The following is a 105,944-nucleotide window of genomic DNA, read 5'->3' as shown; positions in this document are numbered from 1 at the left end:
TGCGGACCTACAAGTCCCTGGCCAATGTCGAGAAGGTCTTCAAGACCCTCAAGACCCGGGATTTGGGCATCCGCCCCATCCGCCACTACACCGAGCGCCGGACCCGCGCCCATGTGTTCCTCTGCATGCTCGCAGCCCACCTGACCTGGCACCTGCGCACCGCGTGGGCTCCGTTGACGTTCACCGACGAGAACCGGCCCGTCCCGGAAGAGCCGGTCGCAAAGGTGGTCCGCTCGGTCGCCGCGGCGCGCAAGGCCAGCACCCGAAAGCTCGACGACGGAACCACCGCCACCAGCTACCAGGACCTGCTCACCCACCTGGGAACCCGGACCCGGAACACCACCAGCGTCCCGGGCACCGAGAAGACCTTCGAGCTGCTCTCCCTGCCCACGCCCCGGCAACAGCGCGCCATGGAGCTGATCGACCTCCACGCCAAAAACCACAGAAAGTAGCCAGACACCCGGAACCGAAAACGCCAGGATCCCCGACAATCCGGGGATCCTGGCGTTCTGCCTAACGTAACTTCAGATTAGCAATGGCCCAAGCCAGGCGGGCTTCCACGGAACTCGGCAGCTAGCTGCCAAGGCAAGGACTCGAGCATGCCTTCGGTGGCACTCCCCCGGCATCGCCCCCCTGTGTACTCCGGGCAGGCTCTCCCCGGCACACGACCGGAACCAAGTCCTTGGGCCCCCGCCAGACGCGATTGGATTCATCCGGCAGCATTGGTTCACGTTTCCCGCTACCCATCCGGGGTTCGCGCATGGTCGTTGCACAGGCTTGTTGCCCCATGCCCTCGGGCGTCCGGGCAAGTGCCCGGTGTCCGGCTGGCGACGACATGCCCGTTAAACGGGCTAACCCGGTACCAGCCCCCGTGAGGGGCCGGTACCGGGTCAGCGACGTGGACGCGTAATTAGGAAGCGTCAGGCAGAACACGGGTGACGTTGGCGTCAACCGCAATGCCCGGACCGAACGTGGTGGTCAGGGTCGCCTTGGTGATGTAGCGGCCCTTGGAGGAGGAAGGCTTCAAACGAAGAACCTCATCCAGTGCTGCTGCGTAGTTCTCTGCAAGCTTCTGCGCATCGAAGGAAACCTTGCCGATGATGAAGTGCAGGTTCGAGTGCTTGTCGACGCGGAAGTCGATCTTGCCACCCTTGATGTCGTTGACGGCCTTGGCGACGTCCATGGTGACGGTGCCGGTCTTCGGGTTCGGCATCAGGTTACGGGGACCCAGCACCTTACCCAAGCGGCCAACCTTGCCCATGAGGTCAGGGGTTGCAACTGCTGCGTCGAAGTCGGTCCAGCCGCCGGCAATCTTGGCGATCAGGTCGTCCGAGCCAACAAAGTCGGCGCCGGCTGCGATTGCAGCCTCTGCCTTGTCGCCGTTCGCGAACACGAGGACGCGGGCGGTCTTGCCGGTGCCGTGGGGAAGGATCACGGTGCCGCGAACCATCTGGTCTGCCTTGCGAGGGTCAACGCCCAAGCGGAAAGCAACCTCAACGGTCTCGTCGGCCTTCGAGAAGGCGACCTCCTTGGCCAGGGCAATTGCCTCGACCGGAGCGTAGAACTTGTCTTCTTCGATCTTCGCCGCGGCGGCTACGAATGCTTTACTGCGCTTTGCCATCTGCTTTTTCTCCTTATGCAGTCGTGGTCATGTTTGGGTCGCGCGCGACCCTGCCACTTGCGATGCGGTGCACCGGTTAGGTCCGGCTGGTTCCGCATCGTCTGGTTGTTTTGGGTTTGCGTTCCTGGCTGGCCAGGTGCGCGGTTGTAAAGGGCGTTATTAGCCTTCTACGGTGATGCCCATCGAACGGGCGGTGCCGGCGATGATCAAGGCGGCAGCCTTGATGTCGTTGGCGTTGAGATCTTCCATCTTGGTGGTGGCGATCTCTTCAACCTGGGCCTGGGTCAGCTTGGCAACCTTGACGGTGTGCGGGGTGGCTGAACCCTTGGCAACGCCTGCGGCCTTCTTGATGAGCTCGGCTGCCGGCGGGGTCTTCGTGATGAAGGTGAACGAACGGTCTTCGTAGACAGTGATTTCAACCGGAACCACGTTGCCGCGCTGCGACTCGGTGGCGGCGTTGTACGCCTTGCAGAATTCCATGATGTTGACGCCGTGCTGACCAAGCGCCGGGCCGATCGGCGGTGCCGGGTTGGCGGCGCCTGCCTGGATCTGCAGCTTGATGAGTCCGGTGACCTTTTTCTTGGGGGCCATGTCGGGTCCTTCTTCTTTTGCGTTGCCCCGTTGCACAGGAGCGTGCCTCGGGGGGTTGGCCGCCGTGGCGCGGCGACCGAAACCGTGCCTGTGCCCGGTAAAGCATCCGGGTGGCAGGCACGAAACCTAAATGTTACTGGATCTTGGTGACCTGGCTGAAGGACAGGGTCACGGGGGTCTCTCGTTCGAAGATCGAGACCAGGACGACCATGGTCGAGGATTCCAGCTTGATCTCACTGATCGTTGCCGGCAAGGTCTCGAACGGGCCGTCGTTGACGATGACCGATTCGCCGACCGCGAAGTCGACGTGGACCTCGGTGATCGGGGCGCGGCCGGCCTTCGAGTGCTCGCCGGCTTCCTCGGTCACGATGGTGTGCTCAAGCATCGAGAAGACTTCCTCAAGACGCAGCGGGACCGGATCGTGGGCGTTGCCGACAAAGCCGGTGACACCCGGGGTGTGGCGAACCGCACCCCACGAGGCGTCGGTCAGTTCCATGCGAACCAGCACGTAGCCGGGGATGCGAACACGACGCACGATCTTGCGCGTGGTGTTCTTGATCTCGACGACTTCTTCCATCGGGACCTGGATTTCATAAATGAATTCCTCCATGCCCAGGGTCTGGATACGGGTCTCGAGGTTCACCTTGACGCGGTTTTCGTAACCTGCGTACGAGTGGATGACGTACCAGTCGCCGGGCTGGCGGCGAAGCTTGGTGCGGAATTCTTCAATCGGATCCACGGCCGGGGTTTCCTCGGCTGCTTCATCCTGCTCGGCGTCCTCGGAGGCCTGCGCGGCGTCCTCGGAAACCTCGGGAGCCTGCTCGGCGTCCTCGGAAACGACGGAATCGGCCGACACCTTATCGGTATCGACCTCTACTGCCTGGCCTTCGAGTTCTTCGGTGGCCTGCGGTTCGAGTTCCTGCTCGGACACTGCGGTTCCTGCTTTCTGTTACTGGTTCACCAGAAATGTGGGGCGTTTGGTCCCGGGTTACTGTTCGGGCGAATTGGTGAAGATCAGAATCGATCCGTTGCCGAACACGAAGTCCAGACCGGAAATGATCAACATCATCAACACCACGAAGCCGATGACAACCAGTGTGTAGTTGACCAGCTCACTGCGGGTTGGTGTGACGACTTTCTTCAGCTCGGAAATCATCTGGCGGAAGAAGAGGGCAATGCCTGCGAAGAAACCGGCTTTCGACGGCCTCTTGTTGTGCCCAGCGCCATGCGATTCGTTCGCAGTCGTTTCGGTCACCGATTCCTCGTTTCAGATTATCCCACTTGAAACAATCACGGTGTGCCGCAGCCGTATCGACCACAACACACCGTGACGTGAATATTCGCCGAGCAACCGTAGATGATTGCCACTGCGCAGGGCAGACAGGACTCGAACCTGCAACCTGCGGTTTTGGAGACCGCTGCGCTACCAATTGCGCCACTACCCTTCGAGCGTCAAGCTCGCGGACCATCAAACCCTCATCGGACTTGGTGATCCAGATGTTTTCCAACACCGAGGATCAAGTCTACGCAAAGTTTGTGCCGATTGTCGAACCGGGGGCCCCGTAGGCGTTTTCCGGCCGATATTTGGCCCGGAAACATCCTGCTAGGTTGGTGGCATGTTCCCCACGACAGCCGGGCGCCCGCACCCCGGCTCCACCACCGCCCTGGTCTTGCTGGTCTTTGCCGGCGGCTCGGTGCTTGACGCCATCCTGCGCGCAACCTCGCGGTACTCACCGGCCGCAGGGATGCTGCCGCAGCTGCTGCTCGCCGCCGTGCCGATGTTCATCGCCATTGGCGTCTGGATCTGCCTGCGTGGCCGGAACGGGCTTTCCGGGAGCCTGTTCCTGCAATTGCTGCTGGCAATCGGCGTGGGGGTCCTGGCCATGGGCTCGGCGCTTCCGCTGTCCTGGTACCTCGGCATCGGCCTGGTGCTCTGGGCAATGCGCCTGGGCCGGAGCCTGCTGATGTGGGTGGGCACCAGCCTTTTGGTGCTGGCAGGAGGGGCCCAGTTCGGAATGATCGACTTCTCCGGGGTGCTGTTCCTGCCCTTTGCCCTGACCCCACCGCTGTTTCTCGGTGCCGCCGCCTACTACCAGTGGCACCAGGTGCGGCACAGCCAGCTGGAGAGGGACGTCGACGCGGAGCGGTCCGCGGAGCTGCATCGGAATCGCTACGGCCGCGAGCCGGGCCACTAGGTCCCGAACCGATCCGGGCCCCGTGACAGCATCGTCCACGGTGCCGCCGGGAGTCCGGCCGGCGGCGGCTCGGTTCCCCGGGCCAGTGCGGCTTCACACTACGACGGCGTGTCAACAAATAATCGTGCCGCCACGGCCGCGACCACTAAGCTTGTTCCATACGCACACCCACACCTCCCTTTCCAGGAAGCGACGACATGCCACGCATTTCCCGACGTATCGGGTCCATCGCAGAATCAGCCACGCTGGCCGTAGACGCCAAGGCCAAGGCATTGAAGGCGGCGGGCCGGCCCGTCATCGGCTTCGGTGCCGGTGAACCGGACTTCGCCACCCCCGACTACATCGTCGAGGCGGCCGTTGCCGCGGCACGCAACCCCAAGTACCACCGCTACTCCCCCGCCGCCGGCCTGCCCGAGCTGCGTGCGGCCATTGCGGAGAAGACCATGCGCGATTCGGGCTACCAGGTCGACGCCGCGCAGGTGATGGTCACCAACGGCGGCAAGCAGGCCGTGTACAACGCGTTTGCCACCCTGCTGGATCCGGGCGACGAGGTCATCGTGCCGACCCCCTACTGGACCACCTACCCCGAGGCCATCCGCCTGGCCGGCGGTGTCCCGGTCGAGGTGTTCGCGGGACCGGAGCAGGGCTACAAGGTCACCATCGACCAGCTCGATGCCGCGGTCACGGACAAGACCAAGGTGCTGCTCTTCGTCTCGCCGTCGAACCCGACCGGTGCGGTGTACTCCCCCGGGCAGGTGGCCGAGATCGGCCGCTGGGCCGCCTCCAAGGACCTGTGGGTCATCACGGATGAAATCTACGAGCACCTGACCTACGACGATGCGGTGTTCACCTCGATCGCCACGGCCGCCCCGGAACTGGGCGACAAGGTCATCGTGCTCAATGGCGTGGCCAAGACCTACGCCATGACCGGCTGGCGCGTGGGATGGATGGCCGGGCCGCTGGACGTCATCAAGGCCGCCACCAACCTGCAGTCGCACGCGACCTCCAACGTCTCGAATGTCTCGCAGGTCGCCGCGCTGGCCGCGGTCTCGGGCCCGCTGGATGCCGTGGCCGAGATGCGCACCGCGTTCGACCGCCGCCGCAAGGCGATGGTCTCGGCACTCAACGCCATCGACGGGGTCAACTGCCCCGTCCCGGAGGGCGCGTTCTACGCCTACTCCGATGTGCGCGCCCTGCTGGGCCGCGAGATCCGCGGCGTGGTCCCCACGACGTCGGCCGAGCTGGCCGCACTGATCCTGGAACAGGTCGAGGTGGCCGTGGTGCCGGGCGAGGCCTTCGGTCCGTCGGGCTACATCCGCATGTCCTACGCGCTGGGCGATACGGACCTGGCCGAGGGCGTCGGACGCCTGGCCACCCTGCTGGGCGAGGCCAGGTAGCGCAACCGCCTGCCACCGCGAAGGCCGGTGTCCGGATTCCCCCGCGGGATTCCGGACACCGGCCTTCCTTGCGTTCCGGGTGGCCCCGGCGCGGGGATGTCAGAGGATCCGGCGGTCAACGGCCCAGCGGGTGAGTTCGTGCCGGTTGGACAGCTGCAGCTTGCGCAGCACGCTCGAGACATGGGTCTCGACGGTCTTGACCGAGATGAACAGGTCCTTGGCGACCTCCTTGTAGCTGTAGCCGCGCGCAATCAGGCGCATGACCTCCAGTTCGCGGGCGCTGAGCAGGTCCAGCTCCTCGTCGGCGCTGATCGCCGCCTGGGTGCCGAAGGCATCGAGCACGAACCCGGCCAGCCGCGGGGAGAAGACCGCGTCCCCGCCGGCCACCCGCAGCACCGCATCGGAGATCTCGGTGCCGGAGATCGACTTGGTGACGTAGCCGCGGGCCCCGGCACGGATGACCGTGACCACGTCCTCGGCGGAATCCGAGACGCTCAGCGCAAGGAACTTCACCTGGTCGAATACGTCCACGCAGCCGGTGAGCACCTCCGCGCCGCCGCCCCCGCGCCCACCGGGCAGGTGCACATCGAGCAGCACCACCGCGGGGAGCTGGGCGTGCACCACCGCGATGGCGGATTCGACGGTGGCGGCCTCGCCGACCACTTCGATGCGCCCGTCCAGGTCGGCCTTGAGCCCGGAGCGGAAGATACCGTGGTCATCGACCACCACCACCCGCACCCGGTTCGATGCCGTGTTTTCGGTTGACTCAGTCATGTCCTTCTCCGTTTTCCGTTTCCAGCACCAGATGCACCTCGGTGCCCTCCGTGTCGCTCTTGATGCGGGCGCTCCCGCCGTTGCGTTCCATGCGCCCGATGATCGATTCGCGCACCCCGTGCCGGTCCGCGGAGACCGCGGCGGGGTCGAAGCCCGGTCCGCGGTCGCGCACAAACACCTCGACCTTGGCGGGGGATGCCTCCACGTACACCGAGATGGTGCCGCCGGCGTGCTTGGCCGCGTTGGCCATGGCCTCCCGGGTGGCCTGCAGCAGGGCCTCGTGCCCGGGGGCTCCGGTGCGCTCCCCGACGCCCACCACGTTGATGGAGACCAGGTAGAGTTCCTCGATCTCGCCGGCGGCCGTGCGGATCGCCTCGGTGATCCCGTCCTCGCTGCGCTCGTGCTCGTCGTACAGCCAGGAGCGCAGCTCGCGTTCCTGGGCGCGGGCCAGGGTGAGCACCTTGGCCGGGTCCTCGGCGCGTTTCTGGATCAGCGCCAGGGTCTGGAGCACCGAGTCGTGCAGGTGCGCGGCGATGTCCGCGCGTTCCGCCGCCCGCACCCGGTTGGTGCGTTCGGAGACGAAGTCGCGCCAGAAGCGCAGCGCCCAGGGCAGCAGCACCAGCGCCAGCCCGGCGATGACCGCCACCGCCACCGCGAGCCCCGAGAGCAGGGAGCTGAGGCCCACGGCCCCGCTGAGCAGCAGCAGCACCCCGGCGACCACCAGGGAGACGCCCACCAGCAGCCGCGCCAGCCCGGCGGCGCCGAGCGCCCCGGTGTTCTTGCGCAGGTCCTGCCGTCCGCCCTCGTCCAGTTGCGTCCAGGCCAGCACCGCGCCGGCCACCACCACCAGCAGCGGCCAGACGACGTTCCAGCGGATCGCCACCCCGAGCAGCTGCGCACCGGCCAGCGCCGCCACCAGCAGCAGGGCGATGCCGATGAGCACCTGGCGCAGCGAGGCCTGCCGGGCGCCGTCCCCCGGTTCATCCGGCGTGCCGCGGGTGCCGGCGCCCAGTTCCTCGGCGAGGGTGAAGCGGCGGGTGCCGCTGCGCCGCTCGGCGTCGCGTTCGGCGTCGTTGGCACTGGGCAGGAAGATCCACAGCCAGGCGTAGAGCACGACCCCGGCCCCGGCCAGCAGGCAGGCGGCCAGGAAGCCGATCCGCACCCATTTCACCTGCACGCCCAGGTGCGCCGCCACCCCGGAGCAGACCCCTGCAACGATGCGCGTGGGTCCGCGCAGCAACTCGGGACGCAGGGGTGTTTGGCTCATGTATCCATCCAAGCATGCCCCGGGCCCCAAACGGGCCCTTGGCCACCGATCCCGGGGTCGGGCTCAGGGTTCAACCAGGGGCGACCCCCATGGCGCGGGGTGCAGCCGAGGCGCGAGGATTGAGGCATGAATGAAGCATCGATGGAACACGGGTTTTTCCGGTGGATACGAGAACTGGGGCTGCGGCGCGGCGAGGACCACTGGGTCGGCGGCGTCGCCTCCGGGGTGGCGACGCGCTTCGGCATCGCCCCCATCCTGGTGCGCGGCATCTTCGTGGCTCTGTGCTTCGTGGCCGGGCTGGGATTGCTGGTCTATGGCCTCGGCTGGGCCCTGCTGCCCGGGGCCGACGGGAAGATCCACGTGCAGGAGGCCATTGCCGGGCGCTGGAGCAGCGGGATGAGCGGGGCGCTGGTCTTCTTCGTCATCGGCGCGGTCGGCTCCCCGGCACTCTTTGGCTGGTGGGACGGCGGGTTCTGGACGCTCCTGGTGATCCTGGGCGTCTGCTTCCTGGTCTTCTCCCGGAGCGGACGATTTGCCGAAAATGCCGGAGGCAAGCAACCCGCCGCATCGTGGACCACCGGCACCGACAGCCCGGCCCCGGGCAACCCGGCAGGTTCCGGTGCCCCGCAGGCCCCGGCCTCCCAGGCGGCACCCACGGCGTCCTTTGCCGCGTCCACCGGAGCCTTTCCGGGGGAAGCAACCCCTGCCACCGCCTCGGGCACGGTGCCCGATGACGCTTTTGCCTCCCACACAACGGCAGGCGCAACCAAGGACACCGTCGATGAAGACTCCACGACGGACGATGTGCCCGCCCCGGATGCCACGGACGCGGACGCCACCGAGGCGGACGCCACCGAGGCGGACGACGCCCAAACCCCGGCCGGAGGCGATGCCCGGAGGACGGACGGCGACCCCGCCGGACCCGGTGCCCCGGGATCCGAGGCACCCACCACGCCATTGACCGCCGCCGTGCCGGGGCACGGCCCGTTCCCGGAGGAGCAAACCATGCCGCAACCAACATCCCAGTCCCCCGCCTCCCCGACCGGTGCACCATCCGGCCACCGCGCGGGGCAGCCCTCGGGATCCGGGCCGACGCCTCCGTCGGGCTTCGAGCCGGCAACGGGTTCTCCCGCGCCGGGTTCCGGCAAGGCTCCGCGGCAGGTGCGCGGCAGGTCCATCCCCGGCTACGTGGCAACCATCGTGCTGGGCCTGGCGGTGCTCGCCTTCGCCCTGGTCACGGGGCTCGAACACCTGGGCATGCTCCAGGTGCCGGCCAGCCCGCTGGCCGTGGGATTCGCGGTGGCACTGATCATCATCGCCCTGGGAGTCATCGGGGCGGCGCTGGGCAACCGCACCGGCGGGGCCCTGGTCGGGTTCGGCATCGTCGCCCTGGTCTTCGCCCTGGTCTGGGGCGGCGGATCGCTGCGCGACTCCGGGCCGATCTCCTCGTTCCGCGGCATCACCACCACCGATGGCTCCGGCACCACCAACGTCTTCCACTCCGGGGAACTGGACCTGCGGTCCTACTCCACGATCACCTCGGACACCACGGTGCGGATCGACAACGTCTTCTCCTCCACGAAGTTGATCGTGCCGGACAACATCCCGGTGGTCATCGACTCGCAAAGCGCCTTCGGATCCCAACGGATCAATGGCGCCACCGCCGAAATCCGCAATGGAAGCACGGTCCTGAATGCCGGGCTCGGCGGCCCCGAACTGCGCCTGCAGATCGACGGGGCATTCAGCAGCATCGAAATCAACGTAGAGAAGGCAGAGGTTGCACCATGAGCCAGCACACCGCACAACCCTCCAGCCCCGCCGAAGAGGCGCCGGCTTTCCCCACCGGCACCCTGGTCTTCGGCCTGATCCTGCTGGCCATCGGCATCGCGCTGCTGGCCGGGCTGCTGCTCAGCTTCCAGATCAGCGCGCCGCTGCTGTTCATCGGGCTGGTGGCCGGGGCCGGGCTGATCCTGGTCATCGCCGGGATCATGGCCGCCCGCCGCTCCCGGTAGTAAAACCCGGAGGGGCAAAATCCGCTCCCGCACCCACAAACCGCGATCCACATGAAAGACTTTGACACCATGGACACCTTTTTCAATTCCCTTCGCTCAATCCCGCTCCGCCGTGGCCCCAAGCGCCTGGTCGGCGGGATCGCCGGCGGCATCGCCGACAAGTTCGGCTGGGACGTCACCCTGGTGCGGATCGGGGTGCTGCTCAGCTTCCTGCTGCCGGTCTTCGGCATCGGCGCCTACGTCATCGCCTGGCTGCTGATCCCCAACCAGGACGACACGATCGCCCTGCAGAAGCTGATCCGCTCCGTGCGCTGACGCTTTCCCCCATGCATTGCCCCCGGGCCATGCCGCCGAGGAGAACCCCCTCCGTGCGGCATGGCCCGCGGCGCGTCCGGCAGGCGCCGCGGCGGCGTCATGCAGGGACCCTGCGGCTGACGCGGTGTTGGTCATCACAAGTGTTGCTTGGCTACACTTGTTCTCGGCGAGCTCAACGTCGCGCTCCAACACAACGCCCGGACCGAAGGCAGGTCCATCGTGGGTGATCGAGCACGGAAAAGAATCGAGTGAGCATGCGCATCGGGATCATGACCAGCGGCGGGGACTGCCCCGGATTGAACGCCGTCATCCGCGGAGCCGTCCTGAACGGCATCAAGAGCTACGACCATGAATTCGTCGGCTTCCGCGACGGCTGGCGCGGGGTCAAGGACGGGGACGTCATCGAACTTCCCCGCCACGCGGTCCGCGGCATCTCCAAGCAGGGCGGCACCATCCTGGGCACCTCGCGCACCAACGCCTTCGAGGGCGAAAACGGCGGGGCCGCGAACATTGCCGCCACGCTGGGGCGCCTGGGCGTGGACGCGTTGATCGCCATCGGCGGCGAGGGCACCCTGGCCGGGGCCAAGCGGCTCACCGACGCCGGGCTGAAGATCGTCGGGGTGCCCAAGACCATCGACAACGACCTGGACGCCACCGACTACACCTTCGGCTTCGACACCGCCAACCAGATCGCCGTGGAGGCCATCGACCGGCTGCGCACCACCGGCGAATCCCACCACCGCTGCATGATCGCCGAGGTCATGGGCCGGCACGTGGGCTGGCTGGCATTGCACGCCGGCATGGCCACCGGGGCGCACGCGATCCTGATCCCCGAGCAGTCCACCACCATGGAACAGATCTACGCCTGGGTTTCCGAGGCGCACGACCGCGGGCGCGCCCCGCTGGTCGTCGTGGCCGAGGGCTTCGTCCCCGAGGGCGCCGACGGCGCCTTCTCCGAGCGCGGCCTGGACGCCTTCGGCCGTCCCCGCCTGGGCGGCATCGGCGAGCAGCTGGCCCCGTTCATCGAGGACGCCACCGGCATCGAGACCCGGGCCACGGTGCTCGGGCACATCCAGCGCGGCGGGGTGCCCAGCGCCTTCGACCGGGTGCTGGCCACCCGGCTGGGGATGGCGGCGGTGGATTCGGTGGCCGATGCGGCCTGGGGCTCGATGGTCTCGCTGCGCGGCACCAAGATCAACCGGGTGCCGTTCCAGGCGGCGCTGAACAACCTCAAGCGCGTTCCGCAGGACCGCTACGACGAGGCGCGGATCCTCTTCGGCTGATGCGCCCGGCCGGCGGCTGCGGCGCAACGCCGAGGCGTTTTGCGCGCCTCCGGCGGCGTCCGCGGCCCTTCACCTGCATTAGGCTCGAAAACGTGAATCTTGAATTCGGCACCCGTGCCATCGTTGCGCTGTCCTGGGCACGCGAATTTTCCGTGCCCGACTCCGCGCTGCAACCCGACCGCCCGCCGGTGAGCCTGTTCGTCCCCGCGCCGGGCAGCGACCGCGTGGAGGTGCTGCACCTGGGCGACCACCAGGTGGTCCGCGCCCCGGCGGACATCCTGCCGCTGCTGCGCGATGCCGGGGACCAGCGCTTCGTCGATGACCGGGCGCTGCTGGGCCTGCTGCATGCCTCCGGGCTGGCCCCCTCGGTCCGCTCGCTGGGCGTGGACGCGCTGACCTACCTGGACGCCCCGTTCGAGATCGTGGACTCGGAACACATCACGGTCTCCGTCGACGCGGAGGACCTGGCCCAGCTGCGCGAGCAGAGCCCGCGCGACGATGCCTCCTCCACCGAACTGGCCGGCTGGGACCAATGCTTCGTGCTGTTTTCCGACACCCGGGAGGACCCGGTGGCCGGGGCCGGCTACTGGGCGCCGGGCGGGTTGCTGGCCGACACCACGGTGCTCACGGCGCCGGGGCTGCGCGGCCACGGGCTGGGCCGGTATGCCGCGGCGCTGGCCGTGGACGACGCATTGTCCGAGGGCCTGGTCCCGCAGGCGCGGATCAAGGAGGGGCAGGATGCCGCCAACGCGCTGGCCACCTCGCTGGGTTTCGAGCTGGTCGGCTCGCTGATGACCCTGAAGCTGCACAACGGGTTCTAGGGGCCCGGGGCCGGCTTGGCCGCGGGCCTTCTTGGCCGCGGGGCCTTCTTGGCCGCGGGGCCTTCTTGGCCGCGGGGCCTTCTTGGCCGCGGGGCCTTCTTGGCCGCGGGGCCTTCTTGGCCGGCCCGTCCATGCACAACGCCCGACCAGGATTTCCCGGTCGGGCGTTGTGCAGGTTGTGCCGCAAGCGGTGCGTTCCCGCCCCTTGCTGCGGTTTTCAGCTTAGTGCGGGGTGCGCAGGAACCCGGTGAAGCGCCCGGCGGTCTGCCCGGCGTCCGGGCTCACGATGGTCTCCTGCTTCGCGGCGTAGTGCTCGTCGCCGTCGACGACCTCGACGTCGGTGTCCGGGTCGATGTTGCGCTTGATCAGGGCCAGGCCGATGGGGCCGGCCTCGAAGTGCGAAGCCACCGAGGTCAGCGTGCCCACGGATTTCTCCCCGATGCGGACCTCGGAGCCGAGGGCGGGCAGCGTGTGCATCGAGCCGTCCAGCTGCAGGAACACCAGGCGGCGCGGCGGCCGGCCGATGTTGTGCACGCGGGCCACGGTTTCCTGGCCCTTGTAGCAGCCCTTGTCCAGGTGCACCGCGGTGCGCAGCAGGTCGAGTTCCTGCGGGATGGTCTTCTCGTCGGTGTCGAAGCCGAAGCGCGGGCGCCAGGCGGCGATGCGCAGCGCCTCCACCGCGAGCATCCCGGCCAGCGGCGTCTGCCCGACGGCGGTTTCCAGCTCGTCGGCCGGCACGATGTATTCGAACCACGGGCGCTCGGCACCGGGGTGCTCGGGCGCGGAGTAGGCGTAGCCGCCCTCGGTGACCCCGGGCCACGGATCGACCCACACCGGGTACTTTTCCAGTGAAGGCTGCGCCGCGCACGCCCCGAGGATCGCGAACCGCTCCGAGACGTCGGTGATTTCCACGCGCAGCATGAAGCGCATCCGGTTCAGGAACGCGGCCAGCGGCTCGGCCTGGCCCGGTTCCACCAGCAGCCAGAGCTTGTCCGTATCGGCCAGCACGCGGATGTCGAATTCGATGCGGCCCTGCACGGTGAGCAGCAGCGTCTGGGTGCTTTGTCCCGGACGCAGCCCGGTCAGCGCCTGGCTGGAGAGCGTGTTGAGCCAGGTCAATCGGTCCTCGCCGGCGAGGGTCACCACCTCGAAGTGGGACATGTCGGCCACCGCGGCGCCGTTGGACAGCGCGCGTTGTTCCTTGTTCAATTCCCCGTAGTGTGCGGCGGTGCCCGCGTCGATCCCTGCACCGGCGACTGCGCCGGGTCGTGACAGTAACGGCGAATTCGCCATGGTCATCCCTGTTTCTTGAGGGCGGCCGACGCGTGGGCCTTCAGGTCGTTGCCGCCGGTGGATACGTCCCAGCGCCAGAACAGGTCCCCGTTGACCAGCCCGTAGATGCGGGTGGCCGAGGCGTAGTCCTTGGCGTTGGTGCCGCGCATCACCAGGTCCGTGGCCAGGTGGATCTGCGGGCCCTTGATGACGCCGTAGTAGAGTTCGGAGATCGCCCCGGGGTGCGCGATATTGGCCTGGATCTTGAACCCGCCCTCATCGGTGCGCAGCTCCTCGACGTCCTGCGCCGAGCGAAGTGCCGGCACCACGTCGCCGGGCACCATGCCCGGGCCGAGGTCCGCTTCGACCATGGGGCGTTCCAGGGACCAGAACCCGGTCTCCACCGTGAGCGGGCGCAACGTGTTGCCCTGCTCGTCGGTGAGCCAGGTTTCGGACCGGTATTCCAGGAACGGCAAGCCGTTCTGGGTGAAGCTCACGCGCTGGAAGAAGTGTTCGTCGTCGACCTCGCCTTCGCCGAGGCGGCCGGTCCCTTCCCAGGATCCGATCAGCCACGACAGCGGCACCAGTTCGGGGGTCAGGTCGGTGGGAATCTCAATGGCCATCGTGTGTGCTTCTTTGCTGCCGGGGGTAGGTTACTTCTGGCCCTTGAAGAGGCGCGCAACCACGAGCCCGGCGAAGCCGGCCATGCCCAGGCCCGCGAGGGTCAGCAGGGAGAGGAAGAAGATTTCAAGTCCAAGGTATTCGTTCATGGCACCATCCTAACCGGTTCGGGCCGCCGGTTGCCTCTTTCATGACGCCAGCCACGCATTGGGTGCGACACGCCGCAGCCGCTAGAGCAGCAGCAGCAACACGTACCAGGTGACCGATCCGCACACCAGCAGCGGTGCCAGCGCCGCGGCCGCCATCTGCACGGTTCCCGTGGGTCCGCCCAGGGAGACCAGCATGGCCCGCGAGCCGACGACCACCAGCCCGCACGCGGCGCCCAGCACCAGCGCCGGGGCCAGCTGGACCGCCGGGTGCAGCATGCTCGCGGCCCCGCCGGCCAGCACGGCCAGCACGAACCCCAGCGGGAAGACGATGCGGTCCGGCAAACGCAGCACCCCTGGCACCGCGGCGGCCAGGATGCTGATCCCGGCCATCAGCGCCACCGAGCGCCATGCCGGTTCGGTGCCCAGCACCGCCCAGCCGGAGCCGAAGGCGGCGACGAGCAGGCCGAGCATGCCCACGGCGGCCGATTCCAGGCGCTTGGTGGCATCGGTGCCGCGCACCAGCTGGGTGAGGAACACCAGGATGACGCCGGCCGCCAGGGCCGGTGCCACCCATCCCAGCGAGGGGCGCGGAGGTGCCCACAGGCCCAGCACCGTCGAACCGGCTCCCACCAGGAAAATCACCACGGACACCGGCAGCGGCGCCGAGAGCTTCATCAGCCGCGGCCAGCCGAGCGCGAAGGCGGCAATCAGCACCAGGGTCACGGCGGCCAGCGGCCAGTTGGTCGCGCCTTCCAGCTGGCCGGGCAGGTAGCTGGCCGTCACGAGCAGTGCCAGGGCAATGGTTCCGGTGGCCAAAACTTTGAGTCTCACAGGTTACATCCTGCCTTAACCACCCCCGGGGCCCCATTCGGGCACCGGTGCGCTGGGCGTGTTGCGCGGACCGAAACATGTTCGAAACCCGGCGCAATCTATACTTCATGTTGTAAGCACCGTTTGCCCCCCGGTGCGCCGCGCAGGCGGCGCCGCACGGGGAGAAGCGGCAACCCAAGCACAGGGGAGGTCCCGATGGCGATCATCGCGCTGCTGACCAACACCCCCGGCACCTCGGCCCAGATTGTCCCGTCGCTGGAGCTGCTCTCCCACCAAATCCGCGTCCTGCCGGCCTCCGGCTCCGCGCTGCTGGCCTCCGACAGTGCCGAGGTCGTGCTGGTGGACGGGCGCAAGGACCTGGCCGGCTCCCGCACGCTGTGCCAGCTGTTGCGCACCACCGGCGTCTCGGCCCCGCTGCTGCTGGTGCTCACCGAGGGCGGGATGGCGGCGATCTCCGCGTCCTGGCAGGTCGACGACGTGCTGCTGGACACCGCCGGGCCCGCCGAGGTGGAGGCGCGGCTGCGCCTGGCGATCGCCCGCTCGGCACCCGCCGCGGGAACCGCCGGCGCACCCATCCGCGCCGCCGGGGTCATCATCGACGAGGCCAGCTACACCGCCAAGGTCCACGGCACCCCGCTGAACCTCACCTACAAGGAATTCGAGCTGCTCAAGTACCTGGCGGCGCATCCGGGACGGGTCTTCACCCGCGAGCAACTGCTGCACGAGGTCTGGGGCTACGACTACTACGGGGGCACCCGCACCGTGGATGTGCACGTGCGCCGGCTGCGCGCCAAGCTGGGCACCGACCACGAACAGCTCATCGGCACGGTGCGCAACGTCGGCTACCGCTTTGCCCCGGCACGCCACGAAAACACCGAGGTCGTCGACGCCTAGGTGCCGCTGCGGCTATCTTAGGGATATGAACGCCGCACCGAATCCCGAAGTCAGCATCGAAGTCGTCACCGGCACCCCGGACCCCGAGGTGCTCGCCGAGCTGCATGCGCTGGTGGCTGCCGGCGAGGAAGCCGACGGCAACCCGCCGCTGGGCGAACAGACCCTGCTCGATCTGCGCACGCCCTCGGCCTCCGGGCTGCTGGTGGGCGCCTACGCCTACCTGGGCCAGGACGACGACACCGTCTCCACCGACCTGGTCGGCGCCGCGGTGGCGGTGCGCGGCACCGACGCGGCCCCGGGCACCCTGGAAATGGTGGTGCACCCCTCCCTCCGCGATTCGGGCATCGCCGGGGCGCTGCTCACCGCCCTGGGAAAGAACACCGGGCCGGGCACGCTGCGGGCCTGGGCGCACGGGAACCACGAGGCCGCCGCCAAGCTCGCCGAACGCTTCGGCTACACCCCGGTGCGCGAGCTGTGGCGCATGCGCATGGTCGCCGGAACACCGGTGCCCGCCGCGGTCGTCCCGGCCGGCATCACCATCCGCGCCTTCGACCCGGCCACCGACACCGCCGGCTGGGTCGCGGCCAACGCCGCGGCCTTCGCCCACCACCCCGAACAGGGGGCGCTGACGCTCGAGGACCTGGCCTCGCGCATGGCCGAGGACTGGTTCGACCCGGCCGGCTTCCTGCTGGCCGTGGGCGAATCCGGGAAGATCCTGGGCTTCCACTGGACCAAGGTGCACCCGGCGCTCTCCTCCCCCACCACCGGCGAGCACCAGGCCATCGGGGAGATCTACGTGGTCGGGGTCATCCCCGAGGCGCAGGGCACCGGGCTGGGCAAGGTGCTCACGCTGGCGGGCATCGAGTACCTGGATTCCCTGGGCCTGGATGCGCTGATGCTCTACGTGGATGCGGACAACGCCCCGGCGGTCTCGCTCTACCGAAAACTGGGCTTCACCAAGTGGGATGTGGACGTCATGTACGCCCCGGCTTCGGTAAGGTAGATAGCGACGCAAGGCCGCGTGCCCTTTCCACGGCCCGCCGTGAAAAGCACGCACCACCACCAATATTTCATGCTAGGGGCAACGCTCATGGATTCGCACCCACCCACCTCCTCCCTGGGCATCACCGACGTCCCGGCGGCCCGCGCCACCCAGGACCGGATCGAGCTGCCCGACTTCGAGCCCTCGCCGATCCCCGACGGCGACTTCGCCGACGACAGGTTCCTGGACCGCGAGCTGAGCTGGCTGCACTTCAACGCGCGGGTGCTGGAGCTGGCCGAGGATGCGGAAATGCACCTGCTGGAGCGGGTCAACTTCCTGTCGATCTTCTCCTCGAACCTGGACGAGTTCTTCATGGTCCGGGTCGCGGGCCTCAAGCGCCGCATCGCCACCGGCCTGGCGGTGCCCTCGGCGGCCGGGATGAGCCCCATCGACCAGCTCGAAATGCTGCTGGCCGACGCGCACGCGCTGCAGCTGCGCCACGCACGGGTCTTCGCCGATTCGGTCCGCCCGGCCCTGGAAAAGGAGCAGATCCTGCTGGTGGGCTGGGCGGAACTGGACGAGCGGGCCCGCGAGGAGCTGCACCGCTGGTTCATCGACCAGGTCTTCCCGATCCTCACCCCGCTGGCAGTGGACCCCGCCCACCCCTTCCCCTACATCTCCGGGCTCTCGCTGAACCTGGCCGTGGTGGTCCGCAACCCGGTGACCGGCAAGGAACTCTTCGCCCGGCTGAAGGTCCCGGACACCATGGCGCGGCTGATCTCGGTGGACGGGCCGCGCGCCGGGAACTCGGCGGGCCGCGTGGCGCGCTTCATCTCGCTGGAAAACGTGATCGCCGAGCACCTGGAACACCTGTTCCCGGGCATGGACATCGTCGAGCACCACTTCTTCCGCGTCACCCGCAACGAGGACCTCGAGGTCGAGGAGGACGACGCGGAGAACCTGCTGGCGGCCCTGGAGAAGGAGCTGCTGCGCCGCCGCTTCGGCCCGCCGGTGCGCCTGGAGGTCGTCGACGACATCAACCCGAACATCCGTGCGCTGCTGGTGCGCGAACTCGGCGTCGAGGACGACGAGGTCTTCGCCCTGCCCGCGCCGCTGGATCTGCGCGGGCTGGGCGTGATCGCCAACATCGACCGCTCGGACCTGCACTTCCCCAGGCATCTGGCCCACACCTCGCGCTTCCTCAACGAGTCCGAGACCTCCAAGGCCGCGAACGTGTTTGCCGCGATGCGCCGCCGCGACATCCTGCTGCACCACCCCTACGATTCCTTTTCCACCAGTGTGCAGGCGTTCCTGGAGCAGGCGGCCAACGACCCCAAGGTCATGGCCATCAAGCAGACGCTGTACCGCACTTCCGGCGATTCGCCGATCGTGGACGCGTTGATCGACGCCGCCGAATCGGGCAAGCAGGTGTTGGCGCTGGTGGAGATCAAGGCCCGCTTCGACGAGCAGGCCAACATCTCCTGGGCCCGGAAGCTGGAGCAGGCCGGGGTGCACGTGGTCTACGGCATCGTGGGCCTGAAGACGCACTCCAAGCTCTCCCTGGTGATCCGCCGCGAGGGCGAGCGGCTGCGCCGCTACTGCCACATCGGCACCGGCAACTACCACCCGCGCACGGCCCGCTACTACGAGGACCTGGGCCTGCTGACCAGTGACGACGCGGTCGGCGAGGACCTCTCGAGGCTGTTCAACCAGCTCTCCGGGTACGCCCCGCGCTCGACCTTCAAGCGCCTGCTGGTGGCCCCGCGCTCGCTGCGTTCGGGGCTGATCGACAGGATCGAGGCGGAGATCGCCAACCGCAAGGCGGGCCTGGCGGCCCGGGTGGTCATCAAGGTCAACTCGATGGTCGACGAGGCCGTCATCGACGCGCTCTACCGCGCCTCGCAGGCCGGGGTCGCGGTCGATGTCATCGTGCGCGGGATCTGCGCGCTGCGCCCCGGGGTGCCGGGGCTGAGCGAAAACATCAGGGTCCGTTCGATCCTGGGCCGCTTCCTGGAGCACAGCCGCGTGTTCATGTTCCACAACGCCGGCGAGCCGATCGTCTACATCGGCTCGGCCGACATGATGCACCGCAACCTGGACCGCCGCGTCGAGGCCCTGGTCTCGCTGAGCAGCCGCGAGGACACCGCCGAGCTGGTCGCGTTGCTGGACCGCTACATGGATCCGGGCACCGCCAGCTGGCACCTGGACGCCGAGGGCCAGTGGACCCGGCACCACAAGGACGAGGACGGTGCGCCGCTGGAAGACATCCAGTCGTGGCTGATCGAGTCGCGCACCCGCCAGCGGACCGTGGTCAGGCGCTAGGGGCGTGCATTTCGTGCGTTCAAGCGATTCGGAGTCCATCCGCACCGGCGACTTCGCGGTGCGGGCGGCCGGGGCCCTCATCTGGCGGGTCAACGGCGGCGGGCTCGAGGTCCTGATGATCCACCGGGACCGGTACGACGACTGGTCCTGGCCCAAGGGCAAGCTCGATCCCGGGGAGACCCTGCCCGAGTGCGCCACCCGCGAGGTCTTCGAGGAGGTCGGGCTGGACATCGTGCTGGGCATCCCGCTGCCGGCGATGACCTACCAGGTGGGTTCCGGGGCCAAGGTCGTGTACTACTGGGCCGCAAGGTTCCCGGGCACCCCGCCGGTCCCGGACGGCAAGGAAACCGACGCGGTGCGCTGGGCCACCCCGAAGATGGCCCGCTCCTGGCTGACCAACCCCGGGGACCTGGAACCGCTGGAGGCGCTGGTGACCGCGCACCGGGCCGGGACGCTGGAGACCCACCCCTTTGTGGTGGTGCGCCATGCCAAGGCCAAGCCGCGCTCCAACTGGACCCGCGAGGAGGGCAAGCGCCCGCTGGCCGCCACCGGGCAGCGGCAGGCGCTGGCCGTGGCCCGGCTGCTGGGCTCCTGGCGCCCGGCCAAGGTCGCCTCCAGCCCGTGGACCCGGTGCGTGCAGACCGTCGCGCCCTACGTGCAGCAGCACCGCTTCATCGTGAAGATGCTGCCGGCGATCACCGAGCACGAGGCCACGCGCCGCCCGGACAAGGCCCAGCGCGCCGTCGCCAAGCTGCTGGACAAGCGCCGTGCCCAGGCGGTGTGCACGCACCGACCGGTGCTGCCGCTGGTGCTTTCCGAGCTGCGCGCCAGGATGGATTCGGCGCTGGCCGCCTTCCTGCCCGAACGGGACCCGTTCCTGCGCCCCGGGGCGCTCGTCGTGGTCCACCAACCGGTCTCTGGCAAGCGCAAACTCGTCTCGGTGGAAGTTTACGACGCGTTTGAGGACTAGCGTGGACCCTTCGCGGTAGTCTCTAGGTAGGCGCCCGTACAGGCGGCGCCCCGGTTGCGTTTTTCACGGCTCAACGGTTCAAGGAGTGCATCATGGCCCGACACGATTCCCCACCAGTCCACGGCAACGCCGGGGAAAAGATCGCGCACCAGGGGTTGCGGCTGGACCACGACGAGGACCGCGGCCGCTACAGCCTGTGGCACGGCGCGACCTACGTGGGATTCCTGGGCTACAGCGTCGAAGGAGATGTCGCGACGCTGCAGCACACCATCATCAACGAGGAATACGGCCGCCGCGGCTACGCCCGTGCACTGGTCACCCTGGTCCTCGAGGACATGCGCACCCGCAAGCTGAAGATCATCCCGGAGTGCTCCTATGTGCAGGACTACCTGCGCCGCTACCCGGAGTACAACGACCTGCTGGCCTGAGCCCCCTCGCGTAACGATTCGGCCGCGCCGAACCGACATCCCCCGAACGGACGGACTTTGTCTCAATGAGTTGATACATTGAGACAAGTTTCCAACCAAAGGGGTTCCCCATGATGGGCGCGCTCACCGCCATCGGCTCCGGCCTGGCCATCTCGGCGGCACTGATCTATGTGCTGCTGCGCTTCCTGGTCGCCGAGCCCAGCGCGTCCAACGCCGCCGCCGCAATCTCGCGCCACGCCTTCTGGACCGCGCTGATCGCGTTCCTGGCCTCGGGCACTTCCGGGCTGTCCAACCTGTGGGCCAACCCGGGCGAAAACCTGCTCCGCGAGACCGGACCCGCGAGCACCAGCGTCCCGACGCTCATCATGCATGCCGCCGCCCCGGGGCTCTGGCTGGGCATCGTCTACGTGCTGGGCCAGTTCACCTGGCCGCGGCACCTCAAGCCCGTGCGCGCCGCCTCGTTGGAGGTGCGCCGGCTCAAGACGCTCGTCCCGAGGTTCCTGGCCGGATTCCTGCTACTGTGCACCATCATCAGCACCGTGCTCATCATCGTGGCCTGGAACGATTCCGGGGTCCCCGACCGGGTGGGCAACGACGCCTCCACCGGCATCGAACTGCCGATCTACGCCGGGGACACCGACGCGTACGGCAACCCCATCGATACGGACGGCAACCTGCTGGACCTCGAGGACCCCGAGGGCTACACCACCGAAGCCGAGGCCGACGCCGCAGCCAACGAGCCGGCCATCTGGCCCATCACCGGAACCCGGCCCGGAGACATGGTGGGCCCGTACCTGCTCGGCGGGCTCGGGCTGGTGCTGCTCGGATCCTTGGGCGCGGCCACCGCGGTCGTGCGCCGTCCGCCGCTGGATTCCCTGGATGCCGGGGACAACGCGGTGCTGCGGGCCATCTGGATCAACCGGCTGCTGCGCACCACGATCTTCGCCGTCACCGGCTTCGGCATGGCCGCCCTGGGCTACGTCACCGAGGGCATGCGGGCCCGTGCCGACTGGGCCATGCCCCTCGGCGACGCCGGTTCCCCCTTCGATTCGACGGCCCAGGACCAGGCCAACGCGATGAACGGCATCGCCGCGCTCTGGATGCTGCTGGTGCTGGTGCTCATCGTGGCCTGCGGGCCCCCGAAGCTGGACGCCTCGGCCTCGTCCACCCGCCGCCGGCCAGGAGCGCCGTCCGCATCGTTTTCCAAGGGCCGGGATTTCCTGCTGCTGGCCCAGGGCGCCTCGATCGTTGCCGTGGCGGTGCTCGGGTCGGTCCCGGCGTGGACCGCGAAATCCGGTGCCACGCGCCTGGGTGAACTTGCTTCGAACGCCCTGGCCATGCTGCTGGCCGTCGCCGGGTACTTCCTTCTCCAGGCCCTGGCGGCCTGGGTCGTGTCCCGCCGGCTGGGCGGCGGTGTTGCCCTTGGTCGGCCGCGCACCAACCTGCTGCCCACCTGGTTTGTGGTGGTGCTGTGCCTGGCCGCGACCACGGGCGTGGCGAGCATCGCCACGTTCCTGCTCACCGGCCCGCCGGCGCTTGCCGCCGCGGCCTGGTGGATGCTGGGCATCCTGCTGCTGGCCGCGGCGCTCGCGTGGGGCCTGTACCGCATGTCCGCACGCCGGCCGGTGCTCCGCGGGGCCAGCGGCGCCGAAGACCACCAACTGCGCGTGCTGGTTGCCCAGCGGGGGGCCCGCACCTTCGGCGGGGCGTCGTTCATCATCGCTGGCATCCTGGGCACCCCCGGCTACTGGGTCGCGACCGACTTCGGCCATGTTGCGGGTTCATTCCAGGACCCGGCTCCCTCCGGCTTCCAGGTCATCTGCCTGGTGCTCGGGGCGGTGCTGTGCCTGCTGCCTGCATCCACCGCCTACCGCACTGCGCGCTTCGACACCCCGGACCTTAGCCCGAGCATCCATTGAGCGCCCTGGTCACCGTCGATTTGCGCGACGCCACTCCCCCGTTCGAGCAGATCCGCACGCAGATCGCCTCGCTGATCGCCGTGGGGCAGCTGGCCGACGGCTCGCGCCTGCCCACCGTCCGGGCCCTGGCCTCGGACCTCGGCGTGGCCACCGGAACCGTGGCCCGCGCCTACAGGGAGCTCGAGGCGCTGGGGCTGATCGAGTCCCGGCGCCGGCTCGGCACCGTGGTGACCCACACCCCGTCGGGCAGCAAGCTGGAAGCCGAGGCGGACATCCGGCTGCGGATCGCCGAACTCATCGCCGCCTCGCGCGCCGCCGGCATCGAGGACGCCACCTTGCTCGCGCTGCTCCAGGGGCGGTTGCGGGCCACCGACCGGGCCTGATTCCGGGCGGCAACGCAAGGGTGCGGGGCCCTCCGCGGCCCTGCGTGCGGCATGTCCCTTCGTGGTGATCATGAGCGCATTTCCGGTGTCCGGGGCCAGTCGTTTCCGCCTGACCCGCGCGCCCGCGGCTAGACTGATGCGGTGACGATTCCAACTCCTTACGAAGACCTGCTGCGTGACGTCCTGGCCCATGGCACCGCCAAGGGAGATCGGACAGGCACCGGAACCTCGAGTGTTTTTGGTCGACAAATGCGCTTTGACCTCTCCGAATCCTTCCCGCTGATCACCACCAAGCGGGTGCACTTCAAGTCCGTGGCCGTGGAGCTGTTGTGGTTCCTGCGCGGGGACTCGAACACCGCCTACCTGCGCGAGAACGGCGTGAAGATCTGGGACGAGTGGGCCGACGCGAACGGCGAGCTCGGTCCGGTCTACGGGGTGCAGTGGCGCTCCTGGCCCACCGCGGACGGACGGCACATCGACCAGATATCGCAGGTCGTGGACTCGCTGCGCGAAAACCCGGATTCGCGCCGGCACATCGTCTCGGCCTGGAACGTCGCCGAGATCGAGAACATGGCGTTGCCGCCCTGCCACGCGTTCTTCCAGTTCTACGTGGCCGACGGCAAGCTTTCCTGCCAGCTCTACCAGCGCAGCGCCGACATGTTCCTCGGCGTCCCCTTCAACATCGCCTCCTACGCGCTGCTGACCTGCATGATGGCCGACCAGCTCGGCCTGGCGCGCGGCGAGTTCGTCTGGACCGGCGGGGACACCCACATCTACGACAACCACCTCGCGCAGGTCACCGAGCAACTCACGCGGGAACCATACCCGTACCCGCGACTGCGCATCACGCGCATCCCCGATTCGATCTTCGACTACACGCTCGAGGACTTCGTGATCGAGGACTACCAACACCACCCGACGATTAAGGCCCCCATCGCCGTATGAGCAACCAAAACCAAGGCGCCGGACACCGCGCCGAAACCACCGCCCCCGAACGCATCGGCATGATCTGGGCCGAGGCCGCGGACGGCGTCATCGGCGCGAACGGCACCATGCCGTGGTCGCTGCCCGAGGACCTGGCCCATTTCAAGGCCACCACCAGCGGCCACCCGGTGATCATGGGACGGAAGACCTGGGAGTCGTTCCCGGAAAAGTTCCGCCCGCTGCCCGGACGCACCAACATCGTGATCACCCGCGACGGAACACGCCACGCCGCGCTGCGCAGCGCCGGAGCCGTGCCCGTTGCCACCGCCGAGGGGGCCCTGAAGGCCGCCCGCGCGGCCGAGGGCGCCGCGGAAATCTGGGTCATCGGCGGCGGCGAGATCTACTCGATGTTCGCCGGCCGGGCCCACCTGGCCGTCAAGACCGTGATCAACGCCTCCCCGAAGGGCGACACGAAGGCCCCTGCACTGGATAACGGCTGGAGCAAGTCGCTCTCGGAACCGGATACCGGATGGCTCACCGCGGCCAACGGCACGCAGTACCGTGTCGAGGCGTGGGAGCAGAAGTCATGAAGGACGCCATCAAGGCGCTGAAGACCAGCCCCGAGGGCCTCTTCGTGCTCGGCTACATGCTCTTCCCACTCTTCGCGCTGATCTTCGCCGGGCTGGGCCTGTTCATGGTTCTCACCGGCTCCAAGATCATGGGCCTGGTGCTGCTGCTGGTCTTCACCCAGGTCTTCGCGTTCGGCTCGCTCAAGCTGGTGGGCATGCGCAAGGCGCTGCTGGAAGACGAAGGCAAATAGTCCGGCCATTCGACCGACCCGCCGGCCGAACACCACCAGGCGCCCCTGCACGGACATTGCTCCGGGCCGGGGCGTTCGGCGTTTTCGGGCCAGGCGCCGTTCGGCCTTGGCACGTAACCGAATCCGCGCGCGGGGCCTTCAACCCTTAAGCTTGAACCATGACTTCTTCCGTTGGCTTTGTCGGTTACCGCGGCATGGTCGGCTCCGTCCTGATGCAACGCATGCAGGACGAGGGCGACTTCGCGAACCTCGACCCCGTGTTCTTTTCCACCTCCAACGCCGGCGGCGCGGCCCCGGCCTTCGCCGAGGGCGCACCCGCCCTGCAGGACGCCTACGACTTGGACACCCTGGCCAAGCTGCCGATCATCGTCACCGCCCAGGGCGGGGACTACACCTCCGCCGTGCACGGGGACCTGCGGGCGCGCGGCTGGGACGGGCTGTGGATCGACGCGGCCTCCACGCTGCGCATGAACGACGACTCGGTGATCGTGCTTGACCCGGTCAACCGCAACGTCATCGACAAGTCGCTGGGCGACGGCACCAGGGACTTCGTGGGCGGCAACTGCACCGTCTCCTGCATGCTCATGGGCCTGGGCGGGCTGTTCACCAACGGGCTGGTCGAGTGGGGCACCTCGATGACCTACCAGGCGGCCTCCGGCGGCGGCGCGCGGCACATGCGCGAGCTGCTGACCCAGTTCGGCGACATCAACAGCCACGTCGCCTCCGAGCTCGACGACCCGGCCTCCGCGATCCTGGAGATCGACCGCAAGGTCCTGGCCGCGCAGCGCGGCGGCCTGGACGCCACCCAGTTCGGCGTGCCGCTGGCCGGCTCGCTGATCCCGTGGATCGACGCCGATTTGGGCAACGGGCAGTCCAAGGAGGAGTGGAAGGCCGGGGTCGAGACCAACAAGATCCTGGGCAACACCGAGGCCAACAAGGTCGTCGTGGACGGATTGTGCGTCCGCATCGGCGCCATGCGCTCGCACTCCCAGGCACTGACCCTCAAGCTCACCGAGGACCTGTCGGTCGCCGAGATCGAGAAGCTGCTGGCCGCGGACAACGAGTGGGCCAAGGTCGTGCCCAACACCAAGGAAGCCACCGTCGACGCGCTGACCCCGGTCGCCGCCTCCGGCACCCTGGACATCCCGGTGGGCCGCATCCGGAAGCTGGAGATGGGCCCGAACTACATCTCCGCCTTCACCGTGGGCGACCAGCTGCTCTGGGGCGCCGCCGAGCCGCTGCGCCGCATGCTGGCCATCGCGCAGGGCCGCCTCTAGGCACAAGCTTGCAGGCCGGTCGCCGTCCGTTGTCCCCTGGCCGGGGCAGCGTGCGGCGGCCGGCCTCTTGCGTGCCCGGAAGGTGACTGTCCGGAACCCCGTGGGCGGGAGCCGGGGGGCGGCGGGCGGGGCGGGAGCCGGGTGCGGCTTCCTGAACCCGTGCTGCCGTGGACCTCTTGGTGGCACGTTGGGGAGGCCCGTTTAGGAAGCCATGAATTCCAGGTAGGCCTGCAGGGCATGCCGGATCGCTGCCTCGGTGCGGGACGAGTGCGCCGGTTCGAAGACGGTACTTCGCGCACGCAGGGTTCGCCCGCTGCCCTCCACGGCCCAGGTCCCCACCACGTGCCCGGAGGAGACCAGGGTCCGCAGGAAGATCCCGTTCTTTCCCGGGGTCACGGCCTGGGCGTGTTCGGGGGCCAGCGCCGCCGAGCGGTCCTTGTAGCCCAGCAGGAATTCGTCGAAGCCCGGCAGCGCGAGTATCCTGCGTGCCCCGTGCAGGCTTGCCCAGCGGTTTGAATGCTCCTCGGCAAAATGGAACACTTCCCCGCCCAGCGAGCGCCCGGGCAGCTGCCGCTGCTGCGCGGCAAGCGCCCCGCGCACCGGAACCAGCGGCATGCCCAGCCACCAGGCGCAATCCGCGGCGGTCGTCGGCCCGTGGGAGCGGATGTAGGTCCCGGCCAGCAGCCGCAGCGCCTCCTCGGGGTCCGGGGCGGGCTCGCTGCGCCCGATCCACTGGTTCGTGGCCATGAACAACTGGCGGGTGTTGCTGCCGGGCTCCATCGGGCCCTGCACGATCACCCCGCGCAGGCTCACCGCCACGATCAGGTGGTAGCCGCGCTGTCCCGCGATGCTGGAACCTGCCTGTTCGAAGGCCGCCAGCAGCTGGGCGCGGGTTGCCCCGGCTCCGGAGCAGCGCTCGCGCGCGACATCGGCCAGGCGGGCGATTTCGGCCTCGGTGATGCCTTCCGCCGCCCGGGTCGCGGCCATCGAGGAGTCCATCCGCGGCCCGGTGACCGAGAGCAAGGCGGCGTGCAGCGCCGGGGCGATGAGCATCAGCGTGCCGCGGGCGCCCCAGCAGCGGATCACCGACCCGTCGGCCAGGGCCGCGTGGATGTCGCCGAGCCCGGAACCGGGCAGCCGCACCCCCACGGCCCAGCATCCCTGGGGCAGGTCCTGGGCCTGGACCATGCCCATCGCCGAGACGACGTCGGCCGGGCTGGACGCCCCCGCCGCCATGGTGGCCACGGGAATGCGCGGCAGCAGGCCCTGGGCGGCCAGGCGCATGCGCGCGACGGCGGTGCGCTGCGGGCTGCTGAGCTTGATCGGGTGCGGTGCCATGGTGCACCCCACGATTCCCTACAGGGCGCAGCCGATCAAGAGCGGTTCGTTGTGCAGCTCGATGCCGAAGCGTTCGCGGACCCCGGCGCGCACCGCGCGGGCGATGGCCAGCACGTCGGCGCTGGAGGCGTGTCCGCGGTTGGTGATGGCCAGGGTGTGCTTGGTGGACAGCGCCGCCCGCCCGCCGGCCAGCGCTTCCCCGGCGGTGCCCTGCAGGCCGAAGCCCTTGGCGAACCCGGCCCGGTCGATCAGCCAGGCCGCCGAGAGCTTGACCATGCCCGGGGTGTCCACCGGGAAATGCGGGGCCCCTTCGGGCAGCGAATCGAGCACCGCGGCCGGCACGATCGGGTTGGTGAAGAAGGATCCGGTGGAGTAGGTGTCGCGGTCCGCGGCGTCCAGCACCATGCCCTTGGAGGCACGCAGGCGCAGCACCGTGGCGCGCACCGCCGCGGCGTCGGCGCGTTCGCCCGCCGCCACGCCCAGGGTGCGGGCCAGCTCCGCATAGCGGATCGGCGCGGAATCGGCCCGGCGCTCCAGCGCGAAGACCACCGAGAGCACCACGTATTGCGGGGAGCCGTTGGCGGTGGTGCGCTTGAGCAGCGAGTCGCGGTAGCCGAACCCCAGCCCGGCATTCCCGAAGTGGGTGGTGGTGCCGGTGGCGCGTTCGTAGACCTTGGCCTCGAGCAGCGTGTGGGCGACCTCGGAGCCGTAGGCGCCGACGTTCTGCACCGGGGTGGCCCCGGCCGATCCGGGGATCCCGGACAGGGCCTCGAGCCCGGACAGGCCCGCGGCCAGGGTCTGGGCGACGGCGTCGTCCCACGGGTGCCCGGCGGCGATGTCCACGCGGATGCGCCCGTCGGAGAGTTCCGGCCCGATCACCACTCCCCGGTTGGCGATCTGCAGCACCGTGCCGGGGTACCCGGCGTCGTCGATGACCAGGTTCGAGCCGCCGGCAACGATCAGCAACTCTTCCCCGGCCGCGTCGGCGCCGGCCACCGCGGCGGTGATCCGTTCCTCCGTGTCCGCGCGGACGAAGGTGCCGGCGGGGCCGCCGACGCCGGTGGTGGTCAGGGGTGCGAGCAGCTGGGTGTTCACGGTGGTTTGCGCCTTAGGGTTCGGTGGTGGTGGTTGCGGATGCGGCCGCGCCGGCGGCCTTGCGGGGGCCGGCGGCCGGGGCCAGGAAGAAGGAGACGGCCACGAGGATGCCCACGTAGCCCAGGGCATGCAGCAGCCCGACACGGTCCGCCAGCAGGCCCAGCAGCGGGGGCCCGCCCAGGAACGCGCCGTAGCCGATGGTGGAGACCACCGAGACCCGGGCGGCGGCGCGCATCGGGTCGTCCGACGCCGCGGTCATCGCCACCGGGAAGCTCAGCGCGACCCCCAGGCCCCAGAACACCAGGGCAGCGAAGGCCGTGTGCAGGGAAGGGCCGAAGACGAAGAGCAGCAGGCCGGCCAGGGTGGAAGCCGCGGAGAAGCGGATGACCACCACCCGGCCCAGCCGGGCCAGGACGAACCCGCCGCCGAGGCGGGCCAGGGTCATCGCGGTGACGAAGACCCCGTAGCCGATGGCGCCCACGGAGTTGATGGCCCCGTAGCCGTCGGACAGGGCCAGGGCGACCCAGTCCCCCGCCGCGCCCTCGGCCAGCGCCATGCCCAGCACCAGCACGCCGAGCACCAGCGTGCGCGGTTCGCGCCAGGCGTCGGCCAGCAGCGACTTGTTGGAATGCCCGGACCCGGCGTTGGAGGCGTCGGGCCTAAAGGTCCGGGTGCCGAGGTGGATGATGGCCAGCACGGCCACGGACATCGCCGCGAAGTGCCAGGAAATGGGCAGGTGCAGCGCGGCGCCCAGGGCCCCGGCCGCGGCGCCCAGCACGGTGCCCACGGAGAAGAAGCCGTGCAGCACCGGCATGATCGGCACGCCCAGGGCCCGTTCCATGGCCGCGCCCTGGACGTTGGAGGACACGTTCCAGGCGGCGTTGCCGGCACCCAGCAGTCCCAGCGCCGTGCCCGTGAGCACCAGCGAGTGCAGCCCCGCCGCCGCGACGCCGACCACGGCAAGTGCCACGGCGGTCAGCGAGGCGGCGAGCACCAGGGTCCGCCTGGAGCCCAGGCGCATGACCACGAATCCGGAGACCGAGACCGAGGCGAAGGACCCGGCCGTCATGCACAGCAGCAGCAGGCCGACCTCGCCGTGGCTCAGCCCCAGCGCGTCGCGCACCGAGGGCAGCCGGGAGACCAGCGTGGAGAGCATCAGCCCGGAGGCCAGGTACAGCGCGAGCACCCCGTTGCGCCAGGGAATGACCTCGGGGTTGCCCCGGCGCCGGGCTGGGGCGGGCGCTGCGGAATCCGGTGCTGGTTTCAGAGCTGCACCACGGCCTGGGCCTTGACCAGGACCTTGGTGCCCTCGACGCTGACCACCAGGTCCACGCGGGCGGTGCGGGCCTCGGCGTCGAGCGCGCCGATGGTGCCGGCGATCTCGATGGCGGTGCCCTCGAAATCGGACGGGTTGGTGCCGGCCGGGTCCGCGACGGGGACGGGCTTGGTGAAGCGCGTCTGGTAGTCGACGATGGCGCCGGGGTTGCCGGCCCAGTCGGTGACCAGCTGCACCGCGGCCCCCATGGTGAACATGCCGTGGGCGATGACCCCGGGCAGCCCGACCTCGGTGGCGAAGCGCTCGTTCCAGTGGATGGGGTTGAAGTCCCCCGAGGCCCCGGCGTAGCGCACCAGGTCCGCGCGGTTCACCAAGACGGTGGTGGAGCCGATCTGCTGGCCCTTTTCAAGGGTGTTGAAGTCGATCATTACTGGTCCTCTCCGCGTACCAGGATCGAGGAAACGGTGGTGGCGACCTTTTCCCCGGCGACGGTGGCGATCTCGGCGCGGGTGCTGATCATGGCCCCGCCGCCCATGGCCCGTACGGTGTCCACGTGCAGTTCGGCGACCAGCTGGTCCCCGGCCACGATGGGGCGGTGGTGGGTGAAGCGCTGGTCGGCGTGAACCACGCGGGAGAAGTCGATGCCGCTGTCGGGATCGTTGACCAGCAGCGCGTCGGCGCGCTGGGCGACGATGATCGCGAAGGTCGGCGGGGCCAGCAGGTCGCCGTGGCCCAGGGCCGCCGCGGCGTCCAGGTCGTAGTGGGCCCGGTGGGTGGCCTTCACGGCGGCGGCGAATTCGCGGATCTTTTCGCGGCCAACCGCGTAGGGCTCCTGGGCCGGGTAGATCCGGCCTGCCAAGTCGGGATTGATGCTCATCGGTTGTGCCGCTCCTGTGTGGGACGAGTGCTGGTGCTGGGGGTGGACGTTGCGGGGCCCGGGGTCCTGCTAGGGGGTGTCCCCGGGGGTGGTGTTGTTGCGCTTGGCGCGCTTGGGCGGCCGGGGCCGGACCAGTCCCTGGGAGACGCGCCAGGCCCGGGCGTCGCGGGCGCGGATCCCCATCCCGATCATGTGCGTCACCAATCCGATGCCGATGATGCCCATGGCGGTGTACATCAGCGGCCGGTTGTGCGTGTTGGCACCGATCAGGGCCAGGACGATGCCCGTGCCGGAAACCACCATCGACCCGATGGCCAGTTTCTTGTACAGTCCGGAAGAAGCTTCCCAGGGGGTATTGGTCATGCTCCAATCCTAATTCAGCGCCGCAAATCGGCTTAGAACAGTGCGCCCTGGACCGGTGGCGACTGTGTCACATGTTCGCCCGGCGCCAGCTTGCGCCCCTTCAACAGTGCCGCATTGGCCACAAACAGCTCCGGCTGCCCGTCGAGTTCCACGCCAAGCACCTGCCCGGAGACCCCGGCCACGCAAAAGCCGTGGGATCCCTCGGCCAGGAAACCCGGGTAGGGCTGCAGCCGGTGGGCGTCGAACCCGGCCAGCAGGACCTGTCCCTGGGGCGGCCGGTTCCAGGTCTCCTCGACGGCACGCGAACCGGCCAGGGTCCCGGGGTCCAGCCGCGCGAGCAGGGTGCGCGCGGCCTCGGCCCTGGATGAGTTGAGCGCATCGAGATCCGCGGTGGTCACGTGGTTTTCCAACAGGCCGCGGGCCTTGGAGTTGGCCCGGACCTGTTGGGTGAATCCGAGCTCGCGGGCCACAAGGTCCTCAAGGTTGCGCACCGAGACCCCGTCGGGGCACCAGGCGACATAGCGGGCGCTGATCGCGCCCTGTTCGGCCAGACGCCGCCATTTGCTGGGGTTCGCGGCCGTGCCGACCTTGGTGGTTCCCTGGGCGAACGTCGCCACGTAGAGCCAGTGCGGCTGGTCCAGGTAGTCGCGCAGGCCCGGAGAGGCGCGGCCCGTGCGATGGAATTCATGCATCGGCCGGGATTGGTCGGCGGCCTCGCAGGGGGCGCACTGGGTGCCGCCGGCAATCAGCGAGCCGGTCGGGCAGGGCACCAGGGTGCGGTGGGCCCGGTCGGCGATCAGTTGGTGGCCCAGGCACCAGCGGCCGGGCAGCACCCTGAAGCCAAGCCGGGTTCCCGGTTCCAGCACCACGTCGCCGGCGTGACGGTTCCCGTCATCGAGCACCAGCGACGGGGTTCCGGGTTCCGAGGGCCAGCGGATCCCGCGGCAGAGCAGGGCGGGGGTTTCCACCTCAGTCGTGCATTGCCCCGGCGACCGCGGCGGTGGCGTGCAGCCAGGCCCGGCGCGTTGCCGGACGCAGTCCCTCGAAGCGGATCTGTCCCTTGACCAGTGCCGCGTCGTAGGGAACGGTGACCACGGAGCGGGCCAGGCGGCCGAAGCCGTGGGCGATGCGGTCAAGCTGTTCGCTGTTGCCGTGGGGCTGGTGCTGGGAAACGATGACGACGGCGTTCTGGGCCAGCTCCTGGTAGTGCCCCCCGCGCTTGGCCAGGGCCTCGAGCAGCAGGGCGCCGGCCTCGGCATGCTCCTCCACCGTGGTGCTGGCAATGACCAGCTGGTCGGTGTGGTCGATCATGCGCATCCAGCGTTCGGCCGACTCGTCGTTGCCGGAGTCCATGATGGTCAGCGCGAAGAATCGCGAAGCTATCGAGTGCAGCGCGTCGAAGTCCGCGGCGTTGACGAATTGCTCGCTGGCCAGCAGCGTCGGGTCGGTGCGCAGGACGCTGTAGCAGTCTTCGGGCTGGTAATGCGTGTAGTTGTGGATGACCGGGTCCCCGACCTTCACGTCCTTGAGCCGCGGTGCGGCGGACAGCAGGTCCATGGAGTGGGCGGCGTGCGGCCCCTGGACCGTGCGCCAGCCCAGCGTTCCGCGGGTTCCGTTGTTGTCCCAGACCAGGACCGGGTCGCCGGTGTTGCGGCCGAAGACCGCCGACAGCAGCACGGCGGTGGGGGTCTTGTTGGCCCCGCCCTTGCCGTTGACCACGGAGATGGTCTTGGATTCGGTGAGCCGGGTGCCGACGATGCGGCGCCATTTGCGTTCCTCGACTTCCTCGGCCGAGGGTTCCATGTTGAAGCCCAGGCGCGTGAGGAAGCCGCGGAAACCGCGTTCGGCACGGAACGTGGTCTCGTCCTCGGGACGCAGGAACGTGTCGCGGGTCCCGGCCGCCGGGTTCATCTCGCGGAAGGCCTGGCGGCGGCCTTCGGGCGTCGTGAGGTCCTCGGCCGGTGCGGAGGCGTCCGCTGCCTCGGCCGAGGTCGCGGCGGGCACCGCGGGGTTGGCGGCGGCCTTGGGTTCGGCCGGTTTCGGGGCAACCGGCTTGGGCACGGCGGGCTTGGCGGTTTCCGTCGGCGTCGCGGGCTTGGCCGGTGCAGCTGCAGGCTTGTTGCCAGTCGTGGCCGTCGGCTTGGCAGGAGTTGTCGCGGGCTTCGCGCCCGGCGTGGCTGCCGGCTTGGCGGCCGCGGGAGCCGGCTTTGCCGCGGCAGGTGCGGGCTTTGCCGTCTCGGGAGCCGGTTTCGCTGTGGCTGCGGCCTGTGCAGGCTTTGCTGCCACGGGAGCCGGCTTTGCCGCGGGGGCGGCCGCCGGCTTGGCAGCTTCGGGCTTCGCAGCCGGGGCCGCGGGCTTGGCCGGTGCAGCGGCAGCAGCAGGTTTCGGGGAAGCAGCAGTTGCGGGCACGGGTGGCTTGGCGGCGCCTGCGGCGGGGGCCGCGGGCTTGGCCGGTGCAGCGGCTGCGGGCTGCGCCTCGGCCTTGGTCGGCACGGCCTTGGCCTGCGGTGCTTTTGCGGCTGCTGGAGCCGGGGCTGCCGGTTTGGCGGCGGGCTTGGCACTTGTCGGCGCCGATGCGGCGGCAGCGGGCTTGTTCACGCTCTTGGCGTCGTTGCCGCCCGTTTCCTGGGCGGGAGCGGCGGCTGCGGGAGCCTGCTTTGCCGGAGCTGGCTTCGGTTGCGGCTTCGCGGGGGCCGGTGCGCTCGATGCGGCCGTCGGTGCGGTCTTGGCTTTTGCGGCGCCCGCGGTGTTGACCGGGCTGGCAGGTCCGGGCTTGGCAGTTGCAGCCGGGGATCCGTCGAGGCCGGATTCGGGAACGGCATCGAATTCGTCCAGCACCCGGGGCTTTTCCGCGGCCTTCTTCGCTTCGTCCTTGGCCTGTTCCTGCGCTGCAACTTCGGCTTGGCGGGCGCGCCGCAGGGAAGCACGGGTCGGGAACTCTTGGTTGAAGTCCGCTTTCGGCATGTGCTTCGTCCTCTCCTGGAGATTCATGGTCGTCGAGAGCGAATCACCCCAACGAGTCCAACCTTCCAGGTCGGGCACGCATGATTGCGGCTTTCGCACTTCGTCCATCTTATCGGGCAACCCACGTGAACCGCCGGATTGAGTCGGCTTGATCACGGACGCCGCCAAAGTAGGAAATGGTATGTGTCGTGGTTAGCCTTGGAGATGACAGCTCGCGTTGACCTAATGGGGAGCCCGGGACATTGAACGAACAGGATCTCTCTTGGACTTTTTCACCACGGCTTTGGACTCGCTAAGCGCCTTCATCTTCGCTGCTGCCGGAAACCCCCTGTCGTACTTGATGATTTTCCTGTTTTGCGCGATTGACGGCTTCTTCCCGCCGGTGCCCAGCGAATCGCTGGTCGTTGCGTTGGCTTCCCTGGTGCCAACCCACGGAAATCCGAATCCCTGGCTGCTGGGGCTGGTCGCCGGCCTGGGCGCCTTCGTCGGCGACAACGTGGCGTACCTGATCGGGCGCAGCATCGGAACCGACAGGTTTGCGTGGATGCGCCGCAAGCGGCTCCAGCACGCCTTTGCCTGGGCCGGTTACGAACTGCGGCTTCGCCCCGTATCCCTGATCCTGGTTGCCCGGTTCGTTCCCATTGGTCGTGTCGCAGTGAACCTGGTGGCGGGAGCCACGGGCTTCCCGCGCCGGACCTTCGTCATCCTGACGTGCTTCTCCAGCCTCGGCTGGGCGACCTATTCCGTTCTCATCGGCGTCCTGGCCGGCCGGTGGTTCGAGGAACACCATCTTCTGGGCATGGCGGTCGCAGTCGCGGTGGCCATCGGACTTGGCATCCTCATCGACCGGATCGTTTCCAAGCTCAGCGGGAACACGTCTTTGCGCAAATAGACTGCGCCGGAGCAAAACAAAAACCGCGGTTGGAGCCCTGTCTGGGACCAACCGCGGTTTTTTATCGAGCCCCCCACCGGAATCGATCCGGTGACCTCGTTCTTACCAAGAACGCGCTCTACCACTGAGCTAGGGGGGCAACGAGAAAATACTCTACCCAATGAACGACACAAAATGCACATCGAAAACCTCGGACATGACCAACACCACATTTTGGCGTCCTTGGGCGCACGCTTCCGCTGCCCCGAAAGGCGCAGTTCCTCCATGCGGCCCCGCATCGGCGGGGGGCCGCGCCGTCCCCCGCCCCCGGGACGCGGGTCAGCTTTCGGGTGCCTTGCGCCTCCCGGCCTTCAGCAGCTCAAGTGCGACGGGGACGAGCGAGATGAGCACGATCACGATGAAGATGACATCAATGTTTTCGCCGACCCACTCGTATTGGCCCAACCAGAAACCCAGCAGTGTCACCCCGACGCCCCACAGCAGGGCTCCCAAGAGGTTGTAGAGCGCGAAAACGCGGTACCGCATGTGTGCCACGCCTGCGATGACCGGGACGAACGTCCTGACGATCGGAACGAATCGGGCAAGCACCACGGCCCGCCCGCCGAAGCGTTCGAAGAAGATGTTCGCCTTGACGACGTATTCCTTGCGGAAGAGCCTTGAATCGGGCTTGTTGAAGATTGCAGGGCCGGCCTTGCGGCCGATAAGGTATCCCGTTTGGTCACCGGCGAAGGCCGCAATGAAGATAAGCAGCGCAAACAACGGCAGGCTGACATCCAGGGCGCCGGTGGCGACCAGAAGCCCCGCGGTGAAAAGCATGGAATCACCCGGCAGGAAAAAACCAACCAGCAGTCCGGTCTCCGCAAACACGATGCCGCAGATCAGCAGGATCACCCACGGGCCCAAGGCGGGATTCCGCAGGAATACGTCGGGGTTTAGCCAGTCCGGCAGAAAGCTCGCCGACACCGGCCGCACCGCAATCGCTGCCAGTGTTGCGTGCGCATCAAGAAAGGGAATCACCGCTAAAACCCTACGGCACCGAGTTCCCCCCAGCCCGGATTGACCCCGGCGTGCGCTGGTTTCCCAGCGAATTCACGGCCTGCACGCGGAAACGTCCCGTGGTGCCCGACAACGGGCGCCGGCACTGCGCCCTTCCGCCACCTCTGGATCAACCGCGCCGCCCAAAAAGGGACCTTGCCTGATGGGCAGCGGCCACGGTGATTGCAGCTCCTGTGCTGCCAGCCCCCGCGGGCGCAACCGCTGCGGTATTTTCTCCGTCCGGATTCCTTGATCTCGGGCGGACGGCAGCCCCCGCCTGGCAGACCGCAGCCAAGCAACTGCCCGCATCGCCAACCCAGCCGAACGGTGCGCCGAAATTCAACGGTTCGAACGCATGGAAATGGTGAGCGGCCCGCTGATCCCAACGGCAGCTACACTCGGCCTGTCTTTGGGCACAAAAAAACCCCGGAAACCGTGGGGTTTCCGGGGCCATTCTTGTGTAGCGGCTCCGGGACTCGATCCCGGGACCTCACGATTATGAGTCGTGCGCTCTAACCAGCTGAGCTAAGCCGCCACGAATGGTAAGACCCGCGTCCGCGTCAGGTTCCCTTGCGGGCTGACTCAGGCGCGGGCCATTCCATTCAGAGCCCCCCACCGGAATCGATCCGGTGACCTCGTTCTTACCAAGAACGCGCTCTACCACTGAGCTAGGGGGGCAACGAGTAAGAACTCTACCAGCAATTTTCGGCGCTGTGAAATCGGAGTGGCACTTTGTGATCGACCGCACAAAATCTGTCGAAAACGGCACGTCAGGGTGTCATTCACCCTAAATGGCAGTGACGCAATTCACCGAATGATCGGTGCCGGGCGATGGCGCGGAATGCTCCGGTTCCAGTGATGTCAGCAACGGTGGCCCAAGGTGTCGCCTGGGAGCACCGTTGCCGGGAGGTCCACTCATCCGGCAGTCCGGAAACATGCCTGGCTCCCCTTCGGCATTCTCCCCGCGTCGGGACGGTTGCCGTTGGCGGAAACGGGCAGGCCCGGGATCCGGATGTTTGGGCCGCTGAATGAATGGGCCCGCCAAGGCCTTCGGATACGCCGGGAACCGTCCGGGCGGGCTCACCTTCTGGCGGCACCGGGGTTCCCCGCAGGGGCCTCCCGGAATGGCCGGCAGGGGCCGCTGCCGCCCCCTCCGGGTGGCCGTGGGCCGGGAACGGTCCACGGGGCCGTGGTCATCGTCGGGGGCTTCCTGGCTGCCGCGCACTGCACGTCCCGGCGTCCCGCGGGGTCGGCACGATCTCTTCCCCGGGGAAATCCGGCGCTTCCGTGAAGGCGCCTTCGCTGTTCGCGTGAAACCCGGGGTTGCAGGTGCTCACCCAGGGCATGCCCGCATCGGGGGTTCCAAGCCTGCGGGGTCCTCGGCGCACGGCCGGGAACGGGCGAGGCACACTTCAGGGCCGGGGCCCGGGAAAAGCAAGACCCCCGGCGGGAGTGCCCCTCCCTTTCGGGAAGGACACCCCTCACCGGGGGTCTTGGCTGTTTAGTGCTTAGTAGTCGCGACGGCGCGGGCCGCCGGTAGTGCGGGGCTTGCGCGAGGAGCCGCCGAAGCTGCGCTCACCTGCACCTGCGCCTGCACCGGCACCGGCGTTGCCGCGGTATCCACCGCTGCGCTCGCCACCGGCGTTGCGGTCGTAGCCGCGGCCGCCCTCGGAGGAGCCGCCTTCGGTGCGACGGTCGTTGCCACCGCGGTAGCCACCGCCGCCACCGCTGCGTGCGCCACCCTGGTAGCCGCCGCCACCGCCACGGCCTCCGCTGAAGCCGCCGCGTCCGCCGCCACCCTGGTAGCCGCCTTCGCGGTCGGACTTCGGGCTGCGGCCGTTGTCCAGCTCGAGGTGGATCAGTTCGCCACCGATGCGGGTGCGGGACAGCGAGCGGAGCTGCTCCGAGGAGAGGTCGGCCGGCAGTTCCACCAGGGTGTGGTCGGCACGGATGTCGATGCCGCCGATCTGGGCGGAGGTCAGGCCGCCTTCGTTGGCAAGTGCGCCAACGATGGAGCCGGGCATGACGCGCTGGCGACGGCCCACCGCGATGCGGTAGGTGGCGTTGCCTTCGGTCAGGGAGCGGGACGGGCCGCGGGAGTTGAATCCGTCGCGTCCGCCACTGGCCAGGCGTGCCTGCTTGGCCGGGGCCGCCGGCATTTCCTGCATGAGCAGCGGGCGGCCGCCCTGTGCCATGTGGGCCAGCGCCGCGGCGATCTCGACCTCGGTGATGTCCTCGTGCTCGGCCGAGTACTTCTCCACCAGGTTGCGGAAGACCGTCAGGTCCTGCGAGGAGATGGTCTCGCCGATCTGGTCGGCGAACTTGGCCAGGCGCTTGTCGTTGACGGCGTCAACGCTCGGCAGGTGCATGTGCTCCACCGTCTGGCGGGTGGCCTTTTCGATGGCACGCAGCAAGTACTTTTCGCGCGGGGTCATGAAGAGGATCGCGTCGCCCGAGCGGCCGGCACGGCCGGTGCGGCCGATGCGGTGCACGTAGGACTCGGTGTCGTGCGGGATATCGAAGTTGATCACGTGGGAGACGCGCTCCACGTCGAGGCCGCGGGCCGCAACGTCGGTGGCCACCAGGATGTCGATCTTGCCATCGCGCAGGTTCTCGATGGTGCGCTCGCGCTGCTGCTGCGGGATGTCACCGTTGATGGCTGCGGCGGTGAAGCCGCGGGACTTGAGCTTGTCGGCCAGGTCCTCGGTTGCCATCTTGGTGCGCACGAAGGCGATAACGCCTTCGGACTTCTCCGACTCCAGGATGCGGGTCATGGCATCGAGCTTGTGGGCTCCCATGACCTGCACGTAGCGCTGGCGGATGTTGGTGCCGGTCGAGGTGTTCGACTTGACCGAGATTTCCTGCGGGTTGCGCAGGTACTGCTTGGAGATGCGGCGGATCGAGGACGGCATGGTGGCCGAGAACAGCACCACCTGCTTCTCTTCCGGGGTGGCCTCGAGGATCTTGTCGACCTCTTCGGCGAAGCCCATGCGCAGCATTTCGTCGGCCTCATCCAGGACCACGTACTGCAGGTCCGACAGGTCCAGGGAACCCTTGTTGATGTGGTCGATGACGCGGCCCGGGGTGCCGACGACAACCTGGGCGCCGCGGCGCAGGCCTGCAAGCTGCGGGCCGTAGGCGGATCCGCCGTACACGGGAAGGACGGTGAAGTCTCCCATGTGCTTGGCGTAGGAGGTGAAGGCCTCGGCGACCTGGAGCGCGAGCTCGCGGGTCGGGGCAAGGACCAGGACCTGGGTCTTGCGGGCGGTGCCGTTCAGGTCGGCCAGTTCGGCCATCTTCGACAGCGCGGGAAGGGCGAACGCGGCGGTCTTGCCGGTGCCGGTCTGGGCAACGCCCACGACGTCGCGGCCTTCGAGCAGCAGCGGGATGGTGGCTGCCTGGATCGGGGAGGGCTTTTCGTAGCCCAGGTCGGAGACGGCGGCGAGAACGCGGCCGTCGAGGCCCAGATCGGTGAAGAGGATCGAATCTTCTTCGGTCTTGGTTTCGGCGGTGGGCTGGTTTTCGGGCATGTCAGAAGACAAAGGGAATTACCTCATTCATAGGGGCGGATGGACCCCGTATCAACGAGGTTCCGCAGCACAATCGGACTCAATCACTTTGGTCCGGCGACTCCCCTATGAAAGGAACAGCCCGCATCAGATGGCGGGCTCACACACGACAGCTTCTGCCTCAAGAATTGGGCAGAATGCGAGGGAAGCCGGATACAGTGAACACCTAATCTTATCGCCCTTGGCGCAACATGGGGTACTTAATGCCGGTGAGGTTGCGCACACGGGGTGGCAAACCGGACTATGATGTGCCCGTTCGCGGCTTGAATCCGCCTTTTTGCCGGGTCCGGACCTTCCGGGCTACTGCCCCGCGGCATCGGGCAGCGTGCGCAGGACCTTGTCCGGAAGCCGGTGGCCGGTGGCCGCCTGTTCGGCCAGCAGCGCCTGCGCCTGCGCGGGCGTGGGGCCGAAGAAGACATCGCGGATCCGCACCCCGTGCCCGCGACGCGACAGCACCACCACCTCGTCGCCCGCACGGATCTTCCCGGTGCGGATCACCCTCAAGAAGCAGCCGACATCCCCGCGTTCGGTGAACCGTGGCACCCAGTTGTCCTCATCGAGGTGACGGGCAAAGGTGGAGCAGGGGATCCGCGGGCAGGTGACCTCGACGACGACGGAAGCTCCGATCCGCCAGCGCTCCCCCACCACGGCGTCGGAGGTTTCGATGCCGGAGATCCTCAGGTTCTCCCCGAAGAGCCCGGCAACGATTTCGCGCCCCAGTTCCGCACCCCAGCGTTCGGCCTCGGCCGTGGAGTAGGCGTAGATCGCCTGGTCGTAGCCGCCGTGGTGTTCGCGATCCACCTGGGTGTCGGCGTACAGCCCGATCTTGCGCACCTTGACCGGTCCGGCAACGGGCCGCTTGTCGATGGCGGTGATGCCCACCGCGCCGGCGTCGGGCTTCAGCGCGTGCACGATGCACACCGCTTCCAGGTGCCCGCGGGCAATGTCGGCGGATTCGGGGTGGCCGGTGGCGGGGTTGGGGCTCATGGGAAAAATCCTATGCCAGGGACAGGAAGAGCTTTTCCAGCTTGTCCCGGTCCAATTGCGCAGACCCTGGCTCCCGGGCCTCGGCGAGCATGCAGGATTGCAGGCCGCTGGCGATGATGCTGAAGCCGGCCCGGTCCATGGCCTTGGAGGCGGCCGAAAGCTGCGTGATGACCTCGCTGCATTCGCGCCCCTCCTCGATCATCCGGATCACGGCGGCCAGCTGGCCCTGGGCGCGCTTGAGTCGGTTGAGCACCGGTTTCAGTTCCACGGGGTCGAGTTCCATGCCCACAGAATATACGCCCGGGGGTACGGTCCCGGTGCGCGCCGCGGCCGGGGGCCGAATCCGCGCACGGGCATTCATCGGGTAACCTGCGGTGCATGGAGAAGAACCAAAACACCGTCGAGGCAGCATCGTGAAAACCGTGAAGGGCGCGCTGCCGGCCTCGCTGCGCACCGCGCGCTGGTGGTGGGCCGCCGCCTGCGCCTCCGCGCTGGCATTCGCCGCCGGGTTCTTCCTCAACGCCGCCTCGCGCCCGGCCAACGAGGCGCCGGGTTTCTGGGGTGCGGGCATCGCCCTGGTCGGGCTGGGCCTGGTCATCGGGTACTGCACCTTCCAGCTCTGGCTGGGCAAACTGGCCGGGCGGATGTCCCTGACCTGGTGCGGGATCATCGTGGGCATCCCGCTGCTGACCCGCGGGGTGCGCTTGGGCATCTTCGGCGCGCTGCTGCTGGTGGGCGTCGCGCTGCTCTGGAGCCCGGGAACCACCAGGTACTTCGCCCCGCAAAGCAAGGCCGCCCGCGCCAGGCGGCGGGCCGAACGCAGCGCCGGGAAGGCCCGCAACCAGCGCTAGGAAATCGCCGGTGCCCGGACATCGACCCATGTCGGAGTGCGGCAAACCATGGCAGAGTGCACCCATGAACACTTTTGCGATCACCAATGCCCACGTCGTCCCGATCATCGGGGAACCATTCACCGGGACCGTCGTGGTCAGCGGCTCGGTCATCACCGCGTTGGGCCCGCAGGCCAAGGTCCCGGCCGGCGCGCAGGTCCTCGACGCGGACGGCGCGTGGCTGCTGCCCGGCTTCATCGACGCGCACGTGCACCTGGGCATGCACCCGGAGGGCGAGGACGGATCCGGGTCCGACGTGAACGAGATGACGGACCCGAATATGGCCGCGGTGCGTGCCATCGATGCCATCGACCCCTTCGACCCGGGCTTCGACGACGCCCTGGCAGGCGGGGTGACCACCGTGAACGTGAACCCCGGATCGGGCAACCCGATCGGCGGGCAGACCGCCGCGATCCACACGCACGGGCGCTACGTGGATGAGATGGTGCTGCGGGCCCCCAGCGGCATCAAGTCGGCCCTGGGCGAGAATCCCAAGCGCATCTACGGCGCCAAGGACAAGACCCCCTCCACCCGGCTGGGCACCGCATTGGTGATCCGCCAGGGGTTCATCGAGGCGCAGAACTACCTGGCCGCCAACGACCCGGAGAAGCGCGATGCGCGGCTCGAGGCCCTGGGGATGGTGCTGCGCCGGGAGATCCCGTGGCGCCAGCACGCCCACCGCACCGACGACGTGGCCACCGCGCTGCGCCTGGCCGCGGAGTTCGGCTACGAGCTGGTCCTGGACCACGGCACCGAGGCGCACGTGATCGGCGACGTGGTGGCCGCCGCCGGGGTGCCGGTGCTGATCGGCCCGCTGTTCACCACCAAGTCGAAGGTGGAGCTGCGCGGCCGCTCGCTGGCCAACCCGCGCCGGCTGGCCGAGGCCGGGGTGGAGATCTCGATCATCACAGACCATCCGGTGATCCCGATCAACTTCCTCATCCACCAGTGCACCCTGGCGGTGAAGGAGGGCCTGGACCGGGACACCGCGCTGCGCGCCGTGACCATCCACCCGGCGAAGGTGCTGGGGCTGGAGGCGCGCATCGGCTCGCTGGAAGCCGGCAAGGACGCGGACCTGGTGCTCTGGAGCGGGGATCCGCTCGATGTCTTCTCCCGGGCCATGCGCGTGTGGATCGGCGGGGTCCAGGTCATGGAATACGATGCGGCCACCCGCACCCCGGTCGTGGCCTCCCGCAAGGTCGTGCCCGAATAGGCGCCGGCGGGTCCGGAACCCACAAACGCGGGGTGCGTGCCCGCCGGGATCTCCCGGCGGCACGCACCCCGCGAAGGTTGCAGCTGCGCGTGCGCCTACAGCTTGGCGAAGGCCTGCTCGAGATCGGCGATCAGGTCGGCGATGTCCTCGATGCCCACCGAGAGGCGCAGCAGGTTCACCGGCACTGCCAGCTCGGTGCCCTTGACCGAGGCGTGGGTCATCTCCGAGGGGTAGTTCATCAGCGATTCGATGCCGCCCAGGGACTCGGCCAGGGTGAACACGCGGGTGGCCTCGGCCACGATGCGTGCCGCGTCCTCGCCGCCGGCGAACTGCACCGAGACCATGCCGCCGAAACCGCTCATCTGCTTCTTGGCCAGCTCGTGCTCCGGGTGGGACTCCAGGCCCGGGTAGTGCACGGCCTCGACCTCGGGGCGCTGCGCCAGCCAGCTGGCCACGGCCATCGCGTTCTCCGAGTGGGTGCGCATGCGCACGCCCAGGGTCTTGAGCCCGCGCGTGGTCAAGAACGCGTCCATCGGGCCGGAGACCGCGCCGACGGCGAACTGGATGAATCCGATGGCCTCGGCCAGCACCGGGTCCTTGACCACGATGGCGCCGCCGACCACGTCGGAGTGCCCGCCGATGTATTTGGTGGTGGAGTGCACCACCACGTCGGCACCCAGGTCCAGCGGCCGCTGCAGCGCCGGGGAGGCGAAGGTGTTGTCGACCACCAGCAGCGCGCCGGCCTCGTGGGCGATGGCCGCGACGGCGGCGATGTCGGTGATGCGCATCATCGGGTTCGAGGGGGTTTCCACCCAGACCAGGCGGGTCTTGTTGGCCGCGATCGCGGCCTTCAGCGCGGCGTGGTCGGACATGTCCACCGGGGTGTTGCCGATGCCCCAGCCGCCCAGGACCTTGGAAATCAGCCGGTAGGTGCCGCCGTAGGCGTCGTTGCCCAGCACGATGTGGTCCCCGGGTTCTGCCAGCGCGCGGATCAGCGAGTCCTCGGCGGCTAGGCCCGAGGAGAACGAGTAGGCGTGGGTGCCGTTCTCCACGGCGGCGAGCTGTTCCTGCAGGGCGTCGCGGGTGGGGTTGCCGCCGCGGCCGTATTCGTAGCCGGCGCGCAGGTTTCCGATGCCGTCCTGGGCGTAGGTGGAGGAGAAGTGCAGCGGCGGGACCACGGCCCCGGTGCGGGGCTCGAACGCCTGCCCGGCGTGGACGGCGCGGGTGTTGAATCCTTGGGTGTTTTCACTCATGTCTGGGAGCCAACTTTCTTAGTGGGTGAGGTAGGTGAGCAGGTCGTGGCGGGTGAGGACCCCGGCCGCCGCCCCGTCGTCGGTGACCAGCAGGGCGTCATGCGTGGAGAGTTGCTCCTTGGCCCGGTCAATGGTTTCGTGGATGCCGATCAGCGGCAGCGCGGTGGTCACCAGCGGGCCCACCGGGTCGGTCAGCGAGATCTCGTTGCGGAAGAGCCGCTCGGTCAGCGTGCGTTCGTCGATGTAGCCGCGGACCTCGCCCAGGCGCACCGGGGGTTCGGCGGAGAGCACCGGCAGGGCCGAGACCCCGTATTCGCCCATGATGCCGATCGCGTCGCGGACCGACTCGTTGGGGTGGGTGTGGACCAGCGCCGGCAGGCCGGCGGGCTTGGCTGCCAGCAGCGCACCGACGGTGTCCGTGGCGTTGTCGCGCAAAAAGCCGTAGGAGCGCATCCAGGCGTCGTTGAAGATCTTGCCCAGGTAGCCGCGCCCGCCGTCGGGCATGATCACCACGACGACGGCCTCGGCAGGAAGGTCCTTGGCCGCCTGCAGGGCGGCTACCACGGCCATGCCCGAGGAACCGCCGACCAGCAGGCCCTCCTCCTTGGCCAGGCGGCGGGTCATCTCGAACGCGTCCGCGTCACTCACGGCGATGACCTCGTCGGGGACCTTCGGGTCGTAGTTCCCCGGCCACATGTCCTCGCCGACGCCCTCGACGAAGTAGGGCCGGCCGGTGCCCCCGGAGTAGACCGAGCCGTCCGGGTCCACGCCGATGACCTTCACCGGGCCGGAGGCGCGGTCGGCGGAGACGTCCTTGAGGTAGCGGCCGGTGCCGGTGATGGTGCCGCCGGTGCCGGCGCTGATGACCACGTGGGTCAGCGTGCCGTCGGTATCGTTCCAGATTTCCGGGCCGGTGGTTTCGTAGTGGCTTTCCGGGGCTGCGGGGTTGGAGAACTGGTCGGGCTTGTAGGCCCCGGGGATCTCGCGGACCAGGCGGTCCGAGACGCCGTAGTAGGACTCGGGGGAATCGGGGGCGACCGCGGTGGGGGTCACCACGACCTCGGCCCCGTAGGCGCGCAGCACGTCCCGCTTTTCCTCGCCGACCTTGTCGGGGGTCACGAAGATGGTCTTGTAGCCCTTGAGCTGGCCGACCATGGCCAGACCCACCCCGGTGTTGCCGCTGGTGGGTTCCACGATCGTGCCCCCGGGCAGCAGCTGCCCGTCGGCCTCGGCGTTCTCCACCATCTTCAGGGCGATCCGGTCCTTGATGGACCCGCCGGGGTTCAGGTATTCCAGCTTGGCCAAGACCGTGGCCTCGATGCCTGCGGTGACCGAATTTAGCTTGACCAGCGGCGTGTTGCCGATCAGGTCCAGGACTGTGCGCGCATACTTCATGGCGCCACTCTACCGGCGCGCCGTCACATTGAAGACGCCGTTCGTAGTGAATCTTCATGCACCGAAATGCCGTGCCCCGGTGGGAGTATGGAGGTATGCCCGATTCGAGTGCAACAGCCTTGCCGGGGTGCGATGCGCAGGCCTCGTGGAAGCCGCACGGCACCTATTCGCTGCGCCAGTCCCTGGGCATCCTGCAACGCGGTGCCGGCGACCCGACCGCCAAGGTCACGGACTCCGCGGCCTGGTTGTGCTTCCACTCCCCGCGCGGACCGGTGACGCTGCTGGCCGGGCACCCTGCCGGTCGCGGCACCGAGGTTTTCCTCAAGGCCTGGGGCCCGGGCGCGGAGCATGCGGTGGAGCGCGGACTGCACCTGCTTGGCGCCTACGACGACTGGCGCGCCTTCGACGCCCCGGAAACCTCGGCGTTGCTGCACCCGGTGGTGGCCCAAAGCAGGAAGTTCAACCCGGGGCTGCGGTTCCCGTCCACCGGGCGCGTGTTCGACGCCCTGCTGCCGGCCATCCTCGAGCAGAAGGTCACCATCATCGAGGCCCACTTCGCCTGGCGCTACCTGTGCCGGGCGGTTGGCGAGATCCCTCCGGGCCCTGCACCGGCGGACATGCGGTTGCCGCCGTCCCCGGCGGCGGTCCGTGCGTTGCAGCCGTGGCAATGGCACCAGGCGCGCGTGGATTCCAAGAGAGCGGCCACCGCGGTTCGTGCTGCGGCGGCCGCCGCAAGCCTCGAACGCTGGGCGCTGCTGGAGCTGGGGGCCGTGCGGGAAAACGTGATGGGGGAAGGGACCCTGGCCGCCGCGCTGGGATCGATTCCCGGGGTGGGACCGTGGAGCATTGCCGAGGTGCTGCAGCGCACCCATGGCGCACCCGACCATGTGTCGGTGGGCGACTACCATCTGGCGGCATTCGTCGGCCAGGTGCTCACCGGGCGTCGGGTGGATGATGCCGGGATGCTGGAGTTGCTGGCGCCCTTCAGCGGGCACCGCCAGCGCGTGGTGCGACTGATCGGCCTCTCCGGGCAGCGCAAGCAGTCCTTCGGTCCCCGGCTGGCGCCCATGGACCATCGACGCCGCTAGGCCGGTGCGGAAGCTACTTCGCTTCGGCTTCCTGCTGGGCGATCTGTGCGTGGACCTGCTGCATGTCGATGCCCTTGACGGCGACCACGAGGTCGTCCAGCTGCGAGGCATTCATGGCGCCGGGCTGCGAGAAGACCAGCACCTTGTCGCGGAACGCCATCAGCGTGGGGATGGAGGTGATGTTCGCGGCGCGCGCCAAGCCCTGTTCGGCTTCGGTGTCCACCTTGGCGAACTTCACGTCGGTGTATTTCTCGGAGATTGCGTCGTAAACCGGGGCAAATTGGCGGCAAGGTCCGCACCACGCTGCCCAGAAGTCTACGAAGACAATGTCATTTTCTTCCAGCGTCGTCGTGAACTCAGACTCGGTGATATTGATAGTAGCCATGTACCAACGGTACCGCGTGATGCCGTTGGCGCCGCAGTCGGCATCCGATTTTCGGCGTGCATGGTCCCTTCCCACGGCGTCAGGGTGCCGCCCATCAAAACTTATCCACAGATTCGCGACCTTGCCCCCGAGGGCTTTCCCACACCCCTATGCTCGAAGGACTCCTCTTCACCACCCAAGGAGGCAGCCATCGACCGCACCACCACGGAACCCCCGGCTTCGCGGCCGAATCGGGTTCGCCACACAGCCCAGCTCCCCTGCCGGGAGCACCGGTTCGACGGATCACAGGAAGGATGCATCCGCAGTGCCCCCACCGAACGGGAACGCGACCGGATGCCAACAAGAACATGACACGCTGCACATTGTTGCTGGTCACAACGGGAGGGTCCGGACGCAAGGCGCTCTCCGAGGGAATGCTGCTGGCCGAGCGCTACGTCGATGCGCTACCCATGGATTTGGCCATCGTTGAATCCACCCCGTTCGCTGTCGCTCCCGCGTTGCGGATCCAGGAACGGGTGTCTTTTCCCGTTCCGCTCGAAGACATCTCGGCCGCGGCCACGTCCGTTGGCCCGCTGCAGGCCATCTGGAACGGGACTCGGTGGCTCACTCCCGGATCGTGCCCTCCCAAGCCGCTGGAAGACAACGGGGCCACCGAATGGCAGTGGGCGCACTATCACGCGGTGTTGTCGGCCCCACGCGATTCCATCATGTTGCTCTGGGACATCTACGTGGTTCCGATGAGCCAGAAGATGGCCGCCTGAGATCTTGGGCGGCGGGTATCGCCCGCCTGGGGGATGTTGAGTGGGTCACATTCCTGGACGAAGCCCGTCGCCCGACTTCCAATACGGTCCCCACCTGCTGCAACGGGGCCCGGGCACGAAAAAGCCCGTGTTCAAATCCTGGGATTTGAACACGGGCTTTGTTCATTCGGTGGCAGATACTGGATTCGAACCAGTGAAGGCGTTGCCAGCTGATTTACAGTCAGCCCCCTTTGGCCGCTCGGGTAATCTGCCGAATTGTTCCCTTCGGAACGAGTAGAAACTCTACCTGACTTTTTCCCAAGAGTACAAATCGAGGGTTCGGCGGCGCGTCAGCACACGGTTCCTCCGGGCTTTTGGGACGCCCCGGTACTCTTGTAGGCAAAGCACAATCACTACCCAAGGAGGCTCACATGGCGAGCGATTCAACTTTTGATGTTGTCAGCAAGGTCGACAGCCAGGAAGTGTCCAATGCACTGAACCAGGCGCAGAAGGAAATCGTCCAGCGTTACGATTTCAAGGGCATCGGCGCGGAGATCGACTTCAGCGGCGAGAAGATCCTGATGAAGGCAAACTCCGAGGAGCGGGTCAAGGCCGTTCTCGACGTTTTCCAGTCGAAATTGGTCAAGCGCAACATCTCGCTCAAGTCCCTGGACGCGGGCGAGCCGTTCCCCTCGGGCAAGGAATACCGCATCGAGGCGTCCATCGTGGAGGGCATTGCCCAGGACGTGGCGAAAAAGATCAACAAGCTGATTCGCGACGAGGCACCCAAGGGCGTGAAGTCCACCATCCAGGGTGACGAACTGCGCGTCTCCTCCAAGTCCCGCGACGACCTGCAGACCACCATGGCGTTGCTGCGCGGCTTCGATGAAGCGGACCTGCAGTTCGTGAACTTCCGCTAAGCGGACCTTCCGATCCCCGCGGCACTGCCGCACGCAAGGGGAGGACGGGTGGAACCACCGTGGTGGTTCCACCCGTCCTCCCCTTTTGGCATTCCCGACGGGTGCCGGGCCGGGCCTCGGGCCATCAGGCAAACAGGGACTGCCCCAGGAACTGGCCTTGGGCGACTCCCGGAGGGACCGCGAAGAGCCCGGATCCGGTGTGCTTCAGGTACTCCACGAGAGCATCGTTCTTGGCCATGGCGTTTTGCATCGGCACATAGTGCGTGCGCGGGTCAATGACGAAGGCGATGAAGAAAAGCCCGGCGTCCAGCCGGCCCAGGCCGTCGGATCCGTCGGTGTAGTTGAATCCGCGGCGCAGCATCTGCACCCCGCCGTTGGCCGAGGGATGGGCAAGGGCCACGTGTGAATCCACCGGCATGATCGGTCCGCCGCGACCGGGCATGGCGAAATCGGGTTCGGAGAACTCCGTGCCGCCGGACAGCGGCGCCCCCTCGCGCTTGGTCCGTCCGAAGATGGTTTCCTGTTCGCCCAGGGACGTCCGGTCCCAGGTTTCGATGTGCATGCGGATGCGCCGGGCCACCAGGTAGGTGCCCCCGTTCATCCATGCCTCGTTTCCGGTGTTGCCGCCGACCCAGACATGCGTGTCCAGCGTCTTTTGTTCCTCGGCCTTCAGGTTTGCCGTGCCGTCCTTGAACCCGAAGAGGTTCCGCGGGGTCATCTGGCTGGTGGAGGTCGAGGAGGTGCGTCCGAACCCGATCTGGGACCACCTCACCCGGGCCCGGCCAAATCCTATGCGAGCCAGGTTGCGGATGGCGTGGACCGCGACCTGCGGGTCGTCGGCGCAGGCCTGGAGCACGAGGTCTCCCCCGCTGCGGGCCTCCTCCAATGCGTCGCCGGGGAAATGCGGCAGGTCGATGAGCGCGTCGGGGATGCGCCCCTGCAGCCCGAAGCGCGGGCCGCTGGCATCCTCGAAGAGGGTCCTCCCGAAGCCAACGGTGACGCTCAGGTGGCTGGCCGAGAGCCCGATGGCCTCGCCGGTGTCTTCCGGCGGGGCATCGTAGCTGCCGCCGGTCGCGCCGAACTCCCCGACGTCCGTGCCCTGCATCAGGTGCTCGATGGCGGCCGTCCAGTCCTTCAGCAGGGCCACGAGCTCGTCCCGGCTGTCGACCGTGACGTCGAAGGCGGCGATGTGCATGCGGTCCTGCATGGGCGTGGCGATGCCGGCCTGGTGCTGCCCGTGGAACGCAACGACGTCATCGACCTGTGCGCCCCCCGAGGCCTCCGCGCCCAGGGCCGCATGCCCCAGTGCCCCCACGGCGAGTCCGAGACCGCCTGCCCCGGCGGCAACCAGCAGCGAACGGCGGCTCGGCGCGGCCTTGGGCGCGGCCGCGTCCGTCGGGGTCCCCTGGCCCGGGCCCTTGGCGCCGGTATTCTTCCTGCCGAGCATGCTTCCTACTTCACCACGGCGGCGGTCAACTTGGACAGCGGCTCGGCCAGTGCGTCGACCGCGGCGCTCAGTTCCTGCACCTGGGCCTGGTCCAATTCGTCGTAGAACACGAAGCCCTGGCCCTTCTTGTGCCCGTCGAGCAGCTTCTGCAGGGCGTCGAAGTTCCTTTGCAAGGTGGCGTCGAGTTCGGCGTCGGAGTCGGTCAGCAGCGGCTTGAGGTCCTCGTAGGCGATGCGGGCGCCGTCGACGTTGGCCTGGAAGTCCCACAGATCGGTGTGCGACCAGATTTCCTCCTCGCCGGTGACCTTGCCGGTGGCTACCTCGTCGAGCAGTTCCTTGGCGCCGTTGGCGAGCTTGTCCGGGGTGTAGGTCAGCTCGCGGGTGCGTGCGTAGAGTTCCTCGGTGTCGGCGACCATCTTGGTGGCCAGGGCGGATCGTTCGGCGTCGCCCATGGCCTTGTATCCGCTGGCCGGCGGCCAGAGGTCCTTTTCCGCGCGGTGCCAGCCGGTCCATTCCTGTCCCTTTTCCAAGTCGGCTTCGCGGGCGTCGAGGATCGGGTCCAGGTCGCCGAAGGATTCGGCGACCGGCTCGATGCGCTCCCAGTGCATGCGCACGGACGGGTAGAGGTCCTTGGCGGTGGCGGTGTCCCCGTCCGCGAACGCCCGGGCAAAGTCCTTGGTGCCGGTGACCAGCTGCTCGGTCTGGTCCTTGACGTAGGCGGCATACAGCGTGACGGCCTGTTTCTGCTTTTCGGCCCGGTCGGTGCTGACGGTCTGGCCCGCCGGTGCCGCACCCAGGGCAAGCTCGGTCCGGATGCCGTCTCCGACCATGCCCGGCTTGCAGGCGGTGATGTAGTTTCCCTCGGGAGCCACCACGACCAGGTCGCGGCTCAGGCCCGGGCCGATGTTTTCGACTTCTCCGATGATCCGCAGCCCGTCCTGGGCCAAAAGGTAGAACTCGGTGACCTGGGTTCCCTCGTTCTTGACGGTGAACTTGACCGTTCCTCCCGGGGCGCTGGTGGTGGACAGCGTGCAGGTGTCGGCGGTGCTGGTGACCGCGATGGCCCCGTCGCCCGAGGCCTCGGACGTGTTGGTGGTGCAGCCGGTGATGGACAGGGCTGCCACGGACAGTGCCGCCGTGATCTGGAGCGGGCGAGCGGGTTTCATGAAGGTCCTCGTGGTTGGGTGCGAGATGGTGTCAGGCGGAGACCGGCTGCGGGGTTGTTGCCCGCTTGGCTCCATTGTGGGTGTGGATCTTGCGGAAATAAAGGATTGTCACCGGCACGACGTAGGCGACCCAGGCGATGGCCTCGATCCAGGTGGTGGCGGGCGAGAAATTGAAGATGCCCTTGAGCAGGGTGCCAAGGAAGCCCGAGGGGGCGATGAGGTGCGAGACATCGAAGGCGAGGTGGTGCAGGCCCGGGAGGATGCCGGCCTCCTGCAGGTCGTGGATCCCGTAGGCCAGGACGCCGCCGGCGACGACGATCAGCGCGGCCCCGGTCCAGGTGAAGAACTTCGAGAGGTTGATGCGCAGCACGCCGCGGTGCAGCAGCGCACCGAGCCCGACGGCAACCAGGATTCCCAGGGTGGCGCCCAGCAGCGGCTGCCAGGTTTCCCCGGTGGCCCGCGTCGCGGCCCAGAGGAACAGCGCGGTTTCCAGGCCCTCGCGCCCCACGGCCAGGGCAGCGACCAGCACCAGTGCCCAGCCCGAGCCTTCGGCGGCGCCGTCGACCTTCCCGCGCAGGTCGCTGGCCAGCGTCTTGGACGCGCCCGCCATCCAGAAGACCATCCAGGTCACGAATCCGACGGCGAGGATCGACAGTCCGCCGCCGATGGCCTCCTGGGCCTCAAAGGTCAGGCCCCGGGGCCCGAAGGTCAGCAGCGCGCCGAATCCCAGGGAGACGGCGATGGCGACCGCGACGCCGGTGAAGATCCGCGGGATCAGTGCGGTGCGTCCGCTTTTGCGCAGGTAGGCCAACAGGAGGACAACAAGGAGTACCGCTTCGAGGCCTTCGCGCAGGCCGATGAGGAAGTTTCCGGTCATGTCTGGGGCGCCTTCGTGGTTCACCGCCGGTCGCACAAGGGCCTGCGGGTGCAGGCCATCGGCTGGACTTAGGCGTGACTGGGTTCAATAGGCCATACGCCCATCGCCTAATGAGATTACGCCCGGCTTAGTTCCCCCCGCAAGCCGAAATCCGTCCCGCTACGCGCACCGCACACCGCGCCACGGCCGCCCGCGGGCAACAAAATGGTCTTTCACGTGGGCGGATCAGCTCAGGACCGAGGAGATGCAGATTGCCTAAGATTGCGTGAAAAGTCGCGGCACGCCAGAGGCGGCTCCCCGCAGGGAACCGCCTCTGGCTTGCCGGTTCGATTGCGCCCGTCGGGTCAGTAACCCAGGGACCGGCCCGCCATCTTCTCCAGCCGGGCAACGCGGTCGTCCATCGGCGGGTGGGTGGCGAAGAGCTTCTTGGCACCGCCCAGGAAGGGGTTGGCGATCATCAGGTGCGAGGTGTTTACCAGGCGCTGGTCGTCGGCAGGCAGCGGTGCGCGCTGCACCCCGCTCTCGAGCTTGCGCAGGGCCGAGGCCAAGGCCAGCGGGTCGTTGGTCAGCTTGGCCCCGTCCTCGTCCGCGTCGTATTCGCGGGTGCGGCTGATGGCCATCTGGATGACGGTGGAAGCCAGCGGCGCCAGCAGCGACATGGCAATCAGGGCGATGGGGTTGGCATTGCGCCGGTCCCCGCCGCCGAAGAAGAGCATCATCTGCGCCACGGAGGTGATGACGCCGGCCACGGCGGCGGCAACCGAGGAGGTGAGGATGTCGCGGTTGTACACGTGCATGAGTTCGTGGCCCAGCACCCCGCGCAGCTCGCGCTCGTTGAGCAGCTGCAGGATTCCCTCGGTGCAGCAGACCGCGGCGTTTTCCGGGTTGCGCCCGGTGGCGAAGGCATTGGGCGCGTTGGTCGGTGAGACGTAGAGGCGCGGCATCGGCTGCTGGGCTGCCACCGAGAGCTCGTGCACGATCCGGTACATGGCCGGCTGCTCCGCCTCGGTGACCGGGTAGGCCTGCATCGAGCGGATGGCCAGCTTGTCGGAATTCCAGTACCCGTAGGCGGTGGTGGCCACGCCGATGAGTGCGAAGATCCAGATGAAGCTGCTGCTTCCGGTTCCCGACGCCAGCAAGGCACCAATGGCCAGCAGCAGCGCGAACAGGCCGCCGAGCAACCCCGCCGTCTTCAGGCCGTTGTTGTGATTGTGCACTGCGGTTCACTCCTCGTTAGACGTTCCGGACATGCCGGACCGATGCTTGCATCCAGTGTACTTAAACCTACTGTGTGCCGGCTTTGTTCCCGCTGGTGCCCTTCTTTCAGGACCGTGGGTGCCTGGCATCGTAACGCAGGAACCCCGGCTCCCAGCGCATCAAGGCGGCCGCAACCACGATGCACGCGACGCCGCCGGCCAGCAGCGTGGCGCCCTCGCCCAGACCGGTGGCCACGGTCCCGGAGAGCATCTCCCCCAACCGCGGCCCGCCGGCGACCACCACGATGAACACGCCCTGCAGGCGTCCGCGCAGGTGGTCGGGTGTTGCGGTCTGCAAGATGGTGGTGCGGAAGACCGAGGAAATCGCGTCCGCCACCCCGGCCAGCGCCATGGCCGCGGCGGCGGGCCAGAGCCACACGCCGGCCGAGCCGTCGGCCGGGACCGGGGTGCGTGCGGCCAGGATGACCACGACCCCGAACAGGCCGATGCTGGCACCCCACACGCTGACGCAGACGAACACCGCCACCCCCTGGCGGTGGATGCGGCCCACCGGCCCGGAGAACATTCCGGCCAGGAATGCGCCCATGGCGGTTGCCGCGAGCAACAGGCCCATGGTCAGCTCGCCCCCGCCGATCAGCACCGCGCCGATGGCCGGCAGCAGCGCGCGCGGCGCGGCCAGCACCATGGCCGCCAGGTCGATCAGGAACGTCATGCGCACGTTGGGCTGGGAACCCAGGAACCTGAATCCCTCGATGACCGAGCGCAGCCCCGCCTTGGCCGGGGTGCCGGAGGGAGGCAGCGACGGCAGCTTGTAGACGGACCAGACGGCTGCGGCGTAGGTGAGCACGTCGATGGAATAGGTCCAGCCGAAACCGACCTGGGCGACCAGCAGACCGCCGAGCAGCGGGCCGACCATCTGGGCGATGCCAAAGGTGACCATGTTCAGCGAGTTCGCCGCCGGCAGCAGCTTCAGGCCCACGATGGCCGGGATGATGGCCCCGCGGGTGGGCTGGTTGATTCCGCCGGCCGCCGAGTGGATGGCCACCAGCCCGTATAGCACCCAGACGTTGTCCATGCCCAGCCAGGCCTGGGCCGCGATGGCGGCGGTGGCCGCCCACAGCACCAGCGCGGAGCCCAGGGCGACCTTGCGCCGGTCGTGTGCATCGGCGATCGAGCCGCCGTACAGCCCGGTGAGCACCAGCGGCACCAGCGCGAAGGCTCCGAGCAGCCCGACGTGCAGGCTGGAACCGGTGAGTGCGTAGACCTCGAGGCTGACCGCCACCAGGGTGAGTTGGCCGCCGACCGCCGCGAGGGCATTGCCGATCCACAGCCGCCTGAATGCGGGACTTTCGCGCAAGGGGCTGAGGTCAGCCAGGAGTCGTGCCACGAATCGAGTCTAGCCACAGGCGCCACGCCGAAACGACCGCTATCTTGACATATTCAAAATAAGGGGGTGGAATGGATCACATGGACTATTCGGCACAGATGCGGGACCTCGGCCTGCGGGTTACCCGCGGCCGCCTTGCCGTGCTCGAGGTCCTGGACGAACACCCGCACTCCTCGGCGGAGAAGGTTGTCGAAGCGGTCCACCACGAGTTGCCCGACGTTTCCATCCAGTCCGTCTACAACGTGCTTAATGATCTGACGGAGCAGGGCTTGCTGCGCCGCTTCAGTCCCCCGCACTCACCGGCCCTCTATGAGACCCGCGTGAACGACAACCACCACCATGCCATATGCACCAGCTGCGGCCGGATCGAGGATGTGGAATGCGCGGTGGGCCATGCCCCCTGCCTGACCCCCTCGGACAACCACGGCATGGAAATCCAGATTGCTGATGTCCTTTACCAGGGCATCTGTGAAGACTGCAGGAAGACCGGCGCCGCCTAGCTGCGCTCCGGGACTCCGGCAGAAGAGTTACCAACCCACACAGAAGGAGAATCTCTTGAGCGAGAACTTCACCACCACCCAGTCCGGTGCCCCGGTCGCAAGCGACGCACACTCGCTGACCGCCGGTCCGGACGGCATCACCGCCCTCCACGACCGCTACCTGGTCGAAAAGCTGGCCTCGTTCAACCGCGAGCGCGTGCCGGAGCGCAACCCCCACGCCAAGGGCGGCGGCGCCTTCGGCGAGTTCGTTGTCACCGAAGACGTTTCCAAGTACACCCGCGCGGCCGTCTTCCAGCCGGGCGCCAAGTCCGAGACGCTGCTGCGCTTCTCCTCGGTTGCCGGCGAGCAGGGCTCCCCCGACACCTGGCGCGACGTGCGTGGCTTCGCACTTCGCTTCTACACCACCGAGGGCAACTACGACGTCGTGGGCAACAACACCCCGGTGTTCTTCATCCGCGACGGCATCAAGTTCCCGGACTTCATCCACTCGCAGAAGCGCCTGGGCGGCTCCGCCCTGCGTGACGCCGACATGCAGTGGGACTTCTGGACCCTCTCCCCGGAGTCGGCCCACCAGGTCACCTACGTCATGGGCGACCGCGGCCTGCCGACCTCCTGGCGCGAGATGAACGGCTACGGCTCGCACACCTACCAGTGGATCAACGCCGAGGGCGAGCGCTTCTGGGTGCAGTACCACTTCCACTCCCGCCAGGGCGTGCACAACATGTCCAACGAGGAAGCCGAGAAGCTTGCCGGCTCCGACGCGGACTACTACCGCCGCGACCTGTACGAGAACATCGAGGCCGGAAACTTCCCGACCTGGGACGTCTCCGTGCAGATCATGCCGTACGAAGAGGGCAAGACCTACCGCTTCAACCCGTTCGACATCACCAAGGTCTGGCCGCACGCCGACTACCCGTTGATCCCGGTTGGCCACTTCACGCTGAACCGCAATCCGCGCAACTTCTTCGCCGAGATCGAGCAGGCAGCCTTCTCGCCGTCGAACCTGGTCCCGGGCATCGACATCAGCCCCGACAAGATGCTGATGGCCCGCGTGTTCTCCTACCCGGATGCCCAGCGCAACCGCATCGGCACCAACTACAACCAGCTGCCGGTGAACCAGCCGCACGCGTCCAAGGTGACCACCTACATGCACGAAGGCAGCATGCAGTACCACTTCAACGACACCGATGCGCGCGTCTACACCCCGAACTCCTACGGTGGACCGGCAGCCGATCCGACCCGTGCCGCCGAAGGCAGCTGGGAGAACGACGGCGAGTTGGTGCGCGCCGCGCAGACCCTGCGCTCCGAGGACTCCGACTTCGGCCAGGCAGGCACGCTGTACCGCGACGTCTACAGCGCCGAGTCGAAGGAACGCTTCCACGCAACCCTGCTGGGCCAGGCCAACGGCATCACCCGTGATGACATCCGTGAGCGCTTCTTCCAGTACTGGGGCAACGTCGATGCGAACCTCGGTGCGCTCCTGCGCGACGGCTACGCAGCCGGCGTTGTGGGCTCCACCGACGGTGCAGCAGAAATGGCCGGCAAGGCCTAACCCGCCCCTGGCATCCACCAAGTAATACCGGTTCGGCCCGGCTTCCCCCCGGTGGGGAGGCCGGGCCGAGCCGTTTCCAGGTGCCCTCCGGTCCTTGAGGGCACCTGGCCCAGGCGGCATCCACGTTCGCGCGGCGCGGCCCGGGTCGCCCGGAGCACCAACGCGGTCCCGGGCACCGGTGTCCCCTCGACGGAGAACGGGTCCCTGCTCGTTGAAGGGGAGCTGCGCCCTTCCCGCGGTTTCGATGCGTCGGGCTTGGAGCGCGAGCTGATGCTGGAAAGCCGTGGCGTCCCCGGACAGGGCCTGCATCTGGATGTCGAGCCGGTGCCAGTGGACGTACGGGCGCTTCCACGGCTGCCGGGAACCCTCTGGAACCAGGCAAAAACAAGGGCCCATGTTCTCCGCTACTTCGGAAAACACAGGCCCTTGCGCTATACAGTCTAACCGCGGGAAATCTTGACCATGTCCTCGCGCTCCACAACCTTCACGCGGGCACGGTCAACCGGACCGTTTGAGGTCTGTGCCGGGGAGGCCGCGGTACCCAGGGAAATCTCGTGTGCGTCCAGCTTTTTCCAGCCGTCCCAGGTCGTGTACTCAACGCCGCGGGATTCCAGCAGCTTGATGATCTCGTCCTCGCCCGGGTGGCTTGCCACCGGCAGCGAAAGGCGGTCCTCGAGCAGGTTTCCGATGGTCTCGAGGGCATCGCCCTTGGTGTGGCCGATCAGGCCGACGGGGCCGCGCTTGATCCAACCCGTGGCGTAGAGACCCGGAACGTGGGTGCCGGCGGCGTCAAGCACACGCCCACCCTCGTTGGGAATGACACCGCGGCGTTCGTCGAATTCGAGCTCCGCCAGTTCCGAGCCGAGGTAGCCAATGGCGCGGTAGACGGCCTGGACCGGGTAGTCGATGAACTCGCCGGTGCCGCGCACGTTGCCGGTGCCGTCGAGTTCCTGGCGCTCGAACTTGATGCCGGCAACCTTGCCGTCCTCGCCCATGATCTCGACGGGGTTGTGCAGGAAGTGCAGGTGCAGGCGGCGCGAGGCGCCGGTGTCCTGCTCCTCGACGATCCAGTTGGTCAGCGTGTTGACCATCGTCTTGACCTGGTTGTTGGACTTGATCAGGGCGTCGGAGGCCTCGTCGAACTCGAAGTCCTCGGGATAGAGCACGATGTCCACATCGCGGCTGTGGGACAGCTCGCGCAGTTCCAGCGGGGTGAACTTCACCTGCGCCGGACCGCGGCGGCCGAAGATGTGCACGTCCGTGACGGGCGAGGCCTTCAGGCCCTCGAAGACGTTGTCGGGGATTTCGGTGACGAGGAGGTCCTCGGCATGCTTGGAGAGCACGCGGGCCACGTCCAGGGCCACGTTGCCGTTGCCCAGCACCGCGATCTGCTTGGCCTCCAGCGGCCAGGTGCGCGGCACATCCGGTTGGCCGTCGTACCAGGAGACGAAGTCGGCCGCGCCGAAGGATCCCTCAAGCTCGATTCCCGGGATGTCCATGCGGGCGTCCTTGATGGCGCCGGTGGCAAAAATGACCGCGTCGTACATGTCGCGGATGTCGCGCAGCGTCAGGTCCCGGCCGTAGGTCACATTGCCCAGGAAGCGGATGTCGCCGCGGTCAAGCACCTTGTGCAGGGCATTGACGATGCCCTTGATGCGCGGATGGTCCGGGGCGACGCCGTAGCGGATCAAACCGTAGGGGGCCGGGTAGGCGTCGAGCAGGTCGATGCTGACCTCGAACTCGCGCTCCGCCTTGGTGAGGATGTCGGCAGCATAGACTCCCGCCGGACCTGCCCCGATAATGGCGACACGGAGCGGGCGTACTGCTGAATCGGACACGAGGGGGGTTCCTTCCGGAGAATGATCACTGGACCGCGCAAATAGCGCACACCCAACTAGTCTAATTGGCGCCGGTGGCCGAACGTGAACCATTGTGGGGATGCTCACGCCCTGGGCGGTCAGCCCCGGCTTGCGGTGGGCAATCAGCACGTTCCGACACTGCCGCCGGGCCTCCGGCGGGCGCGGGCCCGCGATAGGCTCACCTGGAAGGGGCAAACCATGCCCCAACACGACGCCAGACACCCATGCTACCCGTGAGCATCGTGAACCGGCGCCCGACCGCCCCAAGACCTGCGCGAATCCCCGACGGGATCGCGCGCCCGGAATGGAAACGATGCACGCCCTGTTGAGTCGATCATGACCCAAACCCCGTCCACGGCCACGACCACCGCCACGGCCGGCGCTGGCGGGCCAGCCGCCGAACGCACGGCGGGCCTGATCCAGGGCTTGGGTGCGTACGGCCTGTGGGGACTGCTGCCGCTGTACTTCCTGACCATCGCGCTGGCCTCCCCCTGGGAGATCGTTGCCAGCCGCATCGTTTGGTCGCTGGTTTTCTGCGCGATCCTGTTGAGCGTGACCAGGAACTGGGGCCGGTTCCTCACGCTGGGCCGTGACCGCCGGGCCATGGTTCGCCTGTCGGTGGCCTCGGTGCTCATCGCGGTGAACTGGTTGACCTACACCTATGCGGTGCTCAACGGGCACGCGGCGGAGGCGGCGCTGGGATACTTCATCAACCCGCTGGTCTCCATTGCCCTGGGCGTGATCTTCCTGAAGGAAAAACTGCGCAAGCTGCAGTGGGTGGCCATCGGGTTCGGGCTGGCAGCGGTCATCACGCTCACCTTTGCCTACGGCAACGTCCCCTACATCGCGCTGATCCTGGCATTTTCCTTCGGCTTCTACGGCTTTGTGAAGAACCGCGTGGGCCGCACCGCCACGGCGCTGACGTCCCTGAGCATGGAAACGGCGATCCTCGCCCTCCCCGCCCTGGGGTTCCTAATCTGGTTGGTTGCCTCGAACAACGACACCGTTCTTTCCGCCGGGCCGGCACACTTCTGGCTGCTGGCCGCCAGCGGAATCATCACCGCCGTCCCGTTGCTGCTCTTCGGGGCCGCGGCACGACGCCTGCCGCTGACGACGCTGGGGACCTTGCAGTTCCTGGCCCCGATCCTGCAGTTCATCGTGGCCCTGGTGGTCTTTAATGAACCCATGCCGGTGGAGCGGCTGATTGGTTTTGCACTGGTCTGGGTCGCGGTGGCCATGCTGTGCATCGACATGGCCCGACTGCCGCGCAGGCTCACCCCGACACGGGTTTCCTAGCCGGCTTCCGCACCCGGGATTTCGGCGTGGCCGTCGTGGCGGATCCGGGGCACCCGGATACGGGACCAGGGAAAGGGACCGATCCGGTTGTCCAGTGCCCTGGACGACCGGATCGGTCCATTTCGTGGTGTGGCGCCAGCCCCTGGGCTAGGCGTTGGCGCGGATCGCACCCTCGAGGACCTCGAAGGCCTCGGCCAGCAGCTCGTCGCCGATGACCAGCGGCGGCAGCAGGCGGATGACGTTGCCGTAGGTGCCGCAGGTGAGGATCAGCACTCCGGCGGCCAGGCAGTCGGCGGCGATCTTCTTGGTGATCTCCGCATCCGGCTCGGTGCCCCCGGCCTTGACCAGCTCGATGGCGACCATGGCGCCGCGGCCGCGGATGTCACCGATGACCGACACCTCGGAAGCGATCTTGCGCATGCGGGTGAAGAACTGCTCTTCGATCTCGCGGGCGCGCGCCGCAAGGTCGTGCTCTTCCATGTACTTGATGGTTTCCAGTGCTGCGGCGACGGCAACCGGGTTGCCGCCGTAGGTGCCGCCCAGCCCGCCGGGGTGGACCGAGTCGAGCAGTTCGGCGCGTCCCACGATGCCCGACAGCGGCATGCCGCCGGCAATGCCCTTGGCCACGGTGATGATGTCCGGGACGATCCCTTCGAGGTCGGAGGCGAACCAGGCACCGGCGCGGCAGAAGCCGGCCTGCACCTCGTCGGCGACGAAGACGATGCCCTGCTCCTTGGCCCACTCGGCAATGCGGCCCAGGAAGCCCTCGGCCGGGACGATGAAGCCGCCCTCGCCCTGGATCGGCTCGATGATGATGGCTGCGATCTGGTCGCCGCCGATCTGTTTCTCCATGGCCAGGATGGCGCGCTCGGCGGCTTCCTTGCCCGAGATGTTCGGGTTTTCCTCGCGGTACGGGTAGCTCATCGGCATGCGGTAGATTTCCGGTGCCAGCGGGCCGAAGCCGCGCTTGTATGGGGCCGCCTTGGCGGTCAGGCCCATGGTGAGGTTGGTGCGGCCGTGGTAGGCGTGGTCGAAGGCGACAACCGCCTGGCGGCCGGTGGCCACGCGGGCAACCTTGATGGCGTTCTCCACGGCCTCGGAACCGGAGTTGAAGAAGACGGCCTTCTTGGCGTGGGTGCCCGGGGTGATTTCGGCAAGCTTCTCGGCCAGCTCGACGTATCCCTCGTACGGTGTGACCATGAAACAGGTGTGGGTGAAGCTGGCGGCCTGGGCCGCGACCGCTGCGGCGACCTTCTCATTTGAGGCACCCACGGACGTCACGGCGATGCCTGAGCCCAGGTCGATGATCGAGTTGCCGTCGACATCGACGATGATGCCGCCGTCGGCATCCGCGACGTACACCGGCAGGGCGGAGGCCACGCCGGCGGCGACGGCGTTGGTGCGGCGTGCCGCCAGCGCCACCGACTTCGGTCCGGGGAATGCGCCGTTGATCTGTCGTTTTTGTTCAATGCGGTAGGTGATGGCCATGAACGTTCAGTCCTTTCCCGGGCCGGGTTCCCCTGGTTGCGCCGTGCGGCGGCAATGGCGACGAAGGCGCGCGGGGAGACCCGGTGATGTGGTGGTGTTCTCTACCTCGAAGCCTATGTTGTGGCGTTCGGCGCCCGCCAGTGAATTTGGCACAGTTCCGTTCCCGCGGCGCAGTGCAGTTGCACAGCGCAGCACCGGCCCCGATACGGGCGCGGGCCCGTGCCCCGGGGTCTGTTCCCGGGGCACGGGCCCGCGTGCGGTGCGGCTTGTCGGAACTAGAGTTCCGGCGCGATGTCTTCGGGCAGGTTGCCCTCGTCCTCGGGGTGCCGGGACAGGTTGACCAGGGAGAGCGCGAGCCCGCCCCAAATGGTCAGCAGGGCGATGACCAACATGGTGATGGCGATGGGTGTCATGGTGTTGTTTCCTCATTTTCACGTGCGGCAATCGCCGCGTATTCGGGGTCGTCGACCTTGGACTTCCGGCTCCAGGGCACGAGCGTCAGGATGACCGCGACGATGACGAGGGCTCCGGCCATGCCCCACCCGTAAATGGCCAGGAACTCCACCGGGTAGCCCTCGTAGGGCTCGGTGATCTTGGTGACAAACTCGTTGTAGAGCATGTAGGCCAAGGCCAGCGGTGCGACGACTCCGACCAGTACCATCCAGGTGCGACGCATCTTGATCGAGGAGGACCGGTTGAGGTGCACCGAAAGCGTCGGGAGCTTGCGGAACACCCAGGAGATCAGCACCACGGCCACCAACGCGCCGGCGAGGATGCCGAAGCTGTTGACGAAGGCGTCGAAGGTGTCCAGCAGGTACAGTCCGGTCACCGTCGGGAAGAGCACGGTGGAGATCACCGCGACCGGAACACACACGGCAAGTGCCGAGGCGATGCGGCTCCAGCCCAACTTGTCTTGCACGGCCGCCACGATGACCTCCAGGATGGAGATCAGCGAGGTCATGCCGGCGAAGACCAGCGAGCCGAAGAAGAGCACGCCCATCAACGCACCGAACGGGGCCTCCGAGACGATGGTCGGGAAGGCGATGAACGCCAACCCGACGCCGGCCGTGGCCACCTCGTCGATGGCGCTGCCGGCGGCCTGGGCCATGAAGCCCAGCGCCGCGAAAACGCCAATGCCGGCAAGGATCTCGAACCCCGAGTTGGCGAACGCGACGACCATGCCGGAGCCCGTGAGGTCGGTCTTGCGCTTGAGGTACGAGGAGTAGGTGATCATGATGCCGAAGGCCACCGAGAGGGAGAAGAAGATGTGGCCGTAGGCGGCGGCCCACACGCCCGGGTCGCCCAGGGCTTCCCAGTTCGGAGTGAAGAAGGCGTTCAGTCCGTCAATTGCGCCGGGCAGGAACAGTGACTGCACCACGAGCAGCACGAACATGACCACCAGCAGCGGGAGGAAGATGCCGTTGGCCCGCGAAATGCCCTTGCGCACGCCCGCAACCATGATCACGATGGTCACGATCCAGACCACCAGCAGCGGCCAGAAGATACCCGGAACATACTCGAGCTTCACCCCCGGGACGTCGGCGACTTTCAGGAAGTCCCCCATCAGGAAGCCGGCCGCGTCGTCCCCCCAGGCCTTGGTGACCGAGAACCAGGTGTACATGGCAGCCCATGCGATGATCACCGCGTAATAGATGGCGATGATGAAGCACACCAGCACCTGCCACCAGCCCAGGACCTCCGCACCGCGGTGCAGGCGCCTGTAGGCCAGCGGCGCCGAACCGCGGAACTTGTGTCCGATGGCGTAGTCAAGAAAGAGCAGCGGAATGCCGGCGCTCAGAAGCGCCGCCAAATACGGGATCAGGAAGGCGCCGCCGCCGTTGTCATAGGCGATGTACGGGAAGCGCCAGATGTTCCCCAGGCCGACGGCGGAGCCGATGGCCGAGAGAATGAAGAGTTTGCGAGTTGAGAAAGTCTCTCGACTTGCCGAAGCGGGTTTTACGCCCGAGGCTGAAGATGGAGTGGTCATGCTGCAACGTTACCCAAATTGTGTGGCTCTTTGTGAAGTGAATCCCATAAACGGCAGCTTTCGGCCATCGTCGTAGTACGAATGCACAAAGGTACTCATAGTATTAGTGCATGGCCATCACTCTGCTGAACCTTCTTGAGTCCCGCACCCTTGGACTCAAGGCCCACACCGACATCTCCGGGGTGGGACACAAACCCATCGAGTGGGCGGCCGTCACCGAGCTGCGCGACCCCTCCCCCTTCCTCAGCGGAGGTGAAATCGTGCTCACCACGGGTCTGCGGCAAAACACGATTGCCAACCAGGAGGCCTTCGTCGCCACGGTCCACGGTGCCGGCGCCCTGGCGCTGGGCTACGGGACCGGGCTGAGCCACCGCGGCGTCCCGGCCGCGGTGGTCCGCAAGGCCACCGAGCTGGGACTGCCGGTCTTCGAAGTCCCCTACGAAACACCGTTCATGGCCATCACCAAGCTCATCGCGGATGCGTTGAACGACGACCACCTCAGGCGCCTCGAGCAGCTGCTCCAGGGCCACCAGAAGCTCGCCTCCACCCTGCTCACCGGTGGCCTGCGCGCGATGCTCAGCGAGCTGTCCCGGATGCTGGGCACCGCCGTGGCCCTGACCCAATATGCCGCCCGGATCCACGGACCCGAATTGGGCGACGACACCTGGCACGAGGTTCCCATCGCCACCGGGCTGCGGGACAAATGCACCCTGTACCTGTCCGAGCCCTACGAGCACGACGGCCTGGTGCACTACGCCCAGGGCCTGATCGGCCTGGAACTGGCCAACCAGGCCAGGCTGCGCGAATCCACCCGCCTGGTCGCCGGGCAGGCGTTCTCCGACCTCATGGGCGGAACCCTCAAGGGCTCGGAGGCCAACGCGAGGCTCCAGGGCATCGGGGTTGTCCCCAGCCAGCCGCACTCGGTGGTGCTGGTCGCTGCATCCCCGGGGCAGGAAAATGCCCTGCGCACCCTGCCCATCCCGCCGCAATTCGAGCACATCGTCTCGGCCATTGTCGAGGACCGGCTGGCGCTGGTGGTGGCACGCAACGACGGCACCGAGGTGGCCGACGGGATCGACCGCTACCTCCAGGGTGCAGGCATCGGGGCCCGTGTCGGGTTCGGCGGCGGCTACACCCAACCCAACGGACTGCGTTGGAGCTTCTTCGAGGCCATCGAGGCGCTGCGCCACGGCGAACGGATCAACACCCCCTCCAAGCTGTCGCTGACCTCGCTGCTGCTGGCCGCCCGCGACGTGCCGCTGCAGGCCCTGGCGCAAGAGGCCCTGGAACCGCTGCAGGTCTTTGACAAGAAACACTCGGCCGAGTTGTTGGGCACATTGCGCAGCTACCTGGAACTCGACGGCAGTGTCGGGGCGGTGGCCGAAGCCCTGGGGTTGCACCGGAACACCGTGCGCTACCGGCTGCAGCAAATCAGCGAGCTCTCCGGCTACGACCCCACGACCACCGCGGACCGGGTGCAATTGTGGCTGGCGTTGACCGCGATGGACCTGAACTAGGGCGCTGGCCTACTAAGATGGTTGGCATGGCTGAAATGTTCCTTGAGAAGTTCCGTTCGCTGGTTCCGCTTTACCTCGAGGACGAGTGGCAAGTTGAAGATGGACTGACCGAGTCCGAAATCGAAGATGCCCTGTCCGAGGTCGGCTCCCCCATCCCGCTGGTCTTGCGCGAGTTCTACCTGGCCCTGGGCGGCTGCGAGGACCTCATGGAGGCCTACCACTACTTCTTCGACCCGGACGAGCTCGAGGTTGAAGACGGCTACCTCTTGTTCCTGGAGGACGAAGAGGAAAAGTACGTATGGGGCATCCGCGTGGACCAGCTCGAGGTCCCGGACCCGATCGTGTACCGCCGGCAGAATGCCCGCGGCATCTGGAAGTCCGAGGAAGGCACCTTCAGCGAGTACGTCCTGGACATGTTCAGCTGGGTGTTCGACGAGCTTTCCCCCGAGCTCAACAACTAACGCGCGGCCCATGGGCGGATTGTGGAAATCGCATGCTCCGCAGGGTTACGCCTGCCCGTTTTGCGAGCTGCTGGCCGGCGGCCCACTCTCGGAGGGAAACCTCTGCGTACCCACCGACCTGATCTACCGCACCGAATCCGTCGCCGTGATCATGGCCTGCGACGGTTTCGGCCCCTACGGCGGGCATGCGATGGTCATCCCGGTGCAGCACCATGAGGCGCTCTACGACCTGCCGGACGAGGTCGCCGCGAACATCATGTTCGAGACCAGGCGCATCGCCCTGGCCATGAAGCATGCTTGGAACCCGGAAGGGACCAGCACCCGCCAGCACAATGAGCCGGCCGGGAACCAGCACGTCTGGCACTACCACCAGCATGTCTTCCCGCGCTTCCCCGGCGACAACCTCTACGGGCACCTGCGCCACCGCGTATCGGTTGAAGAACGCGCGCAAAAGGCCGCCCGGTTGCGGGCGGCCCTTGACGAAGCAAATCTTTGGGGAGATTCCCCCGACGGATTCGGTTATTAGTTCTTGGTTTCCAACCCGGCTTAGAGCTCGCGGGTGACCACGGCGTCGGCAAAGGCGGCCAGGGATTCCTTGACGGTTCCCTCCGGCAGCGGAGCCAGTGCCTCGATGGCGGCATCGGCCCAGTGCCGGGCCACGTCCCAGGCCTGGTTGGTCGCGGGGTTTGAGGCCACCGCGGCAACGGCGCTGGCCAGCGCGGCATCCTCGGTCAGGTCCCCGTCCACCAGCTCCAGCACCTTCGCTGCAGCGGTGTCTCCGGCCGCGGCCGCATCGCGCATCAGCAGGATCGGCAGCGTCGGGACGCCCTCGCGCAGGTCGGTGCCCGGGGTCTTGCCCGAACGGACCTGCGCGCCGGTGACGTCGATGACGTCGTCGGCGACCTGGAAGGCCACACCGACCTTCTCGCCGTAGGAACGCAGCACCTCCACATACTGCGCCACGCCGCCAAAGAGCGCGCCGAAGGCACCGGAGGTGGCCAGCAGCGATGCCGTCTTGTCGGCGATCACGTTCAGGTGGTGCTCGATCGGGTCGTCGTCCTCGCGCGGGCCGACGGATTCGTGCAGCTGGCCCAGGCACAGTCGCTCGAAGGTGCGCGCCTGCATGGACACGGCCTCCGGGCCCAGCTCCGCGCCGATCACCGAGGCGCGGGCGAAGATCAGGTCGCCGGTGAGGATCGCGACCGAGTTGCCCCAGACCTCGTGGGCGGTGGGTGCCCCGCGGCGCAGCGGCGCCGAGTCCATGACATCGTCGTGGTAAAGCGTGGCCAGGTGGGTCAGTTCCACGATGGCCGCTGCCTTGATGACGTCCTCCGTCACGCCGTCGCCCAGCAGGGACGTGAGAATCACCAACAGGGGCCGGATGCGCTTGCCCCCGGCCTCGACCAGGTGGCGGCTGGTGGCATCGATCAGCGGGTCGGAATTGGCGATCGCATCGCGCAGCAGCTTCTCGACCTTGGCCAGCCCGGTGGCGATGGCGGGACCGAACTCGGGGTCCTGGGCGATGAGCCCAAAACCGCCGGGAAGGTTGACCGCGGCGGCCAGCACGCTGGTTTCCGGGTTCAAATCGAAGGAGTCGTGCACGCCGTGTCCGGCAGCTGTCCAGTTTGTCTGGGAATCGGTCACTGTTCTAAGACTTACTATCTCTCGACGGTCGGCTCCAGGTGCGGCGTGTGGCCGATTCTGGGTGCTGGTCGGTTGGCACCAGCTGCTCAAGTACAAGGTTCACTCTATCGCCATTCACCGCGCGGGCATCCTTTGTGCCGGGATCGCCGCAGGTCGAGGACCCCGGGAGGTCGCGATTGGCCGTTCTCAGGCCTTCGGTTTGGTGGCCCGGTGCACCGCCACGATCCCTCCGGAGAGGTTTCGGTAACGGCAATTTTCCCAACCGGCTTCCTCGATCCACGCGGCCAGCCCATCCTGGGTGGGCCAGGCGCGGATGGATTCGGCCAGGTAGACGTAGGCGGCGGGGTTGGAGGAAAGCTTGGTGGCCACCGGCGGCAACGCCCGCATCAGGTACTCGGAGTACACGGTGCGGAACGGGGCGAAGGAGGGGTGCGAGAACTCGGCTACGACCAGTGTTCCGCCGGGTTTGGTCACGCGCAGCATTTCCGCCAGCGCCTTCTTGGGCTCGTTGACGTTGCGCAGCCCGAAGCTGATGGTGGAGGCGTCGAAGCTGTCGTCGACGAAGGGCAGGTTGGTGGCGTCCCCGGCGACGAAGTCGATGTCGGGGCGGCGGCGTTTGCCGACCTTGAGCATGCCCTGGGAGAAGTCGCACGCCACGACGCCGATTCCGGCATCCGCGTACGGTTCGGAGGAGGTGCCGGTGCCGGCAGCCAGGTCAAGGACCCGCTGGCCGCGCTTGGCGCCCACCGCGTCGACGACGACCTTTCGCCATCGCCGGGTCTGGCCCAGGGAGAGGACATCGTTCATCACGTCGTAACGCGGGGCGACATCATCAAACATGGCTTGGACTTCTTCGGGGCGCTTTTCCAGCGATGCACGGCTCACCGTTTCATTGTTGCAAAGTTCACCGGCATCGGGAAAACCCTTGCGGCTCCGACGCCCGGGTGAGCGGGGCCACTACCGCCCCATGGGGCCCGTTCCGCGGCGGTAAGCTAGGCAGATCATGACTTCGCAACTTTCCGCCGCCGTGGGGACCCCCGTCCCGGGCACCGTCCCGCTCCTGCGTTCGATCACCGTCCAGCGGCCGGCCATGAGCGAGCACGGCCTGCTCGACTACATCACCCGCGACGATTCCCTGGTGTGGTCCCGACATGGCGAGGGAACCATCGGTTTTGGCCAGGTGGCGAGGTTCGAATCCACGGGCCCGGAGCGCTTCGCCCTGGCACACGCGTGGTGGGATGCGGTTTCCGATGCGGCGCAGGTAAGTGACCCGCTGGATTTACCGGGCACCGGCCTGATCGCCTTCGGGGCGTTCGCCTTCTCGTTTTCCAGCACCTACTCCTCACGCTTGATCGTGCCGCGGATCGTGGTGGGCCGCAACGAGACCTGCAGCTGGATCACCTACACGGTGGCGGACCCCGAGACGGAACTGAGCGCGGAGGCGGCCGAGGCGGAACTGGCTGACTTGCTGGAGGACTACTCCCCCGAGCACGAGCTGGGCGAGGGCCTCGACCGGCTCGTGGCCGGGCAAATCTCGGAGCAGGAATACAAGGACTCGGTGCGCAAGGGTGTTGCGGTCATCGAATCCGGTGCCGCGACCAAGCTGGTGCTCGCCCGCGACGCGGTGGCCGAGCTCGCTTCCCCGATCGCCGTGGCCCAGGTCCTGCGCCAGCTGGTGCTGCGCTACGACGACTGCTGGACCTACTCGGTGGACGGGCTCATCGGAGCCACACCCGAAATGTTGGTGCGCGTGCGCGGGGAGATTGCCGAGGCCAGGGTCCTGGCCGGGACCCTTGACCGAGCCACTGCCCCGAGCGGGGATTCCCGCTACGCCCACCGCATGCTGATCGAGGACGAGAAGCAGCGCCACGAGCACCAGTTGGCCATCGACTCGCTCACCGAGCAGCTCGGCCCGCTTTCCTCGGGCATGGACGCCCCTGACGAACCCTTTGTACTGCAGCTGCCCAACGTCTGGCACCTGGCCTCGGACGTCAAGGCGTCCCTCGCGGCCAGGGCCGACGGTTCGGTGCCCAGCGTGCTTGATTTGGCCGAGGTCTTCCACCCGACGGCCGCCGTGTGCGGGACTCCCACCAAGGAGGCGGGCCGGATCCTGCGCGAGCTTGAGGGCATGGACCGCGGGCCGTACGCAGGACCCGTGGGATGGATCGATACCCGCGGAAACGGCGAGTTCGGCATTGCCCTGCGTGGTGGAGTCATCGAATCACCCACCTCGGTTAGGCTCTACGCCGGGTGCGGCGTGGTTGCCGCTTCCGATCCGGTGGCCGAGCTTGCCGAGTCCTGGGCCAAGATGCGCCCCATGCGCGAGGCACTGGGCATCTAGGTTTTTGGGCAAGCCCACGTCGTACAACGATTAAACAACGAAACTTGTTTACCATGAGAAAAACAATGTAGCCTGTGAGGCACATCTCACAAGGGCTGCGCTGCCGGTTAGAATGATCTTCAACGCAAAACCTGCGAGCGTTCACCTAGAGAAGGATCACACTCCATGCGGATTACATCAACCGTGCTCAAGTCATTGGCAGTAGCGGCCGTGGGGGCCTTGGCCTTGACTGCCTGCGGCAGCAGCGAAACCCCTGCTGCATCCTCGACGGACGCCAACGCGCTTAAGCTCATCAATGCCGGCAAGCTCACCGTTTGCTCCGACATCCCGTACGAGCCGTTCGAATTCGTCAAGGACGGCAAGAACGTCGGCTTCGACATGGACATCGCCGCCGAGATCGCCAAGGACATGAAGGTCGAACTCACCGTGATCGATTCCAGCTTCGACGCCATCGAGTCGGGGCTGTTCAAAACGCAGTGCGATATCGCCATTTCCTCGGTGTCCATCACCGACGCGCGCAAGGGAAACATGGATTTCTCCACCCCGTACATGGATGACGACCTGACCCTCGTCGCCAAGGAAGGCTCGGGCGTCACCGACCTGGAGTCGGCCAAGGGCAAGAAGGTCGGCGTACAGCAGGCCACCACCGGTGCGAAGTTCGCCAAGGAAAACGGACTTGACGCCATCGGCTACGAGGACTCGGGTCTCCAGCTCGCCTCGCTCAAGGCGGGAACCACCGTTGCAACCTTGGGAAACCAGTCGGTGCTGGGCTACGCCATCAAGGATGACCCCACGCTCAAGCGCGTTGCCGATTTCAAGACCGGCGAACAGCTGGGTGTTGCAGTTCCCAAGGGTGCGACCCCGATGCTCGACCAGGTCAACACCACGCTCAAGCGCCTGACCGATGACGGTTCACTCGCCAAGTTCACCGCGACCTGGTTCGGCACCACCAACTAACGTCAACCCCATTTGATGCAGGCACACAGGCGAGGCCCTGGCTCCCGATCGGAACCGGGGCCTCGCCATCTTTCACGGAAGGCTTCAATCCCATGGCCATGACCACTCGTCAACGCGCCCGATTAAGCAAAATCATTCAGATCGTCATCTTCCTCGGCGTCATCGTGGCGGTGGTGCTCCAAGTCGACTGGAGGATCCTCGGCGACAATTTCTTCGCGTTCGACAAGCTGGGCCCCATCTTCCCCGAGCTGATCACGGTCGGCCTGAAGAACACCCTGTACTACACGGTCATCTCCTTTGCCTTCGGATTGGCCCTGGGTCTGCTCCTGGCGCTCATGAAGATGGCCAGCTTCGCTCCGTACCGCTGGTTCGCGACCGGATTCATCGAGTTCTTCCGCGGGGTTCCCGCAATCCTGGTCCTGATCGCCTTTGGCTACGGCGTGCCCACCGCCTTCCCCGGCACGAGCTGGCCGCAACCGGTGGTGGTCATGGTTTCCCTTGGCCTGGTATCAGCGGCCTACATCGCCGAGACCCTGCGCGCGGGCCTGCAAGCCGTACCCAAGGGACAGATCGAAGCCGCCAGGTCGCTGGGCATGCCCGCGTGGCGCGCCATGGTCACCATCGTGATCCCCCAGGCGTTCAAGATCGTCCTCCCGCCGATGACCAACGAAATCATCTTGCTGACCAAGGACTCGTCCCTGGCCTTCATCTTGGGGGCGAGCATGGCACAGTACGAAATGACCAAGATCGGTCGAGACGGCATCACCTCCCTCGGTGCCGGCATCACCCCATTGATCGTGGCCGGTGCGTTCTACCTCGTCATCACCATTCCTTTGAGCCTGATCGCTCGAAAGTTTGAATCCCGTTCTGCACGGACGAAGCGTTAGGGAAGTACCTCATGTCTGACAACAACACCCAAACCACTTTCAAGGCATCAGGCGTGGATATCCGCGGCCTGCACAAGTCCTACGGCGACAACGAAGTCCTCAAGGGCATTGACCTGGAGGTCAAGCCCGGAGAGGTCGTATGCCTCATCGGCCCCTCGGGCTCGGGGAAATCGACGTTGCTGCGCTGCGTCAACCTCCTGGAACAGCCGAATGCCGGCGTCATCCATGTCGGCGGATTCGACGCCACCGACCTCGATGTGGATCTGGACAAGATGCGCCAAAAGGTTGGCATGGTCTTCCAGCAGTTCAACCTGTTCCCGCACCTGACGGTCCTGCAAAACTGCACCGTTGCACAGACCAAGGTCCTGAAGCGGCCGGCGGCGCAGGCCAAGGAAACCGCCCAGAAGAACCTCAACCGTGTGGGCCTGGGGGACTTCGGCGACCGCTACCCCGACCAGCTCTCCGGCGGGCAGCAACAGCGCGTGGCCATCGCCCGTGCGCTGTCGATGGATCCGACCCTGATGCTCTTTGACGAGCCGACCTCCGCGTTGGACCCGGAGACCGTGGGCGAGGTGCTGGCCATCATGCGCTCGTTGGCCAAGGGCGGCATGACCATGCTGGTGGTGACCCACGAGATGTCCTTCGCCAAAGAGGTCGCAGACCGGGTGATCTTCATGGACGGCGGCGTCGTCGTCGAGCAGGGGCCCGCCAAGGAGGTCATCGGCAACCCGCAGCAGCCGCGCACCCAGGACTTCCTCAAGCGCGTGCTCGATCCCACCCACGTGGAGATCGCAGAGTAGGTCCCGCACACCGGAAACCCCGAGGGGCGGTTTGGCATCCACTCGGATGCCAAACCGCCCCTCGGTCCTTAACCGCACCGCAAGCGGCGCTCCTGCGGCCGTAGCTGCCCCTTCAGCCGAGCTTTCGCGAACGGGACCCGCCCGGTTAGACGATGGGCCAAGCTTTCCCCCGCAGGGAGCCCGTACGTTTCCGGCGGCTCCGGTCTAGCGGATTGGTGGCCAGGCCAGTTCTCCGGTCTGTGCCGCGATGCCCGCATGCAGGGCACGCAGACCGGACCTCGTCACGGCCACCTCGATGATGCGACGGGTCCCGGGGCGCTGCAGCACGTCCCGCAACTCGTCCACGGTGTCCACGGCCAGGTATTCCCAGCCGTAGGCCTGGGCCAGCGGCTGGATTTTGACCCGGTGCGGTGTGGCAAAGAGACGCTCGACGGCGTTGGCGTAGCGCCCGGATTCGGCCACCGCACCGTGTTCCAGGGTGGAGAAAATGGCCCCGCCCGAATCGTTGAGGACCACGACATCCATCTCCGGTGCGGCTTCACCCTCGCCGATCAGCAGCGCTCCCACGTCATGCAGGAATGTCACGTCCCCGACCAGCAGCGTGGTCTTGCGCCCGCCGCGCGCCTGGGCGATGCCCGTAGCGGTGGCCAGCGTTCCGTCGATCCCGGCCAGTCCCCGGTTCGCGTAGACCGTTGCAGCGGGATGGGGTGCGGGGCGTCCGCAGAGGTCGGCGTCGCGGATGACGTTGGAGGATCCCAGGACCAGGTTCCCGCGGGACAACGCCCAGGTTTCGCGTGCAACCGCCGGTCCGTCCAGGCCGCCGTCCGCCGCCAGGGCCTGCTCGATGGCTTCCTCGGCCTGCCGCCCCAGCTCCTGCCACTGCCCCAGCCAGCCTTCGGGCCCGACCCCGGCGAACTGTGCCAATGCGGCGGGGTCTGCCATGGCCTGCTCGCGCCGGCGTCCCGGTTCAAACCACGGGGCGGGGGCCGGGGCCCACAGCGCCGAAACGATGTCCGGGTCTGCCAGCAGCCTGCCCACGGGACGGGTCAGGGTGGGACGGCCGAAGAGGACCACGCGCTCGATCCGTGCCATGTGACTGCTCAGCAGCGTCCGGTACGGGCCAATGGCGTTGGGCCCGAATCGCGCGTTGGAACTTGGCTCGGCAAAGAGCGGCAGGCCCAGCGCCCGGGCGAAGCCCTCGGCCTCGGGGCCGGCACCGTGGCCGGCCACCACCACGGTTCGGCGTTCGGTCACGGGAATGTGGTTCCGCCATCCCGGGTCGTTGTCGGATGCGAGCGCGACGGGTGGGTGGGTGATGTTGGCTCCGAATTCCGGCAACCTGTCCCCGGGTGCCGGAACCAGCGGATCCCGGAAGGCCACATTGATCTGAACCGGGCCCGGCGCCACCGAGGCGGTGCCCCGCGCGAAGGCCATGGCTTCGGCCACCAGGGCATCGGGGTGCGTTCCGGCGGGAATGGTGACGGCGCCGCGCACATGTGCACCGAACAGGTCGACCTGGTTGGTGGTCTGGTTAGCTCCGGTCCCGTGGAGTTCGGCGGGACGGTCGGCCGAGAGGACCACCAGCTTGACCCCAACGTGGTTGGCCTCCATTACTGCCGGCAGCAGCTCCCCCACCGCGGTGCCCGAGGTGGTCAGCACCGGAACCGGACCGCCGCCGGCCAGGGCTAGCCCCAGCGCGGTGAACCCGGCAACGCGTTCGTCGATGCGCACATGCAGGCGAATGGTTCCTGCGGCTTCCGCCTCGGCCAGGGCGTAGGCCAGCGGGGCGCTGCGTGATCCGGGGCAAATCACCACGTCGCGGACACCGTGGGTCTGCAGCGCGGCAAGCAACAGGCGGGCGACTTCCATGGAGGAAAGTTCGGGGACGGAATCGGAGGGCATGGGTACCATCCTAATTCCGTCCCCGACCAGAACCTCTTTCGGCTTATTCGGAGATGGCGATGTAGCGGGTGACCAGATCGGTGGAATCCCCGCCCTGGGCGTTGGCAGTCCTGTCCACGTGGAATTCCTCGACGTAGTCGATGGGGCGTCCGGTGTCAGGGTTGAACATCAACATGGTCTGGTGGGTGCCGCCCATGCCGGGGGGTGTTTACGCCGAAGACCATCGTCTTGCGATCCCACCTGTCGGTGCTCGTACCCAAGTATTCCAGGCCCTTGACCGCGGGCAGCATCCTTAACATCGTCACGCTTTGGGACTGGTTCAGTTTCCAATCCGTCAGCATGAACCCCACGCTTTGAACGAACCCCTCGGAGCTGTCTCCGACAGCGGCTCCATGGGACAGCTGGAACTTCTGGATCTGTTTGAAGAGCTTTGTTGGTTCGTCACTTGGGGATGTCTTGAACCAAGGCTGCATCTCCCCGGGGTTGAAATCGATGGTGTCGACGCTGCCAGGGACTTGGTTCCCGTCGAAGGGCACAAACTTGACGGTTTCACCCGTGATCGAAAACGGGTCGCCCATCGTCTGCTTGATGCTGCCGCTGAGATCCTTCTCCCGCCGGGTCTCGGTCACCGTGGGGATGGAGATCCGTTCGTCGAAGTCGCCCTCGATCAGCGTGATCGTACCCGAACCGTCCTCGAGAACGACAGGTTCTGCGTACTGCACGGCCAGGGGCACAAACATGGAGCCGGCCTCCCAGTGCCCCACCTTAAGGTGTCCGGGGTTGAAGTCCGCAGGATCGGGGTTTTTCCGTGCCGCCGCAACCAGCGCGGAGACCGCCTCACCGGTGCTCATCGTGGCTGGTTTGATGCTCGTCAGAGGCAGGGGCGCCGCCACGGCCTTGCCCAATCCGTTCAGCGATACGCCCAGCGGCACGGCCACGAGCACTCCGGCGGCGACTGCGGCCAGGGCTCCGAGCACCCGCCTGCGCGTGGTCTTGCGCTTGGCATCCAGCGCCACGACGTTGCTCGGTGCCGGTTCCCCGGCTGCCCTTGCGGCCGGCTCCGCGAAAGGGTCGGTTGAAGCATTCGTTGTGGCTGGTGTGGCCAGTATGGAGGCCAGGTCGTCCAGGGCTCGCTGATCCAGCTCCGGGGTCTGTTCGACGGGGAACGGGTTGGCATTCCGGATCCCTGCATCGAGCGTGCTGTCGTCCTCGAAAAGTTGCTTAGGCATGGTGGACCCCGCTTCGTAGGATGTCTTGAGTGACTTGCGCGCGCGGCTGACCCGTGCCCAGGCCGCTTCCTGGGAGCAGCCCAGGACGTTGGCCAGTTGTTGGGCGCTGAGCTGCTCCCAGTAGGTCAGGTACAGGATTTCGCGTTCGGCATCCCGCATGCCCAGCATGGCCTCGCGCAGCTGGAGGGAGTGTTCGTCCCCGGCATGGCGTTCGGGGCAGTGCTGCAGCTTGACCTCGAGTGCGGCAACCCGGAGCTGGCGCCGGTACTCGTTGCCGATGAGGTTCTTGCAGGTCTGGTAGAGAAAGGCCAAGCCCAGGTGCTCGGCCTGCTCGAACTTGGACCAGGCCACCCTGAAGGTCTCGCTGGCCAGGTCGCGCGCGGTCTCGTGGTTGTTTATCCGGCGTTGGGCATAGGCCAGCACCAGCCAATAATGTTGCCGGTAGAAATTGCTGAACCGCTCTTCGGGTGCGCTTGGGGGTCCGTGTTCGCCCTCCAGCAACCTTGCATCCGGTTGCATGGGCCTCCCTCGATCTCGATGGTAAGTCTTACACCCTATCTATTTCCGCCATCGGGGCGTTCCTGACATGGGGAAACCGAAAACCTTCCGGGCAGGCAAAAGCGCCCTTGGCGGCAACGAACCTTCTCGTTGCCGCCAAGGGCGCTTGGTGGTGCATCAACGCCGCACGCATGCGGCAAAGCGCGGCTACTTCTTGGGACCGTGGCCCTTGGCCGAGGTGAAGACCTGGACCACCGAGGGGCGGGGGCCGTAGACCTCGCCGCGCTTGGCCTTGGAGGGGTTCAGCACGTAGTCCGGGAAGAACGAGATCGGGTCGGCAAAGGTGCCGCCCTCGCCGGGGTGCTGCACGGCCACGAACACCGAGCCGTCGCGGTCGTGGATCAGCGGGCCGCAGGTCTCGGCGCCGGCCGGGACCGCCAGGAACTGCTCGACCTTCCCTCGCTCCGCCCCGGTCAGGGTGACCTTGTGCAGGGCGTCGCAGTACCCGATGGTGCCCGGCTGCCCGTCGGTGGAGATCCACAGGTTGCCCTTGGAGTCGAACGCCAGGTTGTCCGGGCAGGAAATCGGCGAGACCTTGTCCTTGGGGTAACCGGAGAAGTAGGTGCTCGCGTCCTTGGACGGATCCCCGGCGACCAGCAGGATGTTCCAGGCGAACGCAGTGCCCGTCGCATTGTTGTTGCGTTCGGTCAGCTCGATGACGTGGCCGTCGCGGTTCCGGGTGCGCGGGTTGGCCTCGTCCACGGTTGCCTTGCCGGTGGTGTCGCGCTGGGTGTTGTTGGTCAGGGCGATGTAGAGCTTGCCGGTGACAGGGCTCGGCTCGACGTCCTCGGGGCGGTCCATCTTGGTGGCCCCGACCTTGTCGCCGGCCAGGCGCGTGTAGACGAGTACTTCTTCCAGGCTCATGCCCGGCACCTTGGAGGCGCCGTCCTTGACCAGTGGAATCCAGGTTCCGGCGCCGTCGAAGGAACCGTCGGCTGGAACGGCGGCCGACCCGTCGATCTGGGAGGCCGGGGAGTTGCCGGAGAACTTGGCGACGTAGAGGTCGCCTTCCGAGAGCAGCGTCATGTTGTGCTTGCGGTCCCCGCGGCGGTACTTGGCCTTGGAGACGAACTTGTAGACGTAGTCGAAGCGCTCGTCGTCGCCCGAGTAGGCCACGACGCGCCCGTCGTCGGCGATGAGGACGTTGGCTCCCTCGTGCTTGAAGCGGCCCAGCGCGGTGTGCTTCACCGGGGTCGAATCCGGGTTTTGCGGGTCGATCTCCACGATCCAGCCGAAGCGGTTGATCTCGTTCTCGTATCCGGGATTATGGGCGGAGAAGCGCGGGTCCACGTCCTCCCAGCCGCGTTCGGTGGCCTTGTCGGCGATGCCGTAGCGGGCGTCGGTCTCCGAGCCGGTGCCGCGGAAGTACTGGTTGAAGTTTTCCTCCCCGGAGAGCACGGTGCCCCACGGGGTGGTGCCGCCGGCGCAGTTGTTCAGGGTGCCCAGCGCCTTGCGGCCCGTGGGGTCCGCGACGGTCTTGAGCAGCTCGGACCCGGCGGCCGGGCCGTCGATGGCAAAGGCCGTGGTGGCGGTGATGCGGCGGTTGCGCTCGCCCCCGCGGACGTAGGTCCACGGCGTGCCGGCCTTCACGCGTTTGACCTCGACCACGGAGAACCCGTGGGCGGCCATGGCGATCTTCGCGGCCTCGGCCTTGTTCGCCTGGAACCAGGTGGGGTCGAACATCAGGTCTTCGTTGGTGTATTCGTGGTTGGCCACCAGCACGCCGGAGCGTCCGGAGTACTTGTCCACGATGATGTTCAGGTAGTCGTTGTTGTAGCCGAACTGGCCGGCCTGACGCTTGGCGCTCTGCTTGGTGATGTCGAACTTCGGGGCGTGGTTGAACAGCGGGTCGCCCCAGCGGATGATCGGGGCCCAGTCGTAGCCCTCGGGAACGGTCATGGCATCGACCGTGCGCGGCACCGGGGCAATGGCCTGGAAGGACAGCTTGCCGCCGCCGTTCGGGGCGACGACGGTGTCGGCGTGGGCAGCGGTGGCCCCGACCGTCTCGACACCCACGACCAGTGCCGCGGAGGCCACGGCACCGATGCCCAGGATGGAGCGGCGGCTCAGGGCGGCGTCGGCGATGTCGCGGAAGTAGCTGTTGGAGCTGGTGTTGCAGACGTCCTTGGCACAGGCGTCGCCGCACTTGAAGTGGCAGGTGGCCGCGTCGCGATTGCCGCGGGTGTGGCCGAGCATGGGAAGGAAGGTACGTGTGAGGCTCATGGTTTTCTCCGTGCAACGCTATCGAGTGGATGACTTCGATTCCCAGCGTTCCAGCCACCGGTGAGCGTCCGGCCGCCACCAGGTTAACGGCAGGCTACCGCAGGGTGTCGGTTTCGTGGCGCGGGGGCCACTTTGTGGCCCGGGTCACGGGATCGGGCCGGATCCGGCTTCTGCGACGGCAAAGGCATGCCCTGCCTAGCGGCGGGCAGTGAGCAGTTCCCGGTGGCAGTCGGCCAGGCGCTGGTGCCACCAGGTGCGGCGTTCGGCGTTGACCTCGTGTTTGCGGAGGAGATCCGGGTCGGCGGCGATGTCCCGCAAGCGAAGTTCCCCGCCCACGGCCAGAAACCTGTCCGTGGTGATGTCGGAGGAAAAGAGCGAACCGGTGGCCAGCCCGCAGGCGTAGGGCAGATCCGGCAGCGCGGCGGCCAGGGCTGCTCCCTGGCGCAGGCCGATGGAGGTGTCCAGGGCGGAGGAAACCACCGCCGGCAATCCGGCGTCGCGCACCACCTGCAGCGCCCGCCGGACCCCGCCCAGCGGCTGGGCCTTGATCACGATCAGGTCCGCGGCCCCGGCGCGGGCCACCGCCAGCGGGTCCGATTCCTTGCGCACCGATTCGTCGGCGGCGATCAGCACCCCGAGTCCGCGGCGCGCGACTTCCTCGCGCACCCGCACCAGGCCGTCGATTCCCGCCACGGGCTGTTCGGCGTATTGCAGCCCGTAGCCGGCCAGTGCCTCCAGCGCCGCCATAGCCTGATCGTGGTCCCACCCGGCGTTGGCGTCGATGCGGATCGCGGCGTCGGGAAACAGCCGGCGGACCTCGGCCACCCGGGCCACGTCCTGGGCGAGGTCCTGGCCGGTTTCGGCGACCTTGACCTTGATGGTGTGCGCCGCGTCGTAGGAGGCCAGGACCGCTTCGACCCGCTCCGGGCCCACGGCCGGGAGCGTGGCGTTGACGGGAATGGCTTGGCGCACCGGATCCGGGTATCCGTCCCAGGCGGCCTCGATGGCCGAGCGCAGCCAGGCGGAGGCCTCGGCCGGGCCGTATTCCAGGAAGGGCGAGAACTCACCCCAGCCTGCCGGGCCGTGCAAGAGCATCGCCTCGCGGTGCCGCACCCCGCGGAACTGCACGGTCATGGGCAGGGAAACCACATGTGAGGCATTGATTAGCTCGTCAAGGTCCGGCAGCTGGTTCATGGGTTCCAGCCTATCTTCCCTTCTGGTTCAGCTCCGGTAGGCGGCGTCGAGCGCTTCCTGCCAGGCGGCCGTGTTGGCCCGGGCATCGGCGCCGTGGGCGAAGTCGTGGACGATCACCCCAACGGGGCCGCCGAAGGCGTTGCGGCCAAAGATCCGCACCAGTGCGTCGGTGGTGCGCAGCCCCACGAAGTTCTCGTTGCGGAAGTCCACGGTGGCGCGGGTGGTTCCGCGCCCGGGCAGTTCGAGTTCCAGTTCGGCGCCGGCCGCGGCGTCGGCCAGGCCCAGGGCCGAAAGCCAGGTTTCCAGTGCGTCCGGGGCCTTCGAGGCCTCGGGTCCCTGGATGTCGCTGAAGGCCACCGGGAGCCCATCGAAGTGGCGCAGGTACTCGCCCAGGGTATGCAGGTAGAAGACGGTGTGCTTGGAGGCCCCGTCGTATTGGTTGTCCCAGTCGTCGACGAAGATCCCCGAGTGGACGTAGCGCAGCGCGGTGCCGTTCTCGTCCGGGGTCAGCACGTGCTCCAGCTGGTTGTACCAGCCGTCGGGTCCGTCCATCCGGGTAACCAGGTGCGTGGGGTACTCGTCCACCGTGCGCACCGAGGGCCACTGGTCCGTGGGGAACATCCAGGCGGCGGTGCCGTTGGTGACAGCTTCCCAGATCCGTTCCGGTGTGCTGTCGATCACCAGTTCTTCGACGATCTCGAATTCCTTGCTCATGGCGTGCCTTCCTTCAAGGTGGGGTGCAGGGCCACGACCAGGCGGTGGGCCCGGGCGGCGGGTGCGTTGGTGTTGTCGTGGTACTTGGTGGCGAGCCGGGCGATCGCGAGGCCGAGCTCTGCGCTGAATTCCGCCCGTTCGCGGGCGGAGGCAAAGACAATGTCAGCGTCGATGGCGAAGGTTCCGAAGCCCTTGCGGGCCTTGCGTGCGCCGATAAGCAGGGCCCCGACCTCGCGTATGGTCCGTGCGGCCAGGGCCAGCAGCCAGGTTGCGGAGAATTCGTTCCGCAGGTCCGCTGGTGCCGGGCTGAGGGCGGCAAGGGTTTGCGGCGAGATCACGTAGGACGCCGCGGTTGCCTGCATGAGCCGTTCGGTCATGATGCCCTTGTGGCGCAATTCCACCTGGGCCAGCAGCCCGAGTTCGGCCATTTGGTTCAGGTGGTAGGTGATTTTCTGGCGCGGGATCTCCAGCCTGGCCGCCAGCATGCTTGCCGAGGCCGGTTCGGCGAGCTCGGCCAGCAGCCGCTGGCGCATCGGGTCCAGCGTTGCCGCCGCTGCCCGCGGGTCTTCGATCACTTCGAGGTCCAACATGCTTCAAAGAATTTCACTGACAAATTAATTTGTCAATAGGTCGGTGCCGACCGGAAACCCGCGACCGCTCTGCGTCCTCCCCCGTGCGCGGGCTTGGCGAATCCATGGGAGAAAGCCCACGTTCCGGGCCACCGGCAAGGATTGTGTGAAACCCTGTTGGCAATGAGCTTTTCCTCCAAGCCCCCGCCCAGCCAATCAACGGGCAGCGCCCTGCTCCCCTGGTACGGCTCGTTGGTGCTGCTGGCTGCCCTCTTTTGGGCCTGCTACAGCTTCTTCGTCATGACCAAGCTCGGCCAATGGATCGACGAGGCGGCGCTGCTGGGCGGCGAGGCCTTCCTGGCTGCGGACAAGACCCGGGGCCCCGCGCTGGCCTTCCTGGACCACATGCCGGCGGCCTCGGCGCTGCTGGCCGGCGGATTCATCCTCTTCGCACTGGTTCGCAGGCGCGATTTCCTGCGCCCCGCGGTGGCCGGGGCCCTGCTGCTGGGTGCCGCCGGATCCACCCAATTGCTCAAGCATGTGTTGCTGGTGCGGCCGGATTTGAACATTTCGGGTGCCTCGATGAACTCGTTCCCCTCGGGGCACACGACGTTCGCCGCCGCAGCCATGGCCGCGATCTTCATCGTCGCCCCCGTGGCGCACCGGTCGCCGGTGGCCCTGCTGGGCTGGGCCTACGCCGCGGTGGCCGGGGCCTCGACGCTGGTGCTGGGCTGGCACCGCCCCAGCGACGTGCTTGCCGCCTATCTGGTGGTTGCCTGGTGGAGCGTGCTGGCAGGGCTGTTCCTGCGCCATGCCCACGGGAGCGGTCCCGGGCCCCGCACCACGGCCGCCGGATCCAGGACGGTTCCCGAGCGGCTCTTGCGCGCGTCGGCAGTGGTGGGCGCAGTGGCTGCGGCAGCGGCCTTGGCACTCGCGCTGGCCATGGACCACCCGGCGATCGGTACCGTGCGCAACGGCGCCCTGTTCGTCTTCCTGGCCGTGGGCCTGGCATTGGTCCTGGGCACCGCCATGGTCTCGGGCTGGTTCATTCATGGGCTTTTTGCCCGTTACGGGGCTCCCATCCGCCGCCGGTTGGTCCGGGGAATGAAATAACCGAAGATCCCCGCTCCCAGCAGCGAAATCCCGCCGATCGCCATCACCCCGGCGCCCAGCGTCGCCACGGCCACCAGGACCGAGAGCAGCACCGGTCCGGCCATGGCGCCGGTGTCGGACAGCAGGCGCCACAGCCCCAGGAACTTGGGCCGCCCGGCCACCGGCGAGTAGTCGGCTCCCAGGGTCATCACGATGCCCGACCCGATGCCGTTGCCGAATCCCAGCACCATGGCCACGGCCAGCATCGTGGGCATGGAGTGGGTCAGCGGCAGCAGGAACAGCGCCAACGACATGACCGCCATGCACGGCACCGCGACCCAGGCCCGGCCGCGCTTGTCCATGACCTTGCCCGCGGGGTAGAAGATCAGCATGTCAATGGCCCCGGAGAACCCGTAGACCAGCGAGATCGTGGCCGCATCCAACCCGATGTTTTCGCCCCACAGGGGAAGCACGACCTGGCGGGTTGAGCGCACCGCGGAGATGCAGACAATGCCCAGCCCGATCCCCAGCAGGATCCGCCACTGGTCCTTGGCAATGGAGAGCATCGATCCGCCGGCGCGGCTTTGGCCCGCTTCAACCGGCGCCCGGGTCTCGAGATCCGGAATCCACAGGCATACGACCGTGGCAATGGCCATGGCCACCATGCCCACCCAGTAGGCCCCGGCGATGCCGAGCCACTTCATGGCCAGGGTGGCGGCGAAGGGTCCGATGAACACCCCGATGCGCATCACCCCGCCCAGGGTTGACATGGCCCTGGCCCTGAATTCCAGCGGGACGGCCTCGGCCAGATAGGTCTGCCGGGCCAAGTTGAACACGGCCCCGGCCATGCCCAGCATCATCACCCCCACGGCAAAGAGGCCGAGGTTCGAGGGGACGATGCCCAGCACCATGCCCAGGGCCGCCCACCCTGCAGCGAAGACCATGGCCAGGCGTTCGCCGACTTTCGTGGTCAGCACCGCGGCGGGGACATTGGAAACCAGGGAACCGACGCCGACCAGCGTGACGACCAGTGCGGCCGTGGCCAGGTTGGCCCCGCGGTCCAGGGCAGACAGGGCAATGATGGGCGTGACCGCACCCAGCCCCAGGCCGTACAGCAGGGAAGGTGAATACACTTTCACCGCGATCCTACGCAGGCTGAAAGGTTGTTCACTCATGTGTTCATCCTACTGAACCGGCTATGGCATGGTTTTGCTCAGCCTTTGCAGGAAGATCGTGGATTGTTCGGGGCCGTAGGGCAGCACTTCCAATTGGTGGGCGGTGGGGTCGAAGCTTCCGGTCGGCCAGGAGCGCACGATGGTTTCCCCTTCCAGGATTGCGGCCAGCATTTCGCGGTGCTGCCGGCGCACGAATTCCAGGTCCACCGGGTCTCCGTGCCCGGGCACCACCACCACGTCGTCGTCGCATTCGCGCACGAGCCGGCCCAGCAACTCCGCCCAGAGATAGGGGTTCGAATCCTCGAAGTTCGGCGGTCCGCCCTCCTCGACCAGGTCGCCGGTGAACAACACCTTGCCGCAGCGCACGAGCAGGTCTCCGCTGGTGTGCCCGGGGCCCAGGCCAAAGAGCTGCGCGGTGACACCGCCAAGGTCCAGCGTGCCCCCGGTTTCCGTGACGATGTTGCCTGGCACGACGATGCCCGAGTGCTCTCCCTGGCGCAGGGCCATTTCGGGTTCCAGGAAGCGCACCAGCTGGCGCTCGGCCTCCCCGTTGCGGCGCAGGTGCTCGATCGCCGCTGCCGTGGCGTGAAAGCCTTCCACGCCCTGCGCGGCAAAGTAGTCGTTGCCAAAGACGTGGTCGCCATGGGCATGGGTGTTCACCACAAGCAAGGGGAGACCGGTGATCTTGCGGATGGCCGCATACAGGCCCTTCGCTTCCCGCGGCCCGGAGCCGGTGTCGATCACAACGGCGCGGTCCTGGCCCACGATCAGGCCGGTATTCATGGAAAATCCGTGGTTGAGCAGTCGCCAGCAATGCGGGGCAAGCTGTTCCACGCTGGGTACCAATGGCTGCTTCATGGCGGGTCCCCATTTCCTCGGTGCCGGGCGGTGCCGGTGTTTTGGCGATATCCACATTCTGCATGAAAATCAGTCCGGGCAAAACCGATTCCCCGGAGACCGCAGGGGCATGCCGGGGAATCGGGTCGCACCACCGTGGAACGGCAGGTGCTAGGGAACGGTGATCTTGATCTTCCCGAAGGGGACGGTCTCGTCAACGAAGGCCTGTTCGGAATGGCCGCCGAGTCCGCGGATGTGAACCCCGTACTTGCCTTCGGCCACGGACTCCCGGAAGATCGGCATGATCGTTTCGATGTGGAGTTCGTCCTTGCCTAGAAGGTAATGCTCGTATTCAGCAGGTAGCTTTTCCATGGCATCAGGATAGTTGGTCGTCGCCGCTTTCAATAGGGGTGGTGGGAAGCTGATCCGGGCCTCGGCCAAGGCGGTTGGCGATGGCAAGGCGAATCATGCGCCAGCGGCAGCATCCCTGGGCCCCGGCGGCGGATGCGCAGGTGCCCGCGGCGAGGTTCCATGAAGCACCTCTCGCCGCGGGCACGTGCCTGGCCGCGATACGGGAAACCGTTACAGGTCCGCCAGCACCGAGGCCGGGTTTTCCATTGCGTCGGCCACGAAGCGCAGGAAGCCCGCGGCCGTGGCGCCGTCGCAGACCCGATGGTCGAAGGCCAGCGTCAACTCGGTGACCTTGCGGACCGCGAGCTCGCCGTCCACAACCCAGGGCTTGTCGATGATCCGCCCGACACCGAGGATCGCAACCTCCGGGTAGTTGATGATCGCCGCGGAACCGTCGACGCCAAAGACCCCGTAGTTGTTCAGGGTGAAGGTGCCGCTGGTGAGCTCGGCGACCGTGGCCTTGCCGGAACGGGTGACCTCGGTCAGCCGTGCCAGTTCGGCATTCAGCCCGCGGGCGCTGAGCTGCTGGGCGTTGCGGATGGACGGGACCATCAAGCCCCGTTCGGTCTGCGCGGCAATGCCCAGGTTGATGCCCTCGAAGCCCACGATCTCGGCTTCGCCCTGCGCGTTGTGCTCGATGCGGGAGTTGAGCGCCGGGTACTTCTGCAGCCCGGCAACCACGAAGCGCGCAATGAAGGCCAGCAGCCCCGGGGTGTTCTCCGGGTCGGTTCCCTTCATGGCCGAACGCATCCGCACCAGGTTGGTGGCGTCCACCTCCACCCACACGGTGGCCTCGGGGATCTCGCTGCGCGACCGGCTCATGGCCTGGGCGATGGTCTTGCGCACGCCGTTGATCGGGGTCCTGGTGGAAATTCCCAGGCCCGAGCGCGCATCGATTGAGCCCTCGGCCGCGGATGCCGGGGCAGCCGCGCGCACCGGTTCGACGTCCGGTGCCGCGGTCCGCGCCACCGGCGCTGCAGTGGTTGCGGCGGCAGCCGCCTCGATGTCCGAGCGCAGGACCAGCCCGCCGGCACCGCTGCCGTTGAGCGTGGCGATGTCGATGCCGTGGTCCCGGGCCAGTTTGCGCACCAATGGCGAGATCACCAGAGGGGCACGGCGCGGCGCGGCGGCGGGCACCCCGCTGGCGGTGGCCGGTGCGGTGCCGGCATCGGTGCGCGGGCGGCGCTTGCGTGCCTTGGCCGAGAGCCCCTCCGGGGTTCCGTAGCCGATGAGCACGTTGCCCGAGCCTTCGCTCGCCGGAGCCTTGGCTCCGGCTCGTTCCTCCTCGCGGTAGCTTTGGGCGACCTCGCGCTCCGGGATGCCGGACTTGGGTTCCGCGGCGGGCGCTGCCGGGGCCACCGCGCCTTCCTCCAGCACGGAGAACAGCGGAGCGTCAACGAGCATCATCTGGCCCTCGGCTCCGTGCAGCTCGTGCACGGTCCCGGCATAGGGGCTGGGCACCTCCACCATCGACTTGGCGGTTTCCACCTCGGCGATCGGCTGGTCGATGACCACGGTGTCGCCCACGGCAACCAGCCACTTGACCAGCTCGGCCTCGGTCAATCCCTCACCGAGGTCCGGCAGCAAAAAGGTCTTCACGCTCATGCCCCTTCCTCCCATTGCAGCGCATCCACGGCATCCAGGATGCGGTCAACGGATGGCAGGTAGTACTTTTCGAGTTTCGGCGCCGGGTACGGGGTGTCGAACCCGGTCACACGCAGCACCGGGGCCGCGAGCGAGTGGAAGCACCGCTCCTGGATCCGGGCGACGATCTCGCTGGAGACCGAGGCGAAGCCCGGCGCCTCGGCGATGACCACGGCGCGCCCGGTCTTGCGGACGGACTCACAGATCGTTGCGTCGTCGAGCGGGACGATGGTGCGCACGTCGATGACCTCGAGGCTGCGGCCCTCCAGGGCTGCTGCCTCGGCCGCGGCCATGGCGGTGGACACGGAGGGACCGTAGGCGATCAGCGTCGCGTCGGTGCCCGAGCGGGCCACCGCGGCGCGCCCCTCGGTCGGCGGCACCGCGTCGGTCTCGTGCGAGAGCCGCAGCGCTTCCAGGTCCACCTGTTCCTTGGACCAGTACAGCTTCTTGGGTTCCATGAAGATGACCGGGTCCGGGGAGTCGATGGCCTCGCGCAGCATCAGGTATGCGTCGCGGACCGTGGCCGGGGTGAAGACCTTCAGTCCCGGGGTGTGCGCGTAATAGCTTTCGGAGGAATCGCAGTGGTGCTCAACTCCCCCGATGCCGCCGGCGTACGGGATGCGGATGACCATCGGCAGGGGCACGCGGCCCTTGGTGCGGTTGTGCATCTTGGCCACGTGCGAGGCGATCTGCTCGAAGGCCGGGTAGGCGAAGGCGTCGAACTGCATTTCGATGACCGGACGCATGCCGTTCATCGCCATGCCGATGGCCATGCCCACGATGCCGGACTCGGCCAGCGGGGTGTCGAAGCAGCGCTCCGAGCCGAAGCGCTTGGTCAGTCCGTCGGTGATGCGGAAGACCCCGCCAAGGACCCCGACGTCCTCGCCGAAGACCAGGACCGAATCCTCCAGGGCCATGGCATCGGCCAGGGCGCTGTTCAGTGCCTTGGCAAAGGTGACCGGCTGGGTTCCGGCGTCGGCGGTCCGTGCCGCCGCAGCGGCAGTGGCGGCGGAAACATTGCCGTTGGCCGCCGAAGACGTGGTTACCGTGGGGCTCATTTTGCGTCCTCCTCGCGGGCGAGTTCGTCGGCCAGCATCGCGGCCTGCTCGGCCATCTGGGTGGTGGGTGTGGAATAGACGTGGGCGAAGAGCTCCGACGGGTCCGGGTTGTTCTCCGCGTTCATGCCGTCGCGCAGGGTCGTGGCCACCGCTTCGGCACTGGCCGCGATCCGCGCCTCGGTCTCTTCGGGCAACAGGCCGGCATCGGCCAGGTACGCACGCATGCGGGTGACCGGGTCCTTGGCGATCCAGGCTTGGACCTCGTCGTCCTGCCGGTAGCGAGTGGCGTCGTCGGCGTTGGTGTGGGCCTGCATGCGGTAGGTGTGGGCCTCGACCAGCAGCGGACCGTTGCCCTCGCGGGCCAGGCGCACCGCGCGGCCCAGCACAGCCATCAGGGCAACCAGGTCGTTGCCGTCGACACGCTCGCCGGCCATGCCGTAGCCGACCGCCTTGTGCGCCAGCGACGGCGCCACCGACTGCTGGGACAGCGGAACGGAAATCGCGTACTGGTTGTTCTGCACGAAGAAGATCACCGGCAGGTTGAAGACGGCGGCGAAGTTCAGTGCTTCGTGGAAGTCGCCCTCCGAGGTGGCTCCGTCACCGCACATCGCCAGCACCACCGTGTCTTCGCCGCGCAGCTTGGCCGCGTGGGCGACGCCGACCGCGTGCAGCAACTGCGTGGTCAGCGGCGTGGACTGGATGGATACCTTGTACTGCTTTGGGTCATATCCGCTGTGCCATTCGCCACGGAACCCGGCCATGACCTCCATGGGGGCCACACCCTTGGCCATGACCGCAACGGTGTCTCGATAGGTGGGGAACATCCAGTCGCCCTCGGCCAGGCACAGGGCGGCTGCCACCTGGCAGGCCTCCTGACCGTGGCTGGAGGGGTAGACGGCCATGCGACCCTGGCGCACCAGTGCCGAGTTCTGGTCGTTGACGCGGCGTCCGATGACCAGCTGCTCGTAGGCGTCAACGAGCGCCTTTGGGCTCGGCAACGGGTATTCGTGGCCGGGTTCGGCGCCTTGCTGGCCCGAGGGGTGCAGCTTGCCATTGACGTCGAGCATGTGGATTTCGGTGCGAGCCGGGAGCATGTAGTCCTCGGGGGTGATCCCGAACTTGCTGCTCACCTGCTCGATTGCGTCGCGTGGTTCTGTGGTCGTCACGGGTCACGCCTTTCTGCTGTTGTTCCTGACGCCGGGGCCCGGGCTTGGCCGGAGAACGTCACTTCTTGTCTTAATTATGGGTATTTTTGATGAAACGTATCCATCATCCGGGAAAATTCTGGAATAGTGCGCTTCAAAGCGGTATTCTTGTAGACAAATCAACAGTGTGACCGCCGCAACATGGTGGTTTTTGGACAAAGCGGAAAGTGGCTCTTCATGGAAACTCCCCCGGCACGGCTCGACGAGGTGGATCGCCGGATCCTGGAGGAGCTCACCAAGGACGGCCGCCAGTCGGTGACCACCGTCGCGCAGAAGGTCCATATTTCGCGGGCACACGCCTATTCGCGGATCAATCGACTCCAGGACGAGGGTGTCATCACCCGCTACACCGCGGTCATCGACCCGTTGCGTGCCGGGCTCCGGGCCAGCGCCTACGTGACCCTGAAATTGCGCCAACACTCCTGGAGGGAAATGCGCGAACGCCTCTCCGCGATACCCGAGGTGCACCACATTGGCCTGGTGGGCGGCAACTTCGACGTGATCCTGTTGGTGCGGGCACGCGACAACGTCGACCTGCGCCGCGTGGTCTTCGACCAGCTGCAGTCCATGCCGGGAGTGCTGGATACCCAGACGTTCCTGGTTTTCGAGGATGTCGACACCCGCTAGTCACCACGGACCCCATAGACTCTTCCCAATGGCTTGAGTCGAGGCAGTCGAACGGGGAATCCATGGACAAGGACACTGCGGCGGGTTCCGACCTCGACGCGGCAGTGCCGAATCGGCTTCTGCGCAACCGTCCCGGATTCCAGGCGCTGCTGTTTTCCGTTGCGTTTGGCGCCCTGTCGACGGGCATCCTGAATGTGGCCAACGATTTGGTCGCCATCTATGCCCTGGGCGCCAACGCGACCCAGATCGGAATCCTCAATGCCTCCGAATCGGTGGCGTTTTTATTCCTGGCGATCCCCGCGGGAATCATGCTGGACCGCGTCAACCGGATCGGGACCATGATGTGGGCGCAGCTGGCGGCGGGTCTGGCCATTTTCTCGGTGCCGCTGGCCTGGTCGATGGGTGCCCTGGGCTACCTGCAGCTGGTCTGTGTTTCGTTCCTCGTGGGAGTGGCAGGAATGTTGTGGAACATGGGTGCCGGATCGGCGCTGCCTTCGACGGTGGGACGGGATCTGGTATCCACGGCCTATGCACGCAAGGAAACCGTCGAGACTTCGGTCGGGATCGCTTCCCCCGGGTTGGCCGGCGTGCTGGTCGCCGTCATGTCAGCGCCCTTTACCCTGCTCGTCGCCGGAACCGCCAATCTGCTCGCCGCAGCCACCTTGCTTTGGGGATTTCGCAGGAAGCCGGGACGATCGGTGCCATCCGCGGAATCGACACCGCGGATCGGCTTCCGGGATTCCTTCGGCGAGGGGCTTCGCTTCACACTCACGAACCCCGTCATCCGCGCTCTGGTAACGTCGTCGGCAATCACCAACATGGGATTGGCGTTCGGATCGGCGCTGGAGACCTTGTACTTCGTCAAGGTTCTGGGTTTCACACCCCCGGCCATCGGCTTGGTCATTTCCACCATCGCCGTCGGAGGGCTGCTCGGCTCGCTGTTGGTCCCGTCCCTCGTGGGCAAATGGGGAGAATACCGGGTCCTGGCCCTGTCCATCTTCCTCCTGCCGCTGGCCGTGGCGCTGGTCCCCCTGGCCGCGCTCGCCGGCACCGGGGCCGTATGGGTGGTCATCGGCCATTCTGTGCTCTACAACGCGCTGATGGTTTCCTACAACGCCACTGCCTACGGGCTGCTGGCCGGTTCCACCCCGGATGGGATGATGGGGCGCCAACAGGGATTCCGGCTGGTGTTCACCATGGGACCGGTGCCGATCCTGGGCATCGTCGGCGGCCTAGTCGGGGACGCGCTGGGCCTGCAAAACGCCATGTGGATCTGGGTGGGCCTGACGGCCTTTGCGGCCCTGCCCCTGCTGGCCCTGCTGCGTGGCAAGACTCGTGAGGAAGCTTAGTCTCCCTCGCCCACCGTCGTCTCGAACTCGTACCTGAAGACCTCGGTGATGGGGAGGTTCAGCGCGTGGGCGATCCGGAATGCCGATTCCAGGGAGGGCGAGTATTTCCCCTGTTCGATGGCGATGATGGTTTGGCGCGTCACCCCGACCAGAGCGCCGAGTTCGGCCTGGGTCATGTTGTTTTTGCCTGCCCTGAGTTCCCGGATGGAGTTGCCGAGCCGCCCGCGGTTCACCACGTTGGTACGCCACGGCGGTAGCCGGCAATCTGCACCCCGGCACCCACGAGGAGGGAGAATCCCAAACCGGCAAAGACCGTCGAAGCGATCCAGAAATGTTCGGTGCCGGTGAAGGCCATGGACAAGACGACCACGCAGGCGAACAAGAGGACCTGGAACTTGGCCTGGTCGGCGCGGCGTGCAATGTCGCGATCCCGCTCATCTGGACCAAGGTCCGTCTTTTTGCGGCCCCTGGCCAGAAGTCCGCGCACTATCCACACCGGGGCCACCATGACGAAGACACAGAGGATCATCGGAATAGTGTAGTTTTGCCCCGCCAGGCGGCCGTCTCCCAGCGCATGAATCAGCGCCAGCGCGACAAATACCAGCATTCCAGCACTGCCGGAAGCGACGCCCACCCAGGCAACACGTTCTTCGCTGGACACGTCCACCAACCCCTAAATGTCAAAGATTCTTTACTTTAGAGCCTAGGTCCATGATAGATCAATGTAAAGATTTTTTGACATGGCAATCGCCCGGGAAAGCAGAGTGGACGAAGACGACGTCCTGCCCATGGCGCACCGGCTCGGTGTTGCGCCTACCGCAAATCGACATTTCCCCGTGAAGTACGTGGTTTTTCCCAAACCCGCATACCCGGATCACGGGCCATGCGTTACAGCTCCCCTGCCGTCCTGTCCGGCCAACCGCTCCCGACCCGCCGGAACCCGCCGAGGTCGCTCCGGTGGAATCCCGCCAGAACCACTCGTGGCCGGCCACGGCCTCCCGCATCGTCTCCAATTCGCACCCCCCTCAAGGATCCGTCCGGCGGCGAATTCAACGCACACGGAAAACCCGCGACATCCGCTTCGGCCCAAGCCGCCCGACCGTGAAATGCGCTCCTGGCCAACTCGGGTGCCGCTGGATCCGGGTCCACGGATACGGGTCCAGGCTCAGCGAACTGCGCGGAGCGTTCTACACCGCCATTCGGCTGGAGTCCTGGCTCCGCGGCTGGTGGGCAAAGTGGCTTTGAACAATGCCAGGTGCTCGATGGGCCCTCGCCGCCGGCATCATTACCCGTCCTGATCGCGCTTGAACACCAGCATCAGGCTGCGCATGCCCAACACAAAACCTCCAAAGAGCAAGGCGAAGCCAAAGACCGCGTAAAGGTGGATGTCCCCCGCGACCAGGGGCCCCTCATTGGCAACGATCAGGATGATCGCCCCAAGCACTGCGGCCCCGGCCAACACCGCCACGACGAGTTGTTGGAACAACCCCGTGAGGTAGCCTCGGTCGGAGGGATGGGCCAACATGCGCACGTTCATGGAGAAGCGGCCCTGCTCCAGGTCCTCGAGGTATCCCCGGGCGATGCTCAGGGCAAAGACCCCGCCAAGCAGTGGTCCGATCACACCGGCAAAGGTGGTGGACCCGAATTCCAGAATCGGGGCAACCGCAACCATGGCGTAAACCACCACAGAGAAGAGAACGGCCCAGCGCCAACGCAGGACATAGCCGGCCAGCAGCCACAGGGCAAAGGCCAGCCAAAGGTACTCCGGTGAGACGATCACCGCCCCGATCCAGAGCAGGGCAAGGCCCAGCAGCCACCAGCCGGCACTCGAGGCGACTCGTTGCGGCCCGGCCACCAGCATCCCGGCCAGGTACCAAACAAAAATTGCCACGCCGCTGCCCAGCGCCAAAACCAGCGGGGTCCCGCTCATCAGCGCCCGGGCCACGGAGATCACCACCAGCGCGGCCGTGAGTAGGTGCAACCCCACCCGCATCGTACGGATCGTCAAGTTCGAGGCACGGTTTCCTTCTCCCGGCGCCTTGCCGGTTTGGGAGGGGGACCCGGGTCTAGCGGGTAAGGGAGACTCCACTGGAATAAGCGCCATGACCTGATTCTCCCTCCTCGGAGTCCGTTGCCGCCACGCCCCCATCCGTGTGCCGGGCGTGGGGCGGCGGGGAGGGCCACCAAATGCGGTCTCCAACCACGCTGAAGATGGCCGGAACGATCACCGTGCGTACGACCAAGGTATCGACCAACACGCCCAGTCCCACAATCAGGCCCAGCTGGCCCAGGGTCACCAACGGCAGCATGCCCAAGGCGGCAAACACCGCGGCCAGGACAATGCCGGCGCTGGTGATCACACCTCCGGTGCTGGCAACCGCACGGACCATGCCCTGCCTGGTGCCATGGACCTCGGCCTCGCTTCTGGCCCGGTGGACCAGGAATATCGTGTAGTCGATGCCCAAGGCGACCAGGAACAGGAACGCGAGCAACGGCACCTGCAGATCCAGCGAGTCCTGGCCGAAAAACCTTTGGCTGAGCCACGACCCCGCACCGATGGCGGCCAGCGCGCTGAACACATTGACCACCAGCAGCAAGGCCGGGGCCACCATCGAACGCAACAGTGCCAACAGCACCAGGAAGCTCACCGCCAAGACCAACGGTGCGATCAGCAGCAGGTCGCGCATGTTCCCGGCACGGGCATCGACGTCCTCGGCCACTGCGCCGCCAACAATCGCGTCGGCACCCGCGACGGCATGCACCGCCTCGCGCAGTTCCTCCACCAGGGCCAGGCTCTCGGGGGTTCCGGGGCCCGGTTCCCCGGTGACCATCAGTTTTTCAAGCTCCCCGTTCTCGGATGCACCCAGCGGCGTCACGCGCAATACTCCTGCGACGTCCCGGGCTGCCGACTGTACCTGGTCGATCTTCGAGCTCTTGGCAATCAGGAACATCGGCTGGGATTCACCGGGCGGGAAGTGTTCGCCAAGTGTCTCCAACCCGGCTGCCGATTCGGAGGCCACGCGGAACTTCTCGGTCTGTGTCAAGCCAATGGACGTGCCAAACAGGCCGCTGGCCATGACGGCCAGCAAGGCACCACCGGCCAGCAGTGCCACCACCGGGCGGCGCACCACCTTGCCGGCGATCACTCCCCACATGCGCTGACGGCCCTGCGGCTGTTCCGGGCGGGGAATAAACGGCCAGAAGATCCTGCGCCCGCACACCACCAGCAAGGGCGGCAACGCAAAGAGCACGGCAACCAGGGCGATGATGAGCCCCACGGCCGAGGAAATGCCCAATCCCCGGGTTCCGGGGATGACGGCCAGAACCAGGGTGGCCAGGGAGAGTACAACGGTCACGTTCGAGGCCACAATGGCCGGAGCCGTGCCGCGCCAGGCGTTTGCCATGGCCAGGCGATGGTCCCGGGTATCCATGAGTTCTTCGCGGTAGCGCGAGATCAAGAGCAGGGCATAGTTCGTTCCGGCACCGAAGACCAGGACGCTGATGATCCCCGCATCGAATTGCAGATCGAAGGCGCTGCCGAGTGCCGCCGTGGCCATCCCGGCAATCTGGTCCGCGATGGCCACCACCACCAACGGGATCAGCCATAGGACCGGGGAACGGTAGGTGAGGATCAGCAACACCGCAACGATCCCGATGGTGACCAACAGCAATGTGAAGTCGGCGCCCTCGAAGGATGCTGCGATATCGGCGCCGAAGGCGGATCCCCCGGTGACCTGCAGGGAGATTCCGGCGATGGGGTTCTGCGCCAGGGTGTTGCGCACGTCCTTCACTGTTTGGGCAGTGGCCGTGTTGTCTTCACCCAAGGTGATTGCGGTCTGGATGACGGCGGCCTTCCCGTCTTCGCTGACGAACGGCCGGAAGGCCTGGTGCCCGGTGGTGTCATCGATGGCCGGTGCCAGCGCGGCCAGATCGGCCATGTCTGCCTCGGAAAGCCGCGTCCCGTCCTGGTGCGTGGCCACGATCAGCACCGATCCTTCGTCGCTGCCGGGGAACTGCTCAGCCAGGGCGTTGACCTCGGCCGACTCGGAAGTATCCGGAGAAATCGCATTTGAGGCCGGTGCTTCGGCGGAACGGAGTAGCCCAAAGAGGGCAACAACGCACAGGAGCACCAGGACAAGCGAAACCCAGGCGCCTCGACGGGAGGTCAGTCGTTGGGGCAGGGAGGAACGAAGCCGAAAATTGGACATGGCTTCAGTCAATCAAGAGGGCCTGCCACCACACATCGGACAACCGGTTGAAAACCATCTCAATCCTTTGGTTGATACGCGGATCCCGCGCACCCGGGACCAGCGCGCGCGTTATTCCGGGCCCGGGACGGTGGGTCGGGTGGTCACGGTGCCTTGGCCACGCCGCTGCCGCAAGGCACCACCGACGGCGATCAGCTGCGATTCCTCCCCCGGGAGTTTCCCACGCCTGCGGTTGGTTCGCGCCGCGCTGCGGGAACGCCATGCACTTGCCTGGAGAACCGCCTCGCCGCGGAGCGCCACGGCGGTGTTTCGCTCCCCCGCACGGCCGGCCGATGCCGGATAAACGATCACACGCGGACCAGACGCCCCACGGATGCGGGCTTGCGCCCAGGCCTCACGCCCCGCCCGAGAACGGCGCGCCGTGGCAAAAACGGCGGCGCCCCCGCTCGTGGCAGGGGCGCCGCTGTCATGCATTCGGGAATCTCAGCCCTTGAAGGCGGGCTTGCGCTTTTCCTGGAAGGCCAGGAAACCCTCGGCGTAGTCCTCGGTGGCGCACAGGTCGGCCTGGGCCTGGTTTTCGTTGGCCATCGAGTCCCACAGGCCCAGTCGGGCGTCGCGGATCTCGGCGACCAGTTCCTTGGAGGCGCGGAACGCCCCGGTGGCGCCGGTGGCGACCTTCGCGACGATCCCCCGCGTCGTCTCCAGCAGCGTGTCTGCCGGCATGGCGCGGGAGAAGAGCCCCGAGGCCACCGCATCGGCACCGCTGATCAACTCGGCAGTGTAGATCAAATCCAGCGTGCGGTGCGTGCCCAGGCGTTCGGTGAACAGCCAGTGCCCGCCCGAATCCAGGGTCGCACCCAGGTTGGCGAAGGGGGAACCGATTTTCGCATTATCCGCCACGTAAACCACATCGGTGGCGATGGCCAGGCCCAGCCCGACCCCGAGGCACGCGCCGTGCACGGCAGCAAAGGTGGGGGCCGGGAAGGAGGACATCTTGGCCAGCAGCGGCTGGACCTTTCCGCCCAGGTAGCCCATGACGTCGTCGTCGGCGGGGACCACCCCGGAGATGTCGCGGCCGGCGCAGAAGCCGCGGCCCTCCCCGCGCAGCAGCAGCGCGCGCACCTCGCCGGTTTCCACACCCTCGGCGGCCTTGTCATAGGCGGCTTCCAATTCCGCCAACGCCGCCTCGTTCAGCGAGTTCATCTTTTGCGGGGCGTTGAGCACGATCTCCGCCACGCCGTCGGAGATATTCAGTTCAATCATCGTTGGTCCGTTCACTGGGGATTTTCGGGTCCTACGGCAAGGATCCACCCGCTGGGTGCGGATGGATCCTTGCCGGTGTTGCTTGTGACTAGGCGTCGTAGTCGACCAGGACGCGTTCGGTGGTGGGACGCGACTGGCAGGTCAGCACGTAACCACGCTCGATCTCGTCCGGTTCCAGCGCGTAGTTCTCATCCATTTCCACCGCGCCTTCGACGACCTTGGCGCGGCAGGTGCCGCACACGCCGCCGGCGCAGGCAAACGGGACATCCGGGCGGACCCGCAGCGCCGCATTGAGGACGGTTTCGCGTGCATTCACCGGGCTCTTGACCTCGCCCTGCAGGCCATCGAGCTTGAATCCGATCGAGTAGGTCTCATCGGATTCATCGATGAGCACCGGGCGGCCGATGTTGCCCTCGGGGCGGTTCGGCTCGCCGGTGGTGAACAGCTCGTAGCGGACCTTCTCGGCAGGGACGCCCTGGGCGGCGAGATTGTCGCGCACCAGCTGGACCAGTTCGAAGGGCCCGCAGAGGAACCATTCGTCGACCTGGTCGGTGCGGATGACCGCGCCGAGCAGCTTGTTCAGCTTCTCGGAGTCGATGCGGCCCGAGAGCAGCGGGGAGATGCGCTGTTCGCGGCTCAGTACGTGGTGCAGCGCAAAGCGGGCCGGGTAGCGGTCCTTGAGGTCGGCCAGTTCCTCCAGGAACATCACGTCCATGGCTGCCTTGTTCGCGTAGACCAGGTCGAAGTGGACGTTTTTGTTGGCTGCCAGCACCGTGCGGGCGATCGCCATGACCGGGGTGATGCCCGAGCCGGCGGCCACCGCCACGAACGTGTCCTCGTTTTCCACGTCGATGGACTCGGGGTCGTTCATCCCGGTCATCTTGTGCTTGGAGATGAAGCCGCCGGTGGGGCTCATGACATCCATGGTGTCCCCGGCGACCAGCGACTCGTTGGCCCAGGTGGAGAAGATCCCGCCGATGTCGCGCTTGATGGCCACGTGGATCTCGCCGTCCGTGGGCTCGGCGCAGATCGAGTAGCTGCGGCGCAGCTCGACCATGTTGCCGTCGAGGTCCTCGAGCTCCTTGCGCAGGGCCACGTATTGGCCCGGCAGGTAGTCGTACTGTCCGGCCAGTTCGGCGGGGACCGCGAAGGTCACCTCGATGGCGTCGGCGGTGAGCCTGCGGACCTCGGCAACGGTGAGGGTGTGGAACGTGGTCCGGCGGCGGCCCGGGACCTCGGGATCAACGCCCCCGTCGGTGGGCAGGGAGGCAGTCGTGTCTGTCATGAGAGCACCTTGAAGTAGTCGAAGGGTTCCAGGCAGTCCTTGCATTGGTACATGGACTTGCAGGCGGTGGAACCAAAGCGGGAAAGTTCTTTGGTATTGAGCGAATGGCACTGCGGGCATTTCACGGCCATGCCCAGGGTCACCGGGCCGCGGTGTCCGGTGCCCGTGGGCGGGGCAATGCCGTAGGCCTCCAGCTTGGTCTTGCCCGACTCGGTCATCCAGTCGGTGCTCCAGGCCGGGGAAAGGACCAGGTTGACCCGGACATTGTCGTATCCGGATTCCTTGAAGACGATTCCGAGGTCCTCGGTGATTGCGTCCATCGCCGGGCACCCGGAGTAGGTGGGGGTGATGGTGACAACCACTGTGTCACCCTCCATGTCCACGTCCCGCAGGATCCCCAGGTCCGCGATGGTGAGTACCGGGATCTCGGGATCGGTGACGCGCGAGGCGATCTCTCGGAGCTCGGCGATGGTGGCAATCATGTCTTGTGTCCTTTGCTTACCAGGTGGCGCCGGGGTGCTTGCGGGCAAGCACCTGCATCTCGGCCAGGATGAAGCCAAGGTGCTCGGAATGCTCGCCGCGCCGGCCCCGGGCCATTGCGTACGGAACGGTTGGTACCTCGAGCCCGGCGTCGGCCAGGACGGAGGCGAATTCCTCGTCCCAGGCGGCGCGCAGGGTCGAGGGCGCCACGGCGACGTCGCCGAGGGCGGTGTGCAGGTCCTCGTCCTCGAAGATCTCCCCCACGTAGGGCCAGAGCACCGCCAGGGCGTGGCGCATGCGTCGGGCCGATTCCTCGGTGCCCATCCCCAGGCGCAGGGTCCAGGCGATGGCGTGGTCGCGGTGGTAGTCGACCTCCTTGACGGCCTTGGCGGAAATCGCCGCGATCGTCGGGTCGGAGGACTGAAGCAGCTCGGTGTAGAGCAGGTGCTGGTAGATGGAGATGATCAGCTGGCGCATGATGGTGACGCCGAAGTCGCCGTTGGGCTGTTCGACGATGTGCAGCGAGCGGAAGTCCTCTTCCTCGCGCCAGTAGGCCAAATCGTCCTCGGTCTTATCCCAGGCCTTGCCGGCGTAGGTGAGGAAGGAGCGGGCATGGCCCAACTGGTCCAGGGCGATATTGCCCAGGGCGATGTCTTCCTCCAGCTCCGGGCCACGGGAGATCCAGTGCGAGAGACGCTGGGCCAGGATCAAGGCGTCGTCGCCCAGGCGCAGTGCGTACTGCGCGACCAGGTCGGTCGGCTTCTCCTGCTGGATCGCGATGTCCTCGGGGCGCAGTGCGTTGCCCGGGGTGACGCGGGTGGCCGAGGCGCTGGCGTCACCGAAGGAATCCAGCGAGTGGTCGATGTCGTGTGCGCTCACAGGTGCTTCACGCCCTCGGACTTGGTGTAGTAAGTGGCATGGCGGTAGTCCTTGCCCTGCGGGGACTCGAAGTACATGCCCTTCGCGTCGGGGTCCGAGGCAATGATGTCGGTGCTCGCAACGACCCACAGCGAGATGCCCTCGTTGCGGCGGGTGTACAGGTCGCGGGCGTTCTTCAATGCCATTTCCGCGTCCGGTGCGTGCAGCGAACCGGCGTGCACGTGCGAGAGCCCGCGGGAGGAACGGACGAATACTTCCCAGAGCGGCCAGGTGCCGTGTGTTTCGGTCATGATTTATGCAACCTCGGTCTTTCGAGCCATATTTGCCGCGTATGCAGCGGCAGCTTCGCGCACCCAGGCGCCTTCGTTGTGTGCATCGTTGCGGCGCTGCAGGCGCTGGGCGTTGCAGGGGCCGTTGCCGGCGATGACTGCCTTGAATTCTTCCCAGTCCAGGTCCATGTGGATCCAGGTGCCGGATTCCTCGTCGAAGCGCAGCTCCGGGTCCGGAAGGGTCAGGCCCAGGACCTTGACCTGCTCGGCGATCATGCCGACGAAGCGCTGGCGCAGTTCGTCGTTGGAGAAGCGCTTGATCTTCCAGGCGGTGGACTGCTTGGAGTTCGGCGAATCGGCATCCGGGGGTCCGAACATCATCAGCGACGGGGCGTAGAAGCGGTTGATGGCGTCCTGCGCCATCTTCTTCTGTGCCTCGGTGCCGCCGGCCAGTTCCAGCAGGATCTCGAAACCCTGGCGCTGGTGGAAGGATTCTTCCTTGCAGATGCGCACCATGGCGCGGCCGTACGGGCCGTAGGAGGCGCGGCACAGCGGGACCTGGTTGGCGATTGCGGCGCCGTCAACCAGCCAGCCGATTGCTCCCATGTCGGCCCAGGAACGTGCCGGGTAGTTGAAGATCGAGGAGTATTTGGCCTTGCCCGTCATCAACTGGTCGTTGAGGACATCGCGCGGGGTGCCGAGGGTCTCGGTGCCCGAGTACAGGTACAGGCCGTGGCCCGCTTCGTCCTGCACCTTGGCCATCAGGATGGCCTTGCGCTTCAGCGACGGGGCCCTGGTGATCCAGTTGGCCTCGGGCTGCATGCCGATGATCTCGGAGTGCGCGTGCTGCGACATCTGCCGCGTCAGCGTCTTGCGGTACGCCTCCGGCATCCAGTCGCGCGGTTCGATGCGCGAATCCTCGGCAATGATCTGGTTGAACCGATCCTGCCCTGCTTGCTCCTCAGGAGAAAGTACTGCGGATAGCGATCCGCCGCTTTCTTGCTGTGCAGCCATAGTGCTCACCTCACTGTGACAAAAAGTTATTTACTGACCGTTCGTTCAGGATATGCGGACGATCACCTTTTCGTCAATCACGGTGCTGCCGGGAGTCGTTGTCCTGTCTCACTACAGGTGAGGCAATCTCACTACACCCGAGGCATTAGGTGATTCTGTCTCACTACACCCGAGGCATAAACGCTTCTGCCTCACTACACCCGAGGCAATTGGTCCGTTCCGCCTTACTTCGCCTGAGGAAACTTCCCATCTCACTTGGGCCGACCGAAACCTCGATCCTTCAATCCGAAATTCCAACATCAAACGGCCTCAGCGAAACCATCACACCACCGCGAACCCAGCCAAATGCCGATTTGCCTCGGGTGTAGTGGAATGGAATTCGGGGTTTCGTTCCACAACACCCGAGGCAACCGCGGAAAACCGGGGCCGTCTGCCTCACCTGAAATGACAAAGGTCGGGAGTCGTGGTCCGCGGCCGTGTTTCGCCCCATGGGGAACCCGCGCTCCGAGATACCACGCCCGCCGAAAACCTGCCGCGCAGATGACGCGCGGCGTCGCTGCGGGCCGTGCACCTGCGTCACGGCAGGCAACAAAGACCGGGGTTGCCCGCTCCGGATGACGCACCATGTCGCCGCGTGCCACCGGGTGACAGGGGCATGGATTCAGGGCATTGCTACGGCACAAAATGGTTCATCGCCCCTTCACCGGATCACCGGGCAGGGGCTTCACGCCCCCTGCGGCACCACCCCGGTGCCACTCCAGCACGGAGAAACAACGCATGATCACCCTGAAAAAACTCACCAAGGTCTACGGAAACGGGCCAGGTGCCCTGACGGTCTTGGACAACCTCGACATCGAGGTCGCCCCCGGCGAGATCCTCGCCGTCACAGGCCCCTCCGGAGCCGGCAAGTCCACCCTCGCCCAGTGCATCGGCCTGCTCGAACGGCCCACTTCCGGGCAGGTCATCGTCAACGGCGAGGACCTTGCGTCCCTGCCCGAACGCAGGCTGCGCGTCGCACGGCGGCGCATCGGCACCATCTTCCAGTCCGCCAGCCTGCTCTCGCGCAGCACCGCGGCGCAGAACGTGGCCCTGCCGCTCCAGTACCTGGGCGTCACCCCGGCAGAGACGAAGGCACGGGTTGCGGAACTGCTCGAGCGCGTCGGGCTCGCGCACCGCGCCGACCACTACCCCTTCGAACTCTCCGGCGGCCAGCGGCAGCGCGTGGGCATCGCCCGCGCCCTGGCGTTGCGCCCCTCGGTGCTGCTCTCCGACGAGGCAACCTCGGGCCTCGACCCGGAAACCACGTTGTCCATGGTGGCACTGCTGCGCCAGCTGCGCGACGACCTGGACCTCGCGGTCGTGTTCGTCACCCATGAAATGGACACCGTGCTGCATGTGGCGGACACCGCGGCGCGCCTGGAGGACGGGCGCATCGTGGAACAGGGCCGGCTGGTGGATCTGGTCACCGACCACGACTCGGTCCTTGGCCGGGCCCTGCAACCACGGCCCGCAGCGGCCGCCCCCGCCCCCGGCTCGACACCCTGGGCGCTGAGCTACGATTCGCGCGCTGTACCGGCAGACTGGCTGCAGCGGGTTTCGGCCGAACTCGGCGAACCGCTGGCCCTGTTGGCGGCAAGCATCCAAAGCATCGACGGCACCAGCACCGGCACCGCGACCGTGGGGCTGCGCGCCCCGGCCCACCAGGCCGCCGCGGCCTTTGCCCGGCAGGGCCTGCACGCGGTGCCCGTGCGCACCGCAGGTCCCGACCCCGTGTCCACCGCCGTCCCACGAGCCACGGAGGAACTCCAATGGGCCTGAACATTTCCGCCGCGGTGCAGATCCGCGCCCTGGCCGACACTCCCCTGCCGGAGCTTCCGGCGTTGCTGGTCCCGGCCCTGGGCGAGACCCTGGCCATGGTCGGCATCGTGATGCTGATCGTCGTTTCCCTGGGCACCCCGATCGCCGTCGCCTTGCACAACATGGCACCCGGCGGGCTCTTCGAGCACCGCGGCACCTATTCGGTGCTCAGCTGGATCGTGAACATCGGCCGGTCCCTGCCCTTCCTGGTGCTGATGGCCGCGATCGTCCCGTTCACCCGCTTCGTCACCGGCACCAACATCGGCATTGCCGCCGCCGTGGTTCCCATGTCGCTGGCCGGCATCCCGTTCTTCGCCCGGCTGGTGGAGAACTGTTTGCGCGATGTCCCGCGGTCGGTCACCGCCGCGGCCCGCGCCTCGGGCGGCTCCCCGCTGCAGATCATCCGCACCGCGCAGCTGGGCGAGGCAGTCCCGGCAATCCTGGGCGGGCTGACCATCAACACCATCGCGATGATCGAATACTCGGCCATCGCCGGAACCATCGGCGCCGGCGGCATTGGCTACGTCGCCGTTACCTACGGCTACCAGCGCTTCGACCAGACGGTCATGCTGGCCACCGTGCTGCTGCTGATCGCGATGGTCACCATCGTCCAGCTCGGCGGAGACGCCCTGGTCAAGGCCACCACACCGCACCTGCGCCGCCGCGCCTAGCCACCCCCGGCACCCCGCCGCACCCGGGCCCGGACATTCCTCCTGCCCCCGACCAACATTCGTTTCCCCACTCCCGCGCCCGAAAGGCGGTTCCCCCATGACCATCACAGATCCCGAGACCAAGCCAGTGACCGATTCCCACGGCTTCACCATCCAAAAGCACAAGAAGTGGCCCTGGACCCTCGCCGCCATCGCCCTGGCCGGAGCCATCACGGCGGGTGCAGTCATCGGTTCCAACTCGGGCACCGAGTCGCCGAACACCGTTGCCGGTGCCACGCTGACGGTGGTTACCGCGGAGGGCAACCACGCCGAGCAGGCCCTGGTGGACTTCGTGGCGGAGGAAATCGCTCCCAAGTACGGCATCAAGGTGGCCTTCAAGGGGCTGGCCGATTCGACGACGCTGAACCGGGCGGTGTCCACCGGCGAGGTCGCCGGAACCATCTACCAGCACAAGCTCTGGCTTTCCCAGGTGCTGGAGGCCAATCCCGACTTCAAGCTCGCTGCGGCCACGCCGGTCTTCCGCTGGGGCTTCGGGATCTGGAGCGAGAAGTACAAATCCGTCGACCAGATCCCTGACGGGGCGACCATTTCCCTCTACTCGGACCCGGCCAACGAGGCCCAGGGACTGTGGCTGCTGGAGCGCGCCGGGCTGATCAAGCTCGACCCCTCGGTTGACAAGTGGAAAGCGACGCAAAAGGACATCGCGGAAAACCCCAAGGGCATCAAGTTCAAGCTGCTGGACTTCGCGGCCCAGTCGCGTTCCCTTCCGGACCTTGACGCCGCGGTGGGCTACACCGAGTACTACGTCTCGGCCAAGGTTCCGCTGTCGCAGCAGATCTTCGCCCCGGCCGCGCCCGACGAGTTCGCCGGGCAGCTGACCATTGGCACCGAGTACGCGGACACCGAGAACGTGCAAAACCTGGTGAAGGCGTTCAAGGACCCCGCGGTCCAGGAATTCCTGCGCACCGACCCGTCCGTCAAGGACCTGCTGGTGCCCATCGACGCCAAATAGCTTGCCTGCGAAGTTATTTCGCGGTACTTGACCCAGGTCAAGGCGTGCAGCGCGCACAAGCGGTGTAATGGTGGAACCATCCGCACCAAGCCTGAAAGCGTGGATCACAACCATGAAGACCGCCAAGTTTGAAACCGAACCGTTCACCTGTCCCTCCTGCATCAAGAAGATCGAGGGCGTCGTCGGCAAGTTGGAGGGCGTTGAAACCACCCAGGTGATGTTCAATTCCAACAAGGTCAAGGTCGGCTTCGACGAGAACATCGTCAAGGCAGAGGAGATCGCCAAGACCATCAGCGGCCTGGGCTACCCGGTGCTTTCGCAGAAGGTCGCCTAGCCTTTCGGGGCAACCCGCACGGGTCTCGGGGGGGTCCGGGCAGCGGCCATTCGGTCGCCGTCCGGGCCCCGTTTGTGCTCCCCCCTTGCCAGCCGCCGGTGAAATCGCTGGTTAGATGGGTGGCATGCACCAACACCTTGGCCACCCCGAAGGGGAGAACGCGCTCGAGCAGCTCGTGGCGCGCATCCCGCTCTTTTCCCAACTTTCCGATGCGGAACTGGGCGAAGTTGCCAGGCGCGTGACACCGCGCAGCTTCCCGCGCAACGCCCAGCTCTATGGGGCGGGGGAACACAATGCCAACCTGATGATCATCCACAGCGGCCTGGTGAAGGTCTACCGCATCACCGACGCCGGCCATGAACAGGTCATCAGGATCCTGGGACCGGGCGACTTCTTGGGCGAGTCCACCTTCATCGACCGTTCCGCTGTCGACCATTTCGCCGTCACGCTTGAAAAGTCCGACATCTGCGCGCTGCACCATGACGACCTGCACTCCTACGTGCTGACCTTTCCGGGGGTCGCGTTCAAGATGCTTGAAACCCTCTCACGGCGCCTGGCCGAGACCGAGCACCAACTCAGTTCGGTGGCCGGGGACGACGCAGACCACCGGGTTGCCACCTATCTGCTGGAGGCCTCTGCCGCGGCCGGCACCGAGCGGATCCGCCTGGGCATCGCCAAGAAGGACGTCGCTTCGCTGCTCGGGCTGACCCCCGAGACCTTCAGCCGCAAGCTCGCCGCCTTCGAGGAAGCCGGCTGGATCACCCTGCACCGTGGCCGGGACATCGAACTGCTTGACACACGGGCACTGTCCCTCTTGTAACGGGGATCACCGTCCACAAAACCGAATGATTGACGGTTCTTGATCCGCGTCAAGGCGCGGATCCGGATTTGTCGATGTAATGGTCCTTACGGCGGACTGGCACCGTTGCCGGTCCCAGCATTGACAAGGAGCATCATGACGGGCAAAACCAAGGCGTGGTTCGCGGCGCTCACCGGCGCCATGCTGATCCTCGCCCTCGGATTCCACTTTCTCTCCCTGGAACTCCCTCGTGACATCACATTGTTCGCCACCGCCGTGATTGCGGGGATTCCCACGGCGATCCGGGCCTTCCAAGGCCTGCGCGCCAAGGCCTTCAGCATCGACTTGCTGGTGACCATCGCGGTGACTGGCGCACTGATCATCGGCGAATACGTCGAGGCCTCCGTCGTTGCGTTCCTCTTCATTTTCGGCGCCTGGCTCGAGGCCCGGACCCTGGAAAAAACCCGGCGTTCCCTGCGTGACCTCGTCGACATGGCTCCCGCCGAGGCACAGGTCATTCGCAACGGGGAAACCCTCACCGTCCCCGTCGACGACATCGCCGAAGGCGAGATCATCGTCATTCATTCGGGCGGCAAGGTCCCCGTCGACGGACCCATCGTCTCCGGACGCGGCCTGCTCAACGAGGCCGCCATCACCGGCGAATCGGTCCCGGTGTCCAAGTCCACCGGCGATGGCGTCTACACCGGAACGATCCTCGACACCGGATTCGTGCACGTGAAGGCCGAGCATGTCGGGGACGACACCACCTTCGCCCAAATCATTGAACTCGTGGAAGAGGCCCAGGAAACCAAGACCCGCGCCCAACGTTTCCTTGACCGTTTCGCCAACATCTACACGCCCTCCATCGTGGTGCTCTCCATCCTGGTGCTGGTCTTCAGCCGCAACGTGGAATTCGCGCTGACCTTCCTGGTCATCGCCTGCCCCGGCGCCCTGGTGATCTCCACCCCAGTGTCCATGGTCGCAGGGCTCGGCAACGGCGCCCGCCACGGCGTGCTGGTCAAGGGCGGCGACGCACTGGAACAGATGTCCAAGGTCGACACCTTGGTGGTCGACAAGACCGGAACGCTCACCGAGGGCAAGCCACGACTGACCGAGATAAAGGCAGCCAACGGTGCCGACGCCAACTGGACCCTGCGATTGTCGGCCCAGCTGGAACTGGCCTCCGAGCACCCGCTGGGTCGCACCATCGTGGAGGCAGCCACCGAAGCCGACCTGGAACTTGGTGTGCAGCCGGCCGACGTGGAGGTCATCAAGGGCGGCGGCATCCGCGGCACCGTGGACGCCCACGAGGTCGTGGTGGGAACCCGCAAGGTCCTGGCCATTGTCGGCACCGAGATCTCCGATGAGTTCGAGTCCTACGCCGTTGCGCGCGAACAGGCCGGAAACACCGTGGTCTTCGCCTCGATCAATGGGAAACTGTCCGGCATCCTCTCAATTGCCGACAAGATCCGACCCGAGGCTGCCGATGCCATTGCGGCGTTGCGCGCCCGCGGCATCAAGCAGGTCATGATGCTCACCGGCGACAACCGGCACACCGCGGAGCTTGTCGGCCGGCAGCTGGGCCTGGACGCGGTCCACGCCGAGCTGATGCCTGCGGACAAGGTCGAGATCGTCAAGCAGCTGAAGGCCGAAGGGCACAAGGTCGCGATGATCGGCGACGGGATCAACGACGCCCCGGCGATCGCCACCGCGGATGTCGGCATGGCCATGGGTGCGGGCACCGACGTCTCCATCCAGACCGCCGACGTGATCTTGATGGGCAACCGCTTTGACCAGTTGGTGCACTCGTTCTCGCTGGCCAAGGCCACGGTGCGCAACATGAAGCAAAACACCTTCATTGCCGTGGGCACCGTGGTGCTGCTGCTCACCGGCGTCCTGTTCCAGAAGGTCTTCATGTCCACGGGCATGCTGGTCCACGAGATCAGCGTGCTGGTGGTGATCATCAATGCCGTGCGTTTGGTGAAGTACCGCGACAGGAAGTCCGAAGCCATCACACCCGGCAAGTCGTTGGCCATCTCCGCCGCCGGGGACGGGGACCCCGAGCGCGAGCTCGAACGCGCCGGGGCATAGCACCGAGTTGCGGATGAGCCCCTGCAGGTCAACCGGAAACCGGTTGCCCTGCAGGGGCTCATCCTCTCCCACCGGGGACTTGGGCCCGGCCATCCTCCCCCGCACCATGAACCTGGGCACCGAGTACGCGGACACCGAAAACGTGAGGAACCCCGTGGCAGAGCAGGACTTTCGCGGCACCCAGTCGGGCGGGGGCGGGGGCCCCCGGCCGGGGCGGCGCCGGCGGGCCGGGCTCCGGGGGGGCGGGGGGGGCGGGGGGGGGGC

At 67.1% G+C, this 105,944-nt stretch carries 101 protein-coding genes, 5 tRNA genes and 1 pseudogene; 44 read left to right on the top strand and 63 right to left on the bottom strand.

The features are described from left to right. Positions 1 to 452: pseudogene (locus J2T21_RS18285) on the top strand (IS1634 family transposase); the annotation flags it as partial. A 458-nt stretch (positions 453 to 910) separates the two neighbouring features. Here J2T21_RS18285 and rplA read toward each other — a convergent pair. From rplA to J2T21_RS18260, 5 genes are all read right to left on the bottom strand, one after another. Then, the gene (gene rplA / locus J2T21_RS18280) at positions 911 to 1,621 is read right to left on the bottom strand and encodes a 50S ribosomal protein L1 (RefSeq protein ID WP_307583380.1); all 711 of its coding nucleotides are present in this window, start codon (positions 1,619 to 1,621) and stop codon (positions 911 to 913) included. Between the two features lie 159 nt (positions 1,622 to 1,780). Beyond that, positions 1,781 to 2,212: a 50S ribosomal protein L11 gene (gene rplK / locus J2T21_RS18275; RefSeq protein ID WP_071212921.1), complete on the bottom strand. Its 432-nt coding sequence runs from the start codon at positions 2,210 to 2,212 to the stop codon at positions 1,781 to 1,783. 133 nt (positions 2,213 to 2,345) lie between these two features. After that, positions 2,346 to 3,143: a transcription termination/antitermination protein NusG gene (gene nusG / locus J2T21_RS18270; RefSeq protein ID WP_307583378.1), complete on the bottom strand. Its 798-nt coding sequence runs from the start codon at positions 3,141 to 3,143 to the stop codon at positions 2,346 to 2,348. 57 nt (positions 3,144 to 3,200) lie between these two features. Next, positions 3,201 to 3,467, bottom strand: coding sequence for a preprotein translocase subunit SecE (secE, locus tag J2T21_RS18265; RefSeq protein WP_307583377.1), 267 nt, complete (start codon positions 3,465 to 3,467; stop codon positions 3,201 to 3,203). Between the two features lie 117 nt (positions 3,468 to 3,584). Next, a tRNA-Trp gene (locus J2T21_RS18260) sits at positions 3,585 to 3,657 on the bottom strand. Between the two features lie 171 nt (positions 3,658 to 3,828). Between J2T21_RS18260 and J2T21_RS18255 the strand changes: the two genes are divergently transcribed. Further along, entirely contained in the window at positions 3,829 to 4,407 is a 579-nt protein-coding gene (locus J2T21_RS18255) for a hypothetical protein (RefSeq protein WP_307583376.1), read from the top strand. Between the two features lie 197 nt (positions 4,408 to 4,604). After that, positions 4,605 to 5,804: a pyridoxal phosphate-dependent aminotransferase gene (locus tag J2T21_RS18250; RefSeq protein ID WP_307583375.1), complete on the top strand. Its 1,200-nt coding sequence runs from the start codon at positions 4,605 to 4,607 to the stop codon at positions 5,802 to 5,804. A 99-nt stretch (positions 5,805 to 5,903) separates the two neighbouring features. Here the strand turns inward: J2T21_RS18250 and J2T21_RS18245 are convergent, their stop codons facing one another. Both J2T21_RS18245 and J2T21_RS18240 read right to left on the bottom strand, forming a co-directional pair. Then, positions 5,904 to 6,578, bottom strand: coding sequence for a LuxR C-terminal-related transcriptional regulator (locus J2T21_RS18245; protein ID WP_071212916.1), 675 nt, complete (start codon positions 6,576 to 6,578; stop codon positions 5,904 to 5,906). After that, a complete protein-coding gene (locus tag J2T21_RS18240; protein WP_307583373.1) occupies positions 6,571 to 7,845 on the bottom strand; it encodes an ATP-binding protein in 1,275 nt (424 codons plus the stop codon). The genes J2T21_RS18245 and J2T21_RS18240 overlap by 8 nt, the downstream gene beginning before the upstream one ends. 126 nt (positions 7,846 to 7,971) lie before the next feature. Here J2T21_RS18240 and J2T21_RS18235 point away from each other — a divergent pair, with 126 nt between their 5' ends. The 5 genes from J2T21_RS18235 (at position 7,972) to J2T21_RS18215 (ending at position 12,276) form a co-directional block, all read left to right on the top strand. After that, positions 7,972 to 9,633 (top strand): PspC domain-containing protein, encoded by a 1,662-nt coding sequence (locus tag J2T21_RS18235; protein WP_307583372.1) that lies wholly within the window; start codon positions 7,972 to 7,974, stop codon positions 9,631 to 9,633. Continuing rightward, positions 9,630 to 9,857, top strand: coding sequence for a hypothetical protein (locus tag J2T21_RS18230; protein WP_071212913.1), 228 nt, complete (start codon positions 9,630 to 9,632; stop codon positions 9,855 to 9,857). Before J2T21_RS18235 ends, J2T21_RS18230 begins: the two co-directional genes overlap by 4 nt. Positions 9,858 to 9,926: 69 nt before the next feature. After that, positions 9,927 to 10,172, top strand: a complete 246-nt coding sequence (locus tag J2T21_RS18225) for a PspC domain-containing protein (RefSeq protein ID WP_307583371.1) — start codon at positions 9,927 to 9,929, stop codon at positions 10,170 to 10,172. A gap of 254 nt (positions 10,173 to 10,426) precedes the next feature. Further along, positions 10,427 to 11,455, top strand: a complete 1,029-nt coding sequence (locus J2T21_RS18220) for an ATP-dependent 6-phosphofructokinase (protein WP_307583369.1) — start codon at positions 10,427 to 10,429, stop codon at positions 11,453 to 11,455. A 92-nt stretch (positions 11,456 to 11,547) separates the two neighbouring features. Continuing rightward, complete coding sequence (locus tag J2T21_RS18215; RefSeq protein ID WP_307583367.1) at positions 11,548 to 12,276, top strand: GNAT family N-acetyltransferase; 729 nt, start codon at positions 11,548 to 11,550, stop codon at positions 12,274 to 12,276. A gap of 222 nt (positions 12,277 to 12,498) precedes the next feature. On the opposite strand, the gene ygfZ is transcribed toward J2T21_RS18215, so the two are convergent. The 3 genes from ygfZ to J2T21_RS18200 all read right to left on the bottom strand — a co-directional run bounded on the left by ygfZ (position 12,499) and on the right by J2T21_RS18200 (position 15,149). After that, the gene (gene ygfZ, locus J2T21_RS18210; protein ID WP_373458071.1) at positions 12,499 to 13,569 is read right to left on the bottom strand and encodes a CAF17-like 4Fe-4S cluster assembly/insertion protein YgfZ; all 1,071 of its coding nucleotides are present in this window, start codon (positions 13,567 to 13,569) and stop codon (positions 12,499 to 12,501) included. 2 nt (positions 13,570 to 13,571) lie between these two features. Next, positions 13,572 to 14,171, bottom strand: a complete 600-nt coding sequence (locus J2T21_RS18205; RefSeq protein ID WP_307583365.1) for an FABP family protein — start codon at positions 14,169 to 14,171, stop codon at positions 13,572 to 13,574. A gap of 228 nt (positions 14,172 to 14,399) precedes the next feature. Then, positions 14,400 to 15,149: a hypothetical protein gene (locus tag J2T21_RS18200; RefSeq protein WP_307583364.1), complete on the bottom strand. Its 750-nt coding sequence runs from the start codon at positions 15,147 to 15,149 to the stop codon at positions 14,400 to 14,402. Positions 15,150 to 15,344: 195 nt separating this feature from the next. On the opposite strand from J2T21_RS18200, the gene J2T21_RS18195 reads away from it, so the two are divergent. From J2T21_RS18195 to asd, 11 genes are all read left to right on the top strand, one after another. After that, a complete protein-coding gene (locus tag J2T21_RS18195; protein ID WP_307583363.1) occupies positions 15,345 to 16,043 on the top strand; it encodes a winged helix-turn-helix transcriptional regulator in 699 nt (232 codons plus the stop codon). 25 nt (positions 16,044 to 16,068) lie between these two features. After that, the gene (gene mshD / locus J2T21_RS18190) at positions 16,069 to 17,046 is read left to right on the top strand and encodes a mycothiol synthase (RefSeq protein WP_307583362.1); all 978 of its coding nucleotides are present in this window, start codon (positions 16,069 to 16,071) and stop codon (positions 17,044 to 17,046) included. 87 nt (positions 17,047 to 17,133) lie between these two features. Next, positions 17,134 to 19,347: an RNA degradosome polyphosphate kinase gene (locus J2T21_RS18185; protein WP_307583361.1), complete on the top strand. Its 2,214-nt coding sequence runs from the start codon at positions 17,134 to 17,136 to the stop codon at positions 19,345 to 19,347. Positions 19,348 to 19,351: 4 nt separating this feature from the next. Next, positions 19,352 to 20,317, top strand: a complete 966-nt coding sequence (locus J2T21_RS18180; RefSeq protein ID WP_307583360.1) for an NUDIX hydrolase — start codon at positions 19,352 to 19,354, stop codon at positions 20,315 to 20,317. Between the two features lie 92 nt (positions 20,318 to 20,409). Continuing rightward, positions 20,410 to 20,745, top strand: a complete 336-nt coding sequence (locus J2T21_RS18175) for a GNAT family N-acetyltransferase (protein ID WP_307583359.1) — start codon at positions 20,410 to 20,412, stop codon at positions 20,743 to 20,745. 110 nt (positions 20,746 to 20,855) lie between these two features. Further along, complete coding sequence (locus tag J2T21_RS18170) at positions 20,856 to 22,664, top strand: hypothetical protein (RefSeq protein ID WP_307583358.1); 1,809 nt, start codon at positions 20,856 to 20,858, stop codon at positions 22,662 to 22,664. Beyond that, positions 22,661 to 23,047: a GntR family transcriptional regulator gene (locus J2T21_RS18165; protein ID WP_307583357.1), complete on the top strand. Its 387-nt coding sequence runs from the start codon at positions 22,661 to 22,663 to the stop codon at positions 23,045 to 23,047. Before J2T21_RS18170 ends, J2T21_RS18165 begins: the two co-directional genes overlap by 4 nt. A 141-nt stretch (positions 23,048 to 23,188) precedes the next feature. Beyond that, positions 23,189 to 23,992 carry a thymidylate synthase gene (locus J2T21_RS18160; RefSeq protein WP_307583356.1) on the top strand — a complete coding sequence of 268 codons (804 nt, stop codon included), beginning with the start codon at positions 23,189 to 23,191 and terminating at the stop codon, positions 23,990 to 23,992. Positions 23,993 to 24,051: 59 nt separating this feature from the next. Continuing rightward, positions 24,052 to 24,561: a dihydrofolate reductase gene (locus tag J2T21_RS18155; RefSeq protein ID WP_444939672.1), complete on the top strand. Its 510-nt coding sequence runs from the start codon at positions 24,052 to 24,054 to the stop codon at positions 24,559 to 24,561. After that, positions 24,543 to 24,791 carry an NF038396 family protein gene (locus J2T21_RS18150; RefSeq protein WP_373458070.1) on the top strand — a complete coding sequence of 83 codons (249 nt, stop codon included), beginning with the start codon at positions 24,543 to 24,545 and terminating at the stop codon, positions 24,789 to 24,791. The genes J2T21_RS18155 and J2T21_RS18150 overlap by 19 nt, the downstream gene beginning before the upstream one ends. Before the next feature lie 158 nt (positions 24,792 to 24,949). Then, the gene (gene asd / locus J2T21_RS18145) at positions 24,950 to 26,068 is read left to right on the top strand and encodes an aspartate-semialdehyde dehydrogenase (protein ID WP_307583354.1); all 1,119 of its coding nucleotides are present in this window, start codon (positions 24,950 to 24,952) and stop codon (positions 26,066 to 26,068) included. Between the two features lie 201 nt (positions 26,069 to 26,269). Here the strand turns inward: asd and J2T21_RS18140 are convergent, their stop codons facing one another. From J2T21_RS18140 to J2T21_RS18105, 8 genes are all read right to left on the bottom strand, one after another. Then, complete coding sequence (locus J2T21_RS18140; RefSeq protein WP_307583353.1) at positions 26,270 to 27,406, bottom strand: winged helix DNA-binding domain-containing protein; 1,137 nt, start codon at positions 27,404 to 27,406, stop codon at positions 26,270 to 26,272. Positions 27,407 to 27,424: 18 nt separating this feature from the next. Then, positions 27,425 to 28,501 (bottom strand): UDP-N-acetylmuramate dehydrogenase, encoded by a 1,077-nt coding sequence (locus J2T21_RS18135; RefSeq protein ID WP_307583351.1) that lies wholly within the window; start codon positions 28,499 to 28,501, stop codon positions 27,425 to 27,427. A 13-nt stretch (positions 28,502 to 28,514) separates the two neighbouring features. Beyond that, positions 28,515 to 29,687 carry an MFS transporter gene (locus J2T21_RS18130; protein WP_373458069.1) on the bottom strand — a complete coding sequence of 391 codons (1,173 nt, stop codon included), beginning with the start codon at positions 29,685 to 29,687 and terminating at the stop codon, positions 28,515 to 28,517. 77 nt (positions 29,688 to 29,764) lie between these two features. Next, positions 29,765 to 30,205 carry a MaoC family dehydratase gene (locus J2T21_RS18125; protein ID WP_307583349.1) on the bottom strand — a complete coding sequence of 147 codons (441 nt, stop codon included), beginning with the start codon at positions 30,203 to 30,205 and terminating at the stop codon, positions 29,765 to 29,767. Next, positions 30,205 to 30,654 (bottom strand): FAS1-like dehydratase domain-containing protein, encoded by a 450-nt coding sequence (locus J2T21_RS18120; protein ID WP_307583348.1) that lies wholly within the window; start codon positions 30,652 to 30,654, stop codon positions 30,205 to 30,207. The genes J2T21_RS18125 and J2T21_RS18120 overlap by 1 nt, the downstream gene beginning before the upstream one ends. 69 nt (positions 30,655 to 30,723) lie before the next feature. Next, complete coding sequence (locus J2T21_RS18115; RefSeq protein WP_307583346.1) at positions 30,724 to 31,017, bottom strand: hypothetical protein; 294 nt, start codon at positions 31,015 to 31,017, stop codon at positions 30,724 to 30,726. 32 nt (positions 31,018 to 31,049) lie between these two features. Beyond that, positions 31,050 to 31,985 (bottom strand): DUF2797 domain-containing protein, encoded by a 936-nt coding sequence (locus J2T21_RS18110; protein WP_307583344.1) that lies wholly within the window; start codon positions 31,983 to 31,985, stop codon positions 31,050 to 31,052. A 1-nt stretch (position 31,986) separates the two neighbouring features. Then, positions 31,987 to 33,981, bottom strand: coding sequence for a MinD/ParA family ATP-binding protein (locus J2T21_RS18105; RefSeq protein ID WP_307583341.1), 1,995 nt, complete (start codon positions 33,979 to 33,981; stop codon positions 31,987 to 31,989). Between the two features lie 283 nt (positions 33,982 to 34,264). On the opposite strand from J2T21_RS18105, the gene J2T21_RS18100 reads away from it, so the two are divergent. Next, positions 34,265 to 34,873 carry a DedA family protein gene (locus J2T21_RS18100; RefSeq protein ID WP_307583383.1) on the top strand — a complete coding sequence of 203 codons (609 nt, stop codon included), beginning with the start codon at positions 34,265 to 34,267 and terminating at the stop codon, positions 34,871 to 34,873. A gap of 67 nt (positions 34,874 to 34,940) precedes the next feature. Here the strand turns inward: J2T21_RS18100 and J2T21_RS18095 are convergent. The 7 genes from J2T21_RS18095 to J2T21_RS18065 form a co-directional block, all read right to left on the bottom strand. Then, positions 34,941 to 35,012, bottom strand: a tRNA-Thr gene (locus tag J2T21_RS18095). Positions 35,013 to 35,191: 179 nt separating this feature from the next. After that, complete coding sequence (locus tag J2T21_RS18090; RefSeq protein ID WP_307583382.1) at positions 35,192 to 35,887, bottom strand: VTT domain-containing protein; 696 nt, start codon at positions 35,885 to 35,887, stop codon at positions 35,192 to 35,194. Positions 35,888 to 36,369: 482 nt separating this feature from the next. Next, positions 36,370 to 36,443 (bottom strand) — tRNA-Met (locus J2T21_RS18085). A 71-nt stretch (positions 36,444 to 36,514) separates the two neighbouring features. Next, positions 36,515 to 36,586 (bottom strand) — tRNA-Thr (locus tag J2T21_RS18080). A gap of 830 nt (positions 36,587 to 37,416) precedes the next feature. After that, positions 37,417 to 39,438 (bottom strand): DEAD/DEAH box helicase, encoded by a 2,022-nt coding sequence (locus J2T21_RS18075; protein WP_307583339.1) that lies wholly within the window; start codon positions 39,436 to 39,438, stop codon positions 37,417 to 37,419. Between the two features lie 339 nt (positions 39,439 to 39,777). Then, a complete protein-coding gene (locus J2T21_RS18070) occupies positions 39,778 to 40,464 on the bottom strand; it encodes an MOSC domain-containing protein (RefSeq protein WP_307583337.1) in 687 nt (228 codons plus the stop codon). Positions 40,465 to 40,474: 10 nt separating this feature from the next. Next, complete coding sequence (locus tag J2T21_RS18065; RefSeq protein WP_071212887.1) at positions 40,475 to 40,747, bottom strand: metal-sensitive transcriptional regulator; 273 nt, start codon at positions 40,745 to 40,747, stop codon at positions 40,475 to 40,477. A gap of 130 nt (positions 40,748 to 40,877) precedes the next feature. Between J2T21_RS18065 and J2T21_RS18060 the strand changes: the two genes are divergently transcribed. Next, positions 40,878 to 41,315 (top strand): hypothetical protein, encoded by a 438-nt coding sequence (locus tag J2T21_RS18060; protein WP_307583335.1) that lies wholly within the window; start codon positions 40,878 to 40,880, stop codon positions 41,313 to 41,315. Between the two features lie 64 nt (positions 41,316 to 41,379). Beyond that, positions 41,380 to 42,567: an amidohydrolase gene (locus J2T21_RS18055; RefSeq protein ID WP_307583334.1), complete on the top strand. Its 1,188-nt coding sequence runs from the start codon at positions 41,380 to 41,382 to the stop codon at positions 42,565 to 42,567. 95 nt (positions 42,568 to 42,662) lie between these two features. On the opposite strand, the gene J2T21_RS18050 is transcribed toward J2T21_RS18055, so the two are convergent. Next, positions 42,663 to 43,820: a cystathionine gamma-synthase gene (locus J2T21_RS18050; protein ID WP_307583332.1), complete on the bottom strand. Its 1,158-nt coding sequence runs from the start codon at positions 43,818 to 43,820 to the stop codon at positions 42,663 to 42,665. An 18-nt stretch (positions 43,821 to 43,838) separates the two neighbouring features. Next, positions 43,839 to 45,215, bottom strand: coding sequence for a cystathionine beta-synthase (locus tag J2T21_RS18045; protein ID WP_307583330.1), 1,377 nt, complete (start codon positions 45,213 to 45,215; stop codon positions 43,839 to 43,841). 95 nt (positions 45,216 to 45,310) lie between these two features. On the opposite strand from J2T21_RS18045, the gene J2T21_RS18040 reads away from it, so the two are divergent. Then, positions 45,311 to 46,303 (top strand): DNA-3-methyladenine glycosylase family protein, encoded by a 993-nt coding sequence (locus J2T21_RS18040; RefSeq protein WP_307583328.1) that lies wholly within the window; start codon positions 45,311 to 45,313, stop codon positions 46,301 to 46,303. A 13-nt stretch (positions 46,304 to 46,316) separates the two neighbouring features. Here the strand turns inward: J2T21_RS18040 and trxA are convergent, their stop codons facing one another. Then, positions 46,317 to 46,688: a thioredoxin gene (gene trxA / locus J2T21_RS18035; RefSeq protein WP_071213229.1), complete on the bottom strand. Its 372-nt coding sequence runs from the start codon at positions 46,686 to 46,688 to the stop codon at positions 46,317 to 46,319. A gap of 347 nt (positions 46,689 to 47,035) precedes the next feature. Here trxA and J2T21_RS18030 point away from each other — a divergent pair, with 347 nt between their 5' ends. Further along, entirely contained in the window at positions 47,036 to 47,449 is a 414-nt protein-coding gene (locus tag J2T21_RS18030) for a hypothetical protein (RefSeq protein ID WP_307583326.1), read from the top strand. 170 nt (positions 47,450 to 47,619) lie between these two features. On the opposite strand, the gene J2T21_RS18025 is transcribed toward J2T21_RS18030, so the two are convergent. Continuing rightward, positions 47,620 to 47,701: transfer RNA gene (locus J2T21_RS18025), tRNA-Tyr, on the bottom strand. 158 nt (positions 47,702 to 47,859) lie between these two features. Between J2T21_RS18025 and J2T21_RS18020 the strand changes: the two genes are divergently transcribed. Then, the gene (locus J2T21_RS18020; protein WP_307583324.1) at positions 47,860 to 48,348 is read left to right on the top strand and encodes a YajQ family cyclic di-GMP-binding protein; all 489 of its coding nucleotides are present in this window, start codon (positions 47,860 to 47,862) and stop codon (positions 48,346 to 48,348) included. Between the two features lie 124 nt (positions 48,349 to 48,472). Here the strand turns inward: J2T21_RS18020 and efeB are convergent, their stop codons facing one another. The 5 genes from efeB to J2T21_RS17995 all read right to left on the bottom strand — a co-directional run bounded on the left by efeB (position 48,473) and on the right by J2T21_RS17995 (position 54,442). Further along, positions 48,473 to 49,795 carry an iron uptake transporter deferrochelatase/peroxidase subunit gene (efeB, locus tag J2T21_RS18015; protein ID WP_307583322.1) on the bottom strand — a complete coding sequence of 441 codons (1,323 nt, stop codon included), beginning with the start codon at positions 49,793 to 49,795 and terminating at the stop codon, positions 48,473 to 48,475. Between the two features lie 5 nt (positions 49,796 to 49,800). Beyond that, positions 49,801 to 50,961 carry an iron uptake system protein EfeO gene (gene efeO, locus J2T21_RS18010; protein WP_307583320.1) on the bottom strand — a complete coding sequence of 387 codons (1,161 nt, stop codon included), beginning with the start codon at positions 50,959 to 50,961 and terminating at the stop codon, positions 49,801 to 49,803. A 31-nt stretch (positions 50,962 to 50,992) separates the two neighbouring features. Continuing rightward, positions 50,993 to 51,838 (bottom strand): iron uptake transporter permease EfeU, encoded by an 846-nt coding sequence (gene efeU / locus J2T21_RS18005; protein ID WP_307583318.1) that lies wholly within the window; start codon positions 51,836 to 51,838, stop codon positions 50,993 to 50,995. A gap of 344 nt (positions 51,839 to 52,182) precedes the next feature. After that, positions 52,183 to 53,055 carry a zinc metalloprotease HtpX gene (gene htpX, locus J2T21_RS18000; protein ID WP_307583316.1) on the bottom strand — a complete coding sequence of 291 codons (873 nt, stop codon included), beginning with the start codon at positions 53,053 to 53,055 and terminating at the stop codon, positions 52,183 to 52,185. Between the two features lie 106 nt (positions 53,056 to 53,161). After that, positions 53,162 to 54,442, bottom strand: coding sequence for an MFS transporter (locus J2T21_RS17995; RefSeq protein ID WP_307583314.1), 1,281 nt, complete (start codon positions 54,440 to 54,442; stop codon positions 53,162 to 53,164). Between the two features lie 71 nt (positions 54,443 to 54,513). Here J2T21_RS17995 and J2T21_RS17990 point away from each other — a divergent pair, with 71 nt between their 5' ends. Next, complete coding sequence (locus J2T21_RS17990) at positions 54,514 to 54,942, top strand: Fur family transcriptional regulator (protein WP_307583312.1); 429 nt, start codon at positions 54,514 to 54,516, stop codon at positions 54,940 to 54,942. Positions 54,943 to 54,997: 55 nt separating this feature from the next. Next, positions 54,998 to 56,494 carry a catalase gene (locus J2T21_RS17985; RefSeq protein WP_307583310.1) on the top strand — a complete coding sequence of 499 codons (1,497 nt, stop codon included), beginning with the start codon at positions 54,998 to 55,000 and terminating at the stop codon, positions 56,492 to 56,494. A gap of 440 nt (positions 56,495 to 56,934) precedes the next feature. On the opposite strand, the gene J2T21_RS17980 is transcribed toward J2T21_RS17985, so the two are convergent. After that, the gene (locus tag J2T21_RS17980; RefSeq protein WP_307583308.1) at positions 56,935 to 58,332 is read right to left on the bottom strand and encodes an FAD-dependent oxidoreductase; all 1,398 of its coding nucleotides are present in this window, start codon (positions 58,330 to 58,332) and stop codon (positions 56,935 to 56,937) included. Between the two features lie 357 nt (positions 58,333 to 58,689). Between J2T21_RS17980 and rarD the strand changes: the two genes are divergently transcribed. Continuing rightward, entirely contained in the window at positions 58,690 to 59,649 is a 960-nt protein-coding gene (gene rarD, locus J2T21_RS17975) for an EamA family transporter RarD (RefSeq protein ID WP_307583306.1), read from the top strand. A gap of 147 nt (positions 59,650 to 59,796) precedes the next feature. On the opposite strand, the gene gabT is transcribed toward rarD, so the two are convergent. From gabT to J2T21_RS17960, 3 genes are all read right to left on the bottom strand, one after another. Continuing rightward, positions 59,797 to 61,137 carry a 4-aminobutyrate--2-oxoglutarate transaminase gene (gene gabT, locus J2T21_RS17970; protein WP_307583305.1) on the bottom strand — a complete coding sequence of 447 codons (1,341 nt, stop codon included), beginning with the start codon at positions 61,135 to 61,137 and terminating at the stop codon, positions 59,797 to 59,799. A 275-nt stretch (positions 61,138 to 61,412) separates the two neighbouring features. Then, positions 61,413 to 61,550 carry a methionine/alanine import family NSS transporter small subunit gene (locus J2T21_RS17965; RefSeq protein ID WP_307583303.1) on the bottom strand — a complete coding sequence of 46 codons (138 nt, stop codon included), beginning with the start codon at positions 61,548 to 61,550 and terminating at the stop codon, positions 61,413 to 61,415. Next, the gene (locus J2T21_RS17960; RefSeq protein ID WP_307583301.1) at positions 61,547 to 63,124 is read right to left on the bottom strand and encodes a sodium-dependent transporter; all 1,578 of its coding nucleotides are present in this window, start codon (positions 63,122 to 63,124) and stop codon (positions 61,547 to 61,549) included. The genes J2T21_RS17965 and J2T21_RS17960 overlap by 4 nt, the downstream gene beginning before the upstream one ends. Before the next feature lie 110 nt (positions 63,125 to 63,234). Here J2T21_RS17960 and J2T21_RS17955 point away from each other — a divergent pair, with 110 nt between their 5' ends. The 3 genes from J2T21_RS17955 to J2T21_RS17945 are packed head-to-tail and all read left to right on the top strand — an operon-like array spanning position 63,235 to position 65,628. Next, positions 63,235 to 64,641, top strand: coding sequence for a PucR family transcriptional regulator (locus J2T21_RS17955; protein WP_307583299.1), 1,407 nt, complete (start codon positions 63,235 to 63,237; stop codon positions 64,639 to 64,641). Between the two features lie 26 nt (positions 64,642 to 64,667). Next, positions 64,668 to 65,102, top strand: coding sequence for a hypothetical protein (locus tag J2T21_RS17950; RefSeq protein ID WP_307583297.1), 435 nt, complete (start codon positions 64,668 to 64,670; stop codon positions 65,100 to 65,102). A gap of 10 nt (positions 65,103 to 65,112) precedes the next feature. Continuing rightward, positions 65,113 to 65,628, top strand: coding sequence for an HIT family protein (locus J2T21_RS17945; RefSeq protein ID WP_307583295.1), 516 nt, complete (start codon positions 65,113 to 65,115; stop codon positions 65,626 to 65,628). Positions 65,629 to 65,648: 20 nt separating this feature from the next. Here J2T21_RS17945 and J2T21_RS17940 read toward each other — a convergent pair whose 3' ends face one another. Then, positions 65,649 to 66,746 (bottom strand): polyprenyl synthetase family protein, encoded by a 1,098-nt coding sequence (locus tag J2T21_RS17940; protein ID WP_307583293.1) that lies wholly within the window; start codon positions 66,744 to 66,746, stop codon positions 65,649 to 65,651. 186 nt (positions 66,747 to 66,932) lie between these two features. Beyond that, positions 66,933 to 67,631, bottom strand: a complete 699-nt coding sequence (locus tag J2T21_RS17935; RefSeq protein WP_307583292.1) for a demethylmenaquinone methyltransferase — start codon at positions 67,629 to 67,631, stop codon at positions 66,933 to 66,935. Between the two features lie 118 nt (positions 67,632 to 67,749). Between J2T21_RS17935 and J2T21_RS17930 the strand changes: the two genes are divergently transcribed. From J2T21_RS17930 to J2T21_RS17915, 4 genes are all read left to right on the top strand, one after another. Next, positions 67,750 to 69,087 (top strand): isochorismate synthase, encoded by a 1,338-nt coding sequence (locus J2T21_RS17930; protein WP_307583290.1) that lies wholly within the window; start codon positions 67,750 to 67,752, stop codon positions 69,085 to 69,087. Positions 69,088 to 69,252: 165 nt separating this feature from the next. Further along, positions 69,253 to 70,044 (top strand): ABC transporter substrate-binding protein, encoded by a 792-nt coding sequence (locus J2T21_RS17925; RefSeq protein ID WP_307583288.1) that lies wholly within the window; start codon positions 69,253 to 69,255, stop codon positions 70,042 to 70,044. A gap of 92 nt (positions 70,045 to 70,136) precedes the next feature. Then, positions 70,137 to 70,931, top strand: a complete 795-nt coding sequence (locus J2T21_RS17920) for an amino acid ABC transporter permease (protein WP_307583285.1) — start codon at positions 70,137 to 70,139, stop codon at positions 70,929 to 70,931. 11 nt (positions 70,932 to 70,942) lie between these two features. Continuing rightward, positions 70,943 to 71,731, top strand: a complete 789-nt coding sequence (locus tag J2T21_RS17915) for an amino acid ABC transporter ATP-binding protein (RefSeq protein ID WP_307583283.1) — start codon at positions 70,943 to 70,945, stop codon at positions 71,729 to 71,731. A 204-nt stretch (positions 71,732 to 71,935) separates the two neighbouring features. Here the strand turns inward: J2T21_RS17915 and menD are convergent, their stop codons facing one another. From menD to J2T21_RS17880, 7 genes are all read right to left on the bottom strand, one after another. Next, a complete protein-coding gene (gene menD / locus J2T21_RS17910; RefSeq protein WP_307583281.1) occupies positions 71,936 to 73,633 on the bottom strand; it encodes a 2-succinyl-5-enolpyruvyl-6-hydroxy-3-cyclohexene-1-carboxylic-acid synthase in 1,698 nt (565 codons plus the stop codon). A 43-nt stretch (positions 73,634 to 73,676) separates the two neighbouring features. Next, complete coding sequence (locus J2T21_RS17905; protein WP_307583279.1) at positions 73,677 to 73,808, bottom strand: hypothetical protein; 132 nt, start codon at positions 73,806 to 73,808, stop codon at positions 73,677 to 73,679. Continuing rightward, positions 73,789 to 75,381 (bottom strand): RNA polymerase sigma factor, encoded by a 1,593-nt coding sequence (locus J2T21_RS17900; RefSeq protein WP_307583277.1) that lies wholly within the window; start codon positions 75,379 to 75,381, stop codon positions 73,789 to 73,791. Before J2T21_RS17900 ends, J2T21_RS17905 begins: the two co-directional genes overlap by 20 nt. 186 nt (positions 75,382 to 75,567) lie before the next feature. Then, positions 75,568 to 77,643, bottom strand: coding sequence for a PhoX family protein (locus J2T21_RS17895; RefSeq protein WP_307583275.1), 2,076 nt, complete (start codon positions 77,641 to 77,643; stop codon positions 75,568 to 75,570). Positions 77,644 to 77,838: 195 nt separating this feature from the next. Beyond that, positions 77,839 to 78,837 carry an o-succinylbenzoate synthase gene (locus J2T21_RS17890; protein WP_307583273.1) on the bottom strand — a complete coding sequence of 333 codons (999 nt, stop codon included), beginning with the start codon at positions 78,835 to 78,837 and terminating at the stop codon, positions 77,839 to 77,841. Between the two features lie 27 nt (positions 78,838 to 78,864). Next, a complete protein-coding gene (locus J2T21_RS17885) occupies positions 78,865 to 79,551 on the bottom strand; it encodes an SRPBCC family protein (RefSeq protein WP_307583272.1) in 687 nt (228 codons plus the stop codon). Next, positions 79,548 to 80,141 carry a winged helix-turn-helix domain-containing protein gene (locus J2T21_RS17880; RefSeq protein WP_307583271.1) on the bottom strand — a complete coding sequence of 198 codons (594 nt, stop codon included), beginning with the start codon at positions 80,139 to 80,141 and terminating at the stop codon, positions 79,548 to 79,550. Before J2T21_RS17880 ends, J2T21_RS17885 begins: the two co-directional genes overlap by 4 nt. A 162-nt stretch (positions 80,142 to 80,303) precedes the next feature. Here J2T21_RS17880 and J2T21_RS17875 point away from each other — a divergent pair, with 162 nt between their 5' ends. Continuing rightward, positions 80,304 to 81,233 carry a phosphatase PAP2 family protein gene (locus J2T21_RS17875; protein ID WP_307583270.1) on the top strand — a complete coding sequence of 310 codons (930 nt, stop codon included), beginning with the start codon at positions 80,304 to 80,306 and terminating at the stop codon, positions 81,231 to 81,233. Here J2T21_RS17875 and J2T21_RS17870 read toward each other — a convergent pair. From J2T21_RS17870 to pdhA, 6 genes are all read right to left on the bottom strand, one after another. Continuing rightward, positions 81,188 to 82,387 carry an MFS transporter gene (locus J2T21_RS17870; protein WP_307583268.1) on the bottom strand — a complete coding sequence of 400 codons (1,200 nt, stop codon included), beginning with the start codon at positions 82,385 to 82,387 and terminating at the stop codon, positions 81,188 to 81,190. The genes J2T21_RS17875 and J2T21_RS17870 overlap by 46 nt on opposite strands. 21 nt (positions 82,388 to 82,408) lie before the next feature. Then, complete coding sequence (locus J2T21_RS17865; RefSeq protein WP_307583267.1) at positions 82,409 to 83,245, bottom strand: MBL fold metallo-hydrolase; 837 nt, start codon at positions 83,243 to 83,245, stop codon at positions 82,409 to 82,411. Between the two features lie 150 nt (positions 83,246 to 83,395). Beyond that, entirely contained in the window at positions 83,396 to 83,596 is a 201-nt protein-coding gene (locus J2T21_RS17860; protein WP_307583265.1) for a hypothetical protein, read from the bottom strand. Positions 83,597 to 83,806: 210 nt separating this feature from the next. Continuing rightward, the gene (locus J2T21_RS17855; RefSeq protein WP_307583263.1) at positions 83,807 to 85,240 is read right to left on the bottom strand and encodes a dihydrolipoamide acetyltransferase family protein; all 1,434 of its coding nucleotides are present in this window, start codon (positions 85,238 to 85,240) and stop codon (positions 83,807 to 83,809) included. Continuing rightward, complete coding sequence (locus J2T21_RS17850) at positions 85,237 to 86,337, bottom strand: alpha-ketoacid dehydrogenase subunit beta (protein WP_307583262.1); 1,101 nt, start codon at positions 86,335 to 86,337, stop codon at positions 85,237 to 85,239. Before J2T21_RS17850 ends, J2T21_RS17855 begins: the two co-directional genes overlap by 4 nt. After that, on the bottom strand, positions 86,334 to 87,503 hold the full coding sequence (pdhA, locus tag J2T21_RS17845) for a pyruvate dehydrogenase (acetyl-transferring) E1 component subunit alpha (RefSeq protein WP_307583260.1): 1,170 nt from the start codon (positions 87,501 to 87,503) through the stop codon (positions 86,334 to 86,336). The genes J2T21_RS17850 and pdhA overlap by 4 nt, the downstream gene beginning before the upstream one ends. A 216-nt stretch (positions 87,504 to 87,719) precedes the next feature. Between pdhA and J2T21_RS17840 the strand changes: the two genes are divergently transcribed. Then, positions 87,720 to 88,169, top strand: coding sequence for an Lrp/AsnC family transcriptional regulator (locus J2T21_RS17840; RefSeq protein WP_307583257.1), 450 nt, complete (start codon positions 87,720 to 87,722; stop codon positions 88,167 to 88,169). 62 nt (positions 88,170 to 88,231) lie between these two features. Beyond that, a complete protein-coding gene (locus J2T21_RS17835) occupies positions 88,232 to 89,518 on the top strand; it encodes an MFS transporter (RefSeq protein WP_307583255.1) in 1,287 nt (428 codons plus the stop codon). On the opposite strand, the gene J2T21_RS17830 is transcribed toward J2T21_RS17835, so the two are convergent. The 10 genes from J2T21_RS17830 to paaA all read right to left on the bottom strand — a co-directional run bounded on the left by J2T21_RS17830 (position 89,515) and on the right by paaA (position 98,916). Next, positions 89,515 to 89,751, bottom strand: a complete 237-nt coding sequence (locus J2T21_RS17830; RefSeq protein ID WP_307583381.1) for a helix-turn-helix transcriptional regulator — start codon at positions 89,749 to 89,751, stop codon at positions 89,515 to 89,517. The genes J2T21_RS17835 and J2T21_RS17830 overlap by 4 nt on opposite strands. Then, complete coding sequence (locus tag J2T21_RS17825) at positions 89,748 to 90,179, bottom strand: hypothetical protein (RefSeq protein WP_307583253.1); 432 nt, start codon at positions 90,177 to 90,179, stop codon at positions 89,748 to 89,750. The genes J2T21_RS17830 and J2T21_RS17825 overlap by 4 nt, the downstream gene beginning before the upstream one ends. 624 nt (positions 90,180 to 90,803) lie before the next feature. Next, positions 90,804 to 91,526 (bottom strand): hypothetical protein, encoded by a 723-nt coding sequence (locus J2T21_RS17820; RefSeq protein WP_307583252.1) that lies wholly within the window; start codon positions 91,524 to 91,526, stop codon positions 90,804 to 90,806. A 58-nt stretch (positions 91,527 to 91,584) separates the two neighbouring features. Further along, the gene (locus J2T21_RS17815; protein ID WP_307583250.1) at positions 91,585 to 93,726 is read right to left on the bottom strand and encodes an MMPL family transporter; all 2,142 of its coding nucleotides are present in this window, start codon (positions 93,724 to 93,726) and stop codon (positions 91,585 to 91,587) included. Positions 93,727 to 94,209: 483 nt separating this feature from the next. Beyond that, on the bottom strand, positions 94,210 to 94,989 hold the full coding sequence (locus J2T21_RS17810) for an enoyl-CoA hydratase/isomerase family protein (RefSeq protein ID WP_307583248.1): 780 nt from the start codon (positions 94,987 to 94,989) through the stop codon (positions 94,210 to 94,212). Positions 94,990 to 95,077: 88 nt separating this feature from the next. Next, a complete protein-coding gene (gene paaE / locus J2T21_RS17805) occupies positions 95,078 to 96,274 on the bottom strand; it encodes a 1,2-phenylacetyl-CoA epoxidase subunit PaaE (protein ID WP_307583246.1) in 1,197 nt (398 codons plus the stop codon). Further along, positions 96,271 to 96,756, bottom strand: coding sequence for a 1,2-phenylacetyl-CoA epoxidase subunit PaaD (paaD, locus tag J2T21_RS17800; RefSeq protein ID WP_307583244.1), 486 nt, complete (start codon positions 96,754 to 96,756; stop codon positions 96,271 to 96,273). Before paaD ends, paaE begins: the two co-directional genes overlap by 4 nt. 16 nt (positions 96,757 to 96,772) lie before the next feature. Then, positions 96,773 to 97,633, bottom strand: a complete 861-nt coding sequence (gene paaC / locus J2T21_RS17795) for a 1,2-phenylacetyl-CoA epoxidase subunit PaaC (protein ID WP_307583242.1) — start codon at positions 97,631 to 97,633, stop codon at positions 96,773 to 96,775. Further along, the gene (paaB, locus tag J2T21_RS17790; protein ID WP_071212832.1) at positions 97,630 to 97,923 is read right to left on the bottom strand and encodes a 1,2-phenylacetyl-CoA epoxidase subunit PaaB; all 294 of its coding nucleotides are present in this window, start codon (positions 97,921 to 97,923) and stop codon (positions 97,630 to 97,632) included. Before paaB ends, paaC begins: the two co-directional genes overlap by 4 nt. A gap of 3 nt (positions 97,924 to 97,926) precedes the next feature. After that, the gene (paaA, locus tag J2T21_RS17785) at positions 97,927 to 98,916 is read right to left on the bottom strand and encodes a 1,2-phenylacetyl-CoA epoxidase subunit PaaA (protein WP_307583239.1); all 990 of its coding nucleotides are present in this window, start codon (positions 98,914 to 98,916) and stop codon (positions 97,927 to 97,929) included. Between the two features lie 777 nt (positions 98,917 to 99,693). Between paaA and J2T21_RS17780 the strand changes: the two genes are divergently transcribed. The 6 genes from J2T21_RS17780 (at position 99,694) to J2T21_RS17755 (ending at position 105,680) form a co-directional block, all read left to right on the top strand. Continuing rightward, positions 99,694 to 100,734: a methionine ABC transporter ATP-binding protein gene (locus J2T21_RS17780; protein WP_307583238.1), complete on the top strand. Its 1,041-nt coding sequence runs from the start codon at positions 99,694 to 99,696 to the stop codon at positions 100,732 to 100,734. Next, positions 100,725 to 101,444: a methionine ABC transporter permease gene (locus J2T21_RS17775; protein WP_307583237.1), complete on the top strand. Its 720-nt coding sequence runs from the start codon at positions 100,725 to 100,727 to the stop codon at positions 101,442 to 101,444. The genes J2T21_RS17780 and J2T21_RS17775 overlap by 10 nt, the downstream gene beginning before the upstream one ends. A 97-nt stretch (positions 101,445 to 101,541) precedes the next feature. Then, positions 101,542 to 102,456 carry a MetQ/NlpA family ABC transporter substrate-binding protein gene (locus J2T21_RS17770; protein WP_307583235.1) on the top strand — a complete coding sequence of 305 codons (915 nt, stop codon included), beginning with the start codon at positions 101,542 to 101,544 and terminating at the stop codon, positions 102,454 to 102,456. A 112-nt stretch (positions 102,457 to 102,568) separates the two neighbouring features. After that, positions 102,569 to 102,790, top strand: a complete 222-nt coding sequence (locus J2T21_RS17765) for a heavy-metal-associated domain-containing protein (protein WP_307583234.1) — start codon at positions 102,569 to 102,571, stop codon at positions 102,788 to 102,790. Between the two features lie 124 nt (positions 102,791 to 102,914). Next, positions 102,915 to 103,610, top strand: a complete 696-nt coding sequence (locus J2T21_RS17760; protein ID WP_307583233.1) for a Crp/Fnr family transcriptional regulator — start codon at positions 102,915 to 102,917, stop codon at positions 103,608 to 103,610. A gap of 135 nt (positions 103,611 to 103,745) precedes the next feature. Next, complete coding sequence (locus J2T21_RS17755; protein WP_307583230.1) at positions 103,746 to 105,680, top strand: heavy metal translocating P-type ATPase; 1,935 nt, start codon at positions 103,746 to 103,748, stop codon at positions 105,678 to 105,680. Positions 105,681 to 105,944 lie beyond the last annotated feature (264 nt).

The sequence above is a fragment of the Paeniglutamicibacter psychrophenolicus genome (assembly GCF_030812255.1).
In the GTDB taxonomy this organism is placed as follows: domain Bacteria; phylum Actinomycetota; class Actinomycetes; order Actinomycetales; family Micrococcaceae; genus Paeniglutamicibacter; species Paeniglutamicibacter psychrophenolicus_A.
This window is presented reverse-complemented; position numbering and strand designations above follow the sequence as displayed.

Bases quoted from the DNA above. Each gene is read 5' to 3' on its own strand.
- J2T21_RS18140 (WP_307583353.1), bottom strand. From the start codon at position 27,406: ATGGCACCGCACCCGATCAAGCTCAGCAGCCCGCAGCGCACCGCCGTC.
- J2T21_RS17920 (WP_307583285.1), top strand. From the start codon at position 70,137: ATGGCCATGACCACTCGTCAACGCGCCCGATTAAGCAAAATCATTCAG.
- J2T21_RS18055 (WP_307583334.1), top strand. From the start codon at position 41,380: ATGAACACTTTTGCGATCACCAATGCCCACGTCGTCCCGATCATCGGG.
- rarD (WP_307583306.1), top strand. From the start codon at position 58,690: ATGACCCAAACCCCGTCCACGGCCACGACCACCGCCACGGCCGGCGCT.
- J2T21_RS17955 (WP_307583299.1), top strand. From the start codon at position 63,235: ATGGCCATCACTCTGCTGAACCTTCTTGAGTCCCGCACCCTTGGACTC.
- J2T21_RS17885 (WP_307583272.1), bottom strand. From the start codon at position 79,551: ATGAGCAAGGAATTCGAGATCGTCGAAGAACTGGTGATCGACAGCACA.
- J2T21_RS17890 (WP_307583273.1), bottom strand. From the start codon at position 78,837: ATGAACCAGCTGCCGGACCTTGACGAGCTAATCAATGCCTCACATGTG.
- rplA (WP_307583380.1), bottom strand. From the start codon at position 1,621: ATGGCAAAGCGCAGTAAAGCATTCGTAGCCGCCGCGGCGAAGATCGAA.
- J2T21_RS17760 (WP_307583233.1), top strand. From the start codon at position 102,915: ATGCACCAACACCTTGGCCACCCCGAAGGGGAGAACGCGCTCGAGCAG.
- J2T21_RS18230 (WP_071212913.1), top strand. From the start codon at position 9,630: ATGAGCCAGCACACCGCACAACCCTCCAGCCCCGCCGAAGAGGCGCCG.
- asd (WP_307583354.1), top strand. From the start codon at position 24,950: ATGACTTCTTCCGTTGGCTTTGTCGGTTACCGCGGCATGGTCGGCTCC.
- J2T21_RS17865 (WP_307583267.1), bottom strand. From the start codon at position 83,245: ATGAAGCAGCCATTGGTACCCAGCGTGGAACAGCTTGCCCCGCATTGC.
- paaA (WP_307583239.1), bottom strand. From the start codon at position 98,916: ATGGCTGCACAGCAAGAAAGCGGCGGATCGCTATCCGCAGTACTTTCT.
- J2T21_RS18120 (WP_307583348.1), bottom strand. From the start codon at position 30,654: ATGAGCATCAATCCCGACTTGGCAGGCCGGATCTACCCGGCCCAGGAG.
- efeB (WP_307583322.1), bottom strand. From the start codon at position 49,795: ATGCTCGGCAGGAAGAATACCGGCGCCAAGGGCCCGGGCCAGGGGACC.
- J2T21_RS18065 (WP_071212887.1), bottom strand. From the start codon at position 40,747: ATGGAACTCGACCCCGTGGAACTGAAACCGGTGCTCAACCGACTCAAG.
- J2T21_RS17755 (WP_307583230.1), top strand. From the start codon at position 103,746: ATGACGGGCAAAACCAAGGCGTGGTTCGCGGCGCTCACCGGCGCCATG.
- J2T21_RS18070 (WP_307583337.1), bottom strand. From the start codon at position 40,464: ATGAGCCCCAACCCCGCCACCGGCCACCCCGAATCCGCCGACATTGCC.
- J2T21_RS17895 (WP_307583275.1), bottom strand. From the start codon at position 77,643: ATGAGCCTCACACGTACCTTCCTTCCCATGCTCGGCCACACCCGCGGC.
- J2T21_RS18175 (WP_307583359.1), top strand. From the start codon at position 20,410: ATGGCCCGACACGATTCCCCACCAGTCCACGGCAACGCCGGGGAAAAG.
- J2T21_RS17765 (WP_307583234.1), top strand. From the start codon at position 102,569: ATGAAGACCGCCAAGTTTGAAACCGAACCGTTCACCTGTCCCTCCTGC.
- J2T21_RS17990 (WP_307583312.1), top strand. From the start codon at position 54,514: ATGGATCACATGGACTATTCGGCACAGATGCGGGACCTCGGCCTGCGG.
- J2T21_RS17905 (WP_307583279.1), bottom strand. From the start codon at position 73,808: ATGTTGATGTTCAACCCTGACACCGGACGCCCCATCGACTACGTCGAG.
- J2T21_RS17880 (WP_307583271.1), bottom strand. From the start codon at position 80,141: ATGTTGGACCTCGAAGTGATCGAAGACCCGCGGGCAGCGGCGGCAACG.
- J2T21_RS17965 (WP_307583303.1), bottom strand. From the start codon at position 61,550: ATGACACCCATCGCCATCACCATGTTGGTCATCGCCCTGCTGACCATT.
- J2T21_RS17900 (WP_307583277.1), bottom strand. From the start codon at position 75,381: ATGCAACCGGATGCAAGGTTGCTGGAGGGCGAACACGGACCCCCAAGC.
- paaB (WP_071212832.1), bottom strand. From the start codon at position 97,923: ATGACCGAAACACACGGCACCTGGCCGCTCTGGGAAGTATTCGTCCGT.
- J2T21_RS18195 (WP_307583363.1), top strand. From the start codon at position 15,345: ATGGCGATCATCGCGCTGCTGACCAACACCCCCGGCACCTCGGCCCAG.
- J2T21_RS18245 (WP_071212916.1), bottom strand. From the start codon at position 6,578: ATGACTGAGTCAACCGAAAACACGGCATCGAACCGGGTGCGGGTGGTG.
- J2T21_RS17925 (WP_307583288.1), top strand. From the start codon at position 69,253: ATGCGGATTACATCAACCGTGCTCAAGTCATTGGCAGTAGCGGCCGTG.
- J2T21_RS18075 (WP_307583339.1), bottom strand. From the start codon at position 39,438: ATGCCCGAAAACCAGCCCACCGCCGAAACCAAGACCGAAGAAGATTCG.
- J2T21_RS18030 (WP_307583326.1), top strand. From the start codon at position 47,036: ATGACACGCTGCACATTGTTGCTGGTCACAACGGGAGGGTCCGGACGC.
- J2T21_RS17815 (WP_307583250.1), bottom strand. From the start codon at position 93,726: ATGTCCAATTTTCGGCTTCGTTCCTCCCTGCCCCAACGACTGACCTCC.
- J2T21_RS18220 (WP_307583369.1), top strand. From the start codon at position 10,427: ATGCGCATCGGGATCATGACCAGCGGCGGGGACTGCCCCGGATTGAAC.
- J2T21_RS18115 (WP_307583346.1), bottom strand. From the start codon at position 31,017: ATGACCAATACCCCCTGGGAAGCTTCTTCCGGACTGTACAAGAAACTG.
- J2T21_RS18125 (WP_307583349.1), bottom strand. From the start codon at position 30,205: ATGATCGACTTCAACACCCTTGAAAAGGGCCAGCAGATCGGCTCCACC.
- efeU (WP_307583318.1), bottom strand. From the start codon at position 51,838: ATGACCGGAAACTTCCTCATCGGCCTGCGCGAAGGCCTCGAAGCGGTA.
- J2T21_RS17950 (WP_307583297.1), top strand. From the start codon at position 64,668: ATGGCTGAAATGTTCCTTGAGAAGTTCCGTTCGCTGGTTCCGCTTTAC.
- J2T21_RS18225 (WP_307583371.1), top strand. From the start codon at position 9,927: ATGGACACCTTTTTCAATTCCCTTCGCTCAATCCCGCTCCGCCGTGGC.
- J2T21_RS17850 (WP_307583262.1), bottom strand. From the start codon at position 86,337: ATGAGCCCCACGGTAACCACGTCTTCGGCGGCCAACGGCAATGTTTCC.
- J2T21_RS18235 (WP_307583372.1), top strand. From the start codon at position 7,972: ATGAATGAAGCATCGATGGAACACGGGTTTTTCCGGTGGATACGAGAA.
- J2T21_RS17855 (WP_307583263.1), bottom strand. From the start codon at position 85,240: ATGAGCGTGAAGACCTTTTTGCTGCCGGACCTCGGTGAGGGATTGACC.
- J2T21_RS17780 (WP_307583238.1), top strand. From the start codon at position 99,694: ATGATCACCCTGAAAAAACTCACCAAGGTCTACGGAAACGGGCCAGGT.
- gabT (WP_307583305.1), bottom strand. From the start codon at position 61,137: ATGGCCATCACCTACCGCATTGAACAAAAACGACAGATCAACGGCGCA.
- trxA (WP_071213229.1), bottom strand. From the start codon at position 46,688: ATGGCTACTATCAATATCACCGAGTCTGAGTTCACGACGACGCTGGAA.
- J2T21_RS18105 (WP_307583341.1), bottom strand. From the start codon at position 33,981: ATGCCGAAAGCGGACTTCAACCAAGAGTTCCCGACCCGTGCTTCCCTG.
- rplK (WP_071212921.1), bottom strand. From the start codon at position 2,212: ATGGCCCCCAAGAAAAAGGTCACCGGACTCATCAAGCTGCAGATCCAG.
- J2T21_RS17810 (WP_307583248.1), bottom strand. From the start codon at position 94,989: ATGATTGAACTGAATATCTCCGACGGCGTGGCGGAGATCGTGCTCAAC.
- J2T21_RS17775 (WP_307583237.1), top strand. From the start codon at position 100,725: ATGGGCCTGAACATTTCCGCCGCGGTGCAGATCCGCGCCCTGGCCGAC.
- J2T21_RS17930 (WP_307583290.1), top strand. From the start codon at position 67,750: ATGACTTCGCAACTTTCCGCCGCCGTGGGGACCCCCGTCCCGGGCACC.
- J2T21_RS18240 (WP_307583373.1), bottom strand. From the start codon at position 7,845: ATGAGCCAAACACCCCTGCGTCCCGAGTTGCTGCGCGGACCCACGCGC.
- paaE (WP_307583246.1), bottom strand. From the start codon at position 96,274: ATGACAGACACGACTGCCTCCCTGCCCACCGACGGGGGCGTTGATCCC.
- J2T21_RS17875 (WP_307583270.1), top strand. From the start codon at position 80,304: ATGAGCTTTTCCTCCAAGCCCCCGCCCAGCCAATCAACGGGCAGCGCC.
- J2T21_RS17840 (WP_307583257.1), top strand. From the start codon at position 87,720: ATGGAAACTCCCCCGGCACGGCTCGACGAGGTGGATCGCCGGATCCTG.
- J2T21_RS18185 (WP_307583361.1), top strand. From the start codon at position 17,134: ATGGATTCGCACCCACCCACCTCCTCCCTGGGCATCACCGACGTCCCG.
- J2T21_RS17835 (WP_307583255.1), top strand. From the start codon at position 88,232: ATGGACAAGGACACTGCGGCGGGTTCCGACCTCGACGCGGCAGTGCCG.
- mshD (WP_307583362.1), top strand. From the start codon at position 16,069: ATGAACGCCGCACCGAATCCCGAAGTCAGCATCGAAGTCGTCACCGGC.
- J2T21_RS18040 (WP_307583328.1), top strand. From the start codon at position 45,311: ATGCCCGATTCGAGTGCAACAGCCTTGCCGGGGTGCGATGCGCAGGCC.
- J2T21_RS18205 (WP_307583365.1), bottom strand. From the start codon at position 14,171: ATGGCCATTGAGATTCCCACCGACCTGACCCCCGAACTGGTGCCGCTG.
- J2T21_RS18045 (WP_307583330.1), bottom strand. From the start codon at position 45,215: ATGAAGTATGCGCGCACAGTCCTGGACCTGATCGGCAACACGCCGCTG.
- J2T21_RS18155 (WP_444939672.1), top strand. From the start codon at position 24,052: ATGATCTGGGCCGAGGCCGCGGACGGCGTCATCGGCGCGAACGGCACC.
- J2T21_RS17770 (WP_307583235.1), top strand. From the start codon at position 101,542: ATGACCATCACAGATCCCGAGACCAAGCCAGTGACCGATTCCCACGGC.
- J2T21_RS17945 (WP_307583295.1), top strand. From the start codon at position 65,113: ATGGGCGGATTGTGGAAATCGCATGCTCCGCAGGGTTACGCCTGCCCG.
- J2T21_RS18050 (WP_307583332.1), bottom strand. From the start codon at position 43,820: ATGAGTGAAAACACCCAAGGATTCAACACCCGCGCCGTCCACGCCGGG.
- J2T21_RS18020 (WP_307583324.1), top strand. From the start codon at position 47,860: ATGGCGAGCGATTCAACTTTTGATGTTGTCAGCAAGGTCGACAGCCAG.
- J2T21_RS17960 (WP_307583301.1), bottom strand. From the start codon at position 63,124: ATGACCACTCCATCTTCAGCCTCGGGCGTAAAACCCGCTTCGGCAAGT.
- J2T21_RS17870 (WP_307583268.1), bottom strand. From the start codon at position 82,387: ATGAGTGAACAACCTTTCAGCCTGCGTAGGATCGCGGTGAAAGTGTAT.
- J2T21_RS17860 (WP_307583265.1), bottom strand. From the start codon at position 83,596: ATGGAAAAGCTACCTGCTGAATACGAGCATTACCTTCTAGGCAAGGAC.
- J2T21_RS18255 (WP_307583376.1), top strand. From the start codon at position 3,829: ATGTTCCCCACGACAGCCGGGCGCCCGCACCCCGGCTCCACCACCGCC.
- paaD (WP_307583244.1), bottom strand. From the start codon at position 96,756: ATGATTGCCACCATCGCCGAGCTCCGAGAGATCGCCTCGCGCGTCACC.
- J2T21_RS18170 (WP_307583358.1), top strand. From the start codon at position 20,856: ATGATGGGCGCGCTCACCGCCATCGGCTCCGGCCTGGCCATCTCGGCG.
- efeO (WP_307583320.1), bottom strand. From the start codon at position 50,961: ATGAAACCCGCTCGCCCGCTCCAGATCACGGCGGCACTGTCCGTGGCA.
- J2T21_RS18250 (WP_307583375.1), top strand. From the start codon at position 4,605: ATGCCACGCATTTCCCGACGTATCGGGTCCATCGCAGAATCAGCCACG.
- J2T21_RS17915 (WP_307583283.1), top strand. From the start codon at position 70,943: ATGTCTGACAACAACACCCAAACCACTTTCAAGGCATCAGGCGTGGAT.
- ygfZ (WP_373458071.1), bottom strand. From the start codon at position 13,569: ATGGCGAATTCGCCGTTACTGTCACGACCCGGCGCAGTCGCCGGTGCA.
- menD (WP_307583281.1), bottom strand. From the start codon at position 73,633: ATGCCCTCCGATTCCGTCCCCGAACTTTCCTCCATGGAAGTCGCCCGC.